The 115,343-nt window shown below is 37.6% G+C and carries 98 protein-coding genes, 5 tRNA genes and 6 pseudogenes (2 of these 109 cut by a window edge); 77 read left to right on the top strand and 32 right to left on the bottom strand.

Going from position 1 to position 115,343, the window contains the following annotated elements; genetic code table 11:
• From glmS to AYT27_RS09655, 3 genes are all read left to right on the top strand, one after another.
• Nucleotides 1-497: the final stretch of a glutamine--fructose-6-phosphate transaminase (isomerizing) gene (gene glmS, locus AYT27_RS05065; protein WP_011180858.1), read on the top strand. 1,327 nt of this gene lie to the left of the window's left edge; the window shows 497 of its 1,824 coding nt (coding positions 1,328-1,824); its start codon lies off the left edge, out of view; the stop codon is at nt 495-497.
• 1,077 nt (nt 498-1,574) lie between these two features.
• A complete protein-coding gene (locus tag AYT27_RS05055) occupies nt 1,575-1,754 on the top strand; it encodes a hypothetical protein (RefSeq protein ID WP_075320663.1) in 180 nt (59 codons plus the stop codon).
• A gap of 716 nt (nt 1,755-2,470) precedes the next feature.
• Complete coding sequence (locus AYT27_RS09655) at nt 2,471-2,686, top strand: DUF7146 domain-containing protein (protein ID WP_306421408.1); 216 nt, start codon at nt 2,471-2,473, stop codon at nt 2,684-2,686.
• 1,002 nt (nt 2,687-3,688) lie between these two features.
• Here the strand turns inward: AYT27_RS09655 and recG are convergent.
• The gene (recG, locus tag AYT27_RS05030) at nt 3,689-5,797 is read right to left on the bottom strand and encodes an ATP-dependent DNA helicase RecG (RefSeq protein WP_011180857.1); all 2,109 of its coding nucleotides are present in this window, start codon (nt 5,795-5,797) and stop codon (nt 3,689-3,691) included.
• 410 nt (nt 5,798-6,207) lie between these two features.
• Here recG and dnaE point away from each other — a divergent pair, with 410 nt between their 5' ends.
• A complete protein-coding gene (dnaE, locus tag AYT27_RS05025; RefSeq protein ID WP_011180856.1) occupies nt 6,208-9,696 on the top strand; it encodes a DNA polymerase III subunit alpha in 3,489 nt (1,162 codons plus the stop codon).
• Between the two features lie 441 nt (nt 9,697-10,137).
• On the opposite strand, the gene AYT27_RS05020 is transcribed toward dnaE, so the two are convergent.
• Together AYT27_RS05020 and AYT27_RS05015 are read right to left on the bottom strand one after the other, a co-directional pair.
• Nucleotides 10,138-11,382, bottom strand: a complete 1,245-nt coding sequence (locus AYT27_RS05020) for an FAD-binding protein (RefSeq protein ID WP_011180855.1) — start codon at nt 11,380-11,382, stop codon at nt 10,138-10,140.
• Nucleotides 11,383-11,419: 37 nt separating this feature from the next.
• The gene (locus AYT27_RS05015; protein WP_011180854.1) at nt 11,420-11,659 is read right to left on the bottom strand and encodes a zinc-finger domain-containing protein; all 240 of its coding nucleotides are present in this window, start codon (nt 11,657-11,659) and stop codon (nt 11,420-11,422) included.
• Nucleotides 11,660-11,930: 271 nt separating this feature from the next.
• Between AYT27_RS05015 and AYT27_RS05010 the strand changes: the two genes are divergently transcribed.
• The gene (locus AYT27_RS05010; RefSeq protein WP_011180853.1) at nt 11,931-14,111 is read left to right on the top strand and encodes an RNA degradosome polyphosphate kinase; all 2,181 of its coding nucleotides are present in this window, start codon (nt 11,931-11,933) and stop codon (nt 14,109-14,111) included.
• Nucleotides 14,112-14,117: 6 nt separating this feature from the next.
• Nucleotides 14,118-15,629, top strand: coding sequence for an exopolyphosphatase (gene ppx, locus AYT27_RS05005; RefSeq protein WP_011180852.1), 1,512 nt, complete (start codon nt 14,118-14,120; stop codon nt 15,627-15,629).
• Between the two features lie 876 nt (nt 15,630-16,505).
• Here the strand turns inward: ppx and rnd are convergent.
• The gene (rnd, locus tag AYT27_RS05000; protein WP_034448148.1) at nt 16,506-17,660 is read right to left on the bottom strand and encodes a ribonuclease D; all 1,155 of its coding nucleotides are present in this window, start codon (nt 17,658-17,660) and stop codon (nt 16,506-16,508) included.
• Nucleotides 17,661-17,794: 134 nt separating this feature from the next.
• Between rnd and aspS the strand changes: the two genes are divergently transcribed.
• Nucleotides 17,795-19,585 (top strand): aspartate--tRNA ligase, encoded by a 1,791-nt coding sequence (aspS, locus tag AYT27_RS04995; RefSeq protein WP_011180850.1) that lies wholly within the window; start codon nt 17,795-17,797, stop codon nt 19,583-19,585.
• A 665-nt stretch (nt 19,586-20,250) separates the two neighbouring features.
• A complete protein-coding gene (gene parC, locus AYT27_RS04990; protein ID WP_011180849.1) occupies nt 20,251-22,500 on the top strand; it encodes a DNA topoisomerase IV subunit A in 2,250 nt (749 codons plus the stop codon).
• A 932-nt stretch (nt 22,501-23,432) separates the two neighbouring features.
• Here parC and AYT27_RS04985 read toward each other — a convergent pair.
• From AYT27_RS04985 to rpe, 10 genes are all read right to left on the bottom strand, one after another.
• Nucleotides 23,433-24,680: a multidrug effflux MFS transporter gene (locus AYT27_RS04985; RefSeq protein ID WP_011180848.1), complete on the bottom strand. Its 1,248-nt coding sequence runs from the start codon at nt 24,678-24,680 to the stop codon at nt 23,433-23,435.
• A gap of 70 nt (nt 24,681-24,750) precedes the next feature.
• The gene (gene grxD / locus AYT27_RS04980) at nt 24,751-25,083 is read right to left on the bottom strand and encodes a Grx4 family monothiol glutaredoxin (RefSeq protein ID WP_011180847.1); all 333 of its coding nucleotides are present in this window, start codon (nt 25,081-25,083) and stop codon (nt 24,751-24,753) included.
• Nucleotides 25,084-25,189: 106 nt separating this feature from the next.
• Nucleotides 25,190-25,423, bottom strand: a complete 234-nt coding sequence (locus AYT27_RS04975; protein WP_011180846.1) for a BolA/IbaG family iron-sulfur metabolism protein — start codon at nt 25,421-25,423, stop codon at nt 25,190-25,192.
• A gap of 66 nt (nt 25,424-25,489) precedes the next feature.
• On the bottom strand, nt 25,490-27,697 hold the full coding sequence (purL, locus tag AYT27_RS04970; RefSeq protein ID WP_011180845.1) for a phosphoribosylformylglycinamidine synthase subunit PurL: 2,208 nt from the start codon (nt 27,695-27,697) through the stop codon (nt 25,490-25,492).
• 278 nt (nt 27,698-27,975) lie between these two features.
• Complete coding sequence (purQ, locus tag AYT27_RS04965) at nt 27,976-28,647, bottom strand: phosphoribosylformylglycinamidine synthase subunit PurQ (RefSeq protein ID WP_011180844.1); 672 nt, start codon at nt 28,645-28,647, stop codon at nt 27,976-27,978.
• Nucleotides 28,648-28,658: 11 nt separating this feature from the next.
• Complete coding sequence (purS, locus tag AYT27_RS04960; protein WP_011180843.1) at nt 28,659-28,898, bottom strand: phosphoribosylformylglycinamidine synthase subunit PurS; 240 nt, start codon at nt 28,896-28,898, stop codon at nt 28,659-28,661.
• A 91-nt stretch (nt 28,899-28,989) separates the two neighbouring features.
• Nucleotides 28,990-29,754, bottom strand: coding sequence for a phosphoribosylaminoimidazolesuccinocarboxamide synthase (gene purC, locus AYT27_RS04955; RefSeq protein ID WP_011180842.1), 765 nt, complete (start codon nt 29,752-29,754; stop codon nt 28,990-28,992).
• Nucleotides 29,755-29,928: 174 nt separating this feature from the next.
• Complete coding sequence (locus AYT27_RS04950) at nt 29,929-30,477, bottom strand: alpha/beta hydrolase (RefSeq protein ID WP_011180841.1); 549 nt, start codon at nt 30,475-30,477, stop codon at nt 29,929-29,931.
• An 82-nt stretch (nt 30,478-30,559) separates the two neighbouring features.
• Nucleotides 30,560-31,864, bottom strand: coding sequence for an adenylosuccinate lyase (gene purB, locus AYT27_RS04945; protein ID WP_011180840.1), 1,305 nt, complete (start codon nt 31,862-31,864; stop codon nt 30,560-30,562).
• Between the two features lie 10 nt (nt 31,865-31,874).
• Nucleotides 31,875-32,549 (bottom strand): ribulose-phosphate 3-epimerase, encoded by a 675-nt coding sequence (gene rpe / locus AYT27_RS04940; RefSeq protein ID WP_011180839.1) that lies wholly within the window; start codon nt 32,547-32,549, stop codon nt 31,875-31,877.
• Nucleotides 32,550-32,694: 145 nt separating this feature from the next.
• Here rpe and AYT27_RS04935 point away from each other — a divergent pair, with 145 nt between their 5' ends.
• Nucleotides 32,695-33,228 (top strand): flavin reductase, encoded by a 534-nt coding sequence (locus tag AYT27_RS04935; protein WP_034447878.1) that lies wholly within the window; start codon nt 32,695-32,697, stop codon nt 33,226-33,228.
• Between the two features lie 308 nt (nt 33,229-33,536).
• Nucleotides 33,537-33,953 carry an RNA polymerase-binding protein DksA gene (dksA, locus tag AYT27_RS04930; RefSeq protein WP_011180837.1) on the top strand — a complete coding sequence of 139 codons (417 nt, stop codon included), beginning with the start codon at nt 33,537-33,539 and terminating at the stop codon, nt 33,951-33,953.
• Between the two features lie 52 nt (nt 33,954-34,005).
• Here the strand turns inward: dksA and AYT27_RS04925 are convergent, their stop codons facing one another.
• On the bottom strand, nt 34,006-34,527 hold the full coding sequence (locus AYT27_RS04925; RefSeq protein ID WP_011180836.1) for a flagellar biosynthetic protein FliO: 522 nt from the start codon (nt 34,525-34,527) through the stop codon (nt 34,006-34,008).
• A gap of 213 nt (nt 34,528-34,740) precedes the next feature.
• Here AYT27_RS04925 and AYT27_RS04920 point away from each other — a divergent pair, with 213 nt between their 5' ends.
• Nucleotides 34,741-37,278 (top strand): ATP-binding protein, encoded by a 2,538-nt coding sequence (locus tag AYT27_RS04920; protein ID WP_034447877.1) that lies wholly within the window; start codon nt 34,741-34,743, stop codon nt 37,276-37,278.
• Between the two features lie 585 nt (nt 37,279-37,863).
• Here the strand turns inward: AYT27_RS04920 and AYT27_RS09250 are convergent.
• Both AYT27_RS09250 and AYT27_RS04910 read right to left on the bottom strand, forming a co-directional pair.
• Nucleotides 37,864-38,493 carry a hypothetical protein gene (locus AYT27_RS09250; protein ID WP_244393735.1) on the bottom strand — a complete coding sequence of 210 codons (630 nt, stop codon included), beginning with the start codon at nt 38,491-38,493 and terminating at the stop codon, nt 37,864-37,866.
• A gap of 120 nt (nt 38,494-38,613) precedes the next feature.
• Nucleotides 38,614-38,889, bottom strand: coding sequence for a hypothetical protein (locus tag AYT27_RS04910; RefSeq protein WP_034447873.1), 276 nt, complete (start codon nt 38,887-38,889; stop codon nt 38,614-38,616).
• A gap of 1,573 nt (nt 38,890-40,462) precedes the next feature.
• On the opposite strand from AYT27_RS04910, the gene AYT27_RS04905 reads away from it, so the two are divergent.
• Nucleotides 40,463-40,858 (top strand): hypothetical protein, encoded by a 396-nt coding sequence (locus AYT27_RS04905; RefSeq protein WP_011180834.1) that lies wholly within the window; start codon nt 40,463-40,465, stop codon nt 40,856-40,858.
• Nucleotides 40,859-40,972: 114 nt separating this feature from the next.
• Nucleotides 40,973-41,353 carry a hypothetical protein gene (locus AYT27_RS04900; protein WP_011180833.1) on the top strand — a complete coding sequence of 127 codons (381 nt, stop codon included), beginning with the start codon at nt 40,973-40,975 and terminating at the stop codon, nt 41,351-41,353.
• 1,924 nt (nt 41,354-43,277) lie between these two features.
• Here the strand turns inward: AYT27_RS04900 and purN are convergent.
• Nucleotides 43,278-43,889: a phosphoribosylglycinamide formyltransferase gene (purN, locus tag AYT27_RS04890; RefSeq protein ID WP_011180832.1), complete on the bottom strand. Its 612-nt coding sequence runs from the start codon at nt 43,887-43,889 to the stop codon at nt 43,278-43,280.
• A complete protein-coding gene (purM, locus tag AYT27_RS04885) occupies nt 43,886-44,971 on the bottom strand; it encodes a phosphoribosylformylglycinamidine cyclo-ligase (RefSeq protein WP_011180831.1) in 1,086 nt (361 codons plus the stop codon). Before purM ends, purN begins: the two co-directional genes overlap by 4 nt.
• A gap of 157 nt (nt 44,972-45,128) precedes the next feature.
• Here purM and AYT27_RS04880 point away from each other — a divergent pair, with 157 nt between their 5' ends.
• The 6 genes from AYT27_RS04880 (at nt 45,129) to AYT27_RS04855 (ending at nt 49,226) form a co-directional block, all read left to right on the top strand.
• The gene (locus tag AYT27_RS04880) at nt 45,129-46,340 is read left to right on the top strand and encodes an AI-2E family transporter (protein ID WP_011180830.1); all 1,212 of its coding nucleotides are present in this window, start codon (nt 45,129-45,131) and stop codon (nt 46,338-46,340) included.
• Entirely contained in the window at nt 46,337-47,026 is a 690-nt protein-coding gene (hdaA, locus tag AYT27_RS04875) for a DnaA regulatory inactivator HdaA (protein ID WP_011180829.1), read from the top strand. Before AYT27_RS04880 ends, hdaA begins: the two co-directional genes overlap by 4 nt.
• A gap of 826 nt (nt 47,027-47,852) precedes the next feature.
• A tRNA-Pro gene (locus AYT27_RS04870) sits at nt 47,853-47,929 on the top strand.
• Between the two features lie 90 nt (nt 47,930-48,019).
• Nucleotides 48,020-48,325, top strand: a complete 306-nt coding sequence (locus AYT27_RS04865) for an ETC complex I subunit (RefSeq protein ID WP_011180828.1) — start codon at nt 48,020-48,022, stop codon at nt 48,323-48,325.
• Between the two features lie 38 nt (nt 48,326-48,363).
• A tRNA-Arg gene (locus tag AYT27_RS04860) sits at nt 48,364-48,440 on the top strand.
• Nucleotides 48,441-48,899: 459 nt separating this feature from the next.
• Entirely contained in the window at nt 48,900-49,226 is a 327-nt protein-coding gene (locus AYT27_RS04855) for a hypothetical protein (RefSeq protein ID WP_011180827.1), read from the top strand.
• A 41-nt stretch (nt 49,227-49,267) separates the two neighbouring features.
• Here the strand turns inward: AYT27_RS04855 and AYT27_RS04850 are convergent, their stop codons facing one another.
• Both AYT27_RS04850 and AYT27_RS04845 read right to left on the bottom strand, forming a co-directional pair.
• Nucleotides 49,268-49,561, bottom strand: coding sequence for a HigA family addiction module antitoxin (locus AYT27_RS04850; protein WP_034447441.1), 294 nt, complete (start codon nt 49,559-49,561; stop codon nt 49,268-49,270).
• Nucleotides 49,562-49,577: 16 nt separating this feature from the next.
• Entirely contained in the window at nt 49,578-49,859 is a 282-nt protein-coding gene (locus tag AYT27_RS04845) for a type II toxin-antitoxin system RelE/ParE family toxin (protein ID WP_011180826.1), read from the bottom strand.
• A 190-nt stretch (nt 49,860-50,049) separates the two neighbouring features.
• On the opposite strand from AYT27_RS04845, the gene ssb reads away from it, so the two are divergent.
• The 4 genes from ssb to AYT27_RS09750 all read left to right on the top strand — a co-directional run bounded on the left by ssb (nt 50,050) and on the right by AYT27_RS09750 (nt 51,620).
• Nucleotides 50,050-50,496, top strand: a complete 447-nt coding sequence (gene ssb, locus AYT27_RS04840; RefSeq protein ID WP_011180617.1) for a single-stranded DNA-binding protein — start codon at nt 50,050-50,052, stop codon at nt 50,494-50,496.
• 53 nt (nt 50,497-50,549) lie between these two features.
• Nucleotides 50,550-51,044: a hypothetical protein gene (locus tag AYT27_RS04835; RefSeq protein WP_011180825.1), complete on the top strand. Its 495-nt coding sequence runs from the start codon at nt 50,550-50,552 to the stop codon at nt 51,042-51,044.
• Nucleotides 51,045-51,140: 96 nt separating this feature from the next.
• Entirely contained in the window at nt 51,141-51,368 is a 228-nt protein-coding gene (gene relB, locus AYT27_RS04830) for a type II toxin-antitoxin system RelB family antitoxin (RefSeq protein ID WP_034447857.1), read from the top strand.
• Nucleotides 51,369-51,467: 99 nt separating this feature from the next.
• Nucleotides 51,468-51,620, top strand: a complete 153-nt coding sequence (locus AYT27_RS09750; RefSeq protein ID WP_236087019.1) for a type II toxin-antitoxin system RelE family toxin — start codon at nt 51,468-51,470, stop codon at nt 51,618-51,620.
• A gap of 29 nt (nt 51,621-51,649) precedes the next feature.
• On the opposite strand, the gene AYT27_RS04820 is transcribed toward AYT27_RS09750, so the two are convergent.
• Nucleotides 51,650-52,039 carry a hypothetical protein gene (locus AYT27_RS04820; protein ID WP_011180623.1) on the bottom strand — a complete coding sequence of 130 codons (390 nt, stop codon included), beginning with the start codon at nt 52,037-52,039 and terminating at the stop codon, nt 51,650-51,652.
• A gap of 98 nt (nt 52,040-52,137) precedes the next feature.
• On the bottom strand, nt 52,138-52,596 hold the full coding sequence (locus AYT27_RS04815; RefSeq protein ID WP_011180624.1) for a hypothetical protein: 459 nt from the start codon (nt 52,594-52,596) through the stop codon (nt 52,138-52,140).
• A 298-nt stretch (nt 52,597-52,894) separates the two neighbouring features.
• Here AYT27_RS04815 and AYT27_RS04805 point away from each other — a divergent pair, with 298 nt between their 5' ends.
• The 21 genes from AYT27_RS04805 to AYT27_RS04705 all read left to right on the top strand — a co-directional run bounded on the left by AYT27_RS04805 (nt 52,895) and on the right by AYT27_RS04705 (nt 72,714).
• The gene (locus tag AYT27_RS04805) at nt 52,895-53,221 is read left to right on the top strand and encodes a hypothetical protein (RefSeq protein ID WP_011180626.1); all 327 of its coding nucleotides are present in this window, start codon (nt 52,895-52,897) and stop codon (nt 53,219-53,221) included.
• Nucleotides 53,202-54,527 (top strand): PBSX family phage terminase large subunit, encoded by a 1,326-nt coding sequence (locus tag AYT27_RS04800; protein WP_011180823.1) that lies wholly within the window; start codon nt 53,202-53,204, stop codon nt 54,525-54,527. The genes AYT27_RS04805 and AYT27_RS04800 overlap by 20 nt, the downstream gene beginning before the upstream one ends.
• Nucleotides 54,512-56,566 carry a portal protein gene (locus AYT27_RS04795; protein WP_011180822.1) on the top strand — a complete coding sequence of 685 codons (2,055 nt, stop codon included), beginning with the start codon at nt 54,512-54,514 and terminating at the stop codon, nt 56,564-56,566. Before AYT27_RS04800 ends, AYT27_RS04795 begins: the two co-directional genes overlap by 16 nt.
• An 11-nt stretch (nt 56,567-56,577) precedes the next feature.
• Entirely contained in the window at nt 56,578-57,474 is an 897-nt protein-coding gene (locus AYT27_RS04790; protein WP_011180821.1) for a hypothetical protein, read from the top strand.
• Between the two features lie 96 nt (nt 57,475-57,570).
• Nucleotides 57,571-58,716, top strand: a complete 1,146-nt coding sequence (locus AYT27_RS04785) for a N4-gp56 family major capsid protein (protein WP_011180820.1) — start codon at nt 57,571-57,573, stop codon at nt 58,714-58,716.
• Nucleotides 58,717-58,735: 19 nt separating this feature from the next.
• Nucleotides 58,736-59,158 carry a hypothetical protein gene (locus AYT27_RS04780; RefSeq protein WP_011180819.1) on the top strand — a complete coding sequence of 141 codons (423 nt, stop codon included), beginning with the start codon at nt 58,736-58,738 and terminating at the stop codon, nt 59,156-59,158.
• Nucleotides 59,159-59,233: 75 nt separating this feature from the next.
• The gene (locus AYT27_RS04775) at nt 59,234-59,932 is read left to right on the top strand and encodes a phage adaptor protein (RefSeq protein ID WP_011180818.1); all 699 of its coding nucleotides are present in this window, start codon (nt 59,234-59,236) and stop codon (nt 59,930-59,932) included.
• Complete coding sequence (locus AYT27_RS04770) at nt 59,932-61,389, top strand: hypothetical protein (RefSeq protein WP_011180817.1); 1,458 nt, start codon at nt 59,932-59,934, stop codon at nt 61,387-61,389. Before AYT27_RS04775 ends, AYT27_RS04770 begins: the two co-directional genes overlap by 1 nt.
• 41 nt (nt 61,390-61,430) lie before the next feature.
• Nucleotides 61,431-61,814: a hypothetical protein gene (locus tag AYT27_RS04765; protein ID WP_034447844.1), complete on the top strand. Its 384-nt coding sequence runs from the start codon at nt 61,431-61,433 to the stop codon at nt 61,812-61,814.
• Nucleotide 61,815: 1 nt separating this feature from the next.
• A complete protein-coding gene (locus AYT27_RS04760) occupies nt 61,816-62,871 on the top strand; it encodes a tail fiber domain-containing protein (RefSeq protein WP_011180815.1) in 1,056 nt (351 codons plus the stop codon).
• Entirely contained in the window at nt 62,871-64,694 is a 1,824-nt protein-coding gene (locus tag AYT27_RS04755) for a hypothetical protein (protein ID WP_011180814.1), read from the top strand. The genes AYT27_RS04760 and AYT27_RS04755 overlap by 1 nt, the downstream gene beginning before the upstream one ends.
• The gene (locus tag AYT27_RS04750) at nt 64,687-66,906 is read left to right on the top strand and encodes a hypothetical protein (protein WP_011180813.1); all 2,220 of its coding nucleotides are present in this window, start codon (nt 64,687-64,689) and stop codon (nt 66,904-66,906) included. Before AYT27_RS04755 ends, AYT27_RS04750 begins: the two co-directional genes overlap by 8 nt.
• Nucleotides 66,906-67,829: a transglycosylase SLT domain-containing protein gene (locus AYT27_RS04745; RefSeq protein ID WP_011180812.1), complete on the top strand. Its 924-nt coding sequence runs from the start codon at nt 66,906-66,908 to the stop codon at nt 67,827-67,829. The genes AYT27_RS04750 and AYT27_RS04745 overlap by 1 nt, the downstream gene beginning before the upstream one ends.
• Nucleotides 67,822-68,802, top strand: coding sequence for a phage tail protein (locus AYT27_RS04740; protein ID WP_011180811.1), 981 nt, complete (start codon nt 67,822-67,824; stop codon nt 68,800-68,802). The genes AYT27_RS04745 and AYT27_RS04740 overlap by 8 nt, the downstream gene beginning before the upstream one ends.
• A gap of 8 nt (nt 68,803-68,810) precedes the next feature.
• Complete coding sequence (locus tag AYT27_RS04735) at nt 68,811-69,068, top strand: hypothetical protein (protein WP_011180810.1); 258 nt, start codon at nt 68,811-68,813, stop codon at nt 69,066-69,068.
• Nucleotides 69,069-69,090: 22 nt separating this feature from the next.
• On the top strand, nt 69,091-71,019 hold the full coding sequence (locus AYT27_RS08950; RefSeq protein WP_011180809.1) for a hypothetical protein: 1,929 nt from the start codon (nt 69,091-69,093) through the stop codon (nt 71,017-71,019).
• 14 nt (nt 71,020-71,033) lie between these two features.
• Nucleotides 71,034-71,699: a lysozyme gene (locus AYT27_RS04725; RefSeq protein WP_011180808.1), complete on the top strand. Its 666-nt coding sequence runs from the start codon at nt 71,034-71,036 to the stop codon at nt 71,697-71,699.
• Nucleotides 71,696-71,923, top strand: a complete 228-nt coding sequence (locus AYT27_RS04720) for a hypothetical protein (RefSeq protein WP_011180807.1) — start codon at nt 71,696-71,698, stop codon at nt 71,921-71,923. The genes AYT27_RS04725 and AYT27_RS04720 overlap by 4 nt, the downstream gene beginning before the upstream one ends.
• A complete protein-coding gene (locus tag AYT27_RS09690) occupies nt 71,856-72,074 on the top strand; it encodes a hypothetical protein (RefSeq protein ID WP_011180806.1) in 219 nt (72 codons plus the stop codon). The genes AYT27_RS04720 and AYT27_RS09690 overlap by 68 nt, the downstream gene beginning before the upstream one ends.
• Nucleotides 72,055-72,273, top strand: a complete 219-nt coding sequence (locus AYT27_RS04710) for a hypothetical protein (RefSeq protein ID WP_011180805.1) — start codon at nt 72,055-72,057, stop codon at nt 72,271-72,273. The genes AYT27_RS09690 and AYT27_RS04710 overlap by 20 nt, the downstream gene beginning before the upstream one ends.
• Before the next feature lie 132 nt (nt 72,274-72,405).
• Entirely contained in the window at nt 72,406-72,714 is a 309-nt protein-coding gene (locus AYT27_RS04705) for a transcriptional regulator (protein WP_011180804.1), read from the top strand.
• A gap of 32 nt (nt 72,715-72,746) precedes the next feature.
• Here the strand turns inward: AYT27_RS04705 and AYT27_RS04700 are convergent.
• Together AYT27_RS04700 and AYT27_RS04695 are read right to left on the bottom strand one after the other, a co-directional pair.
• Nucleotides 72,747-72,836, bottom strand: a tRNA-Ser gene (locus AYT27_RS04700).
• Nucleotides 72,837-73,351: 515 nt separating this feature from the next.
• Nucleotides 73,352-73,883: pseudogene (locus AYT27_RS04695) on the bottom strand (helix-turn-helix domain-containing protein).
• A 134-nt stretch (nt 73,884-74,017) separates the two neighbouring features.
• On the opposite strand from AYT27_RS04695, the pseudogene AYT27_RS04690 reads away from it, so the two are divergent.
• The 7 genes and pseudogenes from AYT27_RS04690 to AYT27_RS09645 all read left to right on the top strand — a co-directional run bounded on the left by AYT27_RS04690 (nt 74,018) and on the right by AYT27_RS09645 (nt 78,471).
• A pseudogene (locus AYT27_RS04690) lies at nt 74,018-74,309 on the top strand (helix-turn-helix domain-containing protein).
• 225 nt (nt 74,310-74,534) lie between these two features.
• Nucleotides 74,535-74,912 carry a hypothetical protein gene (locus AYT27_RS04680; RefSeq protein WP_223396449.1) on the top strand — a complete coding sequence of 126 codons (378 nt, stop codon included), beginning with the start codon at nt 74,535-74,537 and terminating at the stop codon, nt 74,910-74,912.
• Nucleotides 74,866-75,748, top strand: a pseudogene (locus AYT27_RS04675) (ParB N-terminal domain-containing protein). The gene AYT27_RS04680 and the pseudogene AYT27_RS04675 overlap by 47 nt, the downstream one beginning before the upstream one ends.
• A gap of 202 nt (nt 75,749-75,950) precedes the next feature.
• Nucleotides 75,951-76,262: a hypothetical protein gene (locus AYT27_RS08785; protein WP_011180676.1), complete on the top strand. Its 312-nt coding sequence runs from the start codon at nt 75,951-75,953 to the stop codon at nt 76,260-76,262.
• Between the two features lie 69 nt (nt 76,263-76,331).
• Complete coding sequence (locus AYT27_RS04665; RefSeq protein WP_011180678.1) at nt 76,332-76,619, top strand: hypothetical protein; 288 nt, start codon at nt 76,332-76,334, stop codon at nt 76,617-76,619.
• Between the two features lie 243 nt (nt 76,620-76,862).
• Nucleotides 76,863-77,012 (top strand): hypothetical protein, encoded by a 150-nt coding sequence (locus AYT27_RS04660; RefSeq protein ID WP_223396460.1) that lies wholly within the window; start codon nt 76,863-76,865, stop codon nt 77,010-77,012.
• A 63-nt stretch (nt 77,013-77,075) separates the two neighbouring features.
• Nucleotides 77,076-78,471, top strand: a pseudogene (locus AYT27_RS09645) (MFS transporter).
• 172 nt (nt 78,472-78,643) lie between these two features.
• Here the strand turns inward: AYT27_RS09645 and AYT27_RS09640 are convergent.
• The 4 genes and pseudogenes from AYT27_RS09640 to AYT27_RS09235 all read right to left on the bottom strand — a co-directional run bounded on the left by AYT27_RS09640 (nt 78,644) and on the right by AYT27_RS09235 (nt 81,494).
• Complete coding sequence (locus AYT27_RS09640; protein ID WP_034447832.1) at nt 78,644-78,838, bottom strand: hypothetical protein; 195 nt, start codon at nt 78,836-78,838, stop codon at nt 78,644-78,646.
• Nucleotides 78,839-78,964: 126 nt separating this feature from the next.
• Complete coding sequence (locus AYT27_RS04640) at nt 78,965-79,846, bottom strand: DUF7146 domain-containing protein (protein WP_011180792.1); 882 nt, start codon at nt 79,844-79,846, stop codon at nt 78,965-78,967.
• A 72-nt stretch (nt 79,847-79,918) separates the two neighbouring features.
• Complete coding sequence (locus tag AYT27_RS04635; protein WP_011180791.1) at nt 79,919-80,119, bottom strand: helix-turn-helix transcriptional regulator; 201 nt, start codon at nt 80,117-80,119, stop codon at nt 79,919-79,921.
• A gap of 209 nt (nt 80,120-80,328) precedes the next feature.
• Nucleotides 80,329-81,494: pseudogene (locus AYT27_RS09235) on the bottom strand (tyrosine-type recombinase/integrase).
• A 38-nt stretch (nt 81,495-81,532) separates the two neighbouring features.
• Here AYT27_RS09235 and AYT27_RS04625 point away from each other — a divergent pair.
• Both AYT27_RS04625 and AYT27_RS04620 read left to right on the top strand, forming a co-directional pair.
• Nucleotides 81,533-81,994 (top strand): annotated as a pseudogene (locus tag AYT27_RS04625) (lysozyme); the annotation flags it as partial.
• Nucleotides 81,991-82,215 carry a hypothetical protein gene (locus tag AYT27_RS04620; protein ID WP_011180789.1) on the top strand — a complete coding sequence of 75 codons (225 nt, stop codon included), beginning with the start codon at nt 81,991-81,993 and terminating at the stop codon, nt 82,213-82,215. The pseudogene AYT27_RS04625 and the gene AYT27_RS04620, both read left to right, overlap by 4 nt.
• A gap of 274 nt (nt 82,216-82,489) precedes the next feature.
• On the opposite strand, the gene AYT27_RS04610 is transcribed toward AYT27_RS04620, so the two are convergent.
• A tRNA-Val gene (locus AYT27_RS04610) sits at nt 82,490-82,565 on the bottom strand.
• Nucleotides 82,566-82,740: 175 nt separating this feature from the next.
• Here AYT27_RS04610 and AYT27_RS04605 point away from each other — a divergent pair.
• The 22 genes from AYT27_RS04605 (at nt 82,741) to mfd (ending at nt 107,624) form a co-directional block, all read left to right on the top strand.
• Nucleotides 82,741-82,817 (top strand) — tRNA-Asp (locus tag AYT27_RS04605).
• A 313-nt stretch (nt 82,818-83,130) separates the two neighbouring features.
• A complete protein-coding gene (locus AYT27_RS04600; protein ID WP_011180788.1) occupies nt 83,131-83,496 on the top strand; it encodes an NADH-quinone oxidoreductase subunit A in 366 nt (121 codons plus the stop codon).
• On the top strand, nt 83,487-84,068 hold the full coding sequence (locus AYT27_RS04595) for a NuoB/complex I 20 kDa subunit family protein (RefSeq protein WP_011180787.1): 582 nt from the start codon (nt 83,487-83,489) through the stop codon (nt 84,066-84,068). The genes AYT27_RS04600 and AYT27_RS04595 overlap by 10 nt, the downstream gene beginning before the upstream one ends.
• A gap of 16 nt (nt 84,069-84,084) precedes the next feature.
• Nucleotides 84,085-84,693 (top strand): NADH-quinone oxidoreductase subunit C, encoded by a 609-nt coding sequence (locus AYT27_RS04590; RefSeq protein ID WP_011180786.1) that lies wholly within the window; start codon nt 84,085-84,087, stop codon nt 84,691-84,693.
• 124 nt (nt 84,694-84,817) lie between these two features.
• The gene (locus AYT27_RS04585; RefSeq protein WP_011180785.1) at nt 84,818-86,008 is read left to right on the top strand and encodes an NADH-quinone oxidoreductase subunit D; all 1,191 of its coding nucleotides are present in this window, start codon (nt 84,818-84,820) and stop codon (nt 86,006-86,008) included.
• Complete coding sequence (gene nuoE, locus AYT27_RS04580; RefSeq protein ID WP_011180784.1) at nt 86,008-86,676, top strand: NADH-quinone oxidoreductase subunit NuoE; 669 nt, start codon at nt 86,008-86,010, stop codon at nt 86,674-86,676. Before AYT27_RS04585 ends, nuoE begins: the two co-directional genes overlap by 1 nt.
• 146 nt (nt 86,677-86,822) lie before the next feature.
• Entirely contained in the window at nt 86,823-88,130 is a 1,308-nt protein-coding gene (gene nuoF, locus AYT27_RS04575; protein WP_011180783.1) for an NADH-quinone oxidoreductase subunit NuoF, read from the top strand.
• 65 nt (nt 88,131-88,195) lie between these two features.
• Nucleotides 88,196-90,265, top strand: a complete 2,070-nt coding sequence (gene nuoG, locus AYT27_RS04570; RefSeq protein WP_011180782.1) for an NADH-quinone oxidoreductase subunit NuoG — start codon at nt 88,196-88,198, stop codon at nt 90,263-90,265.
• A 22-nt stretch (nt 90,266-90,287) separates the two neighbouring features.
• On the top strand, nt 90,288-91,334 hold the full coding sequence (gene nuoH, locus AYT27_RS04565; protein ID WP_034448139.1) for an NADH-quinone oxidoreductase subunit NuoH: 1,047 nt from the start codon (nt 90,288-90,290) through the stop codon (nt 91,332-91,334).
• A 14-nt stretch (nt 91,335-91,348) separates the two neighbouring features.
• Nucleotides 91,349-91,840 carry an NADH-quinone oxidoreductase subunit NuoI gene (gene nuoI, locus AYT27_RS04560; protein WP_011180780.1) on the top strand — a complete coding sequence of 164 codons (492 nt, stop codon included), beginning with the start codon at nt 91,349-91,351 and terminating at the stop codon, nt 91,838-91,840.
• 96 nt (nt 91,841-91,936) lie between these two features.
• Complete coding sequence (locus AYT27_RS04555; protein WP_011180779.1) at nt 91,937-92,557, top strand: NADH-quinone oxidoreductase subunit J; 621 nt, start codon at nt 91,937-91,939, stop codon at nt 92,555-92,557.
• A gap of 8 nt (nt 92,558-92,565) precedes the next feature.
• A complete protein-coding gene (gene nuoK, locus AYT27_RS04550; protein WP_011180778.1) occupies nt 92,566-92,874 on the top strand; it encodes an NADH-quinone oxidoreductase subunit NuoK in 309 nt (102 codons plus the stop codon).
• 6 nt (nt 92,875-92,880) lie between these two features.
• Entirely contained in the window at nt 92,881-94,845 is a 1,965-nt protein-coding gene (nuoL, locus tag AYT27_RS04545; protein ID WP_011180777.1) for an NADH-quinone oxidoreductase subunit L, read from the top strand.
• Entirely contained in the window at nt 94,845-96,314 is a 1,470-nt protein-coding gene (locus AYT27_RS04540) for an NADH-quinone oxidoreductase subunit M (RefSeq protein ID WP_011180776.1), read from the top strand. Before nuoL ends, AYT27_RS04540 begins: the two co-directional genes overlap by 1 nt.
• A 17-nt stretch (nt 96,315-96,331) precedes the next feature.
• The gene (gene nuoN, locus AYT27_RS04535; RefSeq protein ID WP_011180775.1) at nt 96,332-97,786 is read left to right on the top strand and encodes an NADH-quinone oxidoreductase subunit NuoN; all 1,455 of its coding nucleotides are present in this window, start codon (nt 96,332-96,334) and stop codon (nt 97,784-97,786) included.
• Nucleotides 97,786-98,595, top strand: coding sequence for a biotin--[acetyl-CoA-carboxylase] ligase (locus AYT27_RS04530; RefSeq protein ID WP_011180774.1), 810 nt, complete (start codon nt 97,786-97,788; stop codon nt 98,593-98,595). The genes nuoN and AYT27_RS04530 overlap by 1 nt, the downstream gene beginning before the upstream one ends.
• Nucleotides 98,596-98,643: 48 nt before the next feature.
• Nucleotides 98,644-100,320 (top strand): ribonuclease J, encoded by a 1,677-nt coding sequence (locus AYT27_RS04525; protein ID WP_011180773.1) that lies wholly within the window; start codon nt 98,644-98,646, stop codon nt 100,318-100,320.
• 140 nt (nt 100,321-100,460) lie between these two features.
• A complete protein-coding gene (gene proS, locus AYT27_RS04520) occupies nt 100,461-101,786 on the top strand; it encodes a proline--tRNA ligase (protein WP_011180772.1) in 1,326 nt (441 codons plus the stop codon).
• Nucleotides 101,787-101,797: 11 nt separating this feature from the next.
• Nucleotides 101,798-103,066 (top strand): lipoprotein-releasing ABC transporter permease subunit, encoded by a 1,269-nt coding sequence (locus AYT27_RS04515; RefSeq protein WP_011180771.1) that lies wholly within the window; start codon nt 101,798-101,800, stop codon nt 103,064-103,066.
• Nucleotides 103,066-103,746, top strand: a complete 681-nt coding sequence (locus AYT27_RS04510; protein WP_011180770.1) for an ABC transporter ATP-binding protein — start codon at nt 103,066-103,068, stop codon at nt 103,744-103,746. Before AYT27_RS04515 ends, AYT27_RS04510 begins: the two co-directional genes overlap by 1 nt.
• A gap of 76 nt (nt 103,747-103,822) precedes the next feature.
• Nucleotides 103,823-104,113 carry an FAD assembly factor SdhE gene (locus AYT27_RS04505; protein WP_011180769.1) on the top strand — a complete coding sequence of 97 codons (291 nt, stop codon included), beginning with the start codon at nt 103,823-103,825 and terminating at the stop codon, nt 104,111-104,113.
• Nucleotides 104,114-104,117: 4 nt separating this feature from the next.
• Nucleotides 104,118-107,624: a transcription-repair coupling factor gene (gene mfd / locus AYT27_RS04500; RefSeq protein ID WP_011180768.1), complete on the top strand. Its 3,507-nt coding sequence runs from the start codon at nt 104,118-104,120 to the stop codon at nt 107,622-107,624.
• 1,599 nt (nt 107,625-109,223) lie between these two features.
• Here the strand turns inward: mfd and AYT27_RS04495 are convergent.
• Nucleotides 109,224-111,035: an extracellular solute-binding protein gene (locus AYT27_RS04495; protein WP_011180767.1), complete on the bottom strand. Its 1,812-nt coding sequence runs from the start codon at nt 111,033-111,035 to the stop codon at nt 109,224-109,226.
• 318 nt (nt 111,036-111,353) lie between these two features.
• On the opposite strand from AYT27_RS04495, the gene AYT27_RS04490 reads away from it, so the two are divergent.
• A complete protein-coding gene (locus AYT27_RS04490) occupies nt 111,354-111,965 on the top strand; it encodes an invasion associated locus B family protein (RefSeq protein WP_011180766.1) in 612 nt (203 codons plus the stop codon).
• Nucleotides 111,966-112,053: 88 nt separating this feature from the next.
• On the opposite strand, the gene AYT27_RS04485 is transcribed toward AYT27_RS04490, so the two are convergent.
• Nucleotides 112,054-114,696 (bottom strand): Rne/Rng family ribonuclease, encoded by a 2,643-nt coding sequence (locus AYT27_RS04485; protein WP_011180765.1) that lies wholly within the window; start codon nt 114,694-114,696, stop codon nt 112,054-112,056.
• Nucleotides 114,697-115,269: 573 nt separating this feature from the next.
• On the opposite strand from AYT27_RS04485, the gene AYT27_RS04475 reads away from it, so the two are divergent.
• Nucleotides 115,270-115,343 carry the start of an N-acetylmuramoyl-L-alanine amidase family protein gene (locus AYT27_RS04475; RefSeq protein WP_011180764.1) on the top strand. 1,156 nt of this gene lie beyond the right edge of the window, so the window shows 74 of its 1,230 coding nt (coding positions 1-74); the start codon lies at nt 115,270-115,272; its stop codon lies off the right edge, out of view.

Here is a 115,343-nt window from a genome sequence, read left to right as displayed (position 1 = left end):
ACGAGGTTTTAAAGCTAGATAATAAAATTGAACAGATTTGTCGGAATTTAGTAAACGTAAAAGGTGTTCTTTATCTAGGGCGTGGTACCTCTTATCCAATTGCGTTAGAAGGCGCGCTTAAACTGAAGGAGCTTTCTTATATTCATGCAGAAGGCTATGCGGCGGGTGAGTTAAAACATGGGCCGATTGCATTGGTGGATGAGGCAATACCTGTTATTGTTGTAGCACCTTATGATCGGTGGTTTGAAAAGACTTGTTCTAACATGCAAGAAGTAGCAGCGCGCAATGGTCGTATTATTTTGATAACTGATAAAAAAGGGGCAGAGGCAGTTCATCTTGATATTTTGTCAACTATTGTTTTGCCAAATATTCCAGAATTTATTGCGCCTATTATTTATGCTTTACCCATTCAGTTAATTGCTTATCACACAGCTGTTTTATTGGGAACGGATGTTGACCAACCCCGTAATTTAGCAAAATCAGTCACTGTTGAGTGAAAATATGTATTTTTGAAACTTTGGGAGAATAATTAGGAATACAAAAAATTAATTTAGTTTTTCATATATTGAATGAGTATATTGAATACAAGAATATTTTCCATTTTATCCTTTCTATTTTAGAAGCGGAAAACGTTTTTTTGTGCATGTCACAAAAGAGAGCAGATGCGTGAAGATGCAACGCAATTAATTTATAAAGATAATCCATTGTTTTACATGTTGAGTTAGAGACCTTAATACAGTAAGTTTCTCTTATTACAAGCCCTTTCATATTGAATCAATTTTACTGCTTGTACGTCACAAGTAGGGTTGGCGTGTGGGTGAAAACTGTACAAGAAAGGAGTAAAAATGCCTCTCATGAACCATCTTAATGCAAGGGTTGTCGCAACATTTTGAGCTAGTAAAGAGAATGACAGTGCTGGCTTTCTCCTTCATTAGCTTAAAGAGGGTAATGTGCAATGGCTTTAACCGTATACCTTTATGAGTACTGTCGTGAAATGAGCTTTTGTGCGTTGACAGATATCTGTTTAAAATAAGTGCGTGAATTGGCACCCCAATGGCGTTCTGTGTTACGTGAAGGGCGTGACTCCATTAAAGAACGTGAGAAACAAAAGCGTGAGGTAATACGGACTCTTTGATTATTTAAAAGATTTGCTCCTCAATGTTTTTGAAAGCTGTAAAGCCGAATTAAAGGGTGATGATAAGGTTGGGAGTTGGTTTTTATCTTTACAGCTTCATATTCTCCCCAAATGAAGCTATCTCTCTGTTTTAGAGATTACCCAAACAGAGATATGCAATATCCTTGCTCCTATTTGGCGTATAAAAGCTGCAACAACAGAGAAAATAACTTATCCGTCTCAATTTGTCTCAAGCACGTTATTACGTTAGGTTTAGATGTTAATTTACAGGGAACAGCAAAAGCAAGAGCTTTATTAGGTAAACAACTTTATAAAACTACTTATAGACCGTTATAGATTGAAGAGATATCCTGGCTTTTATAAAATACTTTGCAAACAACAATCATAACGGATTTGGCTTTGCGCCTTCTTATCATTATAAGGAGATTGTACAAATCTTTTGCGTCATATTTTTGAAGATCAAATTGACGGCGCTATATGGACATTCTCTGTTGAGAATATTAAAGGAAAGCGCGACGTTACAACAGAATTTCGCGTGCCTTTATCAGCAGAAGTAATGAAAGTGATTTTATCCTTTCTTTTCCTGATCGTACTTTCATTTCAAAGAATGGCTAAATAGAGTTAACAAATAATAATTCTATCATTTGAGTATAGAGGGAATTTTGCGATTCCAAATGAACCACTTTTATAGTTTGTGAGAGTGCAAAACTACTTATTATTATAAGCGTTTCAACACTTTGAAGGCATCTTGCTGATGGAGTGGTAGAAAAAGCCTTTAAAAATCGATTCCTTACCGCGTTGGTTACACTCAGACCTTCATGATGTAATCAAGAAGGCAAAAAACAACCTCGCAACAACTCTGCCTAAGAAAACTTTGCCCTTACAGTACAGATAAAGCATTTCAGTTCTGACAAATTCTAAAATAGCAAAATCCTTCCTATGGTACAAATAACAGGATTGAAATTTATGCAATTTGTGAATGCTCAAGGCATGAAAAATACCTTGCAAGGTGTTTGGCATGAGCATTATGGTCTTGTCCGTGCCCCGCCCATGATAATAGGTTGACTAGCTTATCCCTTTCTCATGGAAATGATGGGCATCTCTTACTTTATTGTTATGCCGGCTGTTCTTTTAGAAAGATCATATAAGCTCTCAAAAGAATTGCTCTCATCAATAAACAAGCATTTTGGGATCAGGCTTATTGTCACACACACTCTTTCTCAAAACAGTTTTGTTTCTGATGTCAAAAAAGCAAAACAGAAGGCTGATAAAGCGAGAGAGATTTGGCAATAAAGCCAACCGATAAAAGATATTTTAGCAGAGGCCTATTTACGTATGCGGGGTATCACTTGTGAATTGCCTCCTCATTTACGCTTTCATGATAGATTTCCTCATCCCTTGGGAATAACTCTGCCTGCGTTGGTGGCGTTAGTTAAGAACGGCTGTTCCTTTACCTTTGCAATTCATGGGACTTTTTTACAAGTCAATCGATATGAAACAGATCAGAGATCGGCAAAAGCTATGTTGGATTCTGTAACGGGCGGTGCTTAAGTCGAGGCAATCAACAGCATCTTATCATTTGTGAAGGAATAGAAACCGATCTTTCCTTGCTGTCTGGTTTGTAACAAAAGTCTGTTGACTTATGGGCATTATCACTTTCAACCGGTGGAATGATGCATGCAAATTTATCCACTACTAAAACATGTTTCACAGTTGCAATGGATGGAGGTAATGCTGATCGTAAAGCAAATTTTACCCTAGCAGAGTGTGTGTACAAACAAGACTTTGATATTTTTATGATACAATTCTCTCATAGAACTGACTTCAATGATTTATTGCTTTCTAAAAGAGGAAATAATGAAAGAAAGCAAAAACAACAATCAAAATATTCTTTTAAATGATAATGATAACATTTTTTTAACGAGAATACTTGTTTAGAAGCCATTTCTTATGAAAAGATATTGCAAAACATCGGGTGGGGTGAATTACAACTGTTTGGTACTACCCTCTTACCGGTAAAGTTTTTTCACCCTGCGCAAGTTCCATTGATATTAAGTTGGTATATTTATGACGTTTTTAAACGTCAATAATCCTCTCTCAATTTTATCGCTGTCTCTGCTTTATGTGAGTTGGCTGCTATTATTAGCAATGGTATTAGAATAGTTCCAAAACAGCATGATGATTGGAAAGTTGTCTCTAATCTCTAGGAGGCGCTTATTGATAGACCCTCAACAGCGAAATTACCAGCTATGAAGGCGGCTTTGGTTCCTCTCTATGATTTTCAAAAGGAATGGTGTCAAGATGGAGCAAACAGAAAAAACAGCAGAAAACCAAAGATATTCTCATTGAATTAGACAAACGAAAAAAAACAAGCCTACAAAGTACTCAAGAATAAAAACGATGAACAAGCTCCTGCTCTTTTGTCTCAATTTCTTGAACAAAAAGGCAAAAAAGTTTTAGAACGGCCCAATATGCCTCTTATGAACTGTCTTAAACGGTTTTTTCCACATGCCAACCCCGTTTTTGTGACATGCGTGTGAATGATTTTTATTGTTATCCTGCTCGTAATAGGCGTGTAGCATCGTCGCGTCCAAAAAGATAAAGGAGTAAACGTAAAGCTTGCCCTTGTTCTGAAGAAAGGTGAGGATCACGTTGTAAAAATAAACGTGCATCTCTTCTCGCCAGTAACAAAAGATCACCATGTACTGCAAGATTTGCTATATGGAATTCAGGCATACCAGATTGTCGCGTTCCTAAAAGCTCTCCTTCTCCTCGTAAACGCCAGTCTTCTTCAGCAATTTTAAAACCATCTTCTGTACTCCGTATAATGTTAAGGCGTGTTGCAGCCATTTTTGTCAATGGATCTTTGTAGAGCAAAATACAGGAGGATTTTTTTTCTCCTCGTCCAACACGCCCTCGCAATTGGTGCAGTTGTGAAAGCCCAAAATGTTCTGCATGTTCGATGATGATGATTGAGGCGTCTGGAATATCTACTCCTACTTCAATGACTGTAGTTGCAACTAAAATACCTATATTTCCGCATTTAAAAGATGCCATAGCTGCTTCTTTTTTATCCGTCGACATTTTTCCATGTATCATACCAACAGAGGTTCCAAATCGCTCTTGGAGCATAGCAAAACGACTTTCAATGGAAGTGAGTTCAAGAGTTATCGATTCTTCTACTAAAGGACAAATCCAATAGAGCTTTTCACCCTTTTCTAATGCAACGGCAATTCGTTCTATGAGTTCATCAATACGTTTCAAAGAAAGTATTGCTGTTGTAATTGGTTGCCGTCCCATTGGTTTTTCAGTAATTTTGGAGACATCCATATCACCAAAAGCTGTCAAGACGAGTGTACGTGGAATTGGGGTGGCCGTCATTACCAGCATATCCGGTTTATGCCCTTTTGCTGTAAGTGCAAGGCGTTGATTTACCCCAAAACGATGTTGTTCATCGATAATGGCTAAAGAAAGATTATTATAAGTGACGTTATTTTGTATGAGAGTATGGGTTCCAATAATAATAGAGGCTTGACTTGATGAAATATTGTTCAAGATATTTGTGCGCAATTTTCCTTTTTCTCGTCCGGTTAAAAGAACTGTTTGTAGTCCGATCTTTTCAGCAAGAGGTGCAATTGTCGCAAAATGTTGCCTTGCAAGAACTTCTGTTGGAGTCATTAAAGCTGACTGTCCTCTATTTTCAGCAATTTGTGCCATTGCCATGAGTGCAACTACGGTTTTTCCTGCTCCTACATCACCTTGGAGAAGTCTTAACATGGGTTCTGGTGAAGCGAGATCATTGGCAATATCTTGTATTGCTTTTTTTTGTCCATTTGTAAGTTGAAAGGGTAAGATTTTCAGCAATTTTTCAGTGTATGTTCCTGTTGGTGGGCGAGAAGTTCCGACAAGAGATTTGGTTTTCAAACGCATTAGCCCAAGAGCTAATTGACAAGCGAGCAATTCATCATAGGCAAGGCGTTTGCGTGCTGTACTTTCTAGAGCTAAATCATCGGGATCAATGGGGGCGTGGATGCGACGTAAAGCAACAGAAAAAGAAGAAAAGTTTTGCTGTTTTTTGACGCTTTCCTCTATCCATTCTGGTAAGAGAGGAATATATTCAAGGGCATTTTGTATTGTACGCCTTAGCGTTTTTGCTGATAGACCAGCAGTAGAAGGGTAGATGGGTTCGATCAAAGGCATTTGATTTGATTGCTTACTTGGGGCAATATGATCGGGATGTACCATGGAAAGTTGTCCGTTAAACCGCTCAACTTTACCAGATACAATGACTTTTTTTCCTTCAGGAAGTTGTTTTTTTAGCCAAGGAGGTTGGGCATGAAAAAACACTAAATTTATTTTTCCTGTTTGATCGTGGGCGCTAACGCGATAGGGCAATCTATTACGGCCAATGGGTGGCGAATGATGTTGATCAATAATAATTTCAAGAGTAACGGTGTTTCCTTCTTGTGCAAAAGCGATATTGGGCCGCATTCTACGGTCTATAACAGAATAAGGCATTAATTGAAGAAGATCAATAATGGTTGGTTCACGTTGTGTAGCATTAATGTTTAAGACTTTGGCTAGTAAGCCATATATTTTGGGGCTCATTCCTGGCAGGATACGCACAGAGGTAAAAAGAGGGCGAATAAGATCTGGAAGCATACGGAAATTTAGCTTGCTCTTTTTGTTTTTTCTAGTGTTGTAAAAGAGCTTTTTGGGGATAATACACTGAATAATCCCAAGGGGAGTTGCTTTATTTATAGTTTGAGTTTTAAGCATAAAAATAAAGCTTTAAAGAATGGATACAATAACACTATAAAAGGAAAAGTGCTCATATTCGTACTATTTATTCTATAAAATTTTCTTCTTTTTATTTTTGTGCGCTTCTTTTGTTACAAGTGTAGGTATTTTCTTGATGGGCGTCTAATATGCACTATAAAATACCCGAAATATCTTGTCTTTCTGAGAAGCGGAGGTTTGTATGTTTGAGTATAATGCGTAACAATGCTCTCTCTTGTGAGAGAGATGATAGCTGCTATTTGGCATTTATTTTATAGTGGGAAATTGTCAGAGTGTCAGAAGATAAAAGTAAAATACGAGATGAAAAACAACCTTTTCCTCACTTTATTCATTTGAGGGTACACTCAGCTTACTCATTGCTTGAAGGGGCTTTAAAAATCCCACAAATTATTCAACATGCAATCTCAGATCATACACCAGCGGTTGCTATTACGGATACGAATAATTTATTTGGTGCTTTGGAATTTTCGCAATATTGTTTTTCTTATGGTATTCAACCCATTATAGGTTGTCAACTCACAATTGACTTTGGAGATGGAAATGATAATCCGCGTTTAGTTAAATGGCGTCATCCTTCTGATTTTTGCTCTATTGTTCTTTTAGCTGCAAGCGAGATTGGTTATGCTCATTTAGTTCGTCTTGTTAGTCGTGCTTATCTTGATAAGTGCGATACTGATCCTCCTCATATCAAAGCCGATTGGCTGTTGTCGCATAATGAAGGAATCATTGTTTTGACTGGTGGGAGAGGAGGGCCGATTAATTTTTCTTTGGCAGAAGAGAGAAAAGAACGTGCTATTGAACGCTTAATTTATTTAAAAAAGATTTTTGATGATCGCCTTTATGTGGAATTACAACGGCATGGCTCTTTTGATCAAAAAGTAGAAGCTGCGCTTATTGAGTTGGCGTATGCATATGAAATTCCTCTTGTTGCAACAAATGAGGCTTTTTTTCTAAACAGAGAAGGGTATGAAGCCCATGATGCGCTGATGGCAGTTGCAGAAGGACAAATTGTTTCTAATCCAGATCGCAAACGTGTGACACCAGATCATTATTTGAAGTCACAAGAGGAAATGGTTGCACTGTTTTCTGATCTTCCAGAAGCTCTGGAAAACAGTGTTGAAATTGCATTGCGTTGTCATACTGCTACGCCAACTCGAAAACCAATTTTGCCTCGTTTTATAGAGCAATCTGTTGATTTAAACTTTACTTTAGAAGCAGAAGATAGAGAATTGTTAAATCAGGCTAAAGCTGGTTTAAAAATGCGACTTAAAACAATTGGACTGGCTGAAGGATACACGATTACAGATTATGAGCAGCGGCTTGATTATGAAATTTCAGTTATTACGCGCATGCAGTTTTCTGGCTATTTTCTTATTGTTTCAGATTTTATAAAATGGGCGAAAGTCCATGATATTCCCGTTGGCCCAGGACGTGGCTCTGGTGCTGGTTCACTTGTGGCTTATGCATTGATGATTACCGATGTTGATCCATTGCGTTTTTCTCTTCTCTTTGAAAGATTTCTCAATCCAGATCGTGTTTCTATGCCAGATTTTGATATCGATTTTTGTCAAGAACGGCGCGAAGAAGTTATTCATTATGTTCAAAAAAAATATGGTCGTGATCAAGTCGCTCAAATTATTACGTTTGGTAAATTGCAGGCACGTGCGGTATTGCGTGATGTTGGGCGTGTTTTAGAAGTGCCGTATCGTCAGGTGGAATATCTTACAAAGTTGGTTCCTGCTGCGCCTGGAAGTCAAGTTGAGTTGGCTGATGCTATTAAGGATGAACCGAAATTTGAAGAAGAAAAGAAAAAAGATCCTGCTATTGGACGCACATTAGATATAGCGCTTCAGCTGGAGGGACTTTATCGTCATGCATCGACCCATGCTGCAGGAATTGTTATCGGTGATCGGCCGCTATCAGAACTTATCCCGATGTACCGTGATCCTCGTTCCGATATGCCTGTTACACAATTTAACATGAAATATGTTGAACAGGCTGGGTTGGTAAAATTTGATTTTCTTGGATTAAAAACACTAACTGTTTTGAAGATGGCGGTAGATTTTGTTGCACGAAAGGGTATCAAAATAAATTTATCGAATATCCCTCTGAATGATGAAACGACTTATGCCATGATGGCGCGTGGTGAAACGGTTGGCATATTTCAAGTTGAAAGTTCTGGTATGCGTAAGGCTCTTATTGGCATGAAGCCAGATCGTATTGAAGATATTATTGCACTTGTTGCGCTTTATCGTCCTGGACCGATGGAGAATATTCCAATCTATAATGCACGCAAACATGGGGAAGAGGAAATTGCTTCTATTCATCCTAAAATAGATCATTTGATTAAAGAAACACAAGGCGTTATTGTATACCAAGAACAGGTGATGCAAATCGCTCAGGTGCTTGCTGGTTATTCGCTTGGAGAAGCAGATTTATTGCGTCGCGCTATGGGGAAAAAAATCCATACAGAAATGCAAAAACAGCGTACGCGCTTTGTGAATGGAGCTGTTGCTGGTGGTGTTGATAAGGATCAGGCTGATATTATCTTTGACCTTTTAGCAAAATTTGCAGATTACGGTTTTAATAAATCGCACGCTGCTGCTTATGCAATTATTTCTTATCAAACAGCTTATATGAAAGCACATCATCCCGTTGAGTTTTTAGCTGCTTCGATGACATATGATATGATGAATACCGAGAAATTAAATGATTTTCGGCGTGAGGCATTAAGGTTGGGTATTAAAGTTATTGCACCTTGTGTGCAAACATCACATCGTGTTTTTGAGGTTGGTGATAACTGTATTTATTACTCTCTTGCCGCCATTAAAGGTGTAGGTGAAGCGGTTGTTGACCATATTGTTGCTTGCCGTGGAAATAAGGTTTTTAAGGATCTAGAAGATTTTTGTGAGCGTATTGATCCTCGTATTGTTAATAAGCGTGCAATGGAAAGTTTGGTTTGTGCTGGTGCTTTTGATTGTTTTAATATTGCACGTGAAGTTTTATTGGCAAGCCTTGGAACCCTTCATGCGCGTGCACTTCGTATTCTCGATGATAACTCTAGCGGACAGACTGATATATTTGGGATAACAAGTGTTTTAAAAGAGCCTTTGATACTATCGCAAGCCTCTCCTTGGTCACTGGATGAAAAACTTCATCGAGAGTTTCAAGCAATAGGTTTTTACTTTTCTGCTCATCCTCTGGATGAGTATCAAGCTATTCTTGTTAAAAAACGTATTCAGAATTGGGTTAATTTTGCCAATGCTGTTAAAGCTGGCGCAACTGCTGCTCGGCTTGCTGGAACTGTTGTGGCAAAGCAAGTGCGTAAAACAAAATCTGGTAAGAAAATGGGGATTGTTCATTTTTCTGATACGAGTGGACAGTATGAGGCAGTTCTTTTTTCCGAGGCGCTTTCAGATTATGAGGAGATATTGGAACTTGGAAAATCTTTTATCATTACGGTGAGTGCAGAAAATCGCTCTGAGGGGGTTAGTTTGCGACTTGAGACGGCTCAATCCTTAGAAAAGGAAGCAGCACAGCATCATAAAATGATGCGTCTCTTTATCAAAACGGTTGATATGCTTCCACAAATTCAACAAAATTTAAATCCTAGCGGAAATGGAGAAGTAGCGCTTATTTTGATTCAAGAGGATGGATTACGGGAAGTTGAAATTACGCTTCCAAAGCGGTATAAGGTAAATTCGCGTGTGGCAAGTGCTCTAAAATCAATTCAGGGTGTTGTCGATGTAGAGTTGACTTAAATCAAGATTTGTGAAGTAACTGCTTATTTTAATTGGCATTTTTGTTTTATTAGCGACTTAAATTTAGCTTTGAATCAGATTGTAGATTCTAAAAGATTTTGCTTCTGTTTGAGATCAGTGAGGAGCGATTTGTTTCCGATTAACATATTAATTTTCATCATTAATCATCAAAATTTGTACAATATCAAATAGCTTGATTTTACAATGTTTTTCTGTCTTGCGCACTCTTATCTGTCATGAAAAAAATGTACAATCTTAGTTCAACCGATAGGGAGAGTGAATATGAAAATTATGAACTGTTTAAGTGAGAGAGTAGAGGCAACACTGGGTGAGCGTTGGTGTTTGTTTATGACTGTTATAAGTGTATATTTAAGAAATTTGAGCCCATCATCCGTGAGAGCCAAAAGTAATTTAGGGTTTTAAATTTTATAATTTCTTTTACTATATATTTCTTTCATTTTTTGTTAAGTTCATGGCGTCATACGTATAAAGCCAATCAAGACTCGATATGATGCTTTCTGGTGTGCGGATTTTCATGATAAAATTACGTACAACCGCTATTGGACCAGTTGCATGGTAGGCTATTCTGTTAAAATCTCCACGTTTTTTTACTGCTGTAATGCGAGGGGTACGTATTTTTTCATATAGTAAAAGAGCTTTTGTTAATGATAAATCTTTAAGAGAAAGTGCTTCTGCTAATGTAGCGGCATCTTCTATTGCCATAGCTGCTCCTTGTGCTGCAAAAGGGAGTGCTGCGTGTGCACAATCACCAACAAATACTTGTCGTTCTAAACCTAAAAAACGATTGTGTTTCATTTGAAATAGCGGCCAATAGCTCCATTCATCGATATGGTCAAAAATTTGCAAAATTTTTTGATTCCAATTTTGAAAAAGAAATTTAAGCTTTTCTTTTTTTCCTTTGTATGTCCATCCTTCTTTTACATTTTCTCCATACGTAATAGCTACAAAATTAAAAAGTTTTTCTGATGAGTGAATGGGGTAGACAATAAGATGATTTTTGGCTCCCATCCAGGCAGTAATTGTCTTTCTATTTTGCAGTATAGAACGAAAGCTTTTGGGAAGATTTTCAAATTCTGTTGTTGCACGCCAAGCAATAAAGCCACTAAAATTTGCTTTTTCGTGAAAAGGTGCCAATTGTCGTAATGTCGACCAAACTCCATCACATCCGATTAGGAGAGGCGTTGAATAAAATTGGTAGTGTTCTGTTTTCGTTGCTACATTTGTTTTTATTGTTTTTATGTTAATGCCGCTTGTGGTTTGGTTAGATGATACAACAGCTTCACCTGCTTTGTATTTGATAAGGGGATTTCCCATAACAGCGTCGTGTAAAACTTTTTGTAAATCCGCTCGATGAATCATAAGATAGGGGGATTTCCAATTTTTTTCTGATAAATTAAAAAGATCCGCGTGTAGATGTGTTTTTAAAGAGACTCCATCTCTTAACTGAAGAAATTGTGGAATTACACCCATTTTTGTGAGTTTACTAAGAATGCCCCAACGCGCAAAAATACACGTTGCATTTGGAGTAAGCTGAATACCCGCACCTACACTCTCAAGCTGTTTGCGCTTTTCGATGATGGTGCTTGCAATTCCTTTATAAGCAAGTGCCAAAGCAGAGCTTAAACCAGCAATACCACCGCCAACGATAATTGGTGATTGGTTCATGAGTTACTCTCTTGCATTTGAAAAAAAAGAGCAGACATTATTTAGGATTATATAAACATCCCGTTGGATTTGTTTGATTGTACGATAGTGAGGGATCATAACGATAAAGCGTTGAACAATAAGGGCAAATTTTTTCATCAGTTGATCCCATGTCAATAAAGATGTGGGGATGATCGAATGGTTGTGTGGCACCTACACACATAAACTCTTTCACACCAATTTCGATTATTTTATATCCAAGATCATTTTGGAAATGGGGAATATTATAATCAGCCATGGTGTACAAACTCCGGATAAATTGCCTGATAAGGCATGATTTGGATTAGCTATTGTATACGCTATAGTTTGTGATAAAGCTTCTAATAATGCAAGGTGCTTTTTAAAATAATTGGTCTATAAGAATAATTGCGATAATTTTAAAATATAAATGCTATCAGAGAAATTGGGACTTGATGTGTTGTAATTACGGTAACATATCGTAAAGCGTTATATGATATATTTCTTCATAAGAATTTTGGAGAGTATACAAGGAAAAATATCTAAAATATATGGAAAAAACGGTTGCAGATCAGATTTCTCTGTCGGATATAACAATGAAAAATCCGGCGCGGTTTATTAACCGAGAATTTTCATGGCTACAATTTAATAACCGTGTATTGATGGAAGCTGCTAATTCAAAGAATCCTTTATTAGAACGGTTACAGTTTCTTTCAATTTCAGCAACAAATCTTGATGAGTTTTTTATGGTTCGTGTTGCTGGACTTGCTGCTCAAATTCGTGCTGGAGTTACAGCGTGCAGTGCAGATGGTCGTACTCCGCAGGAGCAACTTGATTTTGTATTAGCTGAGATTTCGTGTTTGCAGGATAATCAACTACGAGAATTGAGTATTTTACGTCATGAATTAAAACAAAATAATATTGAAATTATTTGTTCTGCTGGGCTTTCAGAAACTGAAAAGTCATGGATTGAAAAATATTTTTTGGATACGATCTTTCCTGTTTTGACACCTTTATCTGTTGATCCTGTTCGCCCTTTTCCATTTATTCCTAATCTAGGGTTTTCCATTGCTCTTCAATTATCTCGCTGTGCTGATCAACACTCTTTTATAGCTTTGTTGCCACTTCCAACGACCTTGAGACGTTTTATTCCTCTTCCTCAAAAAGATAATCGCTTTCGTTTTATTGCATGTGAAGATGTTATAAACCTTTTTATGCGTCATGTATTTCCTGATTATGAAGTCGAGGGAATTGGTACATTTAGGGTGATTCGTGATAGTGATATTGAAGTAGAAGAAGAAGCTGAAGATCTTGTTCATTTTTTTGAAACTGCACTTAAGAGGCGTCGTCGTGGGCAAGTCATTCGGATTGAATTTGAGGCAAAAATGCCAGATCATTTACGCCAATTTATTACCAATGGTCTTGCGGTTCCTGAGTATTGTATCAATGTTCTTGATGGATTTTTGGCGCTTAATACAGTCTCAGAGATTGTTTCTATTCCACGCAATGACTTAAAGTTTGCTCCTTATGATCCTCGTGTTCCTGAATGTATCTGTCAGCATAAGGGTGATTGTTTTGCAGCTATTCGTCAAAATGATATCGTGATTCATCATCCTTATGAATCCTTTGATGTTGTTGTAGAGTTTTTACGTCAGGCTGCTCGTGATCCTGATGTTATTGAAATCAAACAAACACTTTATCGCACATCAAATGATAGCCCAATTGTTAGCGCTTTGATTGAGGCTGCTGAACAGGGTAAGTCAGTGACAGCTTTAGTAGAACTTAAAGCACGTTTTGATGAGGAAGCCAATATTCGCTGGGCACGTGATCTTGAACGTGCGGGCGTTCAAGTTTTTTTTGGTTTTATTGCATTAAAAACACATGCTAAAATGTCACTCGTTGTGCGGCGTGAAGGAAAACGCCGTTGCTCTTATGTTCATCTTGGAACGGGAAATTACCATCCTATTAATGCTAAAGTTTATACCGATCTTTCTTTTTTTACTACTGATGATGATATTGCTCATGATGTTGCATTATTGTTTAATTATATTGCTGAATATGTACGCCCAAATGAAGCAATGAAGATTGCTTTTTCACCCTTAACATTGCGCAGTCGTATTTTGGAGCATATTGAAGGAGAAATTACCAATGCACGGCAGGGGCAGCTTGCTGCTATTTGGATGAAAGTCAATGCATTGGTTGATCCTGAAATAATTGATGCTTTATATCGTGCCAGTCAAGCGGGAGTGCAGATTGATTTGGTGGTGCGTGGAATATGTTGCTTGCGTCCTGGTATTCCAGGAATTTCCGATAATATTCGTGTCAAATCAATCGTAGGGCGTTTTCTTGAACATAGTCGCATTTTTTGTTTTGGTAATGGTGTAAATCTCCCAAGTGAGAATGCGCTTGTTTATTTCGGATCTGCTGATATGATGCCTCGTAATCTCGATTACCGTATTGAAATATTGGTTCCAGTTTTTAATAAAATGGTCCGTCAGCAGATTCTTTTACAAGTTATGCTAGCGAATATCATTGATAATCAACAGAGCTTTGATATATTAAACGATGGAACATCACAACTTATAACACCGCAAAGAGGTGAAAGCCCATTTAATGCGCAGGAGTATTTTATGGCCAATGCGGGTCTTTCAAGGATGGAAAGGTCTTTTGACTCTTCTGTTTCGCATTTGGTTGCGTTGTATCAGCAGAAGGTCAAACTATATAAAGACTGAAATTCAATGACATATATCAATGCTCAGGGTCGGCTAAAGGGTTGTAAACCTATCGCTGTTATCGATATTGGTTCAAATTCTGTTCGGCTTGTTATTTATGAGGGTCTTGTTCGTTCACCAACAGTTTTATTTAATGAAAAAATTCTCTGTGGTCTTGGTCAAGGCGTTGCAAAGACTGGACTTTTAGAAGAAAATTCGATGAATATGGCCCTACGAACACTCAAGCGGTTTCGTGCGCTTTGTCTGCAGATTGGAGCAGATGAGATCTATATTTTAGCAACAGCAGCAGCGCGAGAAGCAAAAAACGGGTTAGCTTTTATTCAAAATGCTGAAAATATTTTACAAAATAAAATATACCTTCTTTCAGGAAGTGAAGAGGCTGTTTATTCGGCATATGGTGTTATTTCGACTTTTTATCAACCAAAGGGTATTTCTGGTGATCTTGGGGGCGGCAGTCTTGAACTTATTGATATTGATAACTCTGAGGTAGGTGAGGGGATAACTCTACCATTAGGTGGTTTACGTCTACAGTATATGTCGAATAATGATATTGCTGTTGCTGCAAAAATTGCTCAGGAGCAGTTTGGCAAATCTGCTGTTGTTCATAAAAGCATGGCACGTTGTTTTTATGCAGTAGGAGGAACTTGGCGTAATTTGGCAAAACTCCATATGGCAACCAAACATTATCGGCTACCTGTTATGCATGGCTATGAAGTTGATGCAGTTGAAATGGAAGATTTCTTACGTTTTGTCGTGAATGGCAGTATTGAGAATATGAAAGGGATTTCAGCTGTTTCAAAAAATCGCCGTCAACTTTTGTCTTACGGAGCGATCATTCTTATCGAGCTTATTCGGTGTGTGGGCTTTGAAAAAATAATCTTTTCGGGGGCTGGAGTCCGTGAAGGCTTTCTTTATTCAAGATTGCCACAAGAAGTTCGGGTTTCAGATCCTCTCATTGCAGCATGTACCGAAATGGCTATTCTAAGGGCACGTTCACCAAAGCAGGCAGAGGAACTCATTGACTTCACAACAAATGCATTTGAAGTTTTTGGAATTTTGGAAACTGAAAATGAATGTCGTTATCGTAAAGCAGCTTGTCTTCTTGCGGATATTGGTTGGCGCATTCATCCAGATTATCGAGGTAACGAGGCGGCCAATCAGATAGCGTTGGGATCTTATCCAGGAATTTCTCATGAGGGGCGTGCTTATGCTGCTCTCGCTGTTTTTTTTCGCAATACTGGTTCACTCATTGGTGAAGAATCTCTTCCCATTTTCCAATTAGCAAGCAAAGATGTAATTGAGAAAGCACGTATTCTTGGTGAGATTATGCGTATTGCTCATCTTTTTAGCGCTTCTACTACAGGGGTTCTACCACACTTATCGTGGCATAAAAAAATAGATCATGTTGTGTTACACATTCCGGCGCGTTATGCTGATTTATTAGGAGAACGTCCTCTTTCTCGGTTGAAGAAATTGTCAAAAATAATAGAATTGCCTCTCGCTTTTGAAATTTTCTGATTCTTTTCCTATTATATTATGATGTGCTTCTCTTGTACTCTCTTTTTGTTTTTATACTGCATCATATTGGTTTATAAGGCTAATTTAGCATTATTCAACTTGAATAAGCGCCCCGAGTACCGTAAAATTTTCTCATTTCGAATCCGTGTATGCTGAATCAATCAAAATTACTTGTTTGAACGTCACAAGTGGGGCTGGCGTGTGGATAAAAACTATAAAGAAAGGAATAAAATGCTTCGTATGAATCATCTAAACGCAGGAGTTGTAGGCAATATTGGGTTTTTGCAAATTGATAATGGTACCGGCTTGCAGATTCATTTTGTAGTTGTTGAGTAGCGATTTTGATGAGGTGTCCGCTTTTCAGATATAGCAAAATGTGAAATATTATATCTTCGTACTTTGCTCTTATGCCAAGCGGTTTTTCTTTATAATAGGATTATTGATTGTTATAGAGAAGCTTTTTCTCCTTCTCTCTTAAAATGAAAGCTTTTTGTTTTTCTCGATTTCTCTTCTCTACTAAGGTTGGTCTCTGATTGAATTTGACTAAGATTTACTCGTCATTCTTGAATAAGTATTGATCGAATGTAAATTATTCAATTGTGGTTGGTCTTCCTTACTCGATTTTGTGTTAATTTGTTGCGTGCATTCCCAATTGATGTAGAAAAATGAACGGCATATTTTCTAGAATGAGAGTGCTCAAAATTTTTTAAAACTCTTCTGCATCTTTTAAAGAACATTGATTTACCTTCCAGATGAAGGGCAAAGTTTTGCTGTTTTTAGTTGTGAGTAATTTTATACTAAAAAAAGAGTAGCCCTTTTTTATAATATTTTTTTGCATAAATCTCAAAGGGTAAATATTATAATTTCCTTTATAAATTAAAGCTGTTTGGTGTTTATTTTTCCATTGCTCAAATAAAATCCTATCTTACCCTTTAGCATTTGTTCAGCTTTTTGACCAAATATTTCATAGCGCCAACCATTCATAGCGGGAATATTTTTTTTTATACACCCGTTTGCAATTTTTTCTAAGTCATTGGAAGTTGCAATAATTTTCGGTGCGATACCGTTTTCGTTCGCAACAAGTTTTAATAACACTTTAAGAAGATCGATAACGGCAGATGATGTTTCATTAAGTGGATTATGTTTCGGAAGAGCGGGTAAAGTCGCAAGATCAACCTCTAAGCCCTCGTGGACAGCTTTGATTAATGTGTGTGCAATTGAGAATTTATCCCAATTTTTGTTCAGACTGCGCAAACGTTTCAAGTCAGCTTCATCTTTTGGTTGTTGGATGGCAATTTCAATAAGACATTCATCTTTTATGATATGGCGACGTGGAATATTATATTGTCGTGCTTTACGTTCACGCCACGCTGCTATTTTTTGTAATACGGCAAGTTCACGCGGTTTTTTAATTTTTCCTTTCACTTTTTTCCACGCTTCATTTTCCGGCATATCATAGGTTTTAGGTTCTAAAAGGACCGCTATTTCATCATCCATCCAGTGGGTGCGTTTATTTTTTTCGAGCTGTTTTTTCAGTAGGAGATAAACATCTCTTAGATAGGTTACATCAGCAAGTGCATAGAGTAATTGTTTTTCTGAAAGAGGACGGAAGCTCCAGTCTGTAAAGCGGGATGATTTATCAAGTTGATAACCCGTGCAGCGTTGTACAATTTGATCATAAGAGATAGAATCACCAAATCCACAGATTGATCCTGCTATTTGGGTATCGAAAAGAGGAGAGGGAATGACACCTCCAAGATGGTAAATCGTTTCAATATCTTGGCGTGCAGCGTGAAAAACTTTAACAATTTTTTTATTTACCATAAGATCAAAAAAAGGTTTTAGATCAATATCTTGTGATATTGGATCAATCAGAACTGTTGTATCTGGTGATGCAAGCTGGATTAAACACAGTTGAGGCCAAAAAGTTGTTTCGCGGATAAATTCTGTGTCTATTGTTACAAAATCAGAGTTCCGTAAAGTGGCAAGTGCAATTTCAAGATCTGTTGTTTGTGTAATAAGTTTCATCATTCTATTATAACCAGATAAATTTAAATTTGTCTTTTCTTGACTTTTTTTTTGAGTCTTTGTCCTCATATCTTGACAAATGGTTGTTAAAAAGCGTTTGTAGCGCATGTGAGTTATTATAATCAAAGGCAAAAATTATGCACCGTTATCGCAGTCATCATTGCGCTGCTCTTCGTAAATGTGATGTAGGAATAAAAGCGCGTCTTTCGGGATGGGTTCATCGTGTTCGTGATCATGGCGGAATCCTTTTTGTAGATTTGCGTGATCATTTTGGAATCACACAAATTGTTGCTGATCCTGCTTCGCCAGCTTTTAAAATTATTGAAAAAGTGCGTTCTGAATGGGTCATTCGTGTAGATGGGGAAGTGCGCGCGCGTTCTGATGAAGTTATTAATACATCTCTTCCAACAGGTGAGATTGAGATTTTTGCAAAGGAAGTGGAAATTCTTTCAAAATCTGATGAGCTTCCTTTACCGGTTTTTGGCGAACCTGATTATCCAGAAGATATTCGATTGAAGTATCGTTTTCTTGATTTACGTCGCGAAACTATGCACAGGAATATTATGCGTCGTACTGAGATTATTGCTGCTATCAGACGTTCTATGCAAGAAAATGGTTTTACAGAATTTACGACACCGCTTTTGACAGCCTCATCACCAGAAGGGGCACGCGATTTTTTGGTTCCAAGTCGTATTCATCAGGGAAAATTTTATGCATTGCCACAAGCACCTCAGCAATACAAACAGTTGTTGATGATGTCAGGTTTTGATCGTTATTTTCAAATTGCTCCCTGTTTTAGAGATGAAGATCCGCGGGCTGATCGTCTTCCAGGCGAGTTTTATCAATTAGATGTTGAAATGAGTTTTGTTGAACAGGAAGATGTTTTGGTAACAATGGAACCGATTATGCGTTCTCTTTTTGAAGAGTTTGCAGATGGAAAACCTGTAACGCAAAGCTTTCCTCGTCTTTCCTATGAGGAGGCAATGCGAAAATATGGCTCGGATAAGCCTGATTTACGTAATCCTATCATTATGGAAGATGTCTCTCAGCATTTTTATGATTCTGGTTTTAAAGTTTTTGCTCAAATTTTAGCAAATGATGAGAATGCACGGGTGTGGGCTATTCCAGCTAAAACGGGTGGAAGTCGTGCTTTTTGTGATCGTATGAATGGATGGGCACAAAGTGAAGGACAACCAGGACTCGGTTATATTTTCTGGCGTGAAGAACAGGGAAAGTTTGAAGGAGCGGGCCCTATCGCTAAAAATATCGGTGAACAGAGGACTGAAGCACTTCGTATGCAGCTTGGACTTGAAAATGGTGATGCCTGCTTTTTTGTTGCGGGAGATCCAAAGAAATTTTTACCTTTTGCCGGAGCTGCGCGTACTCGGGTAGGGGAAGAATTAGACCTTGTTGATCGAGACTGTTTTTCTTTAGCGTGGATTGTTGATTTTCCGTTTTTTGAATGGAATGAAGAGGAGAAAAAGCTTGATTTTGCACATAATCCTTTTTCAATGCCTCAAGGTGGAAAAGATGCTCTTGAATGTCAAGATCCTCTTACTCTTAAGGCTTTTCAATATGATCTTGTTTGCAATGGTTATGAGATTGCCTCGGGTGGAATCCGTAATCACTCTCCAGAAATGATGCTTAAGGTTTTTAATCTTGCTGGTCTTTCTAAAGAAGTGGTAGAAGATCGTTTTGGCGGTCTCTATCGTGCATTCCATTATGGAGCACCACCGCATGGCGGTATGGCTGCGGGTGTTGATCGTATTATTATGCTTTTGCAAGGCGTCAAAAATTTACGTGAGGTTGCTTTATTTCCTATGAATCAGCAAGCGCTTGATCTTTTGATGAGTGCTCCGTCTGACGTTTCTCCTGTGCAATTGCGTGATTTAGGGATACGAATAGCTCCCGCTGCTAAGAATGATTAGTAAAGTTGCTTGTGTAATTATTATTGTCGTAAATATTTTTATTGTCTCCTGCATTTGGTAAAATTTAATAATTTAAAATTACTTTATTTTCAGTACGATATTGATAACAAATTCATTTATATTATTTTTAAGAGCTTTAATAATATAAAATAGATCTTTTATCTTATTTTTTATAATAGTAATGCATATATTTATAATTTATATGTATTATTAATTGTATTAATATTTGTAATTTACGTGCATTTTTTAGTAAAAATATAAATAAATTTATTATTATAATTTTAAATAATTTATATTTGTTTTTTTAATTTTATCTTGAGTATATTTAATTAATTATTAAATATATTCAATATTATGATTTTTATCAAATACATCAATTATAAATAAATACTTTTTAATTTATTATATTAATTTTTTAAAGACAATATTTTGTTTTTTAAATTATCTATTTTAATTTCAATTATTTCTATCTATTATCTCAGATAAACTGTAAAGCGTGTGTATAAATTTTTCAAATTGCTATAATTTTCTGTTCATGTTTTAATCACAGCGCTTACTTTTGTATAGTCAGTTTTTAATAAAAATAGTTGATTTACAAAAGGTCGCACTGAAAAAAATCTTATAAAATAATTGCTCATTATTTTGGGAATTGTTGTCCTAATACTATGTCTGATAAAATGAATTTACCTTTTGATAAAGAACATATTGAGTCAATAGAATTACGTTCTGCTTTACAAGAGCGTTATTTGGCTTATGCGCTTTCTACTATTACGCACCGTGCGTTGCCTGATGTGCGTGATGGTTTGAAACCTGTGCATAGGCGTATTGTTCACGCTATGCGTTTACTCAAACTTAATCCAGGACATTCTTATGCGAAATGCGCAAGGATTGTTGGGGATGTCATGGGAAAATTTCATCCACATGGTGATGCATCTATTTATGATGCATTAGTGCGCTTGGCTCAGAATTTTGCTGTCCGTTATCCATTGGTTGATGGACAAGGCAATTTTGGGAATATTGATGGTGATAATGCTGCTGCTATGCGTTATACGGAAGCACGCATGACTGAAGTAGCTGCATTGCTGCTTGAAGGAATTAATGAAAACGCTATTGATTTTCGTTTAACCTATAATGAGGAAGATGAAGAACCGATCGTTTTACCTGGAGCTTTTCCTAATCTTTTAGCAAATGGTTCATCAGGTATTGCTGTTGGTATGGCAACATCTATTCCACCCCATAATGTTTCTGAACTTTGTGATGCGGCGCTTCATTTGATTGCGCATCCCAATGCCCGTGATGAGGAATTAAATCACTTTGTGCTTGGACCTGATTTTCCAACAGGTGGCATTTTAGTTGAACCTAAAAAGAGTATTGAGGAATCTTATCGTGTTGGGCGTGGTTTTTTTCGGTTGCGTTCGCGTTGGCATCAGGAAACCGGTAACCGTGGTTCTTATGTGCTTGTTGTGACTGAAATTCCCTATCAAGTTCAAAAGTCACGACTTATTGAAAAAACAGCAGAATTATTGCTTGCACGGCGGTTACCAATGCTTGAAGATATTCGTGATGAGTCAGCAGAAGATATTCGCATTGTACTTATTCCTAAAAATCGTACCGTCGATCCTGAGATTCTTATGGAGTCTCTTTTTAAATTGACTGATTTTGAAATAAGATTTCCTCTCAATCTTAATGTTTTGTCTTTTGGAAAAGTACCGAATGTTCTTTCTTTGCGGGAAAGTTTAAAACAATGGCTTGAACATCGTCAAGAGGTGCTTATTCGCCGTTCTCGTTATCAGCTTGACGAAATTGAACGACGGTTGGAAATCCTCCATGGATATCTTATCACATATTTGAATCTTGATGAGGTGATCCAGATTATTCGGGAAGAGGATGAACCAAAAAAAAAGCTTATCGATCGTTTTGAATTAACAGAAAATCAAGCTGAAGCTATTCTTAATATGCGCTTGCGTTCTTTACGTAAACTTGAGGAATTTGAAATTCGTAAAGAATTTGAAACCTTGAGGGCTGAAAAAGAAAAACTGCAAAATTTGTTAGATTCTCGGACAAAGCAATGGAAAATAATTTCAGAGGAAATCATAAAAGTTCGTAAAGTTTTTGGTCCTCATACTCTCTTAGGGAAAAGGCGTACAACATTTGAAGAAGCACCAAGACATGATTTTGATGATATTTATCAGGCAATGATTGAAAAAGAACCAGTTACTATTGTTATTTCTGAAAAGGGTTGGATGCGTGCTTTGAAGGGGCATTTGAGTGATTACAATGCACTTTCTTTCAAAGAAGGGGATTGTTTGAAATTAGCATTTCCAGCGTTTACTACAGATAAAATTGTGGTGATAAGTACTGGCGGAAAGTTTTTTGCTATTGCTGCAAATAGTTTGCCGGGAGGACGGGGGCATGGGGAACCCATTCGTATTTTAGTTGATATGGATGACGAGCATGATCTCCTGACAGCTTTTGTGCATCATACACAGGAAAAACTTCTCTTAGTTTCATCTCATGGAAATGGTTTTATTGTACCTGCAACTGAAGTGATTGCTAATACACGAAAAGGCAAGCAAGTTATGAATGTGAAATTTCCTGATAAGGTAAAACTTTGTGTTCCAGTAAAAGGTGATCATGTTGCAGTGGTTGGTGAAAACCGTAAAATGCTCATTTTTGCCATTGAACAAATACCAGAAATGAGTCGTGGTAAAGGTGTTCGTTTACAACGTTACAAACAAGGGGGAGTTGTTGATGTCAAAACTTTTAATTTATCAGAAGGTTTAAGTTGGCAAGATACAGCTGAACGTTGCTTTAACCGCCAAGCGAGTGATCTCATTGAGTGGATGGGAGTACGTTCTGGGGTAGGGCGTGTGGTTCCGAAAGGCTTTCCAAAATCAGGGAAATTTACCAATTAAACTGTGTTCCATATTTAATTCTTAAGTTTTGTGTTTTAAGTCAAGATTTGAAAAAAGGTGGAGTGCTGGTAATATTCCATTTGTAAAGAACAGGAATTTTATTATGGGAAAGTATGACATTTAGTACAAATTAGCAAAAGATTGAATGTTTATGGATGGATAGGCTTTTGTTATTCTCGTAAGGATTAAAAACTTTCTCCGTTATTTTAATAAATGTTCATTTTATTTTAAAATGGGGGTTCAAGAATGTGATCTTGCCCTTATTGTCAGGCAAGTTATTTGGCATATTTCAACATTATAAATCCTGCGTGAAAGAACATAAGGACTATGGATAATAATGGTGTTTCTGTAGATCTTGATTTTACCTTTGCTGAGGTCTCTCACTCTTTTGAAGATATAGATTTAGGTGGTAGGCTATAGAGAAAGTCTAGCATGAGATGAAGCATTGGCAATAAAGCAAGCTTGAAGATTTGCCCTCTAAAAATCATGCTATGATTGATGCTATGGGCTCAGTTTGACGGTATCTTCTCACTTTTTGGAACAGCAATGATATGCTTCAAGCACTTTAGCTTATTGAAGAGGATGAAACTAATAAGTTATTGCTGATAAAGGTTATGTTTAGAGGTACAAAGAAAACTGATGAGGCAGCAAAACTCCATCTCTGTTTTTCTTTTTCGCTCAACTAAGAAAATATTGCAGAATAATGATGATCATTTTTATAAAGAACGCCATCTTGTCGAATGTTTTTTGAATGAAATTAAATATTTCAGATTTATTTTCTGATGAGTTGATAAAAAACTTTTTCTTTTATGGGGTTTCTGGTTACTGCCTCAATTATCCTTTAGTTTAGAAAGAATTAAGTACACAGAATTCAGGTCCCATGTCTTTTTTTACAGCACAGTAAACGATATTCAATTTTTTTATAGTTGCGTTTATTGAGTATTATATTGCCTAAAAAGATGCCCACGTTCTGCACATAAGACAAGAAGTATAGCGATAAGGCTCAAAAAGAAAAACCCTACTGAATTGGGAGTGATTGTTTCATTAAATTGTTGTGCAATGAAAAAGCTCAGTCCTGTGCCGATGGATGTCTGAAGAAAGCCAGATACAGAAGATGTTGTTCCAGCGATTTCTCCTACTGATTCTAGAGCGAGTGTGTTAAAATTAGCCATCATACCGCCGAAGGCAAACATCAGTATACAGAATAATAGCATGTATAAAGGAAAAGGGATAATCCCATCTGTTAAGATTGATCCTACAAATAAAATGCATGAAGTAACACAAAAGAGCAAAAGCATAGTATGTGCAATACGTCGCATTCCAAGGCGTCCAACAAATCGAGAATTAAAGAATGATGATAAAGCTTGAAAAGCTGCACCGATGGCAAATACAATGGGAAACCAGAGGCCTAGATTATAAATCCCTTCATATGTTTGTTGCGCCGTATTAACGGCGGTGAAAATACAAGCTAAAATAATAGAGGCTGCTAGTGTATAGCAAAGTGTTGTGCGATTAATTATAACAATCCATAAATTGTGTTTGATCGAAGAAAAGGAAAGAGAACGTTGTGTATAAAGAGTCTCAGGCAAGCGCAGTTGAATCCAAATCATCAGTCCAAAACCAATAATTGCCATGAATATAAAAATAACTTGCCAGTTCCCAAACAATAAAATAAACTGTCCTGTTGAAGGTCCAATTATTGGTGCAATTAGAAAAATCATCATAACGATAGACATAACTTCTGCCATTTTTCGACCATTATAAAGATCACGTACAACGGAAATTGTGAGGACACGCATAGCGGCACCTCCTATACCTTGCAAGATCCGTAAAATAAGCAATAGAGAAAAATTGGATACAAAGGCACAAGCAATTGCTGCAAATGAATAAAATGCAAGACCAATGAGAATAAGCTTACGACGTCCATAACGATCACTTATCGGACCAAAAAATATCTGCGAGATGCCATAACTCATAAGATAACTAGAAATGATATAATGTTGATCATTTTCATTGATAACATGCAAGCTGTTCAAAATATTAGGCATAGCTGGCAGCATAATGTCAACGGCTATAGAATTGATGGCCATGAGCGCACCGATGAGAATAACAAATTCTTTATAGCCAATCTTTTTTTGAAGCGCATTACTATGCGTTTGTTCGTCGATTGAATGTGACATTATGGTATCCTTGAAATAAAAATTTCGACTCAATACAGCTTTCTAAGAGTCTGAATAAAATGAAAGATACCTATGCTTTATTGCAGGGAATATCTTTTTCCTTTAAAAGTTCCTGCAATTCATTATTTTGAAACATTTCTTTAATAATATCACAACCACCAATAAACTCACCTTTGACATAGAGTTGTGGAATTGTAGGCCAATTTGAATAATCTTTAATTCCTTGACGCAATTCATCAGAAGTTAGAATATTAATTCCTTTATAAGGTACCCCTAAATAATTAAGGATGTGAGCAACTTGACCTGAAAATCCGCATTGTGGAGCATCGGGTGTTCCTTTCATGAATAAAATGACATCATTTTCTTTAATTTCGCTGTCAATAAAATCACGAATAGTAGTCATCTTTATTCCTCGATATTGCAGAATTTTTATAAGCTATGAGCGTATATTTATGTTTCCATTCTTTTCTAATCGTATTGAGTGAATGAATGCAAGAAGAAATTTTAAATTATTTTGGAATATTCGTTTGCAACATTAGAGCATGAAGGCCATTTCCCATATTGCCTTTAAGAGCATCATAGACCATTTTATGTTGTTGAACACGGCTTTTACCACGAAAACTTTCAGAAATTACTTCTGCAGCGTAGTGTTCTCCATCGCCGGCTAGGTCGCGAATTATTATCGTTGCGTCGGGAATTCCTTCACGGATAAGTGTTTTGATTTCATTGGCACTCATTGCCATGATTATTCTCCTCTATTTATTTCTTGCAAGAATAGCACCAAGTCAAGAGAGATGAATAACTCTTTATTATTCGCCCATAAATTGCGGAAACCAACTTTCATAGGCTTGTGTGAGTTTGTCTACTGAAAGTGTTAATATCCCTTCTATATTGAGAGAATTACCTTCAACTCTACCAATCTCTGTTAAAGAAACTGCGTTAACTTGTGCAAGTTCTTTAAGGTGATTGAGAACATAAGGTTTGATGCTTAAGAGATAACGTCCTTGATCTTCTCCAAAAAGCTCCGCATGATGTGGTAATCTGTTGCTTAATTTGGCTTTAATTCCTTTCTTTGCTTTAATTACCATTTCTGCAAGTGCAATAGCTAATCCCCCGTCAGAAATATCATGAGCGGCATGAACAAAACCACGATGAATGACATCTCGAACAAATTGTCCATGCTTTTTTTCAAGCTGTAAATCTACATGAGGCGGTGCACCTGTATTAATATTCAAAACGTTACGCGCGTAGATTGATTGCCCTAAATGAGAGCCGCAATCTCCAATCAAAACAATACTGTCTCCATTTTGCATACCACTGATTGTTACCATTTTGGACCAGTCATCAAGAAGGCCTACACCAGCGATTGTTGGCGTAGGAAGAATTGCCTCTCCATTGGTTTCATTATAAAGAGAGACATTGCCTGAAACGATAGGAAAGTCGAGAACTCTACAAGCTTCACCTATACCTTTAATAGCCAATACCAATTGCCCCATAATTTCAGGTTTTTCAGGATTACCAAAGTTAAGATTATCTGTGGCTGCTAGTGGCATTGCACCTGTCGTGCTAATATTTCGCCAGCACTCTGCAACTGCTTGTTTTCCTCCTTCATAAGGGTCTGCTTCGCAATAGCGAGGCGTTACATCAGAAGAAAAAGCAAGAGCACGTTTGTCATTACTGCTTACACGGATGACGCCTGCATCAGCTCCTGGACGAACAAGAGTATTTCCTTGGATAAGTGTATCGTATTGTTCATACACCCATCGCCGTGAACTTTGATGTGCAGAGTTCAATAATGTTAGGAGTACATCACCAAGATTTTCAACTTTTTTAACTTCTTCTACTTTAAGAATAGGTTGTGGGGTAGGCTCACTCCAAGGGCGATCGTAAACAGGTGCTTCATTCCCCAGCTCTTTGATGGGAAGATTGACGACTTCTTCCCCTTGATGTAACACACGGAAACGTAAATCATCAGTTGTTTGTCCAATAATGGAAAAATGAAGTCCCCATTTATGAAAAATCGCTGATGCTTGTTTTTCTAATTCTGGTTTAAGCACCATGAGCATACGTTCTTGACTTTCAGAAAGCATCATTTCATAGGCTGTCATGTTTTCTTCACGAACGGGGACTTTATCAAGATTAAGCTTTATCCCTAAATCTCCTTTTGCTCCCATTTCAACTGCAGAAGATGTTAAACCTGCTGCGCCCATATCTTGAATAGCAACTACAGCTCCTAGCTCCATGAGTTCTAAGCAAGCTTCAAGAAGGCATTTTTCCGTAAAAGGATCCCCCACTTGAACAGTTGGACGTTTTTCACTGATTGAATCATCAAATTCGGCAGAAGCCATCGTTGCTCCACCAACACCATCACGCCCTGTTTTGGCACCAAGATAAACAACAGGAAGTCCAACACCTTGCGCTTTAGAATAAAAAATGGAATCCTTCTTTGCAATACCAGCGACAAAAGCGTTCACAAGGATATTGCCATTATAACGCTCATCAAAATTTATTTCTCCACCAACGGTTGGAACGCCAAAAGCATTACTGTAACCCCCGATTCCAGAAACGACACCAGCAACAAGATATCGTGTTCGGGGATGATCAGGAGATCCAAATCGTAGTGCATTCATTGCTGCAATAGGACGTGCTCCCATTGTAAAGACATCTCGCAAAATACCACCAACACCTGTCGCCGCACCTTGGTAAGGTTCAATGTAAGAAGGATGGTTGTGGCTTTCCATTTTGAAAACTACGCATTGTCCCTCACCAATATCAACAACACCAGCATTTTCACCAGGACCTTGAATAACACAGTTTCCTTTTGTTGGAAGAGTTTTTAGCCATTTTTTAGATGATTTATAGGAACAATGTTCGTTCCACATCGCAGAAAAAATTCCTAGCTCTGTAAATGTTGGTTCTCTTCCAATCAAGGTCAGGATATGTTGATATTCATCATTTTTTAAACCGTGTTGTGCAATTAATTCTGGTGTAATGGCAATGTTATTGCAAGGCTTCATGAGTACTTTATCCATCAAATTAATCGAAATTTAGCATTTTATTGTTTTAAATATAGTAGCCTAGATCATCAGTAATCGTGTTGTTTGATAAACCATCAATGGGGATTTTGATTGTTTTTTTGTAGATCCAAAAAGCAGAAACGGCTTTTGAATAAATCTTTGTGTGTTTAGAAAAATACACTCCAATATTATGTTCATCAAACGTTTGATTCGTAAGTTTATAGCGCAGAAAATGATACAGATTTTTAATTTGGAGTAGTCTAAAATCTTCTTTGTTATCATCCCTTTGCCAATTCTAAAGCACTTTGAAAAAATAAACGGCCATCAGTACCACCATGTGCAGGTTCAATAAAATTTTCAGGATGAGGCATCATACCGAGAATATTACCAGCTTTATTAATAATACCGGCAATATCATTCACCGAACCGTTAGGGTTTGTATTTTCTGCATAGCGAAAAATAATTTGCTCATTCTCTTCCATTTGTTTTAATGTTTCACTATCAACAAAATAATTTCCATCGTGATGTGCAACAGGACAACAAATGATTTGTCCTTTAGAATAATAGCGAGAAAATTTTGTGTTAACATTTACGACTTCAAGCTTTATTTCACGACAAACAAATTTTAATGAAGTGTTACGCATTAAAGTACCGGGTAACAAACCAGCTTCCAACAAAATTTGAAATCCATTACATATGCCAATTACCGTAACACCTTTTTGTGCTTTCTCACGAACGGCTTGCAAAACAGGTGTTCGTGCGCCAATAGCACCACATCTTAAGTAGTCGCCATAAGAAAAACCACCAGGAATAACAATGACATCTACATCTGGAATTGTTGATTCTGTTTGCCAAATTTTTAATGGCTCAACTCCTGTTATGTGATGGAGTGCTGCAACCATATCCCGATCGCGATTTAATCCCGGTAATTGAATGATAGCAGTTTTCATAGGAATTCCACTTAAAGAAGTTCTATTGTATAATTTTCAATGACAGTATTTGCGAGGAGCTCTTCACACATTTGTTCAAGTGTTTGCTTTGCATTTTTAGCAGATTGGTCATCGAGCACAATATCAAAAACTTTTCCCTGGCGAATAGAGTGAATACCTGTGAAAGATAAACTCTTTAAAGCACCGATAATTGCTTCCCCTTGCGGATCAAGAACACTGTTTTTGAGAGTAACTATAACGCGTGCTTTCATTTTTTATTTCCTGTTGTTAGAAGCGCCGCTCTTTGAAGAGTTGTACTTACAATAATAAAGGAAGGTGACATTAATGCTCCCTTGTTTTTTACTACTTCACTAAAACTGGACCGTTTGGTCGTGAAGGTTCATTTTCATTAATAATACCAAGACGCTTTGCCACTTCTTGATAGGCGTTAATAAGCCCTCCCATATCACGCCGAAAACGATCTTTATCCATTTTTTCTTGTGTTTGTATATCCCATAATCGGGCAGAATCAGGCGATATTTCATCGGCAAGAACAATACGCATCGCTTCATCTTCCCACAAGCGGCCAAACTCCATTTTAAAATCAATGAGTTGAATATTAACTCCTGCAAAAAGTCCAGAAAGAAAATCATTAATACGAATTGAAAGCTGCATAATGTCTTCTATTTCTTGTGGAACAGCCCAGCCAAAAGCAGTGATATGTTCTTCGCTTACCATGGGATCATCAAGAGAATCGTTTTTATAATAAAACTCAATGATGGATTGCGAAAGAGGGGTACCTTCTTCCAATCCCAAACGCTTAGAAAGAGAACCAGCAGCAACGTTACGAACAACAACCTCCAAGGGAATAATTTCAACAGCTTTAATGAGTTGTTCGCGCATATTTATACGCTTGATAAAGTGTGTTGGGATGCCTAAACGACCAAGATGGCTAAAGATATGTTCTGAGATACGGTTATTTAAAACTCCTTTTCCATCGATAATTTCATGCTTTTTTGCATTAAAAGCAGTTGCGTCATCTTTAAAAAATTGAATATATGTACCTGGTTCAGGTCCTTCATACAGAATTTTGGCCTTGCCTTCATAAATACGGTGGCGACGATTCATTATAATTCTCTATTATTTGAGAGGTTTTGAATAGCATTGATGAATAATATTATCCTAATTGGCATAAATTCTCAATGATTGCTATAACACTTCGTAAATTTTTTATTATTGAGCTCTTCCTTTAAAGAGGAATAAGATTAAAGAGACATAGTAAAGAAAATTATCTTTATGGGATTAAATTTTCGCAAGAAAATGGGAGAAAACCATCAGTCCTTCAGGCCAAGGTCCATGCCCAGATTCTACATTAATATGCCCAGACAGCCCAGCGTCAACAAAAAGTGCTCCCCAATCACCAGCAAGTTTTTCTGCGACTGAGAACTGGCAAAATTCATCGTTGCGGCTGGCTATGACTACAGAGGGGAAAGATAATTTTTTGCAATGATAAGGACCAAATGTCATTAAATGTTTGGGGCGTATTTTTTCATTGCTTACATCTGGAGGAGCAACAAAAAAGGCGCCACGAACTTTTTCTGCGTTTTTTAGCGTTGCATGAATAGTTGTGGGAACTCCCAATGAATGGGCAATAATGACAATGGGTTTTTGGGATTGTGCAATGGCAATTTTAACCTCATTAACCCATTCTTCACAAATAGGTTTTGACCAATGGGTTTGTTGAACACGGCGGGCTGTAGACAATTTTTTTTCCCATCGTGTTTGCCAATGGTCAGGATCAGATCCTTTGTAGCCAGGAACAATAAGAATATCGAGTTGATTTGCTTTCATGAATTGTTTCCTTCACAATAGATTTTATCTCATAGGGATAAGACAATATGCTTGTTCCTTGTATGCAAACTATACAATTTTTTTATTCCCCAAAAACGCGTTTAAAAATCGTGTTGATATGTTTGGTGTGGTAAGAAAGGTCAAATTTTTCACGAAGTTCTGTTTCACTTAAAGCTTCTGTAACATCTTTGTCGTGAAGCAATTCTTCTAAAAAATCTTTTTCTTGTTCCCAAACTTTCATCGCGTTTCGTTGTACGATCCGATAAGAATCTTCGCGGCTTATTCCAGCTTGTGTGAGGGCTAAAAGCACCCGTTGTGAATGAACAAGTCCTCGAAATTTATTGAGATTTTTTTGCATATTTTCTGGATAGACAATTAAATTTTCAATGACAGATGTGAGTCGAGCGAGAGCAAAGTCAAGTGTAATAGTCGCATCAGGGCCAATATAACGCTCAACAGAGGAATGAGAAATATCACGTTCATGCCAAAGTGCTACATTTTCCATGGCAGGTATTGCAAATGCACGCACCATACGCGCTAATCCCGTTAAATTTTCTGTTAAAACAGGATTACGTTTATGAGGCATAGCCGATGAACCTTTTTGCCCTGGTGAAAAATACTCTTCTGCTTCCAAAACTTCTGTTCTTTGTAGATGGCGTATTTCTATAGCTAATCTTTCAATAGATGAAGCAATAACACCAAGCGTTGCAAAGAACATGGCGTGACGATCGCGTGGTATCACTTGGGTGGAAACAGGTTCAGCACGCAATCCCAATGCTTTTGCTACATGCTCTTCAACGCGTGGATCAATATTTGCAAAAGTTCCTACAGCTCCTGAAATAGCACAAGTAGAAATTTCTTCCTGTGCAGCAAGAAGACGTTTGCGACATCTTGAAAATTCAGCATATGCAAGAGCGAACTTGACTCCAAATGTTATTGGTTCAGCATGAATGCCATGACTCCGCCCAATGGTGATTGTCTCTTTATGTTCAAAAGCACGTTTTTTTAATGCTTCTAGAAGTTGATCTATGTCTTTTAGCAGAATATCGCTGGCACGCATCAACTGAATATTAAGCGTGGTATCTAGAACATCCGATGATGTCATGCCTTGGTGAACAAAACGTGCTTCTGGTCCAATAAATTCAGCTAAGTGGGTCAGAAATGCTATAACATCATGCTTGGTGATTGCCTCAATTTCATTAATGCGATTAATATCAAATTTGGCTGCTTTTCCTTTTTCCCAAATTACCTTTGCTGCTTCTTTGGGAATAATACCCAGTTGAGCTAGGGCATCACAGGCATGTGCTTCGATTTCAAACCAAATACGATATTTCGTTTCGGGTGACCAAATTGTTATCATTTCAGGGCGGGAATAACGTGCTATCATAATTTTTTCCTTATTGTGAGAGGGTTGCAGCTTGGCGCAATGCGTTAATACGTGTTTTGTAAAGCTCTTTGTTTCCATCTTTATAAATTGCAGAGCCTGCGACAAATACATTCGCACCAGCTTTTGCAGTTATTCCGATTGTATCAACAGTGATACCACCATCAACTTCAAGATCAATAGGTCTGTTCGCAATCATGCTTTTGATTCGTTTGATTTTATCTTTTATTTCTGGAATAAAATTTTGTCCGCCAAAACCAGGATTAACTGTCATGACGAGGATTAGATCTAATTGATCAAGCAAATACTCAAGCACATGTTCTGGTGTACTTGGATTGATTGCAATTCCTGCTTTTTTTCCTATTTCTTTAATTTTTTGAAGTGAACGATGAAGATGAAGGCCTGCTTCAGCATGAATGGTTATGATATCTGCACCCGCTTTTGCAAACGCTTCCAAATAAGGATCTGCTGGTGCAATCATGAGATGGACATCAAATATTGCTTTGGTTAATGGGCGCAGTGCCTTGACGACATCGGGACCAAAAGTAATATTGGGAACAAAATGACCGTCCATAATATCAAGATGGATCCAGTCTGCACCAGCATCAATAACATCGAATACTTCTTGCCCAAGTTTGGAAAAATTAGAAGCCAAGAGTGAAGGTGCAATGAGATGAGAACGAGGCATTAAAATCTCCTTGATTGGCTTTTTTGAGCATGGTGTTTTGTAGACTAGAATATTATTTGTGTTATGACGTAAAGGAAAGAGTATTTATAGTAGATCTTTTTGTGGAAGTATTATTTGAAATTTTAAAACTGTGTAAATGAAAGAGATGTCTAGTCATATGACACATTTAATGCCTAAAATTCAAAATATTGTTACTGTCTCTTCACAAGAATATCGAGACGCGATGAGTCATTTTGCAGGAGCTGTGCATATTGTGACAACAAATGGCATTAAAGGAAAGCGTGGGGTGACAATTTCAGCATGTTGTTCTTTATCTGATGATCCTCCAACACTTCTTGTTTGCCTCATGCGCCATAACCTCAAGAATCATTTGTTTATAGAAAATGGGAACTTTTGTGTGAATAGTTTGGCTGGAAAACACCGTTCACTAGCGGATATTTTTTCTAGGCGTTACAATTATACAGAAACTGAGTGTTTTGATAGAGCGCAATGGGGAACTTTACAGACTGGTGCACCTAGTCTTTCAGATGCTTTAGCGTCGTTTGATTGTCGGTTAATTTGTTGGCATGAGCATGCAACCCATTACATTTTGATTGGTGAAGTTATTGCAATTAACCGTAATCAAGAGAAAGATGCTTTGATATATTTGAATCGTGGGTATCATACTCTGCCTTTATAAAGTTAAATATTGGGATGATTTGTTGTTATTAAGTTTAGATTATTAGCTAAAATTATTCGCTTAATTTCCAATGTTTGCATTTTCCTATTTTATAGGTTTTGGAGTATGTGTAGAAATGGGATATACGGAGAATCCTTAAATGGTTATTCTCTCAAGAGAGTATATTTTATGCAAAAAAGTGGCTAAAAACTTAAAAAGTGGCTTTAAACACATTTTTAGGTTGTTATAAAAATAGCATTTTACACTTGTGTTGATCGGTGTTGAACAATATATAGACCGCACATACCATATATGGAGGTTTTTATGGCATGAGCGAAGAGATTGATGATCAATATCGTCCTAGTGAAGATGAACCTTTTATGAATGAACGGCAAAAAGCGTATTTCCGTGCTAAACTAGTTTCTTGGAGGAATGATATATTAAGGGAGGCACGTGAAACTTTGGAGAATTTGCAGGAAGAAAATGCTGGTCAACCTGATTTAACCGATAGAGCATCTTGCGAAACTGATCGTACAATTGAGTTACGTGCTCGTGATCGTCAGAGAAAACTCATTTCAAAAATAGATGCTGCTTTGGAGCGTATCGATAACGGGACTTACGGTTTTTGTGAAGAAACTGGCGAACCTATTAGTATAAAGCGTCTTGAAGCTCGACCAATTGCAGTTTTATCATTGGAGGCGCAAGAACGCCACGAACGACGCGAAAGAGTTTATCGCGACGATTAAAAGCGATTTTGATGATGGAGACATGAAATGCGCGGCGCTAGAATTGGGTATCTTATTTTGGGGGAGCAGGGACAAATAAAGAGGGCTCTAGTCGTCCTTCAATTTCGGCGGTAATTGCTGAATCTTCTACTTGTTGCTTCATAAAGTGAGTGGAGAGAGCGTCTTGTATATGCTCTTTTTCACTGACGGAAAAAGGTTTTTTTTCTGTAATGTTAAAGCTTTGATTGGTTTCTGTTGTTGTTAATGCTTGTTGAATCTTTCTCTTTTGTATGATGGATGTATTGATAATATTGGATTCTATAACAACATCTGTTAACCCACCAATAAGAAGCAAATGCTCTCTGTCATCACAACGTACCAAAATAAGACGACGTGTGCGATCAACAGCAATGGTATCGCATAGGGTTAATCTCGATAGATGCTTTTTTCTGTTTATACTGAATCTTCTTGTATTTAAACGGCGTAAGAACAAAATAATTGCTGCAATAGCAGTGATTGTTATAGTAAAAAATACAAGGCTTGTGATTATGTTCGCTGCGGATGTGCCTATTTGGCTTGATAACCATACATACATAAATTCTCTCCCATTTTGTAATGGAAATATTATTTTTTATTGAGATAAATTTGTAAAGATACACTTAAAAGTATTTATTTATAATGTAAAACAAGATCTTTTTAACGTTGAGTGATTTTTCTTCGGTGGATATTATTCTGGTATATACTTCATAAAGATGATTATAGAAGCAATTTGTGGCATAAGAAACGTCTATAATCAAGGCAAAGTGAGATGGATACAGGTTTTGAGAATAATGAGAGCTTATCATCTTCTTTTGTATATCGAGGAGGTATGATTCTTCGTGTTGTTTTTGTAATAGCTTTTCTCTTCATTTTAGGTCTTCTAGGTTTTTTTTATCCGCAGGGCTTTTTACAAAAAGCTACGTTGATATTTTTTTTGGCTTTAGCAATTATAGGGGGTGCTGCACTTGTTTTGGTTGGAATGGGGATTTTAAGATATAATGCAGCGCAGTTATATGAAGACTTTGATTTCACCATCTTTAATAATACCGATGATGCAATTATTATTTCTGATTTATCCGGTTTTGTTTATTATTCTAATCAAAATTATCAAAAAATCTTTACCTATAAGCCTAATTCTTCTTGTTATGCTGTCATTGCTGATCTTCCGGGAGCTGGTGCGTTGGCGTATCGCTTAAAAGTTGCAGCATATAGTGATCTTGCCGCGCAAGAAGAATTAAGGGTAGAACAGTCGATTTTTGTCCATTCACCGCAAAAAAACTCCGTTTGGTATAATATTTCTGTTCAACCAATGGCAAGGCGAAGAAAAAAGTTTTTATTTTGGCGTATTGCCGATATTTCTCATTTGCAAGAGTGTCGTGAAGTTTTTTTCTCAAACCTTCAAGAAGCTATCAATCACTTAGATCAAGCGCCTGTTGGTTTTTTATCCGTTAATACACAGGGAACGATTCTTTATGCAAATGCGATTTTTGCCGAATGGTTTTCAATTGATTTGGCGAATTTTACTGTTGGGAAATATAGTTTTGATCAATTATTTGATAGCGTTGGAGCTAATAGCTCATGGAGTGATATTTGTTTGCAAAATAACAAATATCAAAGTTCAGGGTACTCTTTGCCTTATAGGTTTTCCTTATCTTTAAATTCAGAGATCGGTTTGAAAATCTTGAATTGTTTTATGTGTGCTTCTTCTCTCTTAGAGGACAAAGTCATTTATCGTATTGTGGTAATCCCACAGAAAATACAAAAAGAAGAAAACGATAATCAATTAAAATTACCCAGTGTCTTAGTAGAGTATTTTGATGCGAGTCCATTTGCAATAGCGGTGGTAAAGCAGGAAGGACAATTGCTTTATATGAATAATGCCTTTTTATCACTCATGGGATGTACGGGCAATATTAATCTTTATGATGTCATATCTCGCCGTGATCGTGTGCAGCTAGAGCGTGCATTTTTGAAAATTACGACAAATAAAAACTATTCTGTTTCGATAGAAACAGTTTTAGAAAATAGTGAAGAACGCCATTTGCGTCTTCATGTTATGTCTATAACGCCATATCATGATGATGCATTACGAGATTTGATCATTATCTCTGTTATAGAAACAACAGAACAAAAAACGCTTGAAGATAAAATGATGCAAAATCAGAAAATGCAAGCTGTTGGGCAGCTGGCTGGAGGTATTGCGCATGATTTTAATAATGTTTTAACAGCAATTTTGATGTCGTGTGATCTTCTGTTAAATACGCATCGTAGTTTTGATCCTGCATATGCCGATCTTATTAATATTAAAAATAATGCTAACCGTGCGGCTGCACTTGTACAGCAGTTATTAGCTTTTTCTAGAAAGCAAACGCTTCAACCGGAAAAAGTTGATTTTACAGAACTTTTGTCAGATATTCGCAATCTTATTTTACCTCTTTTAGGCAATAATATTCAGTTAAAAATTATTCATGGAAGAGATTTGTGGAGTGTTGAAGTTGATCAAGCATCTTTCCAGCGTGTTATTATGAATTTGGTTATTAATGCGCGTGATGCTATGCCCAATGGCGGTATTGTTACGATTGCAACTAACAATATTACAAAACAACAAAGTGCTGAGTTTCATCATGTTGGTTTTGGATTTGGTGAGTATGTACAGTTGACTATTTCAGATACAGGAACTGGTATATCAGCTGCTGTACAAGAAAAAATGTTTGAGCCATTTTTTACAACAAAAGAAGTTGGAAAAGGAACCGGGCTTGGTTTATCGATGGTTTATGGAATTATTAAACAGACAGGTGGTTACATTTACTGTGATAGCCGAGAAGGGGAAGGAACAACGTTTCATATTTTTCTTCCTCGTTATATTCCTGATACTGTCCATGTAGGTTCTCAGCAGATTGAAAAAGTTGAAGAACAAGAGAAAAATACCGACTTAACCGGATCTGCAACTATTTTGCTTGTTGAAGATGAAGATGCTGTCAGAATGGGTGGGGTGAGAGCGCTCCAAATGAGAGGATATACTGTTTTAGAAGCTGCAACTGGGGTTGAAGCACTTGCCGTTCTTGAAGAAAATAAGGGTGCTGTGGATATTGTTATTTCTGATGTGGTGATGCCAGAAATGGATGGACCTACTTTGCTTAAGGAATCGCGTAAAAATTATCCTGACATCAAATTTATTTTTGTTTCTGGGTATGCAAAAGATGCTTTTGCTAAAAATCTTCCACAAGATGCTGTTTTTAGTTTTTTATCTAAGCCATTTACACTCAAACAGTTAGCTTTGAAAGTTAAAGAAACACTTACACAATAAAATAGTGGGTTTTATGTTTTAAGATTTTTTAGATAAAAAGTTCGTGTCTCTGATAAGATATATAATAATGTATAATCGATTTAACTGGGAGGAGATAGACTGTAGCTTTAGAGTAACATCAAGAGGTCTTTGTAAGGCTAGCATGCATCGTAGTGAGTGTGCCTCATTAGGCCATTAACTTTCTTTAATTTCTAATTCAGAAAGGTTTCTAACTATTTTCATTGTTTCTAAGCTTATTGTAATAAGCTGTTGAAATGTTTCTAATAGATAAGCCAAGTTGCTAAAAGTCTTAACAGTATAGCAATTAGTATCATTAACAGCTCCACTTTGTTTTATTACTCTTACACATATTGATGCTCCATAATTCATGCAAAAGCGGATTTACTGTTTAACAATATAATTGATAGGTTTCAGGAAGGGTATCTGTTATGATGATATTGCTGTTGTAGATACAAGGGGGCTTATCTTTTCTTTGCTATTTCCAGTAAATTGCATTTGTGTAACGTATAAAATTTTTCAAGATTGGCGATATCGGTAAGCTTAGGGGGCTTTTTAGAAATATAGTTAGATAAAATCTCTACACTTTTATAGTTCACATACAAATGGTAGAGTTCTTATCCAATAGTAAACAAATATCCCAAAATTTTTAGCGCTTTTTACACAAGGGATATGAGGCAATTCTTGAGAGAAATTATTAGCATAACAAGCATAATATTCTTTGAATGTAAGAGACTGTAAACATAGTGAAAGATATTTTTTTGTTATGATCTCACCGGGATAAGCAGACAGAAATTTCTTTACTCCTACATCTTTAGTTATGCCATCACGAACTTCTTTATCTGTTTTTGTAAGGGCTCTATGACAGCCAATAATTTTTACAGCGGCATCAAAATCAAGTTTGCAGTTTTTATTTGCAATAATATTCTGTATTGCTGGAGTGATAAACTTATCATCAATATCCAAGATAATAATAGTCTTATAAGGCGTTAAGAGTTCATTATCTACGGCTTCTATGAATGTATAGTGATGAAGTCGTTTACCGTAGAACTTTTTTTCATCCATAGAAATCAAAACGGCATTAATTTCACTAGAGCGCTTTTTGGAAATTTTAATAAAAATGCGTGTGGTTGCTGTCATGTATAGATGTTTCTTGTATGGAATAATTCTATTGTCATGAACTTTGATAAAATCAGATTTACTGTTATCTGTTACCAAGATTGCTTTCGTTGTACAAAAGGTTTTAATTACAAATGATCGGATTCAGTTTTGTTAAGCCATGGTTTTTTTGTGCATCACAAATGATTTTTATTGAATGATATGTTGAAAATACCACGGTTATTGCATCGGCTTTTTTTTAAGCTCTTTAGCATTCATTATTGCTTGCAATACAAAATCTGACATTTCCATCCCAATAACATCGTCTTGGTTTTTAAAATGCTTGCTTATTTTCTTATCAGAACAAACGGCAAAAGAATGTAATGGGAATTGTGCATCCGCTAATTTCGTATTGTTTACGATATCAAAGCAAAAGAAGATAGCAGAAATAAAATACTCCCACCTTTTTGTAAGGGTTTCTACTATTTTAAAGGCTGATAAAGGTTTTCTCCGCATCCTACACGCTATAATAAGCTTTCCATAATCTGTTTTTAATTCTCACAAACTTTTTTGATTGTTTTTTCTTGAAAGGGAATAAATCTCTTTTGTAGCTTTAAGAATAACTTCTTTTTTGTTGCAAATATTTTCCATACAAGGAAGGTCAATCCGATAAACTGATATCACTATCTCCTTTAATCATTGCGTTAATGTTGCCACTTAATTCCATTTCAGTTCTATCAACAAGAAGCAATATTTAAAGATATTTTTATCAGATGTCGCGATAAAGCTGTCGGTATATCTTGTGTTAATCTAAGGTTTAATTCGAAAATTTATACTGAATCTGAATACAATGTAGCTATTTTTATCTTGCAGCTTGGAAACAGATTAATGCCTATATCATTTTATTCCAATCTTCACGCTCCCACGTTCAATCGTAATGGCTATAAATTTTATCATATTGTCTATAATGAAGAGAAAATTACGTTAAGTCGGTAATAAAAAACTATTTTAGAAATAGTGTTAAGTGCACTTTAGAAATTATTTTTTCAAAATAGAATTATGATAGAGAGTATAGTTTGAGTATTTTATTATCATATTTATTAAATTAAATAATTTTAAGAATAAAAATTATTTCCGTATAAAAATTTGATTGATTATCATCAAAATAGTATAAATGTTTTTTATTAAATTTATTTAAAATAAATATCTTAAGTAAAGTAAAAATAGAGAAAAATTATAAATCTTTTATAAGTTAAATTTTTATCATATTATAGATATAAATAATATATATTTGATATAAAATTGTTTTAATTTTAATATTCTATTTTATAAACTGGTATGAACTATTTTGATATTTTTTATAAAAAATATTTTTATCATTTGTCTCATTAAATAATATAGTTTTAAATTGACGTTTTAAAAATTATATCACTTTGGTTTTATTTATATAATTTACATTATAAATTATTTAAAAAAAAATACTTTTTATACTTTACATATAATACGTAATGTATTATATTGATTATTTGTAAATTAATTAGCTTTTTATATTGTTTTTTATTAAATAATTGTTTTGTAGTAAAATTAATAATTACGATAGAAAGATCTATATGTGTAAAAAAAGGATAAAATATTGTTTTTATTTATTATTTTTCAATCTACCAATTTTAATACTATGCTTTGAAGAAAAACTTATTAAAATAGTAGATATATTTCTGTTGTATAAAAATGGAATTTTAAATTATTCAAGAAGTAATTTTTATTTCATTTTTGTTTCTAAGTAAATTCTTATAAAGAAATCATATCTTTTTTATCAGAATAAAAATCTAAAAAGTATTTATTATAATATCAAATTGTTGTTTATTTTGTTGGTTGCAGCTCTTAAAAGAATAAGATCTCAAGTAAATAACGCTGTTTACAAGTGAAGAATTTTTTAAATGTTTTTTATATCTCATAGGAGAAATAAATGTAAGAGGGTTTTTCTAAGCTAATTATTTTATTGGAGGAAAGTATGAGTTGATATGAGGAACTCATATTTCTTCATCAGGGAGGAGGAGGTTTTTTATTTTAGATGAAGGAAAAAATGAAAATGAAAAATGTATTTTCTATTCTTATAACGATTATTTTTATTATTTCTCAAGTGGTAAATGTGAATGCTGGACTTTGGAGAGGAGCATCTCAAGATAATAGAGCAGTCTTTTTTGCACAACAACACAACAACGCAATAACACAACAATATAAAGATCATTTTATTCGAGCGGTTAATATTCCTTTCATGTTGTCTCCTGAAGCAAGTATTGGAAAGGAAACAGATCTCTTTTCAGAAGGAAAAGTCGAAAACGTATTTATTATAACCTCAACAATTTTGGCTACTGGGGTATTCGGAGCTTTTTTAGGGTCAATATTTACAACAATGTTGATGTTTTTAGGTGGCACATTCTATAAATGGGCTCAGGAGGAAGATGCGAGAAAGAAAAAAAAATAGATGAAGAAAAAGCTAATTATTTTATTGGAGGAAAGTATGAGTTGATATGAGGAACTCATATTTCTTCATCAGGGAGGAGGAAGTTTTTTATTTTAGATGAAGGAAAAAATGAAAATGAAAAATGTATTTTCTATTCTTATAACGATTATTTTTATTATTTCTCAAGTGGTAAATGTGAACGCTGGACTTTGGAGAGGAGCATCTCAAGATAATAGAGCAGTCTTTTTTGCACAACAACACAACAACGCAATAACACAACAATACAAAGATCATTTTATTCGAGCGGTCAATATTCCTTTCATGTTGTCTCCTGAAGCAAGTATTGGAAAGGAAACAGATCTCTTTTCAGAAGGAAAAGTTGAAAAGGTACTAGTAATAACTTTTACAGGGTTGATGATAATGTTAGGAGTGGGGGGATGGATGTCATTTTTAACGTTTTTAGGATATAAAGCAGCTGAAAATGATTTATTGGGAAAAGTAGGAAAAAAGAAGTAAGAACTGACTATGTTGTTGGAAGAAAGTATGAGTTGATATAAAAAATTCATATTTATTCAGTTTACAATGAAAAATTTTATTGAAGTATCTTAAAAATGCACTAATCATGCCTTGTGCGTTTTCATAATATAGCATTTCCTATCCTAAAATATTTCGTTGTGGAGAGGTTTTTGCTACTTTAAAAATGTTGTTAAATTAGAGAGCCTTGTCTATTCCATATATGACAAGGTTTTTTTATACCACGTTATTCTGAAACTGTGTTTTAGCTTTTTTGATTACATTCATAAGATTGTGATCAACGTGATAAAAATAAACTTTGGTGGCTTTTGTAGTGATTCATTCATTGGTAACTAACGACGGAATATTGAAATATTCATATGAAGCCAATTTGCATTCTCACGGTTTTAGACATAAGAAAATTCTTTTAATGCAAAAAATTGTAAACAATCATATTTATTATTATTAAAAGTAAGTTTATTGATAAAAAAGACAGTATTTTATGCTATAATCATTCGGGTAGTCATTTATGACTCTTTTAGACAATGAATGAGAGAAAAGAGAGAGAAAGTTGTTCACAGACAATGGGATTATTCATCCTTTATCTTCACCTTTTCCTGTGACATCAGATTCCCATTTATCCATAAAAACACAGTACTGTTTTAAAAAGTCTGTGTGACGATGCATCCGGTTACTTTATCCACTTCTACGACATGCTCTAGGATGGTTTCAGAGACCTCATAAAGATATTAGTTTTTTTTCTTTTAGACACTCACGTAAATTAGAGCGAAACCTATGCGGATATGCTTCAAGCTCAATTTCACTGATATATTTTTCCATGACTGAATGTGAAAGTAGCACGAATGGAGAAAGAAAGAGTAAAATCATTTTTGGGAAGGCGATGAATTTGTTGAATGATCTTTATTAATTATGACATAAGAAACTTGTATGAACGCCTGTAAGCATAAGAAAACATAAAGCCAAATGTATAAATGTTGTTGTTTTGCTTAGTGTTTTTATAAAAAACTGGACATTCTTTCTAATTAATAGCTGGTAAGTTTTGCATTTTATGGCGTTTTTATTCCTAATAAAGTTTTTTCTATTGTTTGTAAAACTAGACTTAAGGTAGCATTATTTTTAAAACAGAGATTAAAAAGAGCAAGAGCTTTATAAGTTGTTCGAGCTTTTGTATTCTAAATTGGAGCGAAATATTGCGTATATCTGTTTGGGTAAGCTCTAAAATGGAGAGACAGTCTAATTGGGGCATAATATGGGGGTTGTAAAGGTACAAATCAGTTTTCATCTTTTACCCTTTAATTCGTTTTGCGACTTTCAAAAGTGTCCAAAGCAATATGTTTTAAGTGATGTAAATTACCCATTGCCTCACGCTTTTGTTTCTTTCATTTTTTGATAGGGGAATCTCTTTCACGCAAAAAAAAAACTCCATTTTTTACTATTCACGCAACTGCTTTTAAAAAATATCTCTTATTTCTTCCAACCCCATTTTATGACAGTGTTTGTGAATAGTATAATGCAAAATCCATTAAATATTGTTACTTTTGTACTTATGAAAATAAAATTATTACTATAATTGTATTTTCTAAACTTTAATATTTTGACTACTTTTGTATTTATACAGTTTCATAAGGGGTATATTTTTTCTTTTCTAAAACGGCTTTTATTTACATACCAATCGCACTATAATGTGTAAGAGAATGTTTTTCCTGATTCATTACTAAGAGAATTTAAAACAAAAGAATCTTACTATTATATATTCGAATTTTATATTTAAGTTGTAAAACTTATTAATTATCTTTATAAATCAATAATGTTATTTCATCATGAAAAATTTCTTATAGATCTCAAAATGTAGGAGTTGAAGAATAAATTGAGATTTTGTAATGCAGCAATCTATTTGTTTATGTACTCAAAAGGATAAAAGTTGTTGTTGAGCATCTGTTATTTTGTTGTTTCCTTCAATGAATGCTTTTAAAGCTTCGGGGTAGAGTTTATGTTCAGCCTTAAGAACTCTTTGCGCTAAGCTATCGGCTGTATCATTAGGACATATTGGAACAGCTGCTTGGGCAAGAATCTTACCTGAATCCATATCTTCTGTAACAAGGTGAACAGTGCAACCAGTGATTTTAACACCTGCTTGTAAAACTCGTTCATGTGTTTTTAGACCTTTAAATGAAGGCAAAAGAGAAGGGTGAATGTTTAAAATTTTTCCTTCATAGAGTTTTACGAAACGAGATGAGATGAGGCGCATGTAACCAGCAAAGCAGATAAGATCCGGCTGATATTTGGCTAAAACCTTAAAGATAGATTCTTCATATGCTTCTTTAGTTGGATAATCCTTGCGATCAATAATATGAATGGGCAAATGATTGTCACGTGCTTTTTCAATGCCTTTAGCATGAGGATTATCGCAAATAACTGCGATGATTTCAGCAGGATATTCTTTTTGTTTGCTTGCTTTAACCAGAGCAACCATATTAGAGCCGTTGCCGGAAATAAAAACAACAATTTGTTTTTTCATAAGTGAAGTGCACCTTTAAAAGTAATTCCTTTGTTTTGGCGTTTTGTTAATTTGCCGAGTAAAGTAACTGTTTCTCCTTGCATTTTAAGTTCTTGAGTAACTTTTTCAACCTCATGTTGCGCTACGATTATGATCATGCCAACACCACAATTGAATGTTCGTAGCATCTCTATCTTCTCTATTTTTCCTTGTTTGGCAATCCATGAAAAAATTGATGGAACATGAATGGCAGAAAGATTAATTTCAGCACAGAGAGATGAGGGAAGTACGCGGGGAATATTTTCAAGAAAGCCGCCTCCCGTAATATGAGCAAGAGCTTTAATTCCTTTGTAACTTTTTATAATGGGCAAGAGAGATTTTACATAAATACGTGTTGGTGTGAGAAGTGCTGTGCCAAGATTCATTTGAGGATTAAAAGGGGCATGATCATTCCATTTTAGATCACTTTGTTGAATGATTCGTCTGACGAGAGAGAAACCGTTGGAATGAATTCCAGATGAGCTAAGACCTAAAATAATATCACCTTCTGTAAGGTCTTTTGAAGGTAATAATGCACTACGTTCAGCAGCTCCTACGGCAAAACCTGCTAAATCATAATCTCCTTTCGCATACATATCAGGCATTTCTGCAGTTTCTCCGCCAATAAGAGCTGCACCTGCTTGCTGGCATCCTTTTGCAATACCAGAAACGATAGCCGCACCTTGTTCAGGGTCAAGTTTTCCAGTTGCAAAATAATCGAGAAAAAAGAGCGGCTCAGCACCTTGTACAAGTAAATCATTGACGCACATGGCTACCAGATCAATACCAATGGTATCATGAATACCTACTTCAATAGCAATTTTTAGTTTTGTTCCCACCCCGTCATTGGCCGCTACGAGGATGGGATCGGTGAATCCTGCTGCTTTTAAATCAAAGAGTCCGCCAAAGCCGCCGATTTCTGCATCTGTTCCTGCTCGTTTTGTTGCGCGTATGAAGGGTTTAATTTTTTCTACCATGGCATTACCCATATCGATGTTTACACCGGCTTTTGCGTAGGTAAGACCGTTCTTAGATTTATCATTTATAAGATCTTGATTGTTCATTAGAATTTTCCTTATGGGAAATCAGGTTTTGATATTATGCAATGCCATGATAGGGTCATCTCTGCAAGAGATATTGATAAGAAAATAAACGACTTTGCTTGTGACCCATGTAAAAGAAGTTTATAATTTTTGTGAAGAGTTTTTTTTAGGATATTTTATGAGTAAGATATCAGATAACCATGATCATTCTGCTTTGCAGTTTATGAAAAAGAAAGTTCGTGAGAATGGATCCCGTGATATTCGTCAGATTTATGTGCCAGCTTATACTCAAGTACCGTTACCAAATAATATGAAAAAGCAAATTTTTTTCTGGCTTGGTGCGCTGATTTTTTTCATTCTTTTTATGCTTGTTTTTGGATCAATTTTGCTTCCTTTTGTAGCAGGGATTGTGTTGGCTTACTTTCTTAATCCGATTGTTCAATTGCTTGAAAAATTTCGTATTCGTCGTGTTTTTGGCACTATTCTCATTACTTTGTTTATTGTTGTGGTTTTTGTTGCTGCTTTAATCATTTTGATTCCTATTATCAGTTGGCAAATACAGCAATTTATGAACGATGGGTTGCCCGTTTATATTAATCGTATTCAAACTTTTTTCGTTGAACATGATTTTGATTGGGTTAGACGCTATTTTGGAAGTGATCCAAATGAATTACAGAGTAATATTAAGGGGCTTTTAGGACAAAGTTCTGATTTTATTACATCTCTCTTGAATTCACTTTTGAAATCAGGAAAATCTCTCGTAAATATCGTCAGTCTCTTTGTTGTGGCACCTGTGGTGGCGTTTTACATGTTATTGGATTGGCCACGTATGGTTACAGCAGTTGATTCGTTGATACCACGGGATCATCTTGAAACTGTTCGCAGTATTTTTCATGAAATGGATAGAGCTATCGCTGGTTTTGTTCGTGGTCAAGGAACAGCTTGTTTAATATTGGGGGGATATTATGCTATTGGTTTGACCATTACGGAGCTCAATTTTGGTCTTTTAATTGGTATGTTTATTGGCCTTATTAGTTTTGTTCCTTATATTGGTACAATGAGTGGTTTTTTACTCTCTGTTGGTGTTGCGTGGGTCCAGTTCTACCCAAATAATTGGGGGTGGATCATTGTTGTTATGGTTATATTTTTAATTGGTCAATTCATTGAAGGCTATATTCTTCAACCAAAACTTGTGGGTTCGTCAGTGGGGCTGCATCCGGTATGGTTAATGTTTGCGCTTTTTGCTTTTTCTTCACTCTTTGGTTTCACTGGTATGCTTATTGCTGTTCCTGCGGCTGCTGCTGTTGGTGTTTTGGTTCGTTTTGCTCTTCATACTTATCTTAATTCTCAGATGTATTCGCGAAGTGGAAATTCGGAGAGGCTAGAATGAATAAGCGTGAAACACAATTACCCTTGAATTTTTCTTATAATCCGATTTTCCAATTTGATGACTTGGTGGTAACGGAGAGCAATCGTATGGCTTTTCAGCTTATTGATCATTGGCCGAATTGGATCTTACCTATTGCAGTTTTAGTTGGAAAAGAAGGATCTGGTAAAACCCACTTTTCTAGTGTATGGGCTGAGAAAGCGGATGCTTTAAGATTTCATCGCAATGAGATCGATCAAGCTATTGCTGTGGCTTCTTCAGGTAGATCATTTTTAATCGAGGATATTGATTTGGGTGAAATCAGTGAGACAGGGCTTTTTCACTTAATTAATAGCGTTAAGCAAGCAAATCTTGATATGTGCCAAGCTACTTTGTTGATGACGGCACGTACAGTACCTTCAACATGGAATTTAAAGTTAAATGATCTTAAAAGTCGCCTTAATTCGATTATGTTAGTTGCGATCAATCAGCCTGATGATGCATTGTTAACAGCTGTTGCTTTTAAACTTTTTTCTGATAGACAGATTACTGTTCATCCGGATACTGTTTATTATCTTGTAAACCGTTGTGAGCGTTCTTTGTTTTCGTTGAAGCGTGTTATTGACTCTGTTGATCGGTTGGCATTACAAAGAAAAAGCAAAATAACGCGTGCTGTCATTGGTGAAGTCCTTAATATGCAAGTTCAATGAAAACTATTTTAAGCATGCTGTAAGTTGTTTAATAGAAATCACTTTTCTATTACTATTTCAGTGTGTGGAGAGAAATATCTTTATTTAGGTTTTTTATTTTCGCTACATCTGTTGAAGGTGGATAAAAAGGGTATTTCTTTTGATTATTTTTCTACGTGAGAGCATTTTTACCTTTTTAAATGCGCTCGTTGTCTCAATGTTGTAAGCTTTTTAATTTATGACTCTGTTCTCTTTTTATAGTTTACACAAGCTCGTTAGGTTTGCCAAAGCAATTTAACTGAGGAGGATTCTTTCTTTTTTTCTATAACGAGACTTTATATGACTTAAATGCAAAAACGTTTGTTTTTTAATTTATTCACTGCTGAGAGAGTTAAGAAAGTGCGGGATTTTCAAAAAGTAAGAATAATTGTCAGCATTGGAGGGGCGTTGGTGATTAATAGTTCCTGTGATGCCTGCTAGATTTTATATCTGTGATGTGGAAATGTTGTAGTTTTATGTGCTCTTTAAGATTTTTTTATGATTCTCAGGTCATTTCTGTTGCTGCAATTATATTTGTTAGATGTTGTTGTTAGCATTAAAGTTCTCTCAAAACAATAAGGGTAATTTGCAAGTTTTATGAAGAAGCCGGTTGCTTTGTTTACGGAGATAGGGCTTTTCCTTTTGTGGGTATCGTTTTTGTTGTTTCTGTAAGTTATTCCTTAGCAGAGAAAAGCTTTGAAAAGCTCTTTCTTGTAGAGAAATGCAACAAAATTAAAAAAAATGTGTTTTTCTCTTGCACTTCTGTTGTGAAAATTTTAGGGAATATGCATCAAGTAAATGTAAATGGCGGAGCGTAGCGCAGCCTGGTAGCGCACCTGATTTGGGATCAGGGGGTCGTAGGTTCGAATCCTATCGCTCCGACCATATTTGCTTTGGTGTGAGAGAGTGGACCAATTGGGTGCGTGTGGTGAGAAATTGCCATTTAAGCGTTTTCTAATTTGAGGGAAAAGAACCATGATCGCGCGTATTTATAGTCCTGCTAAGACAGCTATGCAGTCCGGTAGAGGCAATACGGGTTTTTGGATTCTACAGTATGAGCCGATAAAAGCAAAAATGCTTGAGCCTCTTATGGGGTATACAGCTACGTCTGATATGAATAATCAGGTAAAGATCCGCTTTAATAAGAAGGAAGAGGCGGTTGCTTTTGCACGCAAGAATGCTATTCCTTATCGTGTAGAAAAAATGCATAAGCCGATTCGGCGTGTTGTTTCTTATTCTGATAATTTTCGCAGTGATAGGCAACAATCTTGGACGCATTGAGCTAAGGGTGCTGTTCTGTATTGTGAAAATGATCAGCTGGTCCCGTAGCTCAGCTGGATAGAGCAACGGCCTTCTAAGCCGTGGGTCACAGGTTCGAATCCTGTCGGGATCGCCATGTTTAAGAGGAATCAATAGGGTATAAGCAGAGTTTGGGAATTTTGATTGTATTGGTTCTTTTAATTTATTTTCTGTTTATGCCAAACTTTTTTAAAAGCTTATGAGAATACTCTTCTTTCAAAAGTTGAGAGTGTCGGTAAAGCATTTGAAAATACACGCAAGAAAACACTAAAAGAACAAGCAGCGAGAGAGCATTTTAGACCACTTACGCTTGTTCACAAGCAGGAACGTGAAAAGATTTTAAAGGGCATTGGAGAAAGCGTGAAAAAGATTGAAGTGGTAGCAAAATAGTGAAAAGTGCTGATCATTTTGGATTAGATATGCGTTTAAATCGACAAAAAGGCACCGTACAGCGCGATTTAGAACTTTTTTGATCAAACCACATTAGGAACATAAAACGCACCATACGGTCAAATTTGAGACAAATAACGCTATTGGTAAAATATAGGATGAAAACATGCCCATTTTAAAACATTTGCTCTTAAAAAACCGTAAACAGCCCATGCAAAAAAAATTTGTTGCAACCGCTGTTGGATATGTGCCGTGGGGAGATGGAGCCGCTGAGTATTTTTATAATCTCTACGAATATGAAGACGGTACAAGAGAGTGTGAAAAATTTGATGGCGGTCAGTATTACAAAATACCTGAGAATGCGGACTTTAGCACCAAAGCGCAAGTAAAAGCGTGGAGATATGGAGGTAATTTGCCAAGAAGCGTTCTTAATTACGAACCTCTCATAGATGAGATCAATAGAGAAATTAAAAAATTATCAAAAAACATTTGATGTGTTTTAAGCGAAAAAACGGTCAAGCCAAGTCTTAATTGCTAAGGATGGCTTACTTGCTCTAAAGACGAAATATCCGGCATGGGGTTATTATGCCGAGCTTGCCATAAATCATGCTTTTGTTGCAATTTAAGCCAAAATTCTGCGTCGTTTAAACCAGCTATTTCTAAGCGTAAAGCTAAATTAATGCTAATTGCTGCATGACAATTCAAAACACGTGATAAAGTTAAGCGCGCAACGCCGAGACGATTTGCTGCCTCTGTTATTGTCAATCCTCGTTCATCAAGCAACTCTTCTTTCAAAATACCACCAGGGTGTGGGGGATTGTACATCATGATAACACCTCAAAAATTAATGGTAATCTTGGTAATCAACAAGTTCAACATTTGTTCCAATAAAACGAAAAGTAACACGCCAATTTGCATTAACACGCATTGACCAATAGCCTTTTAAATCGCCTGTAAGCTCGTGGAGACGGTATGATTTAATAGTCATTTGTTCAGGAGCGGATATCGTATCTAAAATCACTAAAATATTTGCTAATTTTTTAGCATGTGCAGGTTGTATTCCTTTAACAATTCCTCTTTCGAAAAACAACTTCAACCCTTTATGCTTGAAACTAACGATTGCCATATATGACCCCTTTTGTTACTTGATACGATACACAATGCATTTAGTCAATCGATTATTTATTAATTTCGTCATATAAAACATAATGTTATATGTTAATAATAAATAATATCTATTTGAAATAATGGAAAAAATAAACAAATTGTGCTAAGATTTTTTACATATTTAAATACAATTTAAGGTAAGTGAAAACATGCTCAATAAAGTGATGTTAATTGGCTATTTAGGGGATGATCCTGAGAGCAAAACGATGACTTCTGGTGCTGAGGTAGTCAATTTTCGTATGGCAACCTTTGAAAGCTATATGAATAAAAATACGCACCAAAAAGTAGAAAAAACAGAATGGCATTCCGTAGTGGTTTTTAATCCGCATTTTGCAAAAATAGCACTTCAGTATCTACACAAAGGTTCAAAGGTTTACATAGAAGGCAAATTACAAACCCGTAAATGGCAAGATAAAAATGGACATGACCGTTACACAACAGAAATTGTCCTGCCACAATATAAAGGCGAGTTGCATTTACTTGATGCAAAGAAAGAGCAATCTGCGTCCTCTTCGTCTGTCACTTCTCAAAGTTATGCTATCGCTTCAGGTGCTGATGATTATGGCATATCTGCTCATGACAGCATGCCATTTTGATTAAAAAATAGAGCAAAAATAAGAATGTGGATTTCCACAGATACGGGGGATGTATGAGAAAGAAAGATGCCTACATTTCACAAGTGAAAGTACGTCAAGACCCTGTTAATCAATTGGCAGTTGAAATGCGTGCTAAACGCTTTGGTTTGACCATAGAAGAGGCTAAAAATCCACTTGCGGGGTCTTATGTTGGGCGGCTTTGTTTGCAAGGCGTGCTTACTCAAGACCAGTATGACGCTACGCAAAAATATCTTGAAGTGAGAAATGACTATTCGTGTGCAAAAGGTTTGCCAAGCGCTGTTTATGATGAAATGCCATCATCTTCTGATGACAAAGCAAGAGAGAAGTGGGTTGAACGTGCAACAGAGCAGTTTTGTAGCATGCAAGAGGTAATCAAAGAAACACAATGCCTCTATAAACAGTATAATCTTTATGCAGCTCTACAATATCTTGTTAGTGAAGATCAAATATTACCACATCTTGTAAATTCATTGCAGATTGCTCTGAACGCGCTTCATAAATATTTTGATAAAAAAAATAAATGGTAAATGTTTTATGTTGTTTCTTTCGCTTTGACGTGAAACGTTTTTCTGTACAATGCGTTGTATTTGTATTGCAGTGAATACAAATATGAGGATTCCATCATGACGATATCTATTCGGTTGCCAAGTGATCTCGAAACACGTTTGAATAATTTAGCTGCTAAGACAGGACGTACAAAGTCTTTTTATTTACGCGAGATTATTGAACGTGGCATAGAGGAAGCAGAGGATTATTATTTAGCCTCACAAGTAAGAGAGCGCGTTCGAAAGGGAGAGGGTACTTTTTATAGCTCTGAAGAGGTGAGGAAAGAGCTTGGCTTGGACGATTAGATATGAAAAAAAAGCTCTTAGTTTTTTAAAAAATGCGATAAAAAAGAAGCACGGCGGATTGTTGATTTTTTAGATCAACACGTTGCTCCTCTTGAAGATGTGCGTGTAATAGGTAAGCCCTTAAAAGGACAATTCTCAGGTTTATGGAGATATCGTGTAGGAGATTACAGGATACTTTGTGAACTCTATGATAAGGAGCTTGTCGTATTAGTTTTGGCTGTTGGACATAGAAAAAATATATATAAAGGTTAAGGTAAATCTTTTATAAAATATTTTGATCTTTAATCAAAGATTAAAAGGAGTAATACGGCGCAACTAATTAGAGCGGTTGTTAATAAAAAGAAATAAGCAGGAATTTTCAATTTAAAGCGCCAAAGTAAGTTAATGATGATGGACATTATACTAATAAATACGAGTACTTCTATTACAATTATTAAATCATCGAATGTTATACGTCGTTGAGGTTTTTCATAATCAGAGACAGTGGAAAACGAAATGTTATATTGATTAATTCCACTATCTGATAAAATCTTTTTTGGATGCTGTTCTGCTTTGTACTGCTTTTGTAAAACTTTAATTCTTTCATATAAACTTTGATCAATATTAGCAGATTGATAATGAATAGGGAGTTCACTATTGGTATAATCAGAAAGAAAAAGCCCATTGATCACTATGGCTAATAGAGCTGCTTATTTTGAAAAATAACACTAAAATTTCTCCTTTTTATTAATTATCAGTCATAGTATTGAACCTTTAATTGATTTTTTTCTCAACCAGATTCATTCTGTTTCTCCATTATCATTATCTGTTTTTGTTGTTGCCAAAGCTTTTCGGATAATTCTTCAATTGTTTTGTCTCGCTCCTTAATCGCTTTGTAGTGTCTATCGACCATCCTACTATTTTCCTTAACCGCTTCGTTTCGTTGTATAATCGCTTTATTAATTTTTTCATTCTCATAATCAAATGCCATCTGAGAGTATTCGACTAAGCGATCATGTTCAGAATTTGCTATTATTCCTAGGTAATTTCTCCAAGCAAACAGCAAAATTGCCACTATTAATAAAAAGTTTCTTGAAAATTCAAGATACCAAAGCACACCGAGTACTATGACTAATAAAAGAGTACCTTGAAATTCTGTATTCCGACCATTTTCTGCTTCTTCCCACATGTCAGAGACTATACTCCATAGTATGAGTATACCCACTATTACTATGACAATATCACGCATTGTTTCCCCCCATTTATTAATTATCAGTCATATAATTGATTCTTTTAGAGGATACAATTGTGAGGTGTTGCTTGGTGCTAAAGACACTATATTTAGGCAAGAAAATAAAAAATATACAATATCGTGATTTTTTTGTTGACATGGCGTGAATAATGGTGTTTTATAGAGCTGCTGTAGTGGTCGAATTGCGTCTAAAATTACAGTAGATAATTCCCCCTCAACTTCTTTTATTAAATTGACATGATTACTGAGAGCCCTGTGTTTTGCGGGGCTTTTTGTTATTGGGAGAAAGTATTTTATGACAGCAGAAAATACAGAGATGACTTTGCACCCAAAAAAATTGCCACCCAATGCAGGAAAAGGGCGGGTAAAAGGCGTACCCAATAAAACAACGAGCCTTTTGAAAGAGTCAGTCATTGAAGCTGCTAAACGAGCAGGCAGTAAATATGGTAAAGAAGGATTAATCTCTTATCTGGAAAAACAGGCACTTAAATGCCCCGCCGCTTATTTAGCGTTGCTTGGTAAGGTGTTGCCATTGCAAGTGACAGGGGAGGATGGCGGGGCGATTAAGATGATAGGGCGCGTGGAAATCGCGCCTTTGGGTCATGACAACACGACAGATTAAGATTGTCCCAAAGCTTATAGCGATTTTTACAGGTAAGGCGGCGGTGCGTGCTGCTTGGGGAGGACGAGGGTCTGGAAAGACAAGATCCTTTGCTTTGATGGCGGCTTTAAAAGGCTATCAATTTGGCATGGGAGGAATATCAGGCACTATCCTTTGCGCACGTCAGTTTCAAAATTCTCTCGCAGAGAGTTCTTTAGAGGAGATTAAACGGGCCATTGAAGGTCATGACTTTTTAAAGGACTACTATAAGGTTGGAGAATCTTCGATTAAGTCGATTGATGGTCGTATTGCTTTTCAGTTTTCGGGACTAGATCGTAATATAGCCAGTATCAAATCCATGGGGCGCATTTTGCTCTGTTGGGTTGATGAGGCAGAGCCTGTGACAGAGACAGCTTGGCAAACGCTTATACCGACTTTACGTGAAGAAGGTGAGGGGTGGAGAGCAGAGTTATGGGTAACGTGGAACCCCTTACGAGATAATGCACCGGTTGAAAGGCGGTTTCGCTTTTCAAACAATGAAGCCATTAAGCGTGTAGAGATCAACTGGTCAGACAATCCGAAATTTCCCAAGATCTTGAATGAAGCGCGGCTTGATGATCTGAAGAATCGTCCAGAGACCTATAAACATATATGGGAGGGGGCTTATCTTACCGCTGTTCAAGGCGCTTACTATCAAAAGGAAATGTTAGCAGCCGAGCAGGAGGGACGGATAGGGCGTGTTGCACGTGATCCTTTAATGCAGATGCGTGCCTTTTGGGATATTGGGGGCACGGGTGCCAAGGCAGATGCGACGGCGATATGGATAGCGCAATTTGTTGGCAGAGAGATCCGTGTTTTGGATTATTACGAAGCACAAGGGCAGCCGTTATCCGAGCATATAGGCTGGTTACGTCGCAATGGCTATGAGAAGGCATTGATGGTTCTTCCCCATGATGGCGCAACAAGGGACCGTGTACATAATGTGAGTTTTGAGAGTGCGTTAAATGATGCGGGCTTTGAAACGCAAGTGATCCCTCATCAAGGGGCTGGTGCTGTCAAGATGCGGATCGAGGCGGTGCGGCGTATTTTACCCTCTGTTTGGTTTCATGAAGAGACAACTGTAGCGGGTCGTAAGGCGCTGAATTGGTATCATGAGAAATGGGATGAGAAGCGCGGCATTGGCTTGGGGGCAGAACATGATTGGTCCAGTCATGGTGCGGATGCCTTTGGTTTGATGTGCATTGTTTATGAAGCACCACGCATTAAACCGCAACAAGAACGTTATCGCGCTATAGAAAGAGAAGCGGCATCATGGATGGCATTCTAAGTCATAACTCTAAAAAAACGGCAGATTTTGATGAATATGAACTCTATAGGCGCTTAAAATCTTGGTATAAGGAAGATGTTGAACACGTCAATGAATGGCGTGAACAGGCGCGTGAAGATTTTGATTTTTATAATGGTCGTCAATGGGCTGAGGAAGATCTGGCGGTTTTGAAGGCGCAACGCCGCCCTGTTATGACCTTTAACCGTATTGCACCCCTTGTCAACGCAATTGTTGGGGCAGAGCGTAATAATAAGCGTGAAGTGCAGTTTCAACCAAGGCAAGCAGGAGCCGCAATATCCAATGAATTGCTCACTGGAGCAGCAGAATGGTTTCGTGATGAGGCAGAGGCGGAATATGCCGATTCCGATGCTTTTCAGGATATGGTCATTTGTGGCATGGGCTGGACAGATACACGGCTTGATTATGAGACAGATCCTGAAGGAATTCCTGCTATTCAACGCTTAGATCCACTGAAAATGGTTTGGGATGCCAATGCTGTAAGACCCAATCTCATTGATGCACAGCGTATGTGGTATGTTGATCGTAAACCCGTTGAGGATGCTAAAAGTCTTTTTCCTGATGTAGCAGTTGAAGATCTCCATGCTGATTGGGCAACAGATAATACAACCGCTTGTGAGGAGTATCATGTCTCACTTGATGCTTATAATGATCATGCCAATGCAGATTCTTTATCACAGTCAGCTTCTGAAAAACGCTATGTTACGCTAGTTGAATGCCGTTGGTTTGAATATGAAGTTTATTTCAAGGCACCTGATCTTCAAACAGGACAGATGCGCAGTTATAGCAAACAAGAGTTCGAACAGCTTCAAAGGGTGGCTCCACAACTTCAAGGGGTGCGTTTTAATAAAAAGGTGGTTAAGCGCGCTTTTCTGGGACGGCGTCTTTTAGCAAAGCCTGATAAACCCTTAGCACCAGATGGACAGCTTGGCTGGGAATGTATCACAGGCACGCTGGATAAGCTTAAAAACCAGTTTTACGGGATTGTTCGCCCCGCAAAAGACCCACAAAAATGGTCGAATAAATATTTTAGCCAAGTCATGTATATTTTAAACAGTCAAGCCAAAGGTGGTTTGATGGCAGAACGAGGAGCTTTTGATGATGAGCGCCAAGCACTCGAAAATTGGACACGAACCGATACGATTACGTGGGTTAAAAACGGGGCGCTTACAGGAGGAAAAATCCAACCAAAGCCAAGTGCACAATTCCCTAATGGCTTTTTTCAGTTGTTTAATGAATCGCGTGAAGCGATAACGCACGTAACGGGATTGTCGGCAGAGTTTATAGGCACAAGAGAGGTTAATCAAGCGAATGTATTGGAAAATACACGCCGGCAATCAACGCTTAATTTGCTTGCGGGTTTATTTGATAATCTTAAGCTTTATCGATGTCGACAGGGAAAGATTATCCTTTATTTGATTCAAAACTATCTTTCCGATGGGCGTTTGGTTCGTATTTCTGGACCAGAAAATGCGCAGTATGTGCCCTTAACACGTGAAGCTGTCACAAAGCTTGAATACGACATTATTGTTGATGATTCACCAACAAGTCCCAATGAAAAAGAGAGAACTTTTGCAGCGATTACGCAAATGTTGCCGTTGCTTGGTGGTTTCTTAACACCGGAGATGATTCCAGATCTTTTAAAGCTTTCCCCATTACCGGCAACATTGGTGGCAAATTTAACGGCAAAAGCACAGCAGGCGCAACAAGAACAACAACAGCAGCAAATGATGCAACAAAACCAAGGAACACAATTAAATCCAGAGCAACAAGCAAAGATTGCTGCTCTCCAGCAAGAAGCGCAAGCAAAAGGCACGCTTTATCAACTTGATGCACAACAAAAGCAGTTAGCGTTGCAGCAGAAAAATATTGAGCTTTTTTTGAAGCAAGAACAGGCACGCATGCAGCTTGAACTTCAACGGGCAAAAAATGAGATAGCGCAGCGTGATCTAGAGCGCAAATCCTTACAAGCACAGTTGGAACACTACCGCGTTTTGACAAAAAGATTAATACCACATTGAAGGAACAGAAGATGGAAGAAAAGTTTACTCCTGAAGAACAAGCAATCTATGACGAACATTTTGCCAGTGATCGTCCTGTTGAGTTAGTTGAGCCTGAGCAAGTTAGGGAAGCTTTTAATGCGGAAGAAAGTTCTCAGCAGCCATCTGTAGAACCACTTCAGGAGCAGCCAAATTCTGGTGTGATAGAGCAAGAACGACAAGCACGCCAAAAGGCAGAGCAAAAGGCTATGGAAGCGCGTGAACTTGCCATTGAGTTTGCACAAAAATATGCACAAATGCAAGAAGAGGCGGTAAGACGCCGCGATGAAAATATCCCTACCCTAGAAGATGATCCAAAAGCACATGTTGCATGGCTTAGTCATAAGGTACAGGAACAACAGAAATTGCTTGATGAGTTTTCTCGCATAAGAGAGAGCCAAGAACGTTTGAATCAAGAGGAATATGAACGCCAAAAGTTAGGGGATTATTTTGAAGAAGCCAAAGCGCAGGTACAAGATAAATATCCGGATTTAGACAGTATCACTGATTATCTCTATGAAAGAGCAGATAGTGTCCTACAAGCGCAGGCAGATCTTTATCCACAATGGAAAGATCCCGCAGCACGGCAACAGCAAATTGGTGCTGAATTGCGCCAAATATGCCAGCAGTGTCAGAAAGCAGGTATAAACCCAATAGAGGTGCTGGTGCAAAAAGCAAAGGCTTTTGGCTATAGTGGAGCACCAATAAAGGATGAAGTGGAAACCCTTCAAGAGCGCTCTCAAGCAGCGCGGACACTTACAGCGCGGGGTGGACAAGTTCCAACAGGCGGTATGGATATGAGAACGCTCTTTTCCATGCCAGATGCCGAATTTGCTGTATGGGTTGAGAAAAATCCCGAAAAATTTGAACAAATTATGAGCAGAACGTGAGATGTGCGTGGTGGCGCAACAGAGAGAACCAAGTGATTGTTATCGTTTGGGGTAGCCGCAAGGCGAGTTTTAAAACCAAGAAAGGCATTAATTGAAATGGCAGTAACAGAAGTAAAGCTCAATGCCCCATTAGCCGTTGGCGTTTGGGCTAAGATGCTAAACACAGAAACTTCAAAAGCGTTGCCCATTGCACCGCTGATGGGAAAAAGCAAAAACAGCATTATTCAAGTATTGGATATGCTAGAAAAATCCGCTGGTGACGCTGTGACGAGTGGATTAAGAGTCCAACTGATGGGGGATGGCGTTAGCGAGGGACAAACGCTGGAAGGCAATGAAGAAGCACTCCAATTTATGAATGAAAAGGTGCACATCAACGAGCTTACTCATGCGGTGCGCATTAAATATGAAGGCTCTATTGATCAACAGCGTATTCCCTTTAGTTTGCGTCAGGAAGCAAAGGATGGGCTTGTTGATTGGTATGCAGATCGCTTAAGTTTGATGTTCTTTATTCAGGCAGCAGGCTATACCGCACCATGGATGCAGTTTGAAGGACGCACCATAACGCTTAAACCGGTGCATTATGGTTTTAACGCGCCATCAGAGCCAAGCAAATTGCGTGTTATTCGCCCAGCTAAGAAAAAAACTGATGAAGAGCTTACAAAAGAGGATGTTTTTACATTAGATCTTATCGATCAAGCTGTTGAACGTGCTAAATTGGCAAATCCACGTTTGCGTCCTGTTCGTGTTGATGGGAAATCGGCTTATGTGATGTATCTCCATCCAATACAGGTAACTCAATTGCGTACCAATACCAAGAGTGGTCAATGGTTAGACATTACCAAGGCAGCTTATGATGGCTCTGGAGCGAAGAATCCAATTTTTAATGGTTCTTTGGGGATGTATAATGGTGTCATTTTGCGTGAAGCAGAGCATGTCCCTAATGGTGTTAATTCAAAGACACAAGAGCCTGTGCCATCTGTTCGTCGTGCTGTTTTGCTTGGTGCGCAAAGTATCATCATGGCTTATGGGCGTATTGGTAATGGTGCAACAGGAAGCAATGAGGAAAATAGTGAGACGCGTTATAAACTTGTTGAAGAATTGTTTGATTATCAACGTGAATTTGGTCTGGCTGCAAAAACTATTATCGGCATGAAAAAGTCACGCTATACATTGCCGCATTCTGATCAAGGGGGACAAGACTTTGGCACGATTGTTATCCCTTCTTTTGCTGAAGCAAGCTAATTATTAAAGGATGACAATTATGGCAGAAAAATCGCTAATTACACAGGAAACTGTTGGCATGACAGATGAGGGATTGCCACCTGTTTTGCAAGGACGCAATAACTCTACGCAGCAGGTTAGTTTTTTACGGGCGCGTGTTAAATGTACAGATCAAGGGTTGATAACGAAAATTGGTGTTCTACCCCGAGGGGCTTTTATAAAAAGCATTAAAATTTATGCTATGACGGATTTTGAAGATGTAACAGCGACATTTGGAAAAGAGCCTCATGGTAATGATTATGGAGATGTAGGGCTTACGCAATCTACCGATAGCAATGTGTACATACCCATGGAGGAACGCGATGTTCCGTTAGAGGTTGAAAATACGATTTACATGACACGAGACAAGAAAAGCAGCAAAGGGGATGTTGAGGTGATTGTTGAGTTTTACACAAATCGTTAAAGGCGCAAGGGGGCGTTTGTTTTTTTGCGTCCCCTCTTCTCTCAAAATATTCTAAGACATTTGGAAGAGAGTAATATGACAATAATAGTACAGACAGGTGGTCCGATTGGAGACAAACAGACCATTGTTCCTCATGATAAAAATTTCATTCAGATGGTGAATGATATTCAGGATGAAATAGACGATCAAACAGATGAGTATGTTGATCAAGTTCAAAAGGCAATATTTTCAGCCATTCGATTTTGTGAACGATTGCCCTTTTATTTTAATGAAAGTCGTGAAGTTGTTTTTACCACTTTAAAGGGGAAAAGCCGCTATGGAGCAGAGGAAAATCCAGTTATTCCGGCTGCTGTTCGCATTGTTGATGCTTACATTTATGAAGATAATCACAGCAAATCAAAGCTTTTGCATACAGATCCACTCGTCATTGAAAACCTTGAGAATGATTGTAACCATGGCATGCCCACGCGATACAGTTATTTTGAACAAAAGCTTATTTTGTATCCAATCCCAGATCGTATTTATTCTATCAGGCTTATTCTTGACCCTATGAGAATAAAAGACATTGAGAGCATACAAGAAGCCTCAATATGGTTTTTAGAAGCCTATGAACTGATCAAAACCCGCGCAAAATATGAAATTTATACGAATATTATTAAAGAACCACAGATGGCGGCAGCAGCCTTTGCTATGTTTCAAGAGCAACTTGATGCGCTACAAATTGAAACGTCACGGCGCAAGAATTTGTTGAGAGTTCAACATACGGATTTCTGATGACCTTTATTCCTATTGCTGAGTTTAGACCAGATGTTGCATTTATTAATAATGGTTATTCTCGTGAGATTGTGAATGTTTTGCCAGCACCCAATTCCTATATTCCAGTTCCCAAAGTTGCACCCGTTTCAGAACCTTTTCCGGATGTTATTTTGGGGGTCTATGCGGTAAGGTCATTGAGTGGTGTGCGGATTATTGTAGGGACATCAACAAAGCTTTACGAATATGATAACAGCACGCGCAGGTGGAAAGATGTTAGCAAGCTTGGGGAACAATATCATGCCAATGAAATGGCACCTTGGTCTTTTGCTGTCTTTGGCGATTATATCATTGCTGTTAATAACAATGATGCGCCGCAAATATTTGCCTTGAAGACAGCAGAGAGATTTGATGATTTGGGGGGTAATCCCCCGCGGGCTGGACTTGTTCGTATTTGGGGAGATTTTATCTGTTTGATGAAATTAACAGATAAGCCAAATCGTGTTCACTGGTCAGGTCTCAATGATGCGACACACTGGAAGGTTGGTGAGAAAAGTTGCGATTATCAGGATTTTCCAGATGGTGAATATGTGCAAGGAGCAACACAAGCAACCAACCCACTGATTTTTATGCGTTCTGCCATTTATCATGCAACCTTTGTTCCAGGGTCTAAAATAATATTTAGTTTTGTAAAAATAAAAGACAAAATAGGGGCAAAAAGCAGCACTGCGATTGCAAGCCGTGGAGACTATACTTTCTTTGTTTCTGATGATGGTTTTTATCAAATCAATAGTACAGGGGAAATGTTGCCTATTGGTTTTGGTAAGGTCGATAAAACTATCTTTACGCTTTACAGTAATTTTGCCATTGATGAGATGAAAGCCTGTATTGATCCGGTCTATTCACGCGTTTATTTTTCTATAAACGACGATATGATGGGGATGAATATCTATGTTTATGATTGGCTCTTGCAAATATGGAGCGTCATTAAAGGGCAGAGACTTCTCTTATTCCCCCTCTTTGCGGCAGGTTATACCTTAGAAGGCTTAGACGAAGTACAAGGATGCTTGAGAGATTTACGTGCTTCTCTTGATAGTAAAATGTGGCAAAATGGCGCGCCAATATTGGGAGCATTTACACCGGACAATAGATTTGGTTTTTTTGCTGGTCCTCCTATGGAAGCTGTCATTGCTTCACAAACTGTAGGAGATACAGGCAGACAGATTAATCTTATGAGTGAGGCTTTTGTTCAAGCAGATACGACAAATGGTCTTTTAAGCGTTGGAGCTGCTTTTATCATTGATAATAGAGGTCAATTAAATTGGGCGAAAGAGCGTTACGCGGGCTATAGCAGTGGGATGTACAATATCCGCTCTAGGGCACGCTATCATGCTTTGCGGCTTAGAATACCAGAAAGCACACCATGGACTCATATAACAGGCTTTGATGTGACACTGAAACCCGCAGGTATAAGATGAGTTTTAGAATTTATAACACGCAAAAATGGAGTGCGGAACAAATGGCCCCCTATTTGGATAAGGTTATAAAATCAATAGCTTATTTTCATAAAAAGTTCCCTGATGATTATACTCCGCAGACTATTTTAAACGATATTTTGAAGGGGGATAAGCTTCTCTGGATTATTGTGGATGAGCAGGAAAACTTTATGGCGCATGTCACAACAGAGTTACAGAAACTTGTCACTGGAGCATTAAGGGCGGTTATTGTCACGCTTGGGGGAAAAGGAGGAGCACCCTTAACGAAGCTTATTCCCCAAATTGAAGCCTATTATAAAGAAAAAGGGGCGAAAGAACTTATCATTATCGGTCGGCGTGGGTGGAAAAAATCCCTTAAATCGCATGGCTATTTCGTTAATCTTTTAGAATATAGAAAGCAGCTTTAACATGGGAAAAAGTTCAAAACCAATTCAGACGACGCAAAATACCACGCAAACAAATGCACCACCTGAATGGGCAAAGGGAATCTTTGAACGTGCTGCTAAAGATGCTATGAGTTTTTATAATCAAGGCAGCGGAAAAGCTGTCTATGATGGGCAGCGTGTCGCAGGTTTAAGTGATCAAACAAAAAATGCAATTAATGGGCTTAGCAATAATACGCATAACTATGATAATAATTACTTAAATGGATTAGCCACAGGGCAAAATTCAACCAGCCAAAATTTAAAGAACATGGCTTCTGGTCATGAGATAGGCAATAATCCTTATTTTAAGGAAGCACTGCAAAACACGTTAAATAAAGCTTCAGACACGATTAACAGTTCATTGGCAGGCGCGGGGCGTTATGGTTCTGGTGCACATACGGGTGTTTTGGCAGATGAATTAGGCAGCATAGCAACCCAAGCTCTCTCACAGCAATATAACCAAGACGTCAACAATATGATGCAAGCCAATGGAATGATTGATCAAGCCAATCAAAATCAGTTGGCTAGCGCTAATAACTTTTTTCAAGGTCAAGGTCAGGCAAATCTCAATGCGTTGTCTGGAGGTGGTTTGCTTGATGCCAATCATCAACAACAATTAGACGAAGAGCGACAGAAATGGGAACAGCAGAATAATCTTGATTGGGATCAGTTAAGTAAGCTGCTTGCAGCTGGTACGGCTTCTGCTGGAAATTACGGAATGCAAACGGAACAAAGGACACAGTTTACGCCGCAAACAAAACTTAATCCATGGCAAACTATTGGAAATGTTGGAACGATACTTGGTACTTTTGCTGGGCTTAGCGATAGGAGGGCAAAAGAAAACATCAGGGAGGCTGGACAGAAAAAGGGCTATACACTCTATGAATACAACTATAAGGGTTCTCCAGAGCGCTATCGCGGGGTGATGGCACAAGACGTTTTGAGGTCAAATCCTGAAGCTGTTTTCTACAATAATACCACAGGCCTTTTGCATGTTGATTATGACAAGCTTGGCTTTAACATGGAAAGGGTGCAGTGATGGAACAAAACGGCTTTCATACTTTATCACTATTTCTTAATCCAAAAGTTTTGCGTCCTTTGCTAACACAAGCTGTAACGCAACTTCCCAAGTATTTTCTAGGACAGTCTTCTACACCTCCAAGCACATCGTTTGAAGGCCGATACAAGCCCAGTTTTTTAGAACGTGCTGCTTTTAGCACAAACCCTTTTGATAATACTGGCTCTGATACGCAACAAAAATTAAGTCCTACAGAGCTTATTCGCGGTTCTTATGGGGAAGGAAGAGAAGCTGGGAAAAAAACGCCAGCAGAATTGATTATGTCTACGGATGATTTAAAGCGCCAAATGCCTTCATTACCAGATGCTTTAAAGGATACTATTAGGATACAAGAGGTACCAAAACAAGAAAAATCTGATTTCTCAGAGCAGGGAGGTGTTGCATCAATGATTCCTCAATCTCCATTTGTTTCTAACATTGATAAAGTGAGTGGAGATGAAGCTGGGCGACAGCAAAAAGATGTAATGGATTATATTACAGAGTTCAACAACAGATCTATGCCGGAAGAACAGCGGGGAAGCAGCCCTGTCAATGAAGAAACACTTTCTCATACGCCTATTTCAGAAGAAGAACATTTAAAAGCAAATGATATGCCAGAACAAGCAACGGATTATGTAAACGCCGTTGGAAACTTTATCCATAAAGACGCAAATCCAAGCAACTTATGGGAGCGTTTTAGAAAATCAGAATTTTCCGAGCATCTCATGGATTTTTTTGCGGGGTTAGCATCAGGAAAAACACCGCAAGAAAGCTTTTCAAATGCGGCGCTTGTTATGCGGCAGGGCAATAATACACGTCTTCAAAATAGACCAATTTTTGCGTTTTTACGCTCTAAAGGATACGATGATAAAGACGCACAAGCAATCATGCAATATCCAGATCTTGCCATGAAAGTGATTGGCAGCACGTTGAGCCCCCAAGAAGACTATAGAACACTCACAGCGGAAGAAAAAGCAAAGCAGGGATTGCCTGAGGATATGGCTTTCCAAATTTCAACAAGCACAGGGAAAATTATACCTGTCCAAGGGGGACAACGTTCCACTGCTTCTGGATTAGGGGGAAATACTGATAGCATGCTGTCAAAGCCTGAATCGGGTTATATGCTTGTTAAGGATAAAAATGCCCCTCATGGCATACGTGCGATGCCAATTGCAGGCAGTGGTGCAGAACATAAATTAATCCAAGAGCAGAAGGAGGAGGAGCGTAAAGAACAGCAAGCAAAAATGCAAATTTTGGAATCAGCGGACAGATCAAATCGTATAATCTCGACATCTAAAGAATTGCTAAAAATTGTTGATGAGCACCCGCATGTTGCTGGTTTCCTTGGTTATTGGGGGTCGTTCATTCCTGGTTTTAAGGCAAAAGATTTTGGGCATATGCTTGATTCATTGAAGGCGAGTATTGGGCTTGATGCCTTGACAAAAGCAAAAGCATTTTCACCAAATGGTGCATCTGGCTTTGGGAATTTGTCTAATATGGAATTGCAAGCATTGCAAAACTCTGTAGCGGCACTGTATCAAGATCTTACGGCAGAGCAACTGAAGAAATCTTTAACAACCATTATCGATACTTTTAATAAATCCAATGCAGCAACACGGGCAATTCTTTTTGGTGGTGCAGAGGCAACACGCGAACTTGTCCGAGCTGCCTATGGGGAGGATGCTTATAAAAAAAATAATACGCAGTCAGATGTTTCACTAGAAAAACAGATAGAGGCTTTGCCGGAAGGCATACTGTTTATTGATAGTGACGGACGCATTAAGGAGAAACAAACCAATGGCTGAAGTAATTCCTCCTCTCATTCATAGAAAAAATACCAGAGTCATTGGGCATGTAAGTGACTATACACCAGAACAGCTTCAAGAGCTTTTTTCAAAAAATAAGGAAAGGCTGAGTGGTTCTCTTACAGAAAATAAAAGTATAACAGAAGAAGATGGTCCACATCCAAGTGCTGCGGGTGCGTTTGGATGGGGAGCTCTTCACGGGTTAACCATGGGGTATGATGATGAAGCCGCAGGAGCATTAGCAGGTTTCTGGGATCTTTTGACAGGAGATGGAGAGGTAATCAAAAAATATAATGAAGTGACAAAGCGATGGAGAGATTATCAAAGGGCGGCGAACCGAGATCATTCTTATCTATCTTTTCTGGGGAATTTAGCGGGGGCAGCAATTCCTTTTCTAATACCAGGTGTTGGCGCTCCTGCTGCTGCGCGTTCCGCTCTTGGGGCCGATGTGCTTTTGGGAAGCAGAGCAGGTGCCACAGGAGCACAAATAACCAGTAAAGCTCTAGCAGCAGGAGAAAGGGCGGTGCAATCTGCTTTGGCAGAAGGTGCAGAACGGACAGCGGCAAAAGCGGCAGGTGAAGCCGCAATGAAAGCTGCAGCAAGTAAAGAGGCGGCAAAGTTTAGCTTGGGGCGTGCAGCAAAAACTGGAGCCATTTATGGCGGAATAGCAGGCAGTGGTGAAGGGGAGGGGTTAGAGGATACTCTCCTGACTGCTGGGCTTGGTGCTGGGTTAGGTTTTGTAACTCCAGCTGTTGCCAGTGGTGTATCAAAAGTAACATCTTTTGCGACAAGATCACTTAAAAAAACGCCTGCTGTTATGAGAAAAACGCCTGCGGCTCTCAAAAACACAGTTGGAAAATTGTTTGGTAAAACTGAATCAGTAACACAAGGTGTAGAAAAAGAGGCGTTTCAAATAAGCAATAGAGCGCTTAAAGATGTAAGCCATGCCTTAGGGGATGAAGGTGTCGATAAGCTTGAGAAGGCATTAAAACAGCGTGGTCCTGATTCAATGATTATTGATCTTCATGATGAGCTTGCAGCAAGAGCTTTTAGAGCGGCAAAAAAAGATCTTGATACTTATTCACTTGTGAGTAATCGTTTGACTGAAAGGCAAGATGCGAGTGCACTGCGGATAAAGGATGCGTTGACAGATGTGATGGGTCCAAAGGTCGATACGCTTAATTTAAAGCAAGAGATTATCAAACAAGCACAGAAAAGAGCTGAATCATTTTATGAGAGGGCGAAAGCTTCTCCTATTTCCAATGCCGTCAGTAAAGATTTATCGCTCTTGCAAGAAACCCCTGCCTTCCAAAAAGCCTATAAAAAAGCAATTGCGCAAATGCCAAATGAAGCGGATGCAACAGTTATAGGAAGCAATGGATATCCAAAACTGAATATGCGGATTTTACATAAGATGAAAGAGGTTTTGGATGATCAAATTAATTCTGCGCGTCTCAAAGGAAAACGAGGGTATGCGCGAGATTTGACTTTGTTCAAACAACGCATTCTGGACGTTTTGGATACGTCATCTCCAGATTATGCTAAAGCACGGAAAATTTATTATGACGAGCGTACTATTGGTGATGCCCTCGAGCAAGGAGAGAAAGCACTGAAGAAAAGCGTTAATCTCGATACAATTAAAAGTCAACTTTCGGATTTGGGGTTGATGGAAAAAAATGCCTTTCAAAAAGGTGTACGCTCACAAGTAGAACATGCCGCAGGCAATGCACAGAATTTTGACCACAATCTTTTGAGTTTGTTTGACACGCAAAATGGTCAAGAAAAATTACAGCATATTTTTGGTAAGGATAAAGCCAAGCAGCTTATGAAAGTGTTGCGACCAGAAGTAGAAAGAACAAGGCTTTTTGCACGCTTGCCAAACCATATGGGTGAAGTGGAAGAAAAGACAATAGAACAAGCGGTGAGTGGAGGAAAGATTGGTCTCATCAAGACAGCCATGAAAACTTTTGCAAGGGAATGGGGACGCAAACTCTTAAGTGTTCATAAAGAGACTGAAAGGGATATTGCGGCTCTCATAACAGCGCGTGAAAAAGGGGAGTTTGGGTTAGCAAGAGAAAAAGCCGTTGAATTAATTAAGAAGTTTCACGAAGCAGAAAAGAAACGCTTAATAAGCAAAAAAGATCACACAAAATTCCTCAATTTTGTTGGCATTCTTTTGAATAGTAGTGCTTATAGAGTGGTTATAAACTAATGATCAATTTTCATCCCAATGTGAAGCGTGCTATCTCACAGGCAGCACAAAAATATGGTTTGCCAGAAAGCTTTCTTGAACGGGTTGCTATGATAGAAAGTAAGGGTAATCCAAATGCAAGAAATAGCAAAAGTAGTGCAGGAGGGCTGTATCAATTTCTCGATTCAACAGCAAAACAGTATCAACTGAATAATAAGTTTGATCCCTTTCAAGCAACGGATGCTATGGCACGATTAACGAAGGATAACACGCGTTATTTAGCTACAGCATTAGGCAGAGAGCCATCACAAGCAGAACTTTATCTTGCACACCAACAAGGACCAGCAGGGGCTGTAAAACTTATCAAAAATCCTAATGTGCCAGCAAGCCAGCTTTTAGGGCGTCAAGCAGTTGTCCTTAACGGAGGAAATGTGGAGGCAACCGCAGGGGATTTTATGAATCATATTTATGGGCTTTACAATAAAACGGGAGAGGCTTCGAATGGTAGGGCACGACAAAGCTGGGGCAATGGACAGAGTGCAGCAAATGAAGTGGTTCCCTTGCGCGGCGTTGAGAGATTTCAAAAGGCAATTCAAGGTGCTCAAGCGAGAAAACCATTGATGGCATATGATACACCATTGCATGAAAATACACGATTCCAGGGGCAAGGCATTGATGCAGGTGCTCTTAAAAAGAGTGTAATGAGTTTGGTTGATTTGATGAGACGGAATAAAGATGCGCAAAATCAACAAATAGAGATGGCACATCAACAAATGATGCAACAACCAATGATGACGGGGTTTTCACAATCAAGTGCACACCCAGTAGATTTAACGCTCTTAATTGATCCCTCAAGGAGAAATCCTGTTCGCTCATATGGACAGCAAAAAAAGCAACAATTACAAGAAGAGTTATTAAGAAGAACGGGGGCTTATCATGTCTGATATTTATGATTGGTCGTTGACAGCTGATGAAAATGCGCATTCAGATAGCATGATTAATTGGGCAGAGGGACAACCCCCTAGTTCTGTCAATGATAGTGCACGTGTCATGATGCAGCGTGTGCGTGAATATCTTGCCGATAATGGTGGTTCCCTTGATGCAAACTTTATGGTGAACAGACAAGAGAAAACAACATCGATAACGTTAACAACGATTTCACCTATAGCAAAATATAAAAATGATATCATTCTACACTTTAAGGCGCGTGGTGTGAATGTGGGATCTACAACAATAAATGTGAATAATATAGGAGCAACGCCACTCTATAAAGCCACGAACATGGGTATTGTACCATTAGAGGGTGGTGAATTACAAACGGGTGGTATTTATGCAATAGTCTATAATAGCGATGCATCAACAAAAGAACATGATGGTTGGTATCTCTTAAATCCCACACCACTTCCACCACCAAAGGTCGAAACCTTCCCTTGCGGGTTTATTGCAACCTTTGCTATGCAAGAATTGCCAAGTGGGTGGCTTTTATGTGATGGTGCAACCTATCAACGCAAAGAGTATCCGCAGTTATTCAAGGCAATAGGGGATAAATGGGGGAAAGATAGCGATACAACTTTTAAAGTTCCAGACTTTAGAGGAATGTTTTTACGCGGCTTTGATGATGGCCGTGGTTTAGACAGAAGTAGACAATTTGCGGATATGCAGAAGGATTGCATAAAATCGCATCCACATGCTTGCACCCTTGAAGAAGCAGGTGAGCACACGCACAGTTTTCAGTATGCTGGAATTGGATGGAGTGCCAATGATATCGGCAGAAGGAACCCTAGTTATCACTATCAAACTCTTACAGCGACAACACAACCTGCTGGCATGCACACACACAAGGTCACCCTCTCTTCAACAGGTGAGACAGAGACGCGCCCTGTTAATATAACGGTTGTTTATGCCATAAAATCGTGAGTGTTCCAATGATCAATCACCTATCCGCTATTGATGATATTGCGGACGCGGAACAAATCCGCGTCCTTTTTTATGCAAGCAATCGCATGGTTCATGCGCCTTTAAACAAGGTCCTTGATCTTATCAAAAACGACACACAGCGTGATCTTTTAAGCGCTTTGACACAGTATCAAGAAGCAACAGAGCAACGTATCGAGACCCTGCAAAAAAACCTTGATGCATTGCGCTTACAGGTCTCACTCTCCACACACAATCTCAAAAAATGAACTGATTAAGGAATAAACTGCAATGCCATTACCCTATCACACGCATATATTTAAGCTTGAACCAGCAACAAAGGAAGAAGTCAAAGAAGGTGTTTTAGATAGTAAAGCTCTTGCACCCATTTCAGTGGGCAGTGCAGCAGCTTATGAGGTAGAATATTTCGCAACCGCTGCTCAAGGAAAGAAAGCTGATGATGCGGTTGCAAAGAGAGATATTGGTAAACTTGCCTACAAAGATAAGATCACTGTTAACGATATTAAAGCAAGTGGGCAAGCCCATGAGAATACGATTTTATCAGGGGATGGTTGGATACAAATATCACCTTTAGGAATTGGTGATATGAGTGCGGTTACATATGATCCCGATAATGTGAGATCAAATGTGTTTTCCATGGAAAATATGCATGAGGGTCCTACCAAAAAGATTTTGACTGAAGAAGAAAGATCAAAGCTTCGGTGGCTAAGTTCTACCCAGCCAACAATAGAAAAATGGTATAAAGGAAGTGAAGGTGTTTATTATCCTATATCTCCGGTAGATCTCAAAAATACCATCAGTTATTTTGCCATATCAAAGTCTTTTGGTATGTTAAAATCAGTCTATGATCCAGATAAAATAGCAAAAGATGCATTTGATATGGAGAATATGAAAGAGGGGAATGAGCACCTTATTTTAACCCCTCAAGAACGTGCACAGATTGCAAAAATTGATAAAATTGAAAATGATGTGCAACATGCACAGGAAAGTGCACAACAAGGGACACATACAGCAACTAAAGCAAAAGAGGCAGCAGAGAGTGTATTAGATACGGCGAGTGTTGCACAAAAAAATGCTACGGATGCAAAAGCTATTGCTACCACTGCACAAACAGCAGCTAATAAAGCGCAAGATGTAGCGCACAGTGTAGAGAAAAAAGTTGATCTCATTCAACCTCTTGCAAAACAAGACTGGATTGATGGAACAAAAACAATAGACGCACTTATCTCACCAGCCAACCTCATGGCTTCAATCAAAGCCAATAGCCTAAATGATAATGGTAGCAATGATAGTGGATATAGAAAACCTGTTGAAATCCTTATAACAGAAAGTGGAGACATTCCTTGGCCAGAAGGTGTTACTGATGAGACAGAACTTGAGATATGGGCTTGGGGTGGCGGCGATGCTGGGAGGGATAGTCTTTATGGTGGCACTGGCGGCGAAGGTGGTTTTGGTGGTTGTTGTACGTACGTAAGAACAAGGAAAAAATTTCTTGGAAAGAATTCGGTCAAGATTGGAAAAGGCGGAAAGAGTCGTAATAATCCTGGAGGCGACCGCACAGTAGTTGGTCAATTTATTATAGCTTTTGGTGGAAATAACTCAATTAAACCTTATCAAAAAGGCGTGTTTAAAGGTGAGGATGCTACAGGCAAAGATGGCGATTATAATGGTAAAGATGGCTTTCTTGGTGGTGGTGGTGGCCAGGGTGCTGGCGGCACTGGCGGCGAAGGTGGTCGTGGTGGTCGTGGTGGTGATAATTTTTTATCCGATGGTGGTTGGGGTGGTTGGGGCGGTTGGAGCAACACTGGCTGTAAAGGTGGTAGAGGTGGTGATGGTGGGAGTAGTGTTTATGGTTTAGGGGGTAAAGGTGGTGATGGTGGGAGTAGTGTTTATGGCGGTGGTGGTGGTGGCGGCACTGGCGGTGAAGGTCGTGGTAGCACTAGCGGTAAAGGCGGTACAGGTGGGAGTAGTGTTTATGGTGGTGACGGTGGTGGTGACGGTAGTTATTATAATGGTAAAGTTGGTGATGGTGGCCATAGCATGTGGGGCGGTCATGGTGGTAAAGGCGCTTTAGTTCCTAAAGAGAGTAAGGTACTTTATGGCGGTGGTGGTGGCGGTTATTTTCCTGGAAAGGATGCAACGTCTTCCTCCAGTGGCGATGGTGGCGATGGCGCCGTATTAATCAAGGTATATTTATAAAATGGAATTGAACGATGGCACGAAAAATCAATAAAAATTGTCTCAATTATTTAAAGAAATGGGAAGGGCTACGGCTCCATGCTTATAGAGATGCTTCTGGTGTTTGGACGATAGGATATGGTCATACAGAAAAAGCGGGTAAGCCGATAGTTGTTGAAGGCATGGTCATTACGGAAAAAAGAGCGGAAATTCTTCTTTTGGAAGACTTGCGTCAATATGAGCGGGCGGTAGAAAAAGCGGTTTATGTTGACTTAAGTGACGAGCAGTTTGGTGCTCTTGTTTCCTTTTGTTATAATATAGGGATCATAGCTTTCCAAAATTCTACATTACTTAAAAAGCTGAATAAAGGCGATTATGAATCTGTACCCATTGAATTGCAGAAATGGACTAGAGCAGGAGGAAAGCGTTTAAAAGGCTTAGTCCACCGTCGTGCAGCAGAAGCAGGGTTGTGGGCGAAAGGCGCGTTTGTTTCCTCCAACTATCAGACGGTAGAAAAAAAGCATGCAACAGGGCTTTTCAAAGCCGAAGCCCTTGCACCAGTCATTGGATCTTTCTCAGGTCTTAGTGGTTTTTTAGCGGGCAATGGTCCCATCCAATGGGCTTTCGCTGCCGTTATGGTTTTTGCTGCCTGTGCTGGCATTTTCTTCGTGGCTAAGCGTTTTCAGGAGCACTGCCTATGATCTTATGGATGAAAAGAAATCTGCTGTTAACAGGCGCGGCTCTAGCCGCTTTTTTTATAGCCTTAATGAGAGCTTTTCATTTTGGCAAGAAGACTGAACAGCAAAAGCAAACCAAAAAAGCTTTAAAGGCAGCAACAACACGGCTGGAAATAGAAAATGAAGTTAACAAAAAAACTGATGCTGATGTGCGGGCTGCTCTCTCTGACTGGTTGCGGGATCCATAAATATGCTTCTTCTTGTGTTGGTTGGTTGCCCATTTATTTAAATCAGCAAGATCTGAACGTGATCAGTTCAAACTTAGCAAGAGAGATCTTAAAGCATAATAAGCAAGGGGAATACTTGTGTGGGTGGAAACATGGCCAGAAAAAACACTGAAAAACAAATAGAGCTTACAGAAGCGGAAAAAGCAATGCTTCAAGAAATAATCCTAACCTATCAAAGTGTGAAAGTGATGTCGCGTTTCATGAAGTGGAGTGCATTTTTTCTTTTTTTGCTTATCCTCGATTTTGCTCGTCTCATGGATGCCATAGATAATGTCATTGCACATCTAAAACAATGGTTTTCAAAAAATTAGCTCCCTCAAAATCTTTCACAAAAGCTCTCAAAAAACACCTCAAAAGAAGTTCTGATTCGTAATAATTGAGAAAATCTCAAAATATTTGCTAGAATCACAAGAGATATTTCTTCTTTTAACAGGACTTTCTAGATGCTTACATCATTTGGTCAAATTTTACGCAAACTTTTTTGCATTGATTGCTCAGAGCGCCTCTTAGATATGGCTGATAAACTAGGCGTATCTGTAGCCTTTTTATCTTCTGTAAAAATTGGCAAGAAATCTGTACCCGTTGGCATATTTGTTAGAACTTTAGAGAATTTTTCACAACAAGATTTGGCAGAATTTAAAAAATTGTTGGAGAAAGTTGGTAAAAAAAGAGGCACCCTATACAGGCATGTTGGAAAATCCTATTCCCGCACCTTTATTTATACATCCCGCACCTTAAAAAAACATACATAAAATCAATAAGTTATAGCGTGATAAAAGTGCTGTGGCGGAGGGGGTGGGATTCGAACCCACGGTACAGTCTCCTGCACGCCGGTTTTCAAGACCGGTGCCTTAAACCGCTCGGCCACCCCTCCAAACTCAGTAAGTCTTTTTACAAAGTTCTTGCAAAAGGTCAATCATTTAAATGAATTTCTAAACGTTTTTAATAAAATTGCTTGAACATCAATCGAAATAATTTCTAGGATATAGCTTTTTTAAAAATTCTTCTAAATTAATAATTTTATATTGGTATGAGTATAGTTTGACAGTAGGTTTTGGAATAAGTGGGAAGAGGTGGGATTAGATAGGAATACGTGATAATTTATTGTTTTTATGTATAATTTCTATCATTAAATGCGATTTTTTTCAAAAAAGAGCTAAAAATAGCGAAAATCGGAATTTGAGCGTAAAAATGAGAAAAGGCTTTGAAAGGTCTTTAAAAATCCTTTGAAGATTTTTAAAAAGTCTGTGAAATCCCAGAAAACCGCCTTTAAAGACCCTTTGAAAAAAATCAATCCAAAAGTTCAATTGACGCCAAAATCAACCAAAAATGACCCAAAAAGCAAAAAAGATTTCTACTTTCATTTTTTATTTTAGAGTAGCATTAAGTCTAATTTTGTGTAGTTTTGGAATGTTCTTTTTCAGCCTCGATTTGACGCTTTAAATGCAATTTTAAAAGAGGCAAGGTAAGTTCTATAAGTTCTACTTCTTCACTATCGTTGATGTTTCGAACCAGTTCTTACAGTTTTCCATAAAGTTCCGCTGCGAGTTCTGCTATATCTTCGGGGGGAGTTTTATATTGCATTGCGATAGGTTGTATAAGCTATGCGATCACGTATTTTCATCAGTCCAGCAGGAATGGTAGGTTCTTTAAAACCTGTTTCTTTTGCTGTTGCCATATCACTAAACATTTCACCTTCATTCGTAACGAGCCAATGAGAATTAATGTTATAGACTCTATGATAGGCGTTAATTGCTGAGGATATCGGCTCATGTGTTCCGATTTCGTAATTGGTAAGAGTACCTCGTTGTAAATTAAGGCGTTGCGTAAAAATGCCCCGTTCTTCGTTTCTGAACATTCATCATACTTCACGTAACTGTTTTGCCAGTTCTATTTGTGGTTCTTTTTCAGGGCTTGCCAAAAAATCACTCCAATATCAAAACGAATATTTGATATACGCCTCATATTACAGCCCGTTATGTTGGGCAGTTATTACACATTTAATCCCACAAAAGAGGGATGGTTGCAGCATCTGTTTAAGCAGGAGCAAACCTTATGACTATCACACAAACATGGGATCGCCATAGTATTTTAGCCGAGCTACGCTACCGTAATATGACCTTGGCAGAACTCGTGAAAGCCTATCAATACCCTTTCCAGTGTTAAAAACATTTGGACACGGCCCAATGAAAAAGCCGAGGGGGCGATTGCAGACTTTATTGGCTTGCCCGTTGAGCAGGTTTTCTACGAACGTTACCCCAAGAGTCACAGTCGTATTTTCAAAGTGGCAAAACACGCCACCAGGGATTCTGTTGTTTCTTACCTATCGCGCGGTAACGCTGCTTGAAACTTTGTTACATGGCTCTGCGTTTTCGCGCATTTGCCATGACTTTAGATACCATAAGACAAAAAGGTTTATCAATGTCTAAACATCAATACAAAATAGACGAGAAAAATTGCACACAGTTGTCTCATCAGGCAACCGTTTGGATGAGTTGTTTTTTGCGATTGGGTGGTTCACAGATTTTCTTTATCGGGGGTGGTGGTTATGGTTGCAGCTTATAATTTATAGATCCCAGAGGAAAAAAGAGAAATCTTTAATCCTTATTCAGAAGCTGAACGTTTAGAAATAATGCTTGCCTGTTCTTTTAAAGCGGTGAATGGTGGATTTAGGCATCTGCTGATCAGGATGATTATTGATCCACCGCATCATTTGTTTGATACGGCGTTAGCACGACAGATTGCCATTCATATTTTGCATTATCAGTTTGAGGTTACGCGGCCGCGTCTTGTCGCCATGCAAGAGCATGAACGTACAGCTGTTGCTCGCTCTTTGCGTACAATTAATCGGCGTTTGGAAGAACCAGTTTTTGCCAAAGCTTATCGAAGATGGGCGGGGCGTGATGGCACAGTTTCAAGAGATTGCTTTAAATTTGATTGTTGTGCCTAGGCGTATACGCCTTGTAGATGATGAACATGCCAATGCACTTGCGCAATCAATGGCGCGGGAGGAATTGATGAATCCGATTACAGTGCCTCATATGCCCAATGTTAAAGAGGGTAATTACACGCTGATTGCTGGAGCACACCGGTTACGGACCGCCGAACTTTTGGGCTATAGCGAAATTGATGCCGTTGTAGTGAAAGCTGATAAAGGAATGCTGCGCTTATAGAGGTTGCTGAAAACCTTTTTCGCAATGAATTGTCGGTGACTGACCGTGCTTTGTTTGTGCAGACTTACCGCGAATTGTGGGAAAAGAAGTATGGAGAAATTAAGCGTGGTGGGGATAGAAAATCAAAGGGTAAATATTATTCTTTGGTCGGTGATGATGCAGATTTTGTGCAATTGGAACAAGTTATCCCTATTTCTTATACAGACGAAGAAAATGGCAAAGGAGCAACTTTATCTTTTGCCAAACATGTGGTGGACCGCATTGGTTTATCTCAAAAGTCAGTAAGACGTTTCAACTGTATTGCTCGACATTTACAACCTGAATTGCGCTCTGTTTTGCGTGGTACGGCATTGGCGGATATCAGGCACAGTTGTTGAAGCTAGCGAAGATGGAGCTGGTTGCGCAACAGCGGGTGGCGATTGTTTTGTAACAGGTTGAGGGGGATTTACGGCGGGCTTTTGATTTGATCAATGGGGTTAATACGCCACCGCAAATTAATGAACAGGAACGAATTTTTACCCAATTGTTGGGTGTCTGGCAGAGAGTGGATGAGCAAATGCGTGCACGTTTTTGTGCTTATTTGGAAAAGCAATCGATAGAGCTGCAGGCCTGAAGACGATGTATTTCCAACAGCTTGATTTTTTTCAACAGCCGGTTTTCCCCTGCCGCGAAGCAGTTAGGCGTCAACAAATCAAAAATATAGCGTTGGAAAAAATATGGTATTCCTTCAGGAGGTACAGTTGCTTATTTTTTAGAAGCTTTATGGGATAGGAAAACATCTTCAACGTTGTGCTTATTAGAAAGTTCCGGTGTTCATGCGGCGTGTGTGCATACTGAAACTTTACAGCCTTAAGAGAATTAAGAGAAATGATCATTTAAATAGGAAATTACAAGATGGTGCAAAAGAAGCAAGCAAGAATGATGCAGGCGAAGTCCGTGGTGATCTGATCCCGCCATTAGCCTTAATTGAAATTGGTTGTGTTCTAGAGTTTGGTGCAAATAATTCGGGTAAAGGGATGGATTGTAGCTGCTTTGCGCCATTTATTATCAGGCTGGTGGAGAAGATAAAGATGTTGAGAGTGATTTATCATATTTGGCACATACGGCTTGTTGCCTTCTTTTTTTGATAGAGTGCGAAGCTAAAAAGATAGGTTGTGATGATTGTCCTCAGAATAATGAATGGAGATTCAAATTAAATGAGTTGGAATGAAGCTTTATTGGTAGTTTTTGTCGTATTGTTGCTTTTTAGCGGGGTCATGTTGTTTGCTTTGTATTATCGCCATCAGGCTAAAAATCTTAAAGATGAACTCGAAGAGAGAAAACGTGAGGTTTTAATAGAAACTAAGGCGATTATTGATCAATGTGCCGCGGATCTTAAAAGATATGATGCGGAGATTAAAGTGCGTGACGAGGAAATTGAAAAACTACAACAAGATCTTAAGCGTCTCGAGGAAGAGGCAAAAGCAAATTCTCATATCATATGAAGAAAAATTAGTAAGGTAGTGGTGAATAGTAAAGATGGAAATGGTTTCTACAGCTATTTTCAGAGCTAGCAATTTATATTTTCTCTACCAAGTTTGTTACTTTTTTACACTAACACAAGAGCTTAGGGACGAGGTAAGTAGAAAGAACCAGAAGATATGGGATTTAGAAGATGCGCTTAGGAAGAAAAATGACTGATGCAATGTGTTCCAAAAACAGACTTCATCGTTATTGGGGACGATTTGATGACTGACACGATTCTTTGTTTTGATCTAGGCACGAAAACAGGCTGGGTGATATATGGTGTGGATGGTCATATCATGAGTGGTACCGTTAATTTTCAACCCCGCCGCTTTGAAGATGGTGAGATGCGTTATTTACTCTTTAAACAATGACTTTCGATGACAATGAAGCAGATACTTTAGCAATTTTATATTTAAAGAAAGAAGGGGGGAAATATGTCCAGTAAATTACCTTGGACGAAACTTTTTGCAGATAAGTGGATTCTTGATCTTGCTTGTTTATCTCCCATTGAATGCAATGTTTATATCAAATTGCGTTTGCAAATGCTTTATACTGGAGAGCCGCTTTTAAATGATATGAAAGTCTGGGCTAATTACACTGGCTGTTCAGTAAAAATGTTTATGAAAGCGTTAGATGTTTTATTAAAAACAGGTTATATCGAACGTTTAGATGATGGGTATTTGTGGAGTTTACAAGTTGCAGAAGAACTCAATAACTCCAATGAGAGTTTAGAGAAGGTATCGAAAACATCTCGGTCAAAGAGATTATCGGAGAGAGCACAAAAAGCAGCGCAGGCAAGATGGGAAAACATAAAAATGATGCTTGTGATGATGCTAAAGTTATTAAGCATGATGCTAACGGTATGCTTAACGATGCCTATATAACATAAACAATAACGCTAACATTAACAGTTATAATAAAAAAACTAATACTATCGTATTATCAAAAAAAGAAATTTGTTCTGAAAGTTTAGAACCTATCGATTTGGTTGATGATTTGATGGATAAAAAGGCTGCAGGAAAGCTTTATTTGGTTATTTTTCCCTTTGTTGGCACATCACCAGCAATAGCTCCATTCGTTGGGGGGATTTTATTACAAGCTTTTAATTGGCAAGCCACTTTTATCTTTTTAAGCCTTTTTATACTTTTAATCATTCTGCTCTGTTATTTTGTATTAACAGAGACTCTCCCTCCTATAAAACGTCAATCTTTTACTTCTGTGGGAATTATTAAGAGCAGTATAAGAATTCTTAGAAATAAACAATTTATCTTTTATGCTGTAATCCCATGTTTTGCATACGCAACCTATTTTGCTTACATTGTAGAATCACCTTTTTTCCTCACAGCTTTGGGCTTATCAACTTTATATATTGGTTATAGTTACATTGGTGTTTCTTTAACTTATGTTCTAGGTAACCTAGTAGCGCGAATGTTTCTTAAGCAAGAATCCATGGAACGTGCTGTTCGGCGTGGATATGTTATTTTTGTCTTGGGAGGGGTGTTATTTGCCCTACAAATGTATATAAGTCCATGGCCATTTGTAACAAGTTTAATAACCATTTCTATTCTTACTTTTGGCAATGGTTTTTTGTTACCGTTAGGAACAACTTTGGCAACTTCATCTCATCCACAAGCTGCTGGAGCGGCATCTGGTGTTATGGGAGCTTTGCAATTAGGAAGTGCTGCACTGAGCTTTGCGGTTATTGGGAAAATGTCCGAACATAATCCATGGAGTGTCGCCGTTTTATTAGCAACATGCTGTATCGTGGGTTTTATAATTTACATTCGAAAAGCAAATTATTTTATTAATTTAGAAAAACAATCAAGCTAAATAACCAACTTGGGGGGGACTATGCTTAAAAATCTTGATGTTACTTTGTGTGACGGAGGATACAGGAATCAGTTTTCTTTTTCATTAGATTACGTTATTGAGCATATTAAAAATCTGATAGATGCTCGAGTCGAATATATTGAAATCGGTTATCGTAACGGTTCGTTTAAACCTATGAACAATGTGGGTTACCAATAACGGCAGCCAAGGCACATAAAGCAGAGACAGCCACATAATCAAGAGAAGATTGTTGACGGTCAGCAACGTCATAAATATAGCGACTTAAAACAAATGGAACTTGTGTAGGATAAAAAGGCTCGACGGGTAACAAAGCGGCAATAATAGGCTTTAATTCCCCCCCAACCATTTTGTTGCAATGCGACTTCATAAGGAATGGGTTTTAAACAAGTATTTTCGTTTAAAGAGCCATTATCGTTATCATTTAAAGGAATATTATTCTCTAAAGTATTTTTATTATCTTGTGTCATATTACTTACCTTGGAAAATGGAGAAGATCATTAAAGTCGGTTCTTTTTGGAGCTTGCATCATAAAGACCTCAAAGCCTTGGCTATAAGCGCGCTTTGCTAGGTTAAAACCTGCTTTACGACCCGCATCATCGTCATCCATTGCAATGGTGAGACGCGCTTTGTTATGGGAAAAATTCAAACGCATCATGCCATGGGTTGAAAGGGACGTCCATAAATTCACGGGCTCTGATAATAACCCAGACAGCAGAGCCAGAGCGGTTTCAATGCCTTCACAAACGACAAGATGCTGATCATTGCCTTGGCTTAAATGCACAGCACTGCCCGTTACGGATCCCAACATAGCTTTTGCTGGTGACAAATTCGTTTTGCAGCCATTGTCTTTTAAAAAGGTTCTATGGATAGCAAAGGAGCCAGCTCCCTTAACAAGAGCAACCAATGCAGGCAGTGTAATCCCTGATGGGTGTGGACATTTGCTGTGAAAGCGTAAATCAGGAGGAAAATCACATGTGATCCCCCGCATGCGTAAATAGGTCTTAGCTAAAGTCTTATTAATTGGTTGGCTTTGTTGCCAAATTGCTTTTGCTCTCTCTGTTTTCTGTTTTGTTCCTTTGATATCAGTACAACACTGTTTTGAGAAAGAAAGCGTATGATCATAAGCTTTATGACCCAGCAATCCAATTCTTATGAGTGCTTGTATGATCTTTCTAAAAGAGTAGCCAGCATAACAATAGAGCAATAAACGCCCATCATTTCCATTGCGAATGGATAAGCTAGGCAGCCTATCATCATAAGCAGGACAATTGGCAAGTCCATAATACCCACGCCAAACCCCACGCAAGGCACGTGTGATATCCTGCGCATTTCTTATCCTGTAATGTTGCGTCACAGGACGGATTCTACTATCTTGAGGGTGTTAAGTTTGAGAAAGCCTTGTCCGTCTTTACGTGACAAGGTTTTTTTATGCCGCGTCACTTTGACGTTGCTGTTTTGCTTGCTCGATTACATTGATAAGATCCGATTGTAACCAACGCGATAAAAAACCAAATTTTAAAGGTTTTGGTAAAGAGCCATTGGTAACATGACGGCGGAATGTTGAGACACTCATATGAAGCAATTTTGCACTTTCACGGTCAGTTAAAAGAATATCATTTTCTGTCATTCTAAAATCCTTTCATTCTCAAAAAATGGAAACAAGTCATAACTATTTATTAAGCACATTTTGGATGATTTTTGAAGGTATTTTATTTATAGAAAACAATATATTATCATACAATTTGTAATGTAATAATTTATGAGTCTTATTGAGAAAGAATGAGAGATAAGAGAGCTAAAGTTATCCACAGATCATGGGGTAAATTACCCCATATCTTAAGATTGACCCGTGACATAAGCTGCCCATTTATCCATATAGACGCTGCGCTGTTCTAGATAGTCAGTACGACGATAGGCACGTTCTACTTGTCCTCCTACCCTATGACTTAGAATGGTTTCAGCGACCTCATAAGGGGGCATCGGTTGTTTCAGCGAGCCAATTGCATAAACTAGAGCGAAAACCATGGGGGCATGCGTTTAGTCCAGTCTGTTGCATATATTGCGACATACACTTGTCGCCAAGAGCACCACGACCAGTTGCAGAAAAGAAGAAAGCGTTGCGAGAAAGCGAGCGTGCTTGTTTTAAAATGTCTAATGCCTCTAATGATAAGGGTACGCGAAACTCTGTTGTAGCATCACGTCTTCCTTTCATATTTTCAGCAGGGATGATCCATACATCACCTTCAACTTGATCTTTATGCATATGACGCAAAGGATTGCTACGAACACCTGTCAGAATAAGCAAACGCAAAGCCAGTTGTGTCATAGTTGCTTTTTGGCAAAGTGTCTGATAAAAGACAGGAACATCTTTCCAATCCATTGCCGGCATGTTTTGCGTTTTATGACGTTGTTTCCCTAAGAGAGCGCGTGCTTTTGTTGTTGCTTGTAAATCAACATCCAAGCCCAAGGCAGCAGCATGTTTGAGACAAAGATTAAGACGATTAAGAGCTCTATTAGCTGTTCCAGCTTTTGTATGCCAAATGGGGGAAAGAGTATTGCGTATCTCTGTTGAGTAATCTCTGAAACAGGAAGACAGCCTAATTTAGGGAGAATATGAAGGCGTAAAGGCGAAAACCAAAGCCCATTTTTCCCATCATTCTTTAATTCAGCTTTCCGAGTTTCAAAAGCATCCACGGTAATATCTTTTAAATAATGGAGATTGTTTATTGCCTCACGCTTTTGTTTCTCACGTTATTTAATGGGGGCACGACCTTCACGTAAAACAGAACGCCACCCAGTTGCCAATTCACGGGCTTGTTTTAAAGAAACATCTCTTAAGGCACCCAAGCCCATTTCGCGACGGCGCCCATGAAGGGTATACCGTAAAATCCATTGAGCACCTCCATCTTTACGCTTATGAAGTAACAAGCCAGCACCATCATTATATTTGCCAGCTCCCAATGTTGCGACAGCCTTGCATTAAGACGGTTCATAAGAGCCATTTTAAATCCTTTCTTATACAAATTTTATCCACACATTTTTGCGTCAATATGAGCAAGCAGTTGAGAAAGCGGTTTATGTCGACTTAAGTGATGAGCAATTTGGAGCTCTTGTTAATATAGGGATAGCGGCTTTTCAAAACTCTACATTGCTTAAGAAGCTTAATAAAGGCGATTATGAATCTGTGCCAATTGAATTGCAGAAATGGACTAAAGCGGGAGGAAAGCGTTTAAAAGACCTTGTACACCGTCGTGCAGCAGAGGCAGGATTATGGGCTAAGAGTGCTTATGTTTCGTCTAATTATCAGCTCGTTGAAAAACAAGAACCAACAGGGATTTTAAAAGCAGAAATTCTTGCTCCTATTATAGCTTCTTTTTCGGGACTTGGGGAATTTTTAGCAGGGAGTGGTCCTGTGCAATGGGCTTTAGCAACGATTATGGTTTGTGTGTCCTGTCTGGGATTAGTATTTATTGCTAAGCGCTTACGAGAGCAACGTTTATGATCTTGTGGGGAAAAAGATATTTTGTGGTGGTAATGGCGGTTTTAACCGCTTTTTTTGTAGCCTTAGTTAGGGTTTTTCGTTTGGGGAAGAAGACTGAACGGCAAAAACAAACAGAGACCATTGTCAATAGAGCAATAACACGACTGGAAATAGAAAATGAAGTTAATAAGAAAAGTAATGCCGATGTGCGTTCTGATCTTTCTCAGTGGGTGCGCAAGTAGAAGCTTTTCTTGTATCGGTTGGTCTCAACTGTATTTAGATCAGAAAGATCTCACTGTCATCAGTATCAACTTAGCCAAACAAATCTTGAAGCATAACAAATATGGTGAACAGTTGTGTGGATGGAAACAGGTCCAAAAAGTTAAAACACAAAAATAAAGAGACCAAAAAACGAGATTAATTTGTATAGATTTTAGAGAAAAATCTAAAATCCTATTCCCGCACCTTAAAAAAAGATAAATAAAATCAGTAATTTATATAAAAAATAAAAGCATATGGTGGGCGATGAGAGACTCGAACTCCCGACATCCTCGGTGTAAACGAGGCGCTCTACCAGCTGAGCTAATCGCCCAATGTAATGATCAGCAACTGAATGTGCACTCTTTAAGGAAAAAAATTCCTAAACGCAAGAATAAAGATACTGTTTAACGATTTTTTTAAAAAAATGCACAAGCCCGCTTGACATAAACGAATGAACCCCTTACACGAGCCTCTGTACCAAATGATAAATTGGTTCAAAAAAATGCGCGGGTGTAGCTCAGTTGGTTAGAGTGCTGGCCTGTCACGCCGGAGGTCGCGGGTTCGAGCCCCGTCACTCGCGCCATTTCAAATTCTTTCATGAATTTCTTCTTTTTAACTCACGCATCTTATTTGTAGAGCAAAAGATCGTTTAGAGGTATGAGCTTTAGGATTTTTCCTAGATATAACTTCTCTTCCTTTTTACATGGTTTATAAGAATAGGGCTTGCGTCTTTCTTTGCTCTGCGTTACCTATGCCAATAAAAGAAAGATTTCCGGACATGTCCTTCAAGCAGTATGAGCGGGATTAACAAAACGGTTATTATAATTTGTTTGTTTGATATTAAAGATTTTGAATGATTGCGTTATTCAAATATTTCATTAAGGTAGGAGAGGAATATGAATGATTTATTAAGCTCTTATTTACCGGTCTTAATCTTTATTGTTGTTTCAGCAGTTATTGCAGGGGGGCTTTTAGTTATTCCTTACATCGTGGCTTATCGTTCACCTGATCCTGAAAAGTTATCTGCTTATGAATGTGGATTTAATTCGTTTAACGATGCGCGAATGAAGTTTGATATCCGTTTTTATTTGGTCTCGATTTTGTTTATTATTTTTGATCTTGAAGTTGCTTTTCTTTTCCCTTGGGCAGTTTCATTTGGTTCGATAGGTATGTTCGGTTTTTGGTCAATGATTATATTCTTAGCACTTTTAACTGTCGGATTTATATATGAATGGAAAAAAGGAGCTCTTGAATGGGATTAATATCTAGTAATTCAACAATTACTGCTCCAAAATCAAAAGGAATTATTGATCCTAATACGGGTGAGTTGATAGGTTCTGATGATAGATTTTTCTGTGAGGTTAATGCTGAATTATCGGAGAAAGGCTTTTTAGTTACCTCAGCAGATGCTTTGATTACTTGGGCGCGTACTGGTTCTCTCATGTGGATGAGTTTTGGTTTAGCTTGTTGTGCTATCGAAATGATGCAATGTTCAATGCCTCATTATGATAATGAGCGTTTTGGATATGCACCACGCGCTTCACCCCGTCAGTCAGACGTTATGGTAGTGGCAGGTACTCTAACCAATAAAATGGCACCTGCTTTAAGGAAGGTTTATGATCAAATGCCTGAGCCGCGTTATGTGATTTCTATGGGATCATGTGCAAATGGTGGCGGGTATTATCATTATTCTTATTCTGTTGTTCGTGGGTGTGACCGTATTGTGCCTGTGGATATTTATGTTCCAGGATGTCCTCCTACAGCAGAGGCATTACTATATGGTATATTGTTGTTGCAGAAAAAAATCCGTCGTACCGGATCGATAGAGCGATAGGGAGCTTTTGTTGTTGATGAGTGAATCATTAGAAGAGCTTGCTGCCTATTTGAAAAGCAAGCTAGGAGATAAGCTTGAAGAAACTGTTCTTGCATTTGGAGAGTTGACTATTGTATCGCGCCTTGATGCAATTACGGATGTCTTAATATTTGTTCGTGATGATTCTCGTTGTCAGTTTATTAATATTACAGACATTAGTGGTGTTGATTATCCTTGTCGCGATAAACGTTTTGATGTCTCTTATCAACTCTTATCTCCTCGCCATAATTTACGGTTGCGTGTTAAGGTGCGTACTGATGAAAACATTCCCGTTGCTTCTGCTTGCTCGATTTATCCTGGAGCAGAATGGTATGAGCGTGAAACGTACGATATGTATGGGATTTTATTTTCAGGTCATCCAGATTTAAGACGAATCTTAACTGATTATGGATTTGAAGGTCATCCTCTACGTAAAGATTTTCCTGTGACGGGATTTGTCGAATGCCGTTATGATAATGAAGCAAAGAGGGTGATTTATGAGCCTGTTGTTTTGCGGCAAGAAATGCGGAATTTTGATTTTCTTTCTCCTTGGGAGGGAGCGCAATATATTTTGCCATGTGATGAGAAAACAAAGGATAAAAGATAATATTGGAGTTGGCAAAATACAGAGTTATAGTAGTAAGATTCTCAAATAACTAAATATTTTCAATATAATGAGGATTTTTATTAAAGTTTGATATAAAGTTTATTAAAAAAGCAAGGGGTTAATTGTGGCCGAGGTCAATGTTCGAAACTTTAATATCAATTTTGGTCCGCAACATCCGGCAGCGCATGGTGTTTTGCGCATGGTTCTGGAATTGGACGGTGAAGTTGTTGAGCGTGTAGATCCACATATTGGACTCTTACATCGCGGTACTGAAAAATTAATGGAAACAAAAACGTATCTTCAAGCTGGCCCTTATTTAGATCGTTTGGATTATGTAGCTCCTATGAATCAGGAGCATGCTTTTGTACTTGCTATTGAAAAATTATTAGGTGTTGAGGTTCCCAAACGAGGGCAGTTAATACGTGTTTTATTTTCAGAAATTGGGCGTATTCTTAATCATTTGCTTAATGTAACAACGCAGGCAATGGATGTTGGGGCTTTAACACCGCCGCTTTGGGGATTTGAACAACGTGAAAGATTGATGATTTTTTATGAGCGTGCCTGTGGAGCGCGTCTTCATGCAAATTATTTTCGTCCTGGTGGTGTGCATCAAGACTTACCGGAATCTTTAGTTGAGGATATTGGTAATTTTATTGATCCGTTTCTTATTGCTCTTGGTAAACTTGATGCACTTATAACACCAAATCGAATTTTTAAACAGCGTAATGTAGATATTGGTGTGGTCAGTATTGATGAGGCTTGGGCGCGTGGTTTCTCTGGAGTTATGATTCGTGGAGCTGGTGTGCCATGGGATTTGCGTAAAAGCCAACCTTATGAATGTTATGATGAAATGGAATTTGATATTCCTGTAGGGAAAAACAGTGATTGTTATGATCGTTATCTCATTCGTATGGAAGAGATGCGTCAATCAGCGAAAATTATGCGCCAATGCGTGGATCGCTTACTTAGTACTGAGAAAAACGAACCAGTCTCGAGTTTAGATCGTAAGATTGTTCCTCCAAAGCGGTGCGAAATGAAAAGTTCAATGGAAGCACTTATTCATCATTTTAAACTTTATACGGAAGGTTTCCGTACACCTCCTGGTGAGGTATATGTTGCTGTGGAAGCTCCAAAGGGTGAGTTTGGGGTTTATCTTGTTTCTGATGGAACAAATAAGCCTTATCGTGTTAAGTTGCGTGCTCCTGGCTTTGCTCATCTTCAAGCCATGGATTTTTTGACTCGAGGTCATATGTTGGCTGATGCTACAGCTATTTTGGGTTCGATTGATATTGTGTTTGGGGAGGTTGATCGCTAATGTCTGTGCGTCGTCTTGCAGATGATGTCTACCAGCCTGCAGAGTTTTCTTTTACAAAAGAAAATCAGATATGGGTAAAAAATACTATAGAAAAATATCCTGTAGGGCGTGAGCAGTCTGCTGTTATTCCATTATTAATGCGTGCTCAAGAGCAAGATGGCTGGGTGACACGTGCTGCGATTGAGCATATCGCTCAGATTCTTTCCATGGCTTATATTCGTGTTCTAGAAATTGCAACTTTTTATACTCAGTTTCAGCTTCAGCCAGTTGGAACAAAGGCGCATATTCAAGTTTGTGGTACGACTCCTTGTATGTTACGTGGATCTGAGGAACTGATTAAAGTTTGTCAGAAAAAAATTCATCATAAACCTTTTGTGACCAATCAAGATGGAAGCTTATCATGGGAAGAAGTGGAGTGTCTTGGCGCTTGTGTCAATGCTCCCATGGTCATGATTTTTAAAGATACTTATGAAGATCTTACAGCTAAGCGTCTTGAAGAAATTATTGATGCATTTGAAGCGGGGAAAGGTGCTGAGATAGCTGTCGGTCCGCAAAATAGTCGCAAATCATCAGAACCGATTAGTGGTTTAACTTCTCTCATTGATGAAAAAGAACAGAAGTCGCTTAAGTCTTTAAAGAAAAAGGATAAAAAAGAAATGGGAGCATAGTGAATATTTTTTCTTGAAAAGATATTTTATCATTTTATCCATTCTCTTAAGGTTTAACTAAAAGTCAGAATTTTTGAAAAGATGTTTTAAAATTGTATTTGAGGGAAAGCTAAGAATGCTAGGCACAATAGAGAAAAAGGTAAGGTATGCTGGCTGATAAGGATCGCATTTTCACCAATCTTTATGGTTTAAAAGACAAATCATTAAAGGCTGCGATATCACGTGGACATTGGGATGGTACCAGGGCAATTATCGATAAAGGTCGTGATTGGATTATTGATGAGATGAAGGCATCGGGTTTGCGTGGCCGTGGTGGTGCGGGTTTTCCTACTGGAATGAAGTGGTCTTTTATGCCAAAACAGAGCGATGGTCGGCCTCATTATTTGGTTGTAAATGCAGATGAATCAGAGCCTGGTACATGTAAAGATCGCGATATTTTGCGACATGATCCCCATACTTTAATTGAAGGATGTGTACTTGCTACTTTTGCGATGGGAGCAAATGTCGCTTTTATTTATATTCGTGGTGAATATATTCGTGAACGTGAAGCGCTTCAAGCTGCCGTTGATGAATGTTATGATGCTGGTTTGCTTGGCAAAAAAACGAAATATGGGCATGCTTGTGATATTATTATTCATCATGGTGCTGGTGCTTATATCTGTGGGGAAGAAACCGCTCTTCTTGAAAGTCTTGAAGGAAAAAAAGGACAACCTCGGCTTAAACCGCCATTTCCTGCAAATATGGGAATTTATGGCTGTCCAACCACAGTCAATAATGTAGAGTCCATTGCTGTTGTGCCAACAATTTTGCGTCGCGGTGCTTCATGGTTTTCATCAATTGGGCGTGCAAATAATGTTGGAACGAAATTGTTTATGGTTTCTGGGCATGTGAATGCACCTTGTACATTTGAAGAAGCTCTTGGAGTTTCTTTTCGTGAATTAATTGAAAAACATACCGGCGGTATTCGTGGTGGGTGGAATAATCTTTTAGCAGTTATTCCAGGAGGGGCTTCTTGCCCGGTCGTTCGTGGTGAGGATATGGTGGATGCGATTATGGATTTTGATGGAATGCGCGATGTCGGATCTTCTTTTGGTACAGGAGGTATGATTGTTATGGATAAATCGACCGATATTATCAAGGCAATTTGGCGTATAGCAGCTTTTTTTAAGCATGAAAGTTGTGGTCAGTGCACACCATGTCGTGAAGGAACGGGTTGGATGATGCGTCTTTTAGGACGTATGGTTGAGGGAAAGGCGCAAAAACGCGAGATTGATCTTTTATTTGAGGTTTCTAAACAAGTTGAAGGGCACACTATTTGTGCACTTGGTGATGCTGCCGCGTGGCCTATACAGGGGTTAATACGTAATTTTCGTCCAGAAATTGAGCGTAGAATTGATGATTATACGCGTAATGTAGTCCAAAGAAAAAATATTGCTTTAGAAGCAGTAGAATAGAGGGTTTTGCTTTAAGAGCAACAGAATGCAAATTTTAAGTGGGTTATCCGCAGGCTGGATGAGTGATGATAAATATCAAAGTTGATGGTAAAGAGATCGAAGTCCCTGATTACTATACGTTGCTTCAAGCTGCTGAGGCGGCGGGCGCTGAGGTGCCGCGTTTTTGTTTTCATGAATCTTTATCAATTGCTGGAAATTGCCGAATGTGTTTGGTTGAGGTCAAGGGTGGACCTCCAAAACCTCAAGCTTCCTGTGCTATGGGAGTCCGCGATTTACGCTTAGGACCTAACGGTGAAGCTCCGGAAATTTTTACCAATACGGCAATGGTTAAAAAAGCTCGTGAAGGTGTGATGGAGTTTCTTCTCATCAATCACCCTTTAGATTGTCCTGTGTGTGATCAAGGGGGTGAGTGCGATCTTCAAGATCAAGCAATGCTTTATGGGCGTGACTGTTCTCGTTATACAGAAAATAAGCGTGCTGTAGAAGATAAATATATTGGGCCACTTGTAAAAACTGTTATGACTCGCTGTATTCATTGCACGCGTTGTGTTCGTTTTACGACGGAAGTAGCGGGCATTTCAGAGCTTGGTTTAATAGGCCGTGGTGAGGATGCTGAAATTACGACATATCTTGAAAAAGCAATGACATCTGAATTACAGGGAAATGTTATTGATCTTTGTCCAGTGGGAGCTTTAACTTCAAAACCTTATGCATTTCATGCCCGTCCATGGGAATTATTTAAAACGGAATCGATTGATGTCATGGATGCACTTGGCAGTGCTATCCGTATTGATAGCCGGGGTCGTGAGGTTATGCGAATTATGCCGCGTACCAATGAAAATATAAATGAGGAATGGATTTCTGATAAGACGCGTTTTATTTGGGATGGACTACGCACTCAGCGGCTTGATAGGCCTTATGTACGCAAAGATGGTAAGCTTCAACCTGTAAGTTGGACAGAAGCTTTTGAAAAAATTAAAATGGTGGTTTCTAAAACCTTGCCAGAAAAAATAGGTGCGATTGCAGGAGATCTTACGTCCATTGAAGAAATGTATGCACTTAAAAAATTACTGATTTCATTGGGATCAAAGATCTTCGATTGTCGTCAAAGAGGGATGGCTTTGTCTTCTGAGTTAGGCCGTTCGAGTTATATTTTTAATCCAACAATTGCAGGTATTGAACAGGCTGATGCATTGCTTATCGTAGGGTCTAATCCTCGCTATGAAGCCGCTGTTTTAAATGCACGTATTTTAAAGCGTAAACGAATGGGACAATTTCCCATAGCATTAATTGGGGAGAAGGTCGATTTACGTTATCCTTATTCTTATCTTGGAACTGGTACGGATGCATTGAATGCACTTATTCGTGGAGAGGATGCGTTTTTTAATGTCTTAAAAGAAGCGAAGAAGCCACTTATTCTTATCGGGGAGGGAGCTGTTTCAGGTAAAGAGGGCTTGTCTGTTTTAAAAAATCTTGCAAAATTAGCTGATAGTATTGGAGCTCTTAGTGAAGAATGGAATGGATTTGGGGTTCTTCACAATGCCGCATCGACTGTTGGGGGATTGGACATTGGTTTTACTTCTGAGCTTGGGGTTGCAAATATTCTTAAAACCTGTGAAGTTTTGTTTTTGCTTGGTGCTGATGAAGTAGAATTAGCTGATATAAAAGCTTTTACAATTTACATTGGTAGCCACGGTGATAATGGTGCACACTCTGCTGATGTTATTTTACCAGCATCGGCTTATACTGAAAAATCAGGACTTTATGTGAATACAGAAGGACGTGTTCAAATGACAAATCGGGCTGGTTTTGCTCCGGGTGAAGCAAAAGAAGATTGGGCTATTTTACGGGCTTTATCGGATGTTTTAGGACAAAAGCTTCCTTTTAATTCGCTTTTTCAATTAAGACAGAGCTTGTTTAATGATTATCCACATCTTTGTGCTATTGATGATATAGTCCCTTCTGATATAGGTGATCTTAAAGCTCTTGCTTCACAAATGATTGTTTTGGAAACACAAACATTTACTTCCATGGTCAAAGACTTTTATTTGACAAATCCGATAGCACGTGCTTCTGCAGTTATGGCTGAATGTTCTTCTCTTGCAAAGAATCGTGCTATGCAAGCTGTAGAGTAAGGGTAGAGGAAAAGAAATAATGATATATGATTTCTTCATGACCTGGTTATTCCCATTACTTATTATAGTTGGAAAAACGCTTCTTCTTTTGGTTATTCTCCTGCTTCTTGTTGCTTATCTCCTTTACGCAGATAGAAAGATTTGGGCGGCGGTACAGTTACGGCGTGGTCCAAACGTTGTTGGACCATGGGGATTGTTACAGTCTTTCGCGGATTTAATTAAATTTGTTGTTAAGGAGCCTATTATTCCTGCTGGCGCTAATAAAGGTGTTTTTCTTTTGGCACCTTTTGTTTCTGCGACTCTTGCTTTATCAACGTGGGCTGTTATCCCTGTCAATGAAGGTTGGGCAGTTGCAAATATTAATGTTGGTTTGCTCTATATCTTAGCTATTTCATCTCTTGAGGTTTACGGCGTAATTATGGGAGGATGGGCGTCAAATTCAAAATATCCTTTCTTAGGAGCTCTTCGTTCTGCGGCTCAGATGGTTTCTTATGAGGTTTCCATTGGCTTTGTGCTTGTAACCGTCATTTTAGTAAGTGGCTCATTGGATCTTACAACAATTGTTCAGAAGCAAAGTCATGGAATGGGCACAGCTCTTGGCCTTCCTTTTAACAGTTTTCTTGATTGGAATTGGCTCGTTCTTTTCCCAATGTTTATTATATTTTTTATTTCTGCACTCGCAGAGACAAATCGCCCGCCTTTTGATTTAGTTGAAGCAGAATCTGAACTTGTTGCTGGTCACATGGTTGAGTATTCTTCAACACCTTATATGCTTTTTTTTCTTGGTGAGTATGTTGCTATTGTTTTGATGTGTGCATTAACAACTATTTTATTTTTAGGTGGTTGGTTGCCTCCCTTAGATGTTTGGTGGCTGAATTGGGTTCCTGGTATCATTTGGTTTGTTTTAAAAGTTTGTTTTGTATTTTTTTGGTTTGCTATGGTCAAAGCATTTGTTCCGCGTTATCGCTATGATCAACTTATGCGGCTTGGTTGGAAGGTGTTCCTTCCTCTCTCGTTAGCAATGGTTGTAATAACTGCTGCTTTTTTAAAATATACTGGTTTCGCTTAAAAGGAGATTTCACGATGTTAGGTCTTATTCAGGCGGCAAAATCACTCCTTTTATTGGAATTTATGAGTGCTTTTTTCTTGGCAATGCGTCAGTTTTTTTCACCAAAGCCTACGATTAATTACCCTTATGAGAAGGGGGTTGTATCTCAGCGTTTTCGTGGTGAACATGCGCTTCGTCGTTATCCAAATGGTGAAGAACGATGTATTGCCTGTAAATTATGTGAAGCAATTTGCCCTGCGCAAGCGATTACAATTGAAGCAGGACCACGGCGCAATGACGGTACACGTAGAACTGTGCGTTATGATATAGATATGGTTAAATGTATTTATTGCGGTTTTTGTCAAGAAGCTTGTCCAGTTGAAGCTATTGTAGAAGGTCCCAATTTTGAGTTTGCAACAGAAACGCGTGAGGAGCTTTATTATGATAAAGAAAAGCTTTTAATGAATGGAGATCGCTGGGAGAGAGAAATCGCTCGAAATATATTGATGGATGCACCTTATCGTTAAGTGTATCATTAAATGGGTTGTCGGATAATTTTTTCGATAAATTGTAATTTGGTATGAAGTATTATACCGATTGTTTGATTAATTGAGGAGAAGCCTATGCTAACGGATCTAGCGGCGGCATTTTTCTATTTATTTGCTTTTATTATGCTTGCGAGTGCGGTTATTGTTATTACAGCACGCAATCCTGTGCATTCAGTTTTGTTTTTAATATTGGCATTTTTTAATGCGGCGGCTTTGTTTTTGCTTGCAGGAGCAGAGTTTTTGGGGCTTATTCTGTTGGTTGTTTATGTTGGAGCTGTCGCTGTTTTGTTTTTATTTGTGGTTATGATGCTTGATGTTGATTTTGCTGAGTTAAAAAGTGGTACACTTCGGTATGCTCCAATTGGAGCTCTTGTTGGAAGTATTGTTGCTGTAGAATTAATTGTTGTTTTTGTGGGGAGCCGTTTTTCTCCAGTTCTTAGAGCACATGTTATGCAACCAATGCCAGACTTAGCCCAGAAAACCAATACACAGGCATTAGGCGATATTCTTTATACGGATTATGTTTTCTACTTTCAAATTGCTGGGATTATTTTATTAGTTGCAATGATTGGTGCTATTATTTTGACACTTCGTCATAAGTCGGGTGTAAAACGACAATCTATAGCAGTGCAAGTTTCTAGAAAAGTAGAAAATGCCATCGAAATCAAACAAATTGAATCAGGTAAGGGTATTTAGGGGGGGCTATGCACATTGATATTATGCATTATCTGATTGTTTCGGCTCTTATGTTTACGATTGGTATCGCAGGCATTTTTCTTAATAGAAAGAATGTGATTATTATCTTGATGTCCATTGAGCTTATATTGCTTTCAGTTAATCTCAATTTTGTTGCATTTTCAGCATTTCTTCATGATCTTGTTGGTCAGGTATTTGCTTTGTTTATCTTAACAGTAGCAGCTGCTGAAGCTGCAATTGGTTTGGCAATTCTTGTTGTTTTCTTCCGTAATCGTGGTTCTATTGCGGTTGAAGATGTTAATGTGATGAAAGGCTGACCAATGATGTATTATACGATCGTCTTTCTTCCGCTTTTGGGTTTTTTAATTGCTGCTATAGCTGGAAAAACTATAGGAGATCGGGCGAGTGAATTGGTTACATGTAGCTTTATGGTGATTGTTGCCACACTGTCATGGGTAGCATTTTTTAATATTGCATTTGGTCATACTCCAGTGGTTGATGTATTGGTATTGCATTGGCTCGATGTTGGCAGTCTAAGTTTTAGCTGGGCTTTACATATTGATACATTAACATCTGTTATGCTTATTGTTGTTAACAGTGTTTCAGCATTAGTGCATATTTATTCAATTGGTTATATGCACCATGATCCTTCAAGACCTCGTTTTTTTTCTTATCTTTCTCTCTTTACATTTATGATGCTTATGTTGGTGACATCCAATAATTTATTGCAAATGTTTTTTGGCTGGGAAGGTGTAGGGCTTGCTTCTTATTTGCTCATTGGTTTTTGGTTTCAGCGAGATTCTGCAAATAAGGCTGCAATGAAGGCTTTTGTAGTTAATCGTGTTGGAGATTTTGGTTTTCTCTTAGGAATTTTTAGTATTTTTGTTTTATTCCAATCTGTTGATTTTACCTCTATTTTTGCAAAAGCTGCAGACAATAGCTTCGTGCAAAATATGACGTTTTTAGGTTGGCAGCTTAATGGACAAATGGCCATTACTGTTACATGTCTTTTGTTATTTATTGGTGCAATGGGAAAATCAGCACAATTTCTTTTACATACATGGCTCCCTGATGCCATGGAAGGGCCAACACCTGTATCAGCACTTATTCATGCCGCTACAATGGTAACGGCTGGTGTTTTTATGGTTGCGCGTATGTCGCCAATTTTTGAACTTTCTTCAATAGCTTTGACTGTAATTGTTATTATTGGAGCGACGACTGCATTTTTTGCAGCAACTGTGGGATTGGTGCAAAATGACATTAAGCGTGTTATTGCTTATTCTACATGTTCGCAACTTGGTTATATGTTTGTTGCATTAGGTGTTGGAGCTTATGGAGCGGCTGTTTTTCATCTCTTTACCCATGCTTTTTTTAAAGCTTTATTATTTCTTGGCGCAGGTTCTGTGATACATGCTGTATCTGATGAGCAAGATATGCGAAAAATGGGAGGGTTACGCAAGCGTATAAAGATAACTTATTGGATGATGATGATAGGAACTATCGCATTGACCGGTGTTGGAATTCCTGGGACTGCTTTCGGCACAGCAGGTTTTTTCTCAAAAGATGCGATTATAGAGTCTGCTTTTGCATCGCATAATATTGCTTCAGGATATGCTTTCTATCTTCTTGTTTTTTCGGCCTTTTTAACAAGCTTTTACTCATGGCGGCTTATATTTATGACATTTCACGGTAAACCACGAGCTACAGTTGATGTTATGCATCATGTTCATGAATCGCCTCCAGTGATGTTAATTCCACTATTTATTTTATCTATTGGAGCAATATTTGCTGGTGTTGTTTCCCACCCTTATTTCTTTGGTGACTTATATGATGCTTTTTGGAAGGGAGCATTATTTACAAGCAGCTACAATCATATTCTTCATGATGCCCATCATGTATTTAACTGGGTAAAATGGTCGCCATTTATAGCGATGGTTCTTGGGTTTATGTTAGCCTATTTATTTTATATCTCTGTTCCTTCCATTCCCAAGAAAATTGCTAAATTAATGCCTGGATTGTATCGTTTTCTTTACCATAAATGGTATTTTGATGAATTGTATAACGTTCTATTTGTTCGCTCTGCTTTAAGAATTGGTTCTTGTCTTTGGAAAGTGGGGGACGGTAAGATTATTGATGGTTTGGGTCCGAATGGTATCGCCGCAAGTGTTATTAATATTACAAATAGAGTTATTCGGTTGCAGACAGGCTATCTTTATCATTATGCATTTGTAATGCTTATTGGCATTGCATCGCTGATCACATGGATGATGATCGGGGGCGTAAACTGATGACTGATTGGCCTATTCTTTCTACGGTTACATTTTTGCCGCTTGTTGGTGTAATTTTGATTCTCTTTATCAAAGATGATAGCGAGGCAGCACGATATAATATACGCAATGTAGCGTTTTTTACGACTGTGTTTGTTTTTATTATTTCCTTAATTATTTGGGCTGGTTTTGATTATACAAATGCTCATTTTCAAATGGTTGAGAAATTCAATTGGTTAGGAGGGGGCATTAGCTATCATATGGGGGTTGATGGTATTTCCATTCTTTTTGTTGTTCTTTCAGCTTTTCTTTTGCCTTTCTGTATTTTAGCGAGCTGGGAAAATATTAAAGATAGATTAAAAGCTTATATGATTGCTTTTCTTCTTCTTGAAGTTGCAATTATTGGCGTTTTTTGTGCTCTTGATGCAATATTGTTTTATGTTTTTTTTGAAGGTAGCCTTATTCCGATGTTTATTATTATAGGCGTTTGGGGTGGAGCACGTCGTGTTTATGCGAGTATGAAGTTTTTTCTTTATACTTTACTTGGGTCAGTGCTTATGCTGGTTGCCATTATGGTTATGTATTGGGAAACAGGTACTCTCGATATACCAACTTTACTCAATTATCAGTTTCCAGCGCATATGCAAATATGGTTATGGCTTGCATTTTTTGCTTCTTTTGCCGTTAAAATGCCGATGTGGCCAGTTCATACATGGCTCCCTGATGCTCACGTGGAAGCACCAACAGCTGGTTCCGTTATTTTAGCCGGTGTTTTACTCAAATTAGGCGGGTATGGTTTCCTTCGTTTTTCTTTACCAATGTTTCCTCTTGCTTCAGCTGATTTTGCGCCTTTGGTTTTTACTTTATCGGTTAGCGCTATCATTTATACATCGTTGGTTGCGCTTGTTCAAAATGACATAAAAAAACTTATTGCTTATTCCTCAATAGCGCATATGGGGTATGTGACGATGGGCATTTTTGCCGCCAATGAACAGGCTATCCAAGGTGCTATTTATCAAATGCTATCGCATGGAATTGTTTCAGCAGCTTTATTTCTTTGTGTTGGAGTTATCTACGATCGCTTGCATACACGTGAAATTTCAGCTTTTGGCGGTTTAGTGAATAACATGCCTAAATATGCCGTTATTTTCTTGATTTTCACTATGGCAAATGTCGGTTTGCCGGGAAGTTCAGGATTTTTAGGTGAGTTTTTAACCTTAATAGGCGTTTTTCAAGTGAATAAATTGGTCGTTATTTTTGCTACAACTGGCGTTATTTTATCAGCTGCTTATGCACTTTATCTTTATCGGCGTGTGGTTTTTGGTTCTTTGGATAAAGAGAATTTAAAAGTCCTTATTGATCTCTCTTCAAGAGAAAAATTCATTCTTTATCCGATGGTTATTCTTACAATATTTTTTGGTATTTATCCAACGCCTATTCTTAAAGCAACGGCGTTTTCCGTGAAAGCTCTCATCAATAAACTACACTAGATAAGAGAAGAATGCTCATGCAAACTGAAATAATCACTCAATTAGTGTTAATTTTTCCAGAGATTTTAATAGCTTTGGGGGGAATCACGTTACTTTTGTTTGGTGTTTATTCCAAAGCAAGTTCCTCCTTAACCGTGACTGGTTTGGCCATTGCTCTTTTTGTAGCAACCATTGTTATCATCATAATTTTTCCAAAAAGTGGCTTATTTCAGACCAATGCGCTTATTATTGACTCTTTCGGCCGTTATATGAAAATTTTAACGCTTATTGGTGCACTCTTTGCTCTTATTATGTCTGTGAATTTTACTAGTACGCAGAAGTTTGATATATTTGAATTTCCGGTACTCGTTCTTTTAGCAACCCTTGGTATGATGCTGATGATTTCAGCAGGTAATATGTTGTCACTTTATATGGGGTTAGAACTACAATCTTTGGCTTTATATGTTCTCGCTGCGATTAATCGTAATAATATAAAATCTTCTGAAGCGGGTATAAAGTATTTTGCTTTAGGGGCTTTATCTTCGGGCCTTCTGCTTTATGGAATTTCTCTGGTTTATGGTTTTACCGGTCAAATTGGTTTTCGTGAAATTGCTGTTGCGTTAAAGGGTGAAAACTTACCATTAGGCGTTATCTTTGGAATTGTCTTTATTTTAGCTGGTTTGGCTTTTAAAATTTCTGCTGTTCCATTTCATATGTGGACACCTGATGTTTATGAAGGAGCACCAACACCAATTACAGCATTTTTTGCTGGTGCTCCTAAAGTTGCGGCAATGGCCTTAATAGTTCGTATTATTGTTATGACCTTTATTCCACTGGAGAATACTGATGGCTCTATGCCGGCATGGCAGCAAATTTTGGTGTTTATGGCGATTGCTTCAATGATACTTGGTGCATTTGCTGCAATTGGCCAGAGCAACATTAAACGTTTAATGGCTTATTCGTCGATCAGTCATATGGGATATGCACTTGTTGGGTTAGCTTCTGGAGATATGCTGGGGATAAAAAGCGTTATTCTTTATATGACTATTTATCTTAGTATGACGATTGGTTCCTTTGCTTTTATTCTTGGAATGCGCTCTAGTGATGGAAATGTTGAAGATATTTATGATCTTTCAGGATTGGTAAAGACAAATCCATTTATGGCTATTACGATGACAATACAACTTTTCTCTTTAGCAAGTATACCACCTATGGCCGGTTTTTTTGGAAAGTGGTATACATTTTCTGCTGCTGTTCATGCTGGTCTTACTCCACTTGCTATCGTTGGTATGATAGCGTCTGTTGTTGGGGCTTTTTACTATTTACGTCTCATTAAAATTATGTGGTTTGATGATGCAAAAGCGCATTTTATTGTTTTATCGAATGAGTTTCGGTTTTGTCTCAGTTTTTCTGCATTCTTTATTTTATCTTATACGCTTTTTGGGATTTGGTTTGCTGACTTGGCAGAACGAGCAGCTACTGCATTGTTTTAATGAAAATGGATTATATCTTATCAGATTTTGCACAAAAACAAGGATACGCTGTTGAATCGTATGAAATTGTTGATTCAACAAATTACATTGCACAGCAAAAAGCTCACGCTGGTCATCATGGTTATCTTTGGGTTGTTGCAAAAGAGCAATCACAGGGAAGAGCAAGAAGAGGGAGAACATGGTCTAGTCCGAAAGGGAACCTTTATTCTAGTCTTTTGTTAGTTGAGGATATTGTTCATCAAACAGCGGCTCAGCTTGGTTTTGTTGCTGGGGTAAGTGTGGTAGAGACAATAAAACAATTTATAAAAGATGAAAAGCAAACGAGCGATATTGTTAGCTTAAAATGGCCAAATGATATTTTGCTAAGAGGTGCTAAAAGCTCAGGAATTTTGCTTGAGATTTTTAAATTACCGTCACAACAGTATGCATTGGTTATTGGTATTGGAATCAATGTAAAATATCACTATGAAGATGCGCCGTACCCTACTTCAAGTTTAAAAAATATTGGTTTGGATATTGAAACAGAGCAGTTATTTACGGTTTTGACAGAGTATTTTTCTAAAAATTACCTTCTTTGGAAACAACTAGGGGGATGTGATAGAATACGTGAAAAGTGGCTTTTATATTCCGCTCATTCTGGACAATATGTCAAAATAGTCAATGATGAAAAAATCATTGAAGGTATTTTTGATGGTCTTGATAATGATTTTAACTGCGTCATAAAACAAAAAAATGGTCAGCAAGCAGTTATAACAGCTGGAGATGTTCATTTTGGTTCGTCTGCTTCTGTAAATGCAGGTTGTTATTAATTGATAAAACTTTCTTTCATCATCAAATTGTTTTAAGAGGATATGTGTATGGTTGCAGCCAACAAAGATGAGTTTGTTTTTTTACCTTTAGGAGGAGTAGGTGAAATAGGGATGAATCTTGCTGCTTATGGATTTGGTCCTCAAAATCTTCGTGAATGGCTTCTTGTTGATATGGGAGTTAGTTTTGCTGGTCCTGAATTACCAGGAGCAGATCTTATCCTCCCTGATATTCGTTTTCTAGAAAATGAAAAACACAATGTGCGTGGTCTCGTTTTAACACACGCTCATGAAGATCATTATGGTGCTGTTCTTGATTTATGGCCAAAACTTAAAGTTCCACTTTACTGTACACCTTTTACAGCAGGATTATTGGAGAGTAAAAGGCAATCAGATTTTGACTCTCATCAAATTTCACTCAATATTTTTCAAGTTGGTGATTGCTTTCAGGCTGGTCCCTTTGCAGTAGAGGCAATTGCCGTTAATCATTCAATTCCAGAATCTGTATCTTTGGCAATTACAACATCCTTAGGCACTGTGATTCATACTGGCGATTGGAAAATTGATCATACACCTTCATTTGGGGCTGTAACGGATGAAAAACGCTTTCGTGCTTTAGGCAAAAAAGGTATTCTAGCATTACTTTGTGATTCCACAAATGCTTGTCGGGATGGTATATCACCATCAGAGCAGCAAGTTCAGACAAGTCTCTCTGAAATTATTGCGAAAGCTGAAGGGCGCGTTGCACTTGCAACTTTTGCGTCTAATGTTGGTCGGATACGTTCAATTGCTCTTGCAGCTGAATCTGTTGGGCGCCAAGTTCTTGTCGTTGGGCGCTCTCTTAAGCGGAGCATTATGATTGCGCAAGAGCTTGGTTATATGAATGGTTTGGCGCCATTTGTTTCGGAAGATGATTATGGTTACATTCCGCGAAAAGAAATTGTTTTAATTGTAACAGGTAGTCAAGGTGAGTCTCGTGCTGCCTTAGCTAAACTTTCACGAAATGAAATGAGAAACCTTCAACTTTCTGCTGGTGATACAGTTATTTATTCTTCACGAAGTATTCCAGGGAACGAAAAATCTATTATTGAGATACAAAATCGTTTCATCGATATGGGAATTAAAATAATTACGAATGAAGATGCTCTTGTTCACGTTTCAGGTCATCCTCGTCGTTTAGAGCTTTTAAAGATGTATGATTGGGTAAAACCACAGATACTTGTTCCTGTCCATGGTGAGGCAATGCATCTTGCTGCTCAAGCAGATTTAGCACGTCAAGCAGGTATTAAAATGGTCGCCGATATTAGAAATGGTAATATGCTGCGTCTTGCGCCAGAGCCTGTAAAGGTTATTGATCAAGTTCCTGTTGGTCGGCTTTATAAAGATGGTTGCCTTATTGGTGATGAAGATGAGTTAGGGATTCGTGAGCGTCGCAAATTAAGTTATGCAGGTTATGTTGCTATTTCTCTCCAAATGAATAGCAAACATGATTTACAGGGCGATATTGGTTTGACAACATTTGGTTTACCTGAAAGTAATGAAAAGGGGGAAAGTTTAAAAGATATTCTCTTAGATGTCGTAGAAAATACTATCTATAATATTCCACGCATTAAACGAAAAAATAATGAACTTATTCAGGAAGCAACGCGGCGGGCAGTAAGAGCAGCCGTTAATGAGGCTTGGCAAAAAAAACCTGTCTGTACAGTTTTTTTACATCGGTCAAAATAAATCAAATAAAAAATACAGAACATAAACTTTTTAACAAAAAAATTGTTATGTTTGCAAGTATTCAGAATGTAGCTATAGGCGAGTGTAGAGTATATTTAAATTATTCCGATATGATAGGCTTAATGAGGAGTTAATTATTAATGCGTCTTTCTCAATATTTCCTTCCACTTTTAAAAGAGAATCCTAAGGAAGCAGAAATTATTTCTCATCGACTCATGTTGCGTGCAGGTATGATTCGTCAGCAAACATCAGGGATTTATTCTTGGCTTCCTTTGGGTAAAAAAGTGCTTGATAAAATTTGTAAAATTATTCGTGAGGAGCAAGAACGAGCTGGTGCTATAGAAATATTAATGCCTACAATTCAATCTGCGGATCTTTGGCGTGAAAGTGATCGTTATGATGATTATGGTTTAGAAATGCTGCGTATTAAAGATCGTCAAAAACGCGATTTACTTTATGGTCCGACAAACGAAGAGATGGTAACAGATATATTCCGTTCCTATATTCGTTCTTATAAAGATCTTCCGCTTAATTTGTATCATATTCAATGGAAGTTTCGTGATGAAATCCGTCCACGTTTTGGTGTAATGCGCTCACGGGAATTTTTAATGAAAGATGCTTATTCTTTTGATCTTGATTATGAGGGTTCTAAAATATCTTATAATCGTATGTTTGTTGCTTATTTACGCACTTTTTCTTGTCTTGGCTTAAAAGCAATTCCTATGCGTGCTGATACAGGTCCAATAGGTGGTAAACTCAGTCATGAGTTTATTATTTTGGCTGAAACGGGAGAGAGCGCTATCTTCTGTGATAAACACTTTCTTGAACTTACTGTTCCAGACAGTTCGATAGATTTTAGTGATAAAGCTATTTTAGCCAATATTGTTAAACAGTGGACCTCTTTCTATGCAGCAACAGAGGAAATGCACGATGAAGAAGAGTGGGCTAAGATTTCTGATAATAATCGCCTCTCAGCCCGTGGTATTGAAGTAGGACATATTTTCCATTTTGGTACAAAATATTCTGCTCCAATGGGAGCAAAAGTTATGGGACAAGATGGAAAAGAGCATTTGGTTTCTATGGGATCCTATGGTATTGGGCCTTCACGTCTTGTTGCCGCAGTTATTGAAGCTTCTCATGATGAGAATGGTATTATTTGGCCAAAGTCGATAGCTCCGTTTGATTTTGGTATCATCAATATGAAACCAGATGATGAAAAATGTACACATGCGTGTGAAACTCTCTATAAAGGCTTAAGGTATGCTGGTTTTGATCCATTATTAGATGATAGAAATGAACGTCCTGGATCAAAATTTGCAACAATGGATTTGATTGGTCTGCCAACACAAATAATTGTTGGGCCTAAAAGTGTTGCACAAAATGAAGTTGAGATTAAAGATAGAAAAACGGGTATAAAAAAATCTCTAACGGTTGAAAATGTACTCAACCAGTTTTCTGTAATTTGATAGGCAGTGTTATGAAGTGGTTGAGGAGTAAATGGTTTTCATCTTATGAATGGATGATCGCTTTTCGTTATATGATTCCTAATAAAAAACACGTAGTTGCCTCTGTAATTTCAATTATCTCTCTCGTTGGAATTATGTTAGGGGTTTTTGCTCTTGTTGTTGTTATGGCAGTAATGAATGGTTTTCGTACAGAGCTTCTCAATCGTATTCTTGGTATGAATGGGCATCTTATTATTCAAACAATTAATTCTGGTTTTTCCGATTATAATAATCTTATTCCTTCTATAGAATCCGTGAATGGTGTTAAATTTGCTTTGCCTGTTATTGAGGGGCAGGCGCTTGTGCAGGGTGAACTTCAAGGAGGATCTGGTGCTTTAGTTCGTGGTATGCGCAAACAAGATTTAGAGAAACTTAAAACAGTATCGGAAAATATTAAATTAGGATCGCTTGCTCAATTTGATCAAGAGGAAGGTGTTGCAATTGGAATTAGTTTGGCAGAAAAGTTAGGTCTTACAATAGGGAGTGATCTTCGTATTATTACTCCAGATGGTGATGAGACTCCTTTTGGAGTTACGCCACGTGTTAAAGCCTATAAAGTGGTTGCTATTTTTGAAGTTGGTATGTCTGAATATGATTCAATATTCGTTTTTATGCCTCTTCATGAAGCACAAGCATTTTTTAATTTGGGAAATAAAATCCAATCTTTAGAGTTATTTTTGAATGATCCTGATTCTGTTGATCGAATAAAACCAATCTTAGAGAAACTTATTGATCAACAGGTCTATTTAATTGATTGGCGTACGCGCAATCAAGCTTTTTTTTCAGCCTTACAGATTGAACGAAATGTTATGTTTTTCATTCTTTCTCTTATTGTTCTTGTTGCTGCTTTAAATATTATTTCAGGCCTGATTATGCTTGTAAAAGATAAAAGTCATGATATTGCAATTTTACGTACAATGGGGGCACAACAAAGTGCAATTCTGCGCATATTTATCGTCACTGGTATGATGATTGGATTAATTGGAACACTCTTGGGCTTAATTTTTGGTGTCATAGCGACCGCGAATATCAATCATATTCAAGACTTTATATCTTGGTTATTTAATGTTGATGTTTTTAATCCTCAACTTTATTTTTTAACAAAATTGCCTGCCAAAATTGAGTGGGGACAGACAGTCATGGTTGCTGTAATGGCTTTATTTTTGTCATTCCTTGCTGCTCTCATTCCGGCCTGGCGCGCTGCTAAGCTAGATCCTGTACAAGCTTTGAGGTATGAATAATGACAGCTATTTTAGAGCTTGTAGAGATTGAACGCCATTTTTTAGGGGGAAATAAACCTCTTATTATTTTGGATAAAGCAAATTTTATCCTTAATCGTGGGGAGCTTGTAGCACTTGTTGCACCCTCTGGTGCTGGAAAATCAACACTTCTTCATATTGCTGGTTTATTGGAAAAACCAACCGCTGGTGATGTGATGTTACGAGGTGTTTCTTGTGCAAAACGTTCTGATAATGAGCGAACGGCTATAAGACAAAATGACATTGGTTTTGTCTATCAGTTTCACCATTTGCTTCCAGAATTTACAGCTTTAGAAAATGTCATGATACCACAAATGATAGCAGGATTTAAAAAATCCATAGCAGAAGAGCGTGCACTTAAATTATTAACATATCTGCGTGTTTCTCATCGCGCTAATCATCGTCCCTCTGAATTATCTGGTGGTGAACAACAACGTGTTGCTATTGCGCGTGCAGTAGCAAATGGTCCTTCGGTTCTTTTAGCTGATGAACCTACAGGGAATCTTGATCCTGTAACTTCCGCGTATGTCTTTCAAGCTTTATCTGCGCTTGTTCGTCAAGCTGGTCTTTCTGCTCTTATTGCGACACATAATTACGCTTTGGCTAAACAAATGCATCGTCGTATCACACTTAAGGAACAAAAGATTGTTGAACTTCCCTAGAGCTAAGGTAAAAAATTTATTCTACAAATTGCGTATTCTATTCATACTAATTTTTACTTCATTCAAGGAGACTTTTATGACAATTGTTGTCGTTGACGAAAATCAATTGGACTTACGTCGTCGCCGATTGATTTTTCGTGCATGGCATCGAGGTATTCGTGAAATGGATCTTATTTTGGGGCGATATGTGGATGCTCATATCAGTGGAATGAGTGTTAAAAAGATTTCTGAACTTGAGTATATTATGTCTTTTGATGATCGTGATTTACTGACGTGGATTACGGGAGAAATTTCGCCACCATCTGAAGTTGATGGTCCGCTTTTTCGTGACATTATAAATTACCATGTTTGCATAAATTTAAATTGATCCCATGCCTATATTTAAAAAAATTATTATCCCTCAGAATATTTCTGCTCACATGGTTTTTGATGGAATTACTGATGGATTTGAAGCCTTTGCTCTTGCTCAATTGAGTTTAAAAATTGCACAAAACAAACCACTTGTTTATGTTGTTCGTGATGGAACAAAACTTACGCACTTACAGCAGGTTCTAAATTTTATTGAGCCAAATTTGCCTGTTTTTCAATTTCCTGCATGGGATTGTTTACCCTATGATCGTGTATCTCCTGGAATTGCTGTTATGGCACGTCGCCTTTCAACTTTGGCACATATAGCCAATTTACGTCACAATCCACGTGCTGCAATTATATTAACAACAGCAAATGCGATTATGCAAAAATTGCCTCCTCATGAAATGATTGAGACACAGGTGATTTATGCCCGTATTGGTCAGCGTACGAGCATGGGGCATTTAATTCAATTTTTAGAAGCCAATGGTTTTGAGCGTGTTACGGTTGTCCGTGATGTTGGTGAATTTGCTGTGAGAGGAGGAATTCTTGATATCTTTTCTTCCGTTGATGCTGAACCTTTACGACTTGATTTTTTTGGAGATACCCTGGAAACTATTCGTGTATTTGATTCAGAAACACAAAGAACTACACATAAAAGAACTGAATTTTTCTTACACTCAATGAGTGAAGTTATTCTTACACCTGAACTTATTAACAGATTTAAAAGCAATTATATCCGTACATTTGGTGTGTCACAAAAAAAGAACATGCTGTATGAAGCTCTTTCTCAAGGGCGACGCTTTGCTGGTATGGAACATTGGCTCCCATTTTTTTATGAAAAACTTGACACTTTTTTTGACCATTGTGGCAATTTACCATTTGTTTTTGAGCATTTCATAGAAGAAGTGCTCACCGAGCGTTATCGCCTTATTGAAGATTATTATGATGCACGCAAAGAGAAAGAGCATGAAAATGATAAAGAAAATCCTACTTCTTATCATCCAATAGAGCCTAGCCTTCTCTATTTAACACCAGAGCGTGTTTTAGAAATTGCGCAACAATCCGGACAACGTATTGATTTTACGCCTTTTAATGTTCCACAAACTTTTGGAAAAACTGTTGTTCATGCGAATATTAAAGCTGGATATGATTTTGTAAAAGAGCGTAATGCGCAAGAGAAAAATGTTTTTTCAAGTGTCGTTCATCATATTGCTTCATTGCATGTTGCTAAAAAGAAGGTGCTATTAGCCGGTTGGAGTGAAGGGTCTCTGGCACGTTTGCTACAGGTTCTTGATGAGCATGGATTGAAAAAAATAGATATTGTAAAATCATTACAAACGGTGAGAGCAACACCACGTGATCATATAACAGCAGCTGTTATAAGGATAGAGCACGGTTTTGAAGTGGAAGATTTTGCTATCATAACAGAGCAAGATATCCTCGGTGATCGTTTCATAAGATCACCCAAACGGCGTAAACACAATAAAAATTTTATTTCTGAAATTGCAGCTTTAAATTCTGGCGATATCGTTGTGCATATCGATCATGGTATTGGACAATTTGTTGGTCTTAAAACTATCACTACAGCTGGAATTTTACGAGATTGTCTTGAGATTAAGTATGCTGGAGGCGATCTGCTCTTTTTACCTGTTGAAAATATTGAACTTCTTTCACGTTATGGATCGGAAGGAACAGATGTAACGTTAGATAAGTTAGGTGGTGTTGCTTGGCAAGCAAGAAAAACACGACTTAAAAAACATTTATTGGAAATGGCTAACCAATTAATCCGTATAGCTGCAGAGCGTGCTACGCGTTCTGCACCTGCTTTGCTTCCACCAATTGGACCATTTGATGAGTTTGTTGCATGCTTTCCTTATGAAGAAACGGAAGATCAAATGGATGCAATTGATGCGGTTTTAGACGATTTAGCATCGGGAAAACCAATGGATCGCTTAATATGTGGTGATGTTGGCTTTGGAAAAACAGAAGTTGCCATTCGAAGCGCTTTTGTTGCAGCATTAAATGGATATCAGGTTGCTGTTGTTGTGCCAACAACTTTGCTTTCACGACAACATTACAAAACTTTTGTTTCACGTTTTCAAGGATTACCCGTTAAAATTGGTCATGCTTCAAGGCTTGTCAAAACTAAAGAACTTGCTCAAGTCAAAAAAGGACTTTCAGATGGTACAATTGATATTGTCATTGGAACACATGCACTTTTAAGCGATGCAGTGAATTTTTTACGCTTAGGGCTTCTTATCATTGATGAGGAACAACATTTTGGCGTAAAACACAAAGAGCGGTTAAAAGAGCTTAAAAGTGATATTCATGTTCTTACACTTTCAGCAACACCGATACCGCGCACTTTAGGACTTGCGTTATCAGGGGTTCGTGAACTTTCATTGATAACAACTCCTCCCATTGATAGAATGGCGGTACGTACTTTTATTGCACCGTTTGATTCACTTGTTATACGCGAAACATTGCTTCGAGAATATTACCGTGGTGGACAAAGTTTTTATGTATGCCCTCGTGTTTCTGATCTTGGCTTTGTAGAAGAATATCTCAAAGCATATGTTCCTGAACTTAAATTCGTTGTAGCTCATGGGCAAATGCCAGCTGGACAACTTGATGATATTATGAATGCATTTTATGATGGGCAATATGATGTTCTGTTGTCAACAACCATCATTGAATCAGGTCTTGATATTCCAACAGCTAATACCTTAATCGTGCATCGTGCTGAAATGTTTGGCCTTGCTGCTCTCTATCAACTGCGTGGTAGGGTAGGGCGTTCAAAACAACGTGCTTACGCACTCTTTACATTTCCTTCTGGTAAAGTTTTAACTCCTGCTGCTGATCGTCGTCTTAAAGTTTTACAATCTCTTGATAGCTTGGGGGCTGGTTTTCAATTGGCAAGCCACGATATGGATATTCGCGGTTCGGGAAATTTTTTAGGTGAAGAGCAATCGGGGCATATCAAAGAAGTTGGATTTGAGCTCTATCAAAAAATGCTTGAAGATGCCGTTGTTGAATTAAAAGATGGTAAGCAGAGTGAGGATAAACAATGGTCTCCTCAAATTTCACTTGGTATAACAGTGATGATACCAGAAAGTTTCGTGCCTGACTTATCCTTACGTATGGGGCTTTATCGTCGTTTGACAGAACTTGATGATTTAGAGCAAATTGATGAATTTGCAGCGGAATTAATTGATCGTTTTGGATCTTTGCCGCTTGAAGTTCAACATCTTCTTAAAGTCTTTTATATCAAAATATTATGCCGAAAAGCACATGTGGAAAAATTGGATACTGGACCTAAAGGGGTTGTTATACAGTTTCGTAATAATTATTTCGCAAATAGCATTTCTCTTGTTCAGTGGGTTGGGAAACAAGGTTCGATGGCTAAAATTCGACCAGATCAAACAATTGCTTTTATTCGTGATTGGGCGACAGTGGATGAAAGGCTTATTGGAGTAGCAACTATTATGACACAGCTTGTAGAAATGGCAGAACAGCACTCTGTTTAGAAAAGTTCACTATTTTTACTTCAGTTATTTTTATAAAATAGTCTATAAAAATATACTTTTACTAAGTCTTTATAAAAATAAACTTCAAGGTTACGATAAAGAATTCTTTACATGTTCATTTAGAGTTCTGCATTATAACTATATATTGATATAATAAAAAATAGCTTAGACAGCGCAATCGTAATAAAATAACACTTTTGCATATAATGGCTTTCTACAAATCCTCTAAAGAGCAAAAAACAGGGTAATGGTAATATGTTTTTTTCATTACAAAGACTACTGGTGATAGCCTTTTTAAAATCACTTTAATATGTTGCTTAAAAATTTTTATGTCGAATTCGGCTTAATCAAGTTAGCTTCTAACAAAAAATATCAATATTTTAAAAAGAAAAGAGATAATGTTAATAGTAGGATAAAATTTATTGAAGAAAAAATTCTAATTTAATTCTTTTGGAAAACATATTTTTTTATAGTACAGAACCTTATGAGCTTTTACAGGAACAGAATAAACTCTTGCAAGAATGGAACGATCTAAAGGAGGAATATTATAAGGTTGAAATTAGATGATTTAGCCGAAAAAAATAAAAGTTTATCTATAGGATGTACATAGCAAGAGAATACGCAGTGGGGGAGTACGAAGAGAAGCTAATTAAAGCAAAAAAATATTTGAAAAAACTTACTTATTTAATGAATGAAAAATGAATGAAGATGTTGGGGGGTGATCATTAGATAACGAAAGACTATTTAATTTTGTTATTAGCTGTAAAAATTTTGGATATATATTACAGAGTGATATAATTACTGTTTTGTATAAACGTTTTTATTGGAAAGAGCAAGATTTTATTTGGGCAAGAAATGCAGATAACTCAATAAACCCCAGTTTAATCAGGGATATTGAAGAATTGCTAACGAACAGCTCTTATATAAATATTCAAAAGAAATATTTAACAGTATAAAGACTGCTATTATATAGTGAGGCACATTTTTGAAGAAGCACCTATGTTTTGTAAAACCGTGAGAGAATTACATAATATAATGCTTCCAAATAAGAGAAAGAATATTATAAATCGTATAAAATTCTTGTATTGAAGAGTGGCTTAATCAAAGGTATTTGTTTTATTCTTGTTGCAATGTATTCAAAATAGAAAGAATTTTAAATTTTTATAAAAAATATATTTGGGGAAGAGTATGGTAATATAAAAAAGTTCCCTACAGTGAATACATCCAAATTTCAATTAAGGCTATAGAATAAATAACTAGTCACTATGTGGCCGATAAGGTAATTTTTTCTTTTTCCGCGATAAGAAAAAATAGATATCTCTGATTTCTATAAGAATATTTTTTATTTTAAATTTAAGTATATTTATATATAATAATTAAATATTTGTACTTGTAGAGAGACATTTTTTATAACTTATGGTCATTTTATATAAATATAATACATTAAATGTATTAAAAGAATTTTAAATTTAGATAGTAATTATAAATTGTTTCTTTTGTGTTTTTTAAAATAAAGCTATCTCTTATGAACCTTTATTATTTTAGATAACATTACTCATAAATAAGAAAAATTTAAAATAAGTTTTATTAAATTATTTTTTATTCACGCCACCAAGCTTGAAGACGATATCCGTATAGAGGTGTATAAGTGGGGCGTTTAATATATGACCAACGCGCTACCCATTGTTCAGATAAATGATACAAAGGTATATAATAACTTCCAGAAATAAGAATTCTATCCAAAGCACGAACTGCTGCAATGAAATCAACCTGTGAATGTGCGTCGAGTATCGCTGTTATCATTGCATCTATAGCAGGATCAGAAGCTCCAGAAAAATTAAAACTCCCTTTTAAATTTCGAGAAGCCGAACTCCAACGGTTTATTTGTTCGTTCCCTGGTGATAGAGAATTTTTTAATTTTCCTATAATCATATCATAATTAAACATTCCCAAGCGGTTTTGATATTGGCTATCATCAACGGTTCTTATTTCAGCATGAATACCAAGACGTGACAAATTACTCTGAAATGCAAGTGCAACCTTTTCTTCTTCAAGTGATTGAGTCATAATTTCAAATTGAAAAGGTAAACCATTGGGAGCAATAAGCCTGTTATTTTTTTTGGTAAAGCCTGCTTCTTGTAACAATTTCCAAGCTTTTTGAGCGTTTAATCGGTCCATACCCGATCCATCTGTTTTAGAAATACGCCAGCTTCCATCCATTACTTCAGGAAGAACCGCATCAGGATAAGGTGCTAAAAGTGCTTTTTCTTCTTCACTTGCTGGTTTTCCAATAGATGAAAGGATAGATCCATCCCAATAACCTTCTGTTCTTGTGTATATATTATTGAAAAGGTGATGATTGACCCATTCAAAATCGAAAAGTATCGATAACGCTTGCCTTACTCTTTTATCTTTAAAAAGTGTGCGACGTGTGTTAAAAACAAACCCCATGATATCAGTAGGTGTCCCTTTCAAAAAAATTTCTTTGATAATTTGTCCTTCACGAACAGCTGGAAAATTATAAGAATGTTGCCAACGATTTGAATTTGTTTCAATAAAGACATCAATAATGCCCTTTTTAAAGGCTTCAAAACGTGCTGTATCATTGCGAAAATATTCGATTTGGATAGTATCAAAATTATTTAATCCTTTATTAACAGGGAGATTTTGACCCCAATAATGAGGATTGCGTTTATAGATAATTCGTTCCCCCAGATCCACATGTTCAATGATATAGGGACCACTGCCTGGAATTTTATTTAACCCATTTTTTTCAAAATCATCAACATTAATAGCGTGTTTTGGCAATATTGGCATGACACTTGCTAAGAGAAGTGGAAATTCGCGATCTTTTGAGTGTGGAAAGCGTATTTTAATACCGTGATCTCCGATTTTTTCGACAGATTCTATACGTTTTATATAGCGATCAAATGGAGGTCTTCCTTTATCTTTAAGGAGTTTTATTGTGAATAAAACATCTTCAATTGTTAAAGGATGTCCATCTGAAAAACGCGCCTTTGGATTAAGAAAAAAGGTAATTTCAGTGCGCTCATTATTTAATTCAACTTTTTCTGCCAGAAGGCTATAAACTGTAAATGCCTCATCACGAGAGCGTACCATCATTGTTTCATAAACAAGACTAGAAAATTGTTCATCAGCGAAAAGTCCCCTTGCAGTTGTTCGGAAACTGCGGATTACAAATGGGTTTAATCCATCAAATGTTCCAACAACACCATAGGTCACTTTCCCTTTTCGATTTGCATTGGGAGATGCATAAGGAAAATAATCAAATTGATCCGACAATTTGGGAACCCCATGCATTGCAATACCAGCTGCAAACGTTCCATAATTTAAAAGAAGAATTATAAATGTAAAGAAAAGCCTAAAATAATAAAAATTATAGAATAACATAGAAGTTTACTTTAACCGTATTGCAATATTGATTCGTTTATGCAATCTTAGCCTATTTCATTGCACTAAACTATTTTATGAATAAATTTCATAAAAACCAATGCAATAAAGATGGGGATGGTGCATGAGTACATAAAATATTTAACTGACTATTGGTAGCTTTACTTCTCCAAATTTGACTTTTATCTTTATATTGAAGTAAGAGGCATAAAAAGAGGTATTATTTTATTGATTTAATTTAATACAATTATTGAGATTATTTTAATATTCCTAATGTTGGGATTATTGTGAAAGCGCGTTGAAAGGATTAACTTAATCATGTCGCATAAAAATATTTATTTTGTTGTTTCAATATTAGCTGGAGCTGTTGCTCTTTTTATTACAATTTATGCTCCTGCGAGTGCACAAACTTTATCTCAAGGTTGGTATAAAGTTTGCAGTAAGCAGCATGATGTTGATATTTGTAATACAATGAACACTGTTGTATCAAATACTGGACAACCTTTGACGGCTTTTAATCTCGTTGAAATAAAAGGGAAACAAAATGAAAGACGTATAGGTATTCAAGTGCCTACAGGTCGTTTTTTGCCAGAAGGTGTCCATATTCAAATTGGAGATAATTTCTCTAAAAAAGTTCCTTACATTATTTGTAATGGACCAAGTTGTATTGCCAATGATGTTTTAGATGATAAGCTCATTGCTGCTATGAAAAGTGGTTCTAAAATGGTTGTAACCACAATTAATTTCCGTGGTTCAGCTAATCCTATTGAATTTTCTCTTAAAGGATTTTCAGCCGCATACACAGGTCCTGGTATGGAAGAAAAAGATTTTCAACAAGAACAAATAAAATTACAACAAGCTATTCAATCAAAGCAAAAAGAGATTGAAGATCGTATGCGGGCTGAGCAAGAAAAAGCTAAAAAAAATTAATAAACACATGACATAGAAAAATAAAAAAAGCATTTTTCTTGTTTTTCTTTTAAAACCGCCACAAATATTTGTGGCGGTTTTTTTATACTTAATTCTTGGACAGTGTTTTGCGTTTCCACCAACCAACACGCTTAGTTTTGGGAACATCCTCAGGCATTGATGATACAACAACGGGTTGGTTGTTTATTACTTCAGTTTTGGAGGAAGTTGGCTCAATAACTTCCTCTATTATAGTTTCTTGTTTTGATATTTCCTCTATTTGTATTTGTGGTAAGTCCTTAGGGGATGGTTTTTTTCGTGTTTTTCGTACTGATTTTTTACTATTTGCAGGAGTTTTTTCCGCCACCTCATAAGAAGCTTCATCTACTTTTTTTGTTTTAACTTTATTTCGTAAACTTTCTGCAGATTTTTCTTCTAGAGTTTCTGGTGTTGTCACACTTTGATTATTTTCAATGAGTTTCTGATTTTGCCTTGTTTTTGAAGAACGTGCCTTACGCTTTTGAGGTTTAGCAACTGCATCAACTTTTACAGATTCATCTTGTTGTGTAGTTAAGTGTTGTGTATTGTTTTTTACTTCTTCAAACTCCACAGACTTAGCAGCTTGAACATGACGTTGACGGTAATCTGCTTTAATTTCTGCCAAGGCCTGTTTGGCAAATTCTCCAATTGGTTCTGCATAAGGAATATGAATCTGATAAAGATTATTCTCCTGATTACGACGACCACCACGACGTCCTCGACGACGTCCTCGACGACGGGAATCTTCATTTACTATATCATCTTTTTTATGAACCGTAGACAGAGAACTATCATGAATCTCATCTTGACGATTTTTACGTCGACGTTTTTGGTTTGTTTCAATGGATGTGTTATCTTCGATAAATTCACTCTCTCTGCTTTCTCTTAAAAGAGTATTTTCAATGACTTCTTTATGGTCATTTTCAAAAATTAATGGAGGTTGAGAAATTGTCTCTGCTATTGTCCCTTTAGAAATAATGAGATGTTGTGTTCCGATGCTATCATCTGCTTCAATACTAATATTAAGCTTAAAGCGTGCTTCTAAATTAACAAGAATATTCCGTTTGTGGTTTAAGACATAAAACGCTGTTGCTACAGGAGTGCGCACAGTAATGTTATGTTTCGGATTATGAAGAAGATATTCTTCAATTGAGCGCATCACATGTAAAGCAATTGATGATTCAGAGCGTACATTTCCTGTTCCAGAGCAATGCGGGCAGGGGTGTGTTGTACTTTCTAAAACTGATATGCGAATACGCTGACGACTCATTTCCAGAAGTCCGAAATGTGAAATATGACCAACTTGAATACGGGCACGGTCGTTTTTCAAGCAATCTTTCAACTTTTTTTCGACCATCCTGACATTGCGCTCTTCAAGCATATCGATAAAATCAATTACAATCAGGCCAGCGAGGTCACGCAAGCGTAATTGACGTGCTATTTCTTCTGCAGCTTCAAGATTGGTTTGTAAAGCTGTTTTTTCAACAGAAAGTTCTTTGGTAGAGCGGCCAGAATTTACGTCAATAGCAACAAGTGCTTCTGTTTGATTAATAACAAGATAGCCACCAGATTTTAAAGAAACTTGAGGATGCAACATTTTGTCAAGTTGAATTTCGATATTATTGCGCGCAAAAATAGGGATAGGATCGCGATAAGGTTGCACAACTTTTGCATGACTTGGCATCAGCATACGCATGAAGTCTTTTGCTTCACGATATCCTTGATCACCAGAAACGAGAATTTCATTGATATTTTTATTGTAAAGGTCGCGTATAGAACGCTTTATAAGATTGCTTTCTTCATGGACAAGACATGGAGCAGTTGACTTGAGTGTTAAAGTGCGAACAGTATCCCATAGTCGTGTAAGGTATTCATAATCGCGTTTAATCTCAGCTTTTGTTCTATTAGCTCCAGCAGTTCGCAAGATAACTCCCATACCTTTTGGAACTGCTAATTCTTTTACAATTTCTTTAAGACGCTTGCGATCTTGTGCATTCGTGATTTTTCGTGAAATACCACCACCACGCGCTGTATTGGGCATTAAAACAGAATAACGACCTGCTAGAGATAAATATGTTGTGAGTGCGGCACCTTTATTGCCACGCTCTTCCTTGATAACTTGCACCAATAAAATTTGACGTCGTTTAATCACTTCTTGAATTTTATACTGACGTCCTTGTTTACGTTGATAAGTAGGGAGTTCTTCACGGACATCTTCTGCACCAACCATTTCAATGTCGTCATGAGAAACATTTGCATCAAATGCTTCTTCTGCATCATCAATTGTGATTGCATCGAATGTAATGTTATTTACAACATCCGCTGCCATGGTGCTATTTTTCTTATCTTTTTTTGTTTTTCTGGAGCGTTTTTTATTTTTGTTTGTTTCTTCAATGAGAACATCTATATGACTTTCTCCTACGGCAGCTTTTTCTTCTTCTTCAAGAAGAGCGAGGCGATCAGCAAGAGGTATTTGATAATAATCAGGATGAATTTCAGAAAATGTCAAAAAACCATGGCGGTTACCACCATATTCGACAAAAGCTGCCTGAAGAGATGGCTCTACACGGGTAATACGTGCTAGATAAATATTCCCCTTGAGCTGCTTTTTATGTTCCGATTCAAAATCAAGTTCTTCAATTTTGTTGCCATGAACAACAACAACACGTGTTTCCTCCGGGTGGGAGGCATCTATAAGCATTTTGTTTGACATAAGTTAAAATCCTGAAGGCGACATGCGCAATTTGATTAAAACGAACAGCATGACTATTCGTAAACATAAAGGGCTGTCTGCCATAAAAGGGAGGTGCCAGCAAAACAGGATGGGGAATCAAGTGCAGATGTATGATTGCACTGAAAGCATTTTTCATCATCATTTCCATCTGTTTTGTATGACTCATATTTTTGTAAGTCTCCGGCAAAACAATCTTTAAAAAAGTTCGGATATCCGAACCAGCTAATCTTATAACGCAATCCTAGCTAACATAAAGACTTTTCATCCATAAAAAGTCTAAATTTGTAATTTGTAATATGCAACAGATTTTCTAAAGACAATTTAATATGGACTACAGATAATTTAGATGGTGGCTATTATCAGCTAGAAAGCGTAAATGTTCTTTTATGTTGATATCATACTTTTGGCAAGTAACAATTATTAAGATATGCCATTATAATGTCCTTATTGCCTTAATTTAGTTTTTTAGTGTTTAAATTTAAAGCTATTGGCATCACTGTTGTTATAACTAAGATGAATTGTTTGTTTAATGTAGAGTAGAGTATTTTGCTTATGATAAGAGGTTTTTCTATAAAAAAGCCAAAAGCAGCTTATTGGCGTATTATTTTACACCTCACATACTGTAT

This window comes from Bartonella henselae str. Houston-1, from assembly GCF_000046705.1.
GTDB lineage: Bacteria > Pseudomonadota > Alphaproteobacteria > Rhizobiales > Rhizobiaceae > Bartonella > Bartonella henselae.
Note: the sequence above shows the minus strand (reverse complement) of the source record. Positions and strands in the feature narration are given on the sequence as shown.

Excerpts from the sequence above, each read along its gene's own strand:
- AYT27_RS09655 (WP_306421408.1), top strand. The coding sequence starts at position 2,471 with ATGCGGGGTATCACTTGTGAATTGCCTCCTCATTTACGCTTTCATGAT.
- recG (WP_011180857.1), bottom strand. The coding sequence starts at position 5,797 with ATGCTTCCAGATCTTATTCGCCCTCTTTTTACCTCTGTGCGTATCCTG.
- AYT27_RS05020 (WP_011180855.1), bottom strand. The coding sequence starts at position 11,382 with ATGAACCAATCACCAATTATCGTTGGCGGTGGTATTGCTGGTTTAAGC.
- AYT27_RS05015 (WP_011180854.1), bottom strand. The coding sequence starts at position 11,659 with ATGGCTGATTATAATATTCCCCATTTCCAAAATGATCTTGGATATAAA.
- AYT27_RS05010 (WP_011180853.1), top strand. The coding sequence starts at position 11,931 with ATGGAAAAAACGGTTGCAGATCAGATTTCTCTGTCGGATATAACAATG.
- ppx (WP_011180852.1), top strand. The coding sequence starts at position 14,118 with ATGACATATATCAATGCTCAGGGTCGGCTAAAGGGTTGTAAACCTATC.
- rnd (WP_034448148.1), bottom strand. The coding sequence starts at position 17,660 with ATGATGAAACTTATTACACAAACAACAGATCTTGAAATTGCACTTGCC.
- aspS (WP_011180850.1), top strand. The coding sequence starts at position 17,795 with ATGCACCGTTATCGCAGTCATCATTGCGCTGCTCTTCGTAAATGTGAT.
- parC (WP_011180849.1), top strand. The coding sequence starts at position 20,251 with ATGTCTGATAAAATGAATTTACCTTTTGATAAAGAACATATTGAGTCA.
- AYT27_RS04985 (WP_011180848.1), bottom strand. The coding sequence starts at position 24,680 with ATGTCACATTCAATCGACGAACAAACGCATAGTAATGCGCTTCAAAAA.
- grxD (WP_011180847.1), bottom strand. The coding sequence starts at position 25,083 with ATGACTACTATTCGTGATTTTATTGACAGCGAAATTAAAGAAAATGAT.
- AYT27_RS04975 (WP_011180846.1), bottom strand. The coding sequence starts at position 25,423 with ATGGCAATGAGTGCCAATGAAATCAAAACACTTATCCGTGAAGGAATT.
- purL (WP_011180845.1), bottom strand. The coding sequence starts at position 27,697 with ATGAAGCCTTGCAATAACATTGCCATTACACCAGAATTAATTGCACAA.
- purQ (WP_011180844.1), bottom strand. The coding sequence starts at position 28,647 with ATGAAAACTGCTATCATTCAATTACCGGGATTAAATCGCGATCGGGAT.
- purS (WP_011180843.1), bottom strand. The coding sequence starts at position 28,898 with ATGAAAGCACGCGTTATAGTTACTCTCAAAAACAGTGTTCTTGATCCG.
- purC (WP_011180842.1), bottom strand. The coding sequence starts at position 29,754 with ATGAATCGTCGCCACCGTATTTATGAAGGCAAGGCCAAAATTCTGTAT.
- AYT27_RS04950 (WP_011180841.1), bottom strand. The coding sequence starts at position 30,477 with ATGAAAGCAAATCAACTCGATATTCTTATTGTTCCTGGCTACAAAGGA.
- purB (WP_011180840.1), bottom strand. The coding sequence starts at position 31,864 with ATGATAGCACGTTATTCCCGCCCTGAAATGATAACAATTTGGTCACCC.
- rpe (WP_011180839.1), bottom strand. The coding sequence starts at position 32,549 with ATGCCTCGTTCTCATCTCATTGCACCTTCACTCTTGGCTTCTAATTTT.
- AYT27_RS04935 (WP_034447878.1), top strand. The coding sequence starts at position 32,695 with ATGTCTAGTCATATGACACATTTAATGCCTAAAATTCAAAATATTGTT.
- dksA (WP_011180837.1), top strand. The coding sequence starts at position 33,537 with ATGAGCGAAGAGATTGATGATCAATATCGTCCTAGTGAAGATGAACCT.
- AYT27_RS04925 (WP_011180836.1), bottom strand. The coding sequence starts at position 34,527 with ATGTATGTATGGTTATCAAGCCAAATAGGCACATCCGCAGCGAACATA.
- AYT27_RS04920 (WP_034447877.1), top strand. The coding sequence starts at position 34,741 with ATGGATACAGGTTTTGAGAATAATGAGAGCTTATCATCTTCTTTTGTA.
- AYT27_RS04910 (WP_034447873.1), bottom strand. The coding sequence starts at position 38,889 with ATGCGGAGAAAACCTTTATCAGCCTTTAAAATAGTAGAAACCCTTACA.
- AYT27_RS04905 (WP_011180834.1), top strand. The coding sequence starts at position 40,463 with ATGAAAAATGTATTTTCTATTCTTATAACGATTATTTTTATTATTTCT.
- AYT27_RS04900 (WP_011180833.1), top strand. The coding sequence starts at position 40,973 with ATGAAAAATGTATTTTCTATTCTTATAACGATTATTTTTATTATTTCT.
- purN (WP_011180832.1), bottom strand. The coding sequence starts at position 43,889 with ATGAAAAAACAAATTGTTGTTTTTATTTCCGGCAACGGCTCTAATATG.
- purM (WP_011180831.1), bottom strand. The coding sequence starts at position 44,971 with ATGAACAATCAAGATCTTATAAATGATAAATCTAAGAACGGTCTTACC.
- AYT27_RS04880 (WP_011180830.1), top strand. The coding sequence starts at position 45,129 with ATGAGTAAGATATCAGATAACCATGATCATTCTGCTTTGCAGTTTATG.
- hdaA (WP_011180829.1), top strand. The coding sequence starts at position 46,337 with ATGAATAAGCGTGAAACACAATTACCCTTGAATTTTTCTTATAATCCG.
- AYT27_RS04865 (WP_011180828.1), top strand. The coding sequence starts at position 48,020 with ATGATCGCGCGTATTTATAGTCCTGCTAAGACAGCTATGCAGTCCGGT.
- AYT27_RS04855 (WP_011180827.1), top strand. The coding sequence starts at position 48,900 with ATGCCCATTTTAAAACATTTGCTCTTAAAAAACCGTAAACAGCCCATG.
- AYT27_RS04850 (WP_034447441.1), bottom strand. The coding sequence starts at position 49,561 with ATGATGTACAATCCCCCACACCCTGGTGGTATTTTGAAAGAAGAGTTG.
- AYT27_RS04845 (WP_011180826.1), bottom strand. The coding sequence starts at position 49,859 with ATGGCAATCGTTAGTTTCAAGCATAAAGGGTTGAAGTTGTTTTTCGAA.
- ssb (WP_011180617.1), top strand. The coding sequence starts at position 50,050 with ATGCTCAATAAAGTGATGTTAATTGGCTATTTAGGGGATGATCCTGAG.
- AYT27_RS04835 (WP_011180825.1), top strand. The coding sequence starts at position 50,550 with ATGAGAAAGAAAGATGCCTACATTTCACAAGTGAAAGTACGTCAAGAC.
- relB (WP_034447857.1), top strand. The coding sequence starts at position 51,141 with ATGACGATATCTATTCGGTTGCCAAGTGATCTCGAAACACGTTTGAAT.
- AYT27_RS04815 (WP_011180624.1), bottom strand. The coding sequence starts at position 52,596 with ATGCGTGATATTGTCATAGTAATAGTGGGTATACTCATACTATGGAGT.
- AYT27_RS04805 (WP_011180626.1), top strand. The coding sequence starts at position 52,895 with ATGACAGCAGAAAATACAGAGATGACTTTGCACCCAAAAAAATTGCCA.
- AYT27_RS04800 (WP_011180823.1), top strand. The coding sequence starts at position 53,202 with ATGACAACACGACAGATTAAGATTGTCCCAAAGCTTATAGCGATTTTT.
- AYT27_RS04795 (WP_011180822.1), top strand. The coding sequence starts at position 54,512 with ATGGATGGCATTCTAAGTCATAACTCTAAAAAAACGGCAGATTTTGAT.
- AYT27_RS04790 (WP_011180821.1), top strand. The coding sequence starts at position 56,578 with ATGGAAGAAAAGTTTACTCCTGAAGAACAAGCAATCTATGACGAACAT.
- AYT27_RS04785 (WP_011180820.1), top strand. The coding sequence starts at position 57,571 with ATGGCAGTAACAGAAGTAAAGCTCAATGCCCCATTAGCCGTTGGCGTT.
- AYT27_RS04780 (WP_011180819.1), top strand. The coding sequence starts at position 58,736 with ATGGCAGAAAAATCGCTAATTACACAGGAAACTGTTGGCATGACAGAT.
- AYT27_RS04775 (WP_011180818.1), top strand. The coding sequence starts at position 59,234 with ATGACAATAATAGTACAGACAGGTGGTCCGATTGGAGACAAACAGACC.
- AYT27_RS04770 (WP_011180817.1), top strand. The coding sequence starts at position 59,932 with ATGACCTTTATTCCTATTGCTGAGTTTAGACCAGATGTTGCATTTATT.
- AYT27_RS04765 (WP_034447844.1), top strand. The coding sequence starts at position 61,431 with ATGGCCCCCTATTTGGATAAGGTTATAAAATCAATAGCTTATTTTCAT.
- AYT27_RS04760 (WP_011180815.1), top strand. The coding sequence starts at position 61,816 with ATGGGAAAAAGTTCAAAACCAATTCAGACGACGCAAAATACCACGCAA.
- AYT27_RS04755 (WP_011180814.1), top strand. The coding sequence starts at position 62,871 with ATGGAACAAAACGGCTTTCATACTTTATCACTATTTCTTAATCCAAAA.
- AYT27_RS04750 (WP_011180813.1), top strand. The coding sequence starts at position 64,687 with ATGGCTGAAGTAATTCCTCCTCTCATTCATAGAAAAAATACCAGAGTC.
- AYT27_RS04745 (WP_011180812.1), top strand. The coding sequence starts at position 66,906 with ATGATCAATTTTCATCCCAATGTGAAGCGTGCTATCTCACAGGCAGCA.
- AYT27_RS04740 (WP_011180811.1), top strand. The coding sequence starts at position 67,822 with ATGTCTGATATTTATGATTGGTCGTTGACAGCTGATGAAAATGCGCAT.
- AYT27_RS04735 (WP_011180810.1), top strand. The coding sequence starts at position 68,811 with ATGATCAATCACCTATCCGCTATTGATGATATTGCGGACGCGGAACAA.
- AYT27_RS08950 (WP_011180809.1), top strand. The coding sequence starts at position 69,091 with ATGCCATTACCCTATCACACGCATATATTTAAGCTTGAACCAGCAACA.
- AYT27_RS04725 (WP_011180808.1), top strand. The coding sequence starts at position 71,034 with ATGGCACGAAAAATCAATAAAAATTGTCTCAATTATTTAAAGAAATGG.
- AYT27_RS04720 (WP_011180807.1), top strand. The coding sequence starts at position 71,696 with ATGATCTTATGGATGAAAAGAAATCTGCTGTTAACAGGCGCGGCTCTA.
- AYT27_RS09690 (WP_011180806.1), top strand. The coding sequence starts at position 71,856 with ATGAAGTTAACAAAAAAACTGATGCTGATGTGCGGGCTGCTCTCTCTG.
- AYT27_RS04710 (WP_011180805.1), top strand. The coding sequence starts at position 72,055 with ATGGCCAGAAAAAACACTGAAAAACAAATAGAGCTTACAGAAGCGGAA.
- AYT27_RS04705 (WP_011180804.1), top strand. The coding sequence starts at position 72,406 with ATGCTTACATCATTTGGTCAAATTTTACGCAAACTTTTTTGCATTGAT.
- AYT27_RS08785 (WP_011180676.1), top strand. The coding sequence starts at position 75,951 with ATGCGGCGTGTGTGCATACTGAAACTTTACAGCCTTAAGAGAATTAAG.
- AYT27_RS04665 (WP_011180678.1), top strand. The coding sequence starts at position 76,332 with ATGAGTTGGAATGAAGCTTTATTGGTAGTTTTTGTCGTATTGTTGCTT.
- AYT27_RS04660 (WP_223396460.1), top strand. The coding sequence starts at position 76,863 with ATGACTGACACGATTCTTTGTTTTGATCTAGGCACGAAAACAGGCTGG.
- AYT27_RS09640 (WP_034447832.1), bottom strand. The coding sequence starts at position 78,838 with ATGGTTGGGGGGGAATTAAAGCCTATTATTGCCGCTTTGTTACCCGTC.
- AYT27_RS04635 (WP_011180791.1), bottom strand. The coding sequence starts at position 80,119 with ATGACAGAAAATGATATTCTTTTAACTGACCGTGAAAGTGCAAAATTG.
- AYT27_RS04620 (WP_011180789.1), top strand. The coding sequence starts at position 81,991 with ATGATCTTGTGGGGAAAAAGATATTTTGTGGTGGTAATGGCGGTTTTA.
- AYT27_RS04600 (WP_011180788.1), top strand. The coding sequence starts at position 83,131 with ATGAATGATTTATTAAGCTCTTATTTACCGGTCTTAATCTTTATTGTT.
- AYT27_RS04595 (WP_011180787.1), top strand. The coding sequence starts at position 83,487 with ATGGGATTAATATCTAGTAATTCAACAATTACTGCTCCAAAATCAAAA.
- AYT27_RS04590 (WP_011180786.1), top strand. The coding sequence starts at position 84,085 with ATGAGTGAATCATTAGAAGAGCTTGCTGCCTATTTGAAAAGCAAGCTA.
- nuoE (WP_011180784.1), top strand. The coding sequence starts at position 86,008 with ATGTCTGTGCGTCGTCTTGCAGATGATGTCTACCAGCCTGCAGAGTTT.
- nuoF (WP_011180783.1), top strand. The coding sequence starts at position 86,823 with ATGCTGGCTGATAAGGATCGCATTTTCACCAATCTTTATGGTTTAAAA.
- nuoG (WP_011180782.1), top strand. The coding sequence starts at position 88,196 with ATGATAAATATCAAAGTTGATGGTAAAGAGATCGAAGTCCCTGATTAC.
- nuoI (WP_011180780.1), top strand. The coding sequence starts at position 91,349 with ATGTTAGGTCTTATTCAGGCGGCAAAATCACTCCTTTTATTGGAATTT.
- AYT27_RS04555 (WP_011180779.1), top strand. The coding sequence starts at position 91,937 with ATGCTAACGGATCTAGCGGCGGCATTTTTCTATTTATTTGCTTTTATT.
- nuoK (WP_011180778.1), top strand. The coding sequence starts at position 92,566 with ATGCACATTGATATTATGCATTATCTGATTGTTTCGGCTCTTATGTTT.
- nuoL (WP_011180777.1), top strand. The coding sequence starts at position 92,881 with ATGTATTATACGATCGTCTTTCTTCCGCTTTTGGGTTTTTTAATTGCT.
- AYT27_RS04540 (WP_011180776.1), top strand. The coding sequence starts at position 94,845 with ATGACTGATTGGCCTATTCTTTCTACGGTTACATTTTTGCCGCTTGTT.
- nuoN (WP_011180775.1), top strand. The coding sequence starts at position 96,332 with ATGCAAACTGAAATAATCACTCAATTAGTGTTAATTTTTCCAGAGATT.
- AYT27_RS04530 (WP_011180774.1), top strand. The coding sequence starts at position 97,786 with ATGAAAATGGATTATATCTTATCAGATTTTGCACAAAAACAAGGATAC.
- AYT27_RS04525 (WP_011180773.1), top strand. The coding sequence starts at position 98,644 with ATGGTTGCAGCCAACAAAGATGAGTTTGTTTTTTTACCTTTAGGAGGA.
- proS (WP_011180772.1), top strand. The coding sequence starts at position 100,461 with ATGCGTCTTTCTCAATATTTCCTTCCACTTTTAAAAGAGAATCCTAAG.
- AYT27_RS04515 (WP_011180771.1), top strand. The coding sequence starts at position 101,798 with ATGAAGTGGTTGAGGAGTAAATGGTTTTCATCTTATGAATGGATGATC.
- AYT27_RS04510 (WP_011180770.1), top strand. The coding sequence starts at position 103,066 with ATGACAGCTATTTTAGAGCTTGTAGAGATTGAACGCCATTTTTTAGGG.
- AYT27_RS04505 (WP_011180769.1), top strand. The coding sequence starts at position 103,823 with ATGACAATTGTTGTCGTTGACGAAAATCAATTGGACTTACGTCGTCGC.
- mfd (WP_011180768.1), top strand. The coding sequence starts at position 104,118 with ATGCCTATATTTAAAAAAATTATTATCCCTCAGAATATTTCTGCTCAC.
- AYT27_RS04495 (WP_011180767.1), bottom strand. The coding sequence starts at position 111,035 with ATGTTATTCTATAATTTTTATTATTTTAGGCTTTTCTTTACATTTATA.
- AYT27_RS04490 (WP_011180766.1), top strand. The coding sequence starts at position 111,354 with ATGTCGCATAAAAATATTTATTTTGTTGTTTCAATATTAGCTGGAGCT.
- AYT27_RS04485 (WP_011180765.1), bottom strand. The coding sequence starts at position 114,696 with ATGTCAAACAAAATGCTTATAGATGCCTCCCACCCGGAGGAAACACGT.